The organism is Sphaerisporangium sp. B11E5 (assembly GCF_039871875.1).
Lineage (GTDB): Bacteria > Actinomycetota > Actinomycetes > Streptosporangiales > Streptosporangiaceae > Sphaerisporangium.
In genome coordinates this window covers 173,015-288,357 of record NZ_JBDPMD010000001.1, presented here as the reverse complement: position 1 = coordinate 288,357, position 115,343 = coordinate 173,015, and the positions used below count along the sequence as shown (strand labels likewise).

General features: G+C 73.1%; 85 protein-coding genes (1 of these 85 cut by a window edge). 45 read left to right on the top strand and 40 right to left on the bottom strand.

Annotation, left to right across the window (positions count from 1 at the left end; genetic code table 11):
- The 6 genes from ABGB17_RS01100 to ABGB17_RS01075 all read left to right on the top strand — a co-directional run.
- A protein-coding gene (locus ABGB17_RS01100; protein WP_347625766.1) for an extracellular solute-binding protein crosses the window boundary here: on the top strand, positions 1-1,269 show its 3' portion. The gene continues 72 nt to the left of window position 1, outside the view; only the last 1,269 of its 1,341 coding nucleotides appear in the window; the start codon falls outside the window, past its left edge; it ends in the stop codon at positions 1,267-1,269.
- A 371-nt stretch (positions 1,270-1,640) separates the two neighbouring features.
- Positions 1,641-2,618: a sugar ABC transporter permease gene (locus ABGB17_RS01095; RefSeq protein WP_347625765.1), complete on the top strand. Its 978-nt coding sequence runs from the start codon at positions 1,641-1,643 to the stop codon at positions 2,616-2,618.
- Entirely contained in the window at positions 2,615-3,496 is an 882-nt protein-coding gene (locus tag ABGB17_RS01090; RefSeq protein ID WP_347625764.1) for a carbohydrate ABC transporter permease, read from the top strand. The genes ABGB17_RS01095 and ABGB17_RS01090 overlap by 4 nt, the downstream gene beginning before the upstream one ends.
- A complete protein-coding gene (locus ABGB17_RS01085; protein WP_347625763.1) occupies positions 3,493-4,929 on the top strand; it encodes a GH1 family beta-glucosidase in 1,437 nt (478 codons plus the stop codon). The genes ABGB17_RS01090 and ABGB17_RS01085 overlap by 4 nt, the downstream gene beginning before the upstream one ends.
- Positions 4,930-4,959: 30 nt before the next feature.
- Positions 4,960-5,979, top strand: a complete 1,020-nt coding sequence (locus ABGB17_RS01080; RefSeq protein ID WP_347625762.1) for a LacI family DNA-binding transcriptional regulator — start codon at positions 4,960-4,962, stop codon at positions 5,977-5,979.
- Between the two features lie 72 nt (positions 5,980-6,051).
- Complete coding sequence (locus ABGB17_RS01075) at positions 6,052-7,380, top strand: GH1 family beta-glucosidase (protein ID WP_347625761.1); 1,329 nt, start codon at positions 6,052-6,054, stop codon at positions 7,378-7,380.
- Positions 7,381-7,393: 13 nt separating this feature from the next.
- On the opposite strand, the gene ABGB17_RS01070 is transcribed toward ABGB17_RS01075, so the two are convergent.
- A complete protein-coding gene (locus tag ABGB17_RS01070) occupies positions 7,394-12,988 on the bottom strand; it encodes an amino acid adenylation domain-containing protein (protein ID WP_347625760.1) in 5,595 nt (1,864 codons plus the stop codon).
- Positions 12,985-19,410: an amino acid adenylation domain-containing protein gene (locus ABGB17_RS01065; protein WP_347625759.1), complete on the bottom strand. Its 6,426-nt coding sequence runs from the start codon at positions 19,408-19,410 to the stop codon at positions 12,985-12,987. Before ABGB17_RS01065 ends, ABGB17_RS01070 begins: the two co-directional genes overlap by 4 nt.
- A 392-nt stretch (positions 19,411-19,802) precedes the next feature.
- On the opposite strand from ABGB17_RS01065, the gene ABGB17_RS01060 reads away from it, so the two are divergent.
- From ABGB17_RS01060 to ABGB17_RS01020, 9 genes are all read left to right on the top strand, one after another.
- Complete coding sequence (locus ABGB17_RS01060; RefSeq protein WP_347625758.1) at positions 19,803-20,126, top strand: phosphopantetheine-binding protein; 324 nt, start codon at positions 19,803-19,805, stop codon at positions 20,124-20,126.
- 8 nt (positions 20,127-20,134) lie between these two features.
- The gene (locus tag ABGB17_RS01055) at positions 20,135-21,691 is read left to right on the top strand and encodes a glycosyltransferase (RefSeq protein ID WP_347625757.1); all 1,557 of its coding nucleotides are present in this window, start codon (positions 20,135-20,137) and stop codon (positions 21,689-21,691) included.
- 123 nt (positions 21,692-21,814) lie between these two features.
- The gene (locus ABGB17_RS01050; protein ID WP_347625756.1) at positions 21,815-23,146 is read left to right on the top strand and encodes a glycosyltransferase family 4 protein; all 1,332 of its coding nucleotides are present in this window, start codon (positions 21,815-21,817) and stop codon (positions 23,144-23,146) included.
- Positions 23,143-24,069, top strand: coding sequence for a thiamine pyrophosphate-dependent dehydrogenase E1 component subunit alpha (locus tag ABGB17_RS01045; RefSeq protein WP_347625755.1), 927 nt, complete (start codon positions 23,143-23,145; stop codon positions 24,067-24,069). Before ABGB17_RS01050 ends, ABGB17_RS01045 begins: the two co-directional genes overlap by 4 nt.
- Positions 24,066-25,079: a transketolase C-terminal domain-containing protein gene (locus ABGB17_RS01040; protein ID WP_347625754.1), complete on the top strand. Its 1,014-nt coding sequence runs from the start codon at positions 24,066-24,068 to the stop codon at positions 25,077-25,079. The genes ABGB17_RS01045 and ABGB17_RS01040 overlap by 4 nt, the downstream gene beginning before the upstream one ends.
- The gene (locus ABGB17_RS01035) at positions 25,076-26,680 is read left to right on the top strand and encodes a 2-oxo acid dehydrogenase subunit E2 (RefSeq protein WP_347625753.1); all 1,605 of its coding nucleotides are present in this window, start codon (positions 25,076-25,078) and stop codon (positions 26,678-26,680) included. The genes ABGB17_RS01040 and ABGB17_RS01035 overlap by 4 nt, the downstream gene beginning before the upstream one ends.
- Positions 26,677-28,428: a condensation domain-containing protein gene (locus ABGB17_RS01030; protein WP_347625752.1), complete on the top strand. Its 1,752-nt coding sequence runs from the start codon at positions 26,677-26,679 to the stop codon at positions 28,426-28,428. The genes ABGB17_RS01035 and ABGB17_RS01030 overlap by 4 nt, the downstream gene beginning before the upstream one ends.
- Positions 28,429-28,751: 323 nt before the next feature.
- Positions 28,752-29,648, top strand: a complete 897-nt coding sequence (locus ABGB17_RS01025) for an aldose 1-epimerase family protein (RefSeq protein ID WP_347625751.1) — start codon at positions 28,752-28,754, stop codon at positions 29,646-29,648.
- Positions 29,649-29,747: 99 nt separating this feature from the next.
- The gene (locus ABGB17_RS01020; RefSeq protein ID WP_347625750.1) at positions 29,748-30,746 is read left to right on the top strand and encodes an aminoglycoside phosphotransferase family protein; all 999 of its coding nucleotides are present in this window, start codon (positions 29,748-29,750) and stop codon (positions 30,744-30,746) included.
- 207 nt (positions 30,747-30,953) lie between these two features.
- Here the strand turns inward: ABGB17_RS01020 and ABGB17_RS01015 are convergent, their stop codons facing one another.
- Together ABGB17_RS01015 and ABGB17_RS01010 are read right to left on the bottom strand one after the other, a co-directional pair.
- Positions 30,954-31,463, bottom strand: a complete 510-nt coding sequence (locus tag ABGB17_RS01015; protein ID WP_347625749.1) for a hypothetical protein — start codon at positions 31,461-31,463, stop codon at positions 30,954-30,956.
- Between the two features lie 75 nt (positions 31,464-31,538).
- Positions 31,539-32,858 carry an acyltransferase gene (locus tag ABGB17_RS01010; protein ID WP_347625748.1) on the bottom strand — a complete coding sequence of 440 codons (1,320 nt, stop codon included), beginning with the start codon at positions 32,856-32,858 and terminating at the stop codon, positions 31,539-31,541.
- A gap of 953 nt (positions 32,859-33,811) precedes the next feature.
- On the opposite strand from ABGB17_RS01010, the gene cseB reads away from it, so the two are divergent.
- The 3 genes from cseB (at position 33,812) to ABGB17_RS00995 (ending at position 36,490) form a co-directional block, all read left to right on the top strand.
- Positions 33,812-34,531 carry a two-component system response regulator CseB gene (gene cseB, locus ABGB17_RS01005; protein WP_347625747.1) on the top strand — a complete coding sequence of 240 codons (720 nt, stop codon included), beginning with the start codon at positions 33,812-33,814 and terminating at the stop codon, positions 34,529-34,531.
- A 1-nt stretch (position 34,532) separates the two neighbouring features.
- Positions 34,533-35,798, top strand: coding sequence for a HAMP domain-containing sensor histidine kinase (locus ABGB17_RS01000; protein ID WP_347625746.1), 1,266 nt, complete (start codon positions 34,533-34,535; stop codon positions 35,796-35,798).
- Between the two features lie 170 nt (positions 35,799-35,968).
- Complete coding sequence (locus ABGB17_RS00995) at positions 35,969-36,490, top strand: hypothetical protein (RefSeq protein WP_347625745.1); 522 nt, start codon at positions 35,969-35,971, stop codon at positions 36,488-36,490.
- Positions 36,491-36,554: 64 nt separating this feature from the next.
- Here ABGB17_RS00995 and ABGB17_RS00990 read toward each other — a convergent pair whose 3' ends face one another.
- Positions 36,555-37,388 (bottom strand): alpha/beta hydrolase, encoded by an 834-nt coding sequence (locus ABGB17_RS00990; RefSeq protein ID WP_347625744.1) that lies wholly within the window; start codon positions 37,386-37,388, stop codon positions 36,555-36,557.
- Between the two features lie 245 nt (positions 37,389-37,633).
- On the opposite strand from ABGB17_RS00990, the gene ABGB17_RS00985 reads away from it, so the two are divergent.
- Together ABGB17_RS00985 and ABGB17_RS00980 are read left to right on the top strand one after the other, a co-directional pair.
- Complete coding sequence (locus tag ABGB17_RS00985; protein WP_347625743.1) at positions 37,634-38,839, top strand: FAD-dependent oxidoreductase; 1,206 nt, start codon at positions 37,634-37,636, stop codon at positions 38,837-38,839.
- Positions 38,840-38,919: 80 nt separating this feature from the next.
- The gene (locus ABGB17_RS00980; protein ID WP_347625742.1) at positions 38,920-40,260 is read left to right on the top strand and encodes a 3-deoxy-7-phosphoheptulonate synthase class II; all 1,341 of its coding nucleotides are present in this window, start codon (positions 38,920-38,922) and stop codon (positions 40,258-40,260) included.
- Between the two features lie 88 nt (positions 40,261-40,348).
- On the opposite strand, the gene trxA is transcribed toward ABGB17_RS00980, so the two are convergent.
- The gene (gene trxA / locus ABGB17_RS00975; protein WP_347625741.1) at positions 40,349-40,750 is read right to left on the bottom strand and encodes a thioredoxin; all 402 of its coding nucleotides are present in this window, start codon (positions 40,748-40,750) and stop codon (positions 40,349-40,351) included.
- Between the two features lie 262 nt (positions 40,751-41,012).
- Here trxA and ABGB17_RS00970 point away from each other — a divergent pair, with 262 nt between their 5' ends.
- Positions 41,013-41,678 (top strand): hypothetical protein, encoded by a 666-nt coding sequence (locus ABGB17_RS00970; protein WP_347625740.1) that lies wholly within the window; start codon positions 41,013-41,015, stop codon positions 41,676-41,678.
- A gap of 205 nt (positions 41,679-41,883) precedes the next feature.
- On the opposite strand, the gene ABGB17_RS00965 is transcribed toward ABGB17_RS00970, so the two are convergent.
- The 5 genes from ABGB17_RS00965 to ABGB17_RS00945 form a co-directional block, all read right to left on the bottom strand.
- Positions 41,884-42,264 carry a hypothetical protein gene (locus ABGB17_RS00965; RefSeq protein WP_347625739.1) on the bottom strand — a complete coding sequence of 127 codons (381 nt, stop codon included), beginning with the start codon at positions 42,262-42,264 and terminating at the stop codon, positions 41,884-41,886.
- Positions 42,265-42,400: 136 nt separating this feature from the next.
- On the bottom strand, positions 42,401-44,356 hold the full coding sequence (locus ABGB17_RS00960; protein ID WP_347625738.1) for a glycogen debranching N-terminal domain-containing protein: 1,956 nt from the start codon (positions 44,354-44,356) through the stop codon (positions 42,401-42,403).
- The gene (locus tag ABGB17_RS00955) at positions 44,353-45,720 is read right to left on the bottom strand and encodes a trehalase family glycosidase (RefSeq protein ID WP_347625737.1); all 1,368 of its coding nucleotides are present in this window, start codon (positions 45,718-45,720) and stop codon (positions 44,353-44,355) included. Before ABGB17_RS00955 ends, ABGB17_RS00960 begins: the two co-directional genes overlap by 4 nt.
- Complete coding sequence (locus ABGB17_RS00950) at positions 45,717-46,526, bottom strand: sugar phosphate isomerase/epimerase family protein (protein WP_347625736.1); 810 nt, start codon at positions 46,524-46,526, stop codon at positions 45,717-45,719. Before ABGB17_RS00950 ends, ABGB17_RS00955 begins: the two co-directional genes overlap by 4 nt.
- Positions 46,527-46,531: 5 nt before the next feature.
- Complete coding sequence (locus ABGB17_RS00945; RefSeq protein ID WP_347625735.1) at positions 46,532-47,578, bottom strand: zinc-binding alcohol dehydrogenase; 1,047 nt, start codon at positions 47,576-47,578, stop codon at positions 46,532-46,534.
- A gap of 174 nt (positions 47,579-47,752) precedes the next feature.
- On the opposite strand from ABGB17_RS00945, the gene ABGB17_RS00940 reads away from it, so the two are divergent.
- The 6 genes from ABGB17_RS00940 (at position 47,753) to ABGB17_RS00915 (ending at position 54,128) form a co-directional block, all read left to right on the top strand.
- Positions 47,753-49,105: an extracellular solute-binding protein gene (locus tag ABGB17_RS00940; protein WP_347625734.1), complete on the top strand. Its 1,353-nt coding sequence runs from the start codon at positions 47,753-47,755 to the stop codon at positions 49,103-49,105.
- Between the two features lie 34 nt (positions 49,106-49,139).
- Positions 49,140-50,135, top strand: a complete 996-nt coding sequence (locus ABGB17_RS00935) for a sugar ABC transporter permease (RefSeq protein ID WP_347625733.1) — start codon at positions 49,140-49,142, stop codon at positions 50,133-50,135.
- Positions 50,132-50,998, top strand: a complete 867-nt coding sequence (locus ABGB17_RS00930; protein WP_347625732.1) for a carbohydrate ABC transporter permease — start codon at positions 50,132-50,134, stop codon at positions 50,996-50,998. Before ABGB17_RS00935 ends, ABGB17_RS00930 begins: the two co-directional genes overlap by 4 nt.
- A gap of 18 nt (positions 50,999-51,016) precedes the next feature.
- On the top strand, positions 51,017-52,219 hold the full coding sequence (locus tag ABGB17_RS00925) for an ROK family transcriptional regulator (protein WP_347625731.1): 1,203 nt from the start codon (positions 51,017-51,019) through the stop codon (positions 52,217-52,219).
- Positions 52,220-52,356: 137 nt separating this feature from the next.
- Positions 52,357-53,229: a Gfo/Idh/MocA family oxidoreductase gene (locus ABGB17_RS00920; protein ID WP_347625730.1), complete on the top strand. Its 873-nt coding sequence runs from the start codon at positions 52,357-52,359 to the stop codon at positions 53,227-53,229.
- A 137-nt stretch (positions 53,230-53,366) separates the two neighbouring features.
- Positions 53,367-54,128 carry an endonuclease/exonuclease/phosphatase family protein gene (locus ABGB17_RS00915; RefSeq protein WP_347625729.1) on the top strand — a complete coding sequence of 254 codons (762 nt, stop codon included), beginning with the start codon at positions 53,367-53,369 and terminating at the stop codon, positions 54,126-54,128.
- Positions 54,129-54,146: 18 nt separating this feature from the next.
- On the opposite strand, the gene ABGB17_RS00910 is transcribed toward ABGB17_RS00915, so the two are convergent.
- The 6 genes from ABGB17_RS00910 to ABGB17_RS00885 all read right to left on the bottom strand — a co-directional run bounded on the left by ABGB17_RS00910 (position 54,147) and on the right by ABGB17_RS00885 (position 63,332).
- Positions 54,147-55,976: an FtsX-like permease family protein gene (locus tag ABGB17_RS00910; protein WP_347625728.1), complete on the bottom strand. Its 1,830-nt coding sequence runs from the start codon at positions 55,974-55,976 to the stop codon at positions 54,147-54,149.
- A gap of 5 nt (positions 55,977-55,981) precedes the next feature.
- Positions 55,982-56,728 carry an ABC transporter ATP-binding protein gene (locus tag ABGB17_RS00905; protein ID WP_347625727.1) on the bottom strand — a complete coding sequence of 249 codons (747 nt, stop codon included), beginning with the start codon at positions 56,726-56,728 and terminating at the stop codon, positions 55,982-55,984.
- Positions 56,725-57,252, bottom strand: coding sequence for a PadR family transcriptional regulator (locus tag ABGB17_RS00900; RefSeq protein ID WP_347625726.1), 528 nt, complete (start codon positions 57,250-57,252; stop codon positions 56,725-56,727). Before ABGB17_RS00900 ends, ABGB17_RS00905 begins: the two co-directional genes overlap by 4 nt.
- Positions 57,253-57,345: 93 nt before the next feature.
- On the bottom strand, positions 57,346-58,965 hold the full coding sequence (locus ABGB17_RS00895) for a TIGR03086 family metal-binding protein (protein ID WP_347625725.1): 1,620 nt from the start codon (positions 58,963-58,965) through the stop codon (positions 57,346-57,348).
- A 41-nt stretch (positions 58,966-59,006) separates the two neighbouring features.
- Positions 59,007-61,901: a peroxidase family protein gene (locus tag ABGB17_RS00890; protein WP_347625724.1), complete on the bottom strand. Its 2,895-nt coding sequence runs from the start codon at positions 61,899-61,901 to the stop codon at positions 59,007-59,009.
- 12 nt (positions 61,902-61,913) lie between these two features.
- The gene (locus ABGB17_RS00885; RefSeq protein WP_347625723.1) at positions 61,914-63,332 is read right to left on the bottom strand and encodes an NADH:flavin oxidoreductase; all 1,419 of its coding nucleotides are present in this window, start codon (positions 63,330-63,332) and stop codon (positions 61,914-61,916) included.
- Positions 63,333-63,613: 281 nt separating this feature from the next.
- On the opposite strand from ABGB17_RS00885, the gene ABGB17_RS00880 reads away from it, so the two are divergent.
- From ABGB17_RS00880 to ABGB17_RS00860, 5 genes are all read left to right on the top strand, one after another.
- Positions 63,614-64,882 (top strand): YcaO-like family protein, encoded by a 1,269-nt coding sequence (locus ABGB17_RS00880; RefSeq protein WP_347625722.1) that lies wholly within the window; start codon positions 63,614-63,616, stop codon positions 64,880-64,882.
- 115 nt (positions 64,883-64,997) lie between these two features.
- Positions 64,998-67,136 (top strand): NACHT domain-containing protein, encoded by a 2,139-nt coding sequence (locus ABGB17_RS00875; protein WP_347625721.1) that lies wholly within the window; start codon positions 64,998-65,000, stop codon positions 67,134-67,136.
- A complete protein-coding gene (locus tag ABGB17_RS00870) occupies positions 67,133-68,224 on the top strand; it encodes a zinc metalloprotease (RefSeq protein ID WP_347625720.1) in 1,092 nt (363 codons plus the stop codon). The genes ABGB17_RS00875 and ABGB17_RS00870 overlap by 4 nt, the downstream gene beginning before the upstream one ends.
- 23 nt (positions 68,225-68,247) lie before the next feature.
- Positions 68,248-68,616: a hypothetical protein gene (locus ABGB17_RS00865; RefSeq protein WP_347625719.1), complete on the top strand. Its 369-nt coding sequence runs from the start codon at positions 68,248-68,250 to the stop codon at positions 68,614-68,616.
- Entirely contained in the window at positions 68,600-70,771 is a 2,172-nt protein-coding gene (locus ABGB17_RS00860) for a serine protease (RefSeq protein WP_347625718.1), read from the top strand. Before ABGB17_RS00865 ends, ABGB17_RS00860 begins: the two co-directional genes overlap by 17 nt.
- A gap of 21 nt (positions 70,772-70,792) precedes the next feature.
- On the opposite strand, the gene ABGB17_RS00855 is transcribed toward ABGB17_RS00860, so the two are convergent.
- From ABGB17_RS00855 to ABGB17_RS00845, 3 genes are all read right to left on the bottom strand, one after another.
- On the bottom strand, positions 70,793-72,118 hold the full coding sequence (locus ABGB17_RS00855; protein WP_347625717.1) for a M1 family metallopeptidase: 1,326 nt from the start codon (positions 72,116-72,118) through the stop codon (positions 70,793-70,795).
- 20 nt (positions 72,119-72,138) lie between these two features.
- Entirely contained in the window at positions 72,139-76,110 is a 3,972-nt protein-coding gene (locus tag ABGB17_RS00850) for a Pls/PosA family non-ribosomal peptide synthetase (RefSeq protein ID WP_347625716.1), read from the bottom strand.
- 267 nt (positions 76,111-76,377) lie between these two features.
- Positions 76,378-78,777 carry an ExeM/NucH family extracellular endonuclease gene (locus tag ABGB17_RS00845; protein WP_347625715.1) on the bottom strand — a complete coding sequence of 800 codons (2,400 nt, stop codon included), beginning with the start codon at positions 78,775-78,777 and terminating at the stop codon, positions 76,378-76,380.
- Positions 78,778-79,145: 368 nt separating this feature from the next.
- Between ABGB17_RS00845 and ABGB17_RS00840 the strand changes: the two genes are divergently transcribed.
- Complete coding sequence (locus ABGB17_RS00840) at positions 79,146-79,862, top strand: permease prefix domain 1-containing protein (RefSeq protein WP_347625714.1); 717 nt, start codon at positions 79,146-79,148, stop codon at positions 79,860-79,862.
- Between the two features lies 1 nt (position 79,863).
- Here ABGB17_RS00840 and ABGB17_RS00835 read toward each other — a convergent pair whose 3' ends face one another.
- Positions 79,864-80,265, bottom strand: coding sequence for a DUF6326 family protein (locus tag ABGB17_RS00835; RefSeq protein ID WP_347625713.1), 402 nt, complete (start codon positions 80,263-80,265; stop codon positions 79,864-79,866).
- A 258-nt stretch (positions 80,266-80,523) separates the two neighbouring features.
- On the opposite strand from ABGB17_RS00835, the gene ABGB17_RS00830 reads away from it, so the two are divergent.
- From ABGB17_RS00830 to ABGB17_RS00820, 3 genes are read left to right on the top strand one after another with little or no spacing between them, the layout of a single operon-like run.
- Entirely contained in the window at positions 80,524-81,573 is a 1,050-nt protein-coding gene (locus tag ABGB17_RS00830; RefSeq protein WP_347625712.1) for a histidine kinase dimerization/phosphoacceptor domain-containing protein, read from the top strand.
- Positions 81,486-81,752, top strand: a complete 267-nt coding sequence (locus ABGB17_RS00825) for a hypothetical protein (protein WP_347625711.1) — start codon at positions 81,486-81,488, stop codon at positions 81,750-81,752. Before ABGB17_RS00830 ends, ABGB17_RS00825 begins: the two co-directional genes overlap by 88 nt.
- The gene (locus ABGB17_RS00820) at positions 81,740-82,411 is read left to right on the top strand and encodes a response regulator transcription factor (RefSeq protein WP_347625710.1); all 672 of its coding nucleotides are present in this window, start codon (positions 81,740-81,742) and stop codon (positions 82,409-82,411) included. The genes ABGB17_RS00825 and ABGB17_RS00820 overlap by 13 nt, the downstream gene beginning before the upstream one ends.
- 92 nt (positions 82,412-82,503) lie before the next feature.
- Here ABGB17_RS00820 and ABGB17_RS00815 read toward each other — a convergent pair whose 3' ends face one another.
- Positions 82,504-82,833: a helix-turn-helix transcriptional regulator gene (locus ABGB17_RS00815; RefSeq protein ID WP_347625709.1), complete on the bottom strand. Its 330-nt coding sequence runs from the start codon at positions 82,831-82,833 to the stop codon at positions 82,504-82,506.
- A gap of 94 nt (positions 82,834-82,927) precedes the next feature.
- Here ABGB17_RS00815 and ABGB17_RS00810 point away from each other — a divergent pair, with 94 nt between their 5' ends.
- Genes ABGB17_RS00810 through ABGB17_RS00790 form a run of 5 tightly spaced genes read left to right on the top strand, consistent with a single transcriptional unit; the run spans position 82,928 to position 89,404 of the window.
- Positions 82,928-84,112, top strand: coding sequence for a cytochrome ubiquinol oxidase subunit I (locus ABGB17_RS00810; RefSeq protein WP_347625708.1), 1,185 nt, complete (start codon positions 82,928-82,930; stop codon positions 84,110-84,112).
- A gap of 10 nt (positions 84,113-84,122) precedes the next feature.
- Positions 84,123-84,938 (top strand): cytochrome d ubiquinol oxidase subunit II, encoded by an 816-nt coding sequence (locus tag ABGB17_RS00805; protein WP_347625707.1) that lies wholly within the window; start codon positions 84,123-84,125, stop codon positions 84,936-84,938.
- Between the two features lie 7 nt (positions 84,939-84,945).
- A complete protein-coding gene (locus tag ABGB17_RS00800) occupies positions 84,946-86,931 on the top strand; it encodes an ATP-binding cassette domain-containing protein (protein WP_347625706.1) in 1,986 nt (661 codons plus the stop codon).
- Positions 86,928-88,643: a thiol reductant ABC exporter subunit CydC gene (gene cydC / locus ABGB17_RS00795; protein ID WP_347625705.1), complete on the top strand. Its 1,716-nt coding sequence runs from the start codon at positions 86,928-86,930 to the stop codon at positions 88,641-88,643. The genes ABGB17_RS00800 and cydC overlap by 4 nt, the downstream gene beginning before the upstream one ends.
- Positions 88,640-89,404, top strand: a complete 765-nt coding sequence (locus ABGB17_RS00790) for a nucleotidyltransferase domain-containing protein (protein ID WP_347625704.1) — start codon at positions 88,640-88,642, stop codon at positions 89,402-89,404. Before cydC ends, ABGB17_RS00790 begins: the two co-directional genes overlap by 4 nt.
- Before the next feature lie 34 nt (positions 89,405-89,438).
- Here ABGB17_RS00790 and ABGB17_RS00785 read toward each other — a convergent pair whose 3' ends face one another.
- The 4 genes from ABGB17_RS00785 to lon all read right to left on the bottom strand — a co-directional run bounded on the left by ABGB17_RS00785 (position 89,439) and on the right by lon (position 97,849).
- Positions 89,439-91,124 carry a TROVE domain-containing protein gene (locus tag ABGB17_RS00785; protein WP_347625703.1) on the bottom strand — a complete coding sequence of 562 codons (1,686 nt, stop codon included), beginning with the start codon at positions 91,122-91,124 and terminating at the stop codon, positions 89,439-89,441.
- Between the two features lie 986 nt (positions 91,125-92,110).
- Positions 92,111-93,367, bottom strand: a complete 1,257-nt coding sequence (locus ABGB17_RS00780; RefSeq protein WP_347625702.1) for a trypsin-like peptidase domain-containing protein — start codon at positions 93,365-93,367, stop codon at positions 92,111-92,113.
- 386 nt (positions 93,368-93,753) lie between these two features.
- Positions 93,754-95,310: an AMP-binding protein gene (locus tag ABGB17_RS00775; RefSeq protein ID WP_347625701.1), complete on the bottom strand. Its 1,557-nt coding sequence runs from the start codon at positions 95,308-95,310 to the stop codon at positions 93,754-93,756.
- Positions 95,311-95,470: 160 nt separating this feature from the next.
- A complete protein-coding gene (gene lon / locus ABGB17_RS00770; RefSeq protein WP_347625700.1) occupies positions 95,471-97,849 on the bottom strand; it encodes an endopeptidase La in 2,379 nt (792 codons plus the stop codon).
- 150 nt (positions 97,850-97,999) lie between these two features.
- Between lon and ABGB17_RS00765 the strand changes: the two genes are divergently transcribed.
- The gene (locus ABGB17_RS00765; protein WP_347625699.1) at positions 98,000-99,487 is read left to right on the top strand and encodes an MFS transporter; all 1,488 of its coding nucleotides are present in this window, start codon (positions 98,000-98,002) and stop codon (positions 99,485-99,487) included.
- A 14-nt stretch (positions 99,488-99,501) separates the two neighbouring features.
- On the opposite strand, the gene ABGB17_RS00760 is transcribed toward ABGB17_RS00765, so the two are convergent.
- The gene (locus tag ABGB17_RS00760; protein WP_347625698.1) at positions 99,502-99,999 is read right to left on the bottom strand and encodes a helix-turn-helix domain-containing protein; all 498 of its coding nucleotides are present in this window, start codon (positions 99,997-99,999) and stop codon (positions 99,502-99,504) included.
- A 93-nt stretch (positions 100,000-100,092) separates the two neighbouring features.
- On the opposite strand from ABGB17_RS00760, the gene ABGB17_RS00755 reads away from it, so the two are divergent.
- Complete coding sequence (locus tag ABGB17_RS00755) at positions 100,093-100,470, top strand: hypothetical protein (protein ID WP_347625697.1); 378 nt, start codon at positions 100,093-100,095, stop codon at positions 100,468-100,470.
- On the opposite strand, the gene ABGB17_RS00750 is transcribed toward ABGB17_RS00755, so the two are convergent.
- The 6 genes from ABGB17_RS00750 to ABGB17_RS00725 form a co-directional block, all read right to left on the bottom strand.
- Positions 100,447-101,124, bottom strand: a complete 678-nt coding sequence (locus ABGB17_RS00750) for a TOPRIM nucleotidyl transferase/hydrolase domain-containing protein (RefSeq protein WP_347625696.1) — start codon at positions 101,122-101,124, stop codon at positions 100,447-100,449. The genes ABGB17_RS00755 and ABGB17_RS00750 overlap by 24 nt on opposite strands.
- 41 nt (positions 101,125-101,165) lie before the next feature.
- Entirely contained in the window at positions 101,166-101,735 is a 570-nt protein-coding gene (locus ABGB17_RS00745) for an MOSC domain-containing protein (RefSeq protein WP_347625695.1), read from the bottom strand.
- Positions 101,736-101,874: 139 nt separating this feature from the next.
- Positions 101,875-103,011, bottom strand: coding sequence for an aminotransferase class V-fold PLP-dependent enzyme (locus ABGB17_RS00740; RefSeq protein WP_347625694.1), 1,137 nt, complete (start codon positions 103,009-103,011; stop codon positions 101,875-101,877).
- Between the two features lie 28 nt (positions 103,012-103,039).
- Positions 103,040-104,296 (bottom strand): cytochrome P450, encoded by a 1,257-nt coding sequence (locus ABGB17_RS00735; RefSeq protein ID WP_347625693.1) that lies wholly within the window; start codon positions 104,294-104,296, stop codon positions 103,040-103,042.
- 20 nt (positions 104,297-104,316) lie between these two features.
- Positions 104,317-105,228: an aminoglycoside phosphotransferase family protein gene (locus tag ABGB17_RS00730; protein ID WP_347625692.1), complete on the bottom strand. Its 912-nt coding sequence runs from the start codon at positions 105,226-105,228 to the stop codon at positions 104,317-104,319.
- Positions 105,225-106,580, bottom strand: a complete 1,356-nt coding sequence (locus ABGB17_RS00725; RefSeq protein WP_347625691.1) for a helix-turn-helix transcriptional regulator — start codon at positions 106,578-106,580, stop codon at positions 105,225-105,227. Before ABGB17_RS00725 ends, ABGB17_RS00730 begins: the two co-directional genes overlap by 4 nt.
- A gap of 255 nt (positions 106,581-106,835) precedes the next feature.
- On the opposite strand from ABGB17_RS00725, the gene ABGB17_RS00720 reads away from it, so the two are divergent.
- Positions 106,836-107,444 (top strand): ATP-binding protein, encoded by a 609-nt coding sequence (locus tag ABGB17_RS00720; RefSeq protein WP_347625690.1) that lies wholly within the window; start codon positions 106,836-106,838, stop codon positions 107,442-107,444.
- Between the two features lie 126 nt (positions 107,445-107,570).
- On the top strand, positions 107,571-108,995 hold the full coding sequence (locus ABGB17_RS00715) for an FG-GAP repeat protein (protein ID WP_347625689.1): 1,425 nt from the start codon (positions 107,571-107,573) through the stop codon (positions 108,993-108,995).
- Between the two features lie 112 nt (positions 108,996-109,107).
- Here the strand turns inward: ABGB17_RS00715 and ABGB17_RS00710 are convergent, their stop codons facing one another.
- From ABGB17_RS00710 to ABGB17_RS00680, 7 genes are all read right to left on the bottom strand, one after another.
- The gene (locus ABGB17_RS00710) at positions 109,108-110,682 is read right to left on the bottom strand and encodes an alkaline phosphatase D family protein (protein ID WP_347625688.1); all 1,575 of its coding nucleotides are present in this window, start codon (positions 110,680-110,682) and stop codon (positions 109,108-109,110) included.
- A 164-nt stretch (positions 110,683-110,846) separates the two neighbouring features.
- Positions 110,847-111,119, bottom strand: a complete 273-nt coding sequence (locus tag ABGB17_RS00705; RefSeq protein WP_347625687.1) for a GlsB/YeaQ/YmgE family stress response membrane protein — start codon at positions 111,117-111,119, stop codon at positions 110,847-110,849.
- An 85-nt stretch (positions 111,120-111,204) separates the two neighbouring features.
- Positions 111,205-111,807: an HAD family phosphatase gene (locus ABGB17_RS00700; RefSeq protein WP_347625686.1), complete on the bottom strand. Its 603-nt coding sequence runs from the start codon at positions 111,805-111,807 to the stop codon at positions 111,205-111,207.
- Between the two features lie 24 nt (positions 111,808-111,831).
- Positions 111,832-112,683, bottom strand: coding sequence for a hypothetical protein (locus ABGB17_RS00695; RefSeq protein WP_347625685.1), 852 nt, complete (start codon positions 112,681-112,683; stop codon positions 111,832-111,834).
- Positions 112,684-112,801: 118 nt separating this feature from the next.
- A complete protein-coding gene (locus ABGB17_RS00690; RefSeq protein WP_347625684.1) occupies positions 112,802-113,440 on the bottom strand; it encodes a hypothetical protein in 639 nt (212 codons plus the stop codon).
- Between the two features lie 39 nt (positions 113,441-113,479).
- A complete protein-coding gene (locus ABGB17_RS00685; RefSeq protein WP_347625683.1) occupies positions 113,480-114,262 on the bottom strand; it encodes an HAD-IIA family hydrolase in 783 nt (260 codons plus the stop codon).
- A gap of 91 nt (positions 114,263-114,353) precedes the next feature.
- Positions 114,354-115,256 (bottom strand): TIGR03619 family F420-dependent LLM class oxidoreductase, encoded by a 903-nt coding sequence (locus ABGB17_RS00680; RefSeq protein WP_347625682.1) that lies wholly within the window; start codon positions 115,254-115,256, stop codon positions 114,354-114,356.
- Between the last annotated feature and the right edge of the window lie 87 nt (positions 115,257-115,343).

Here is a 115,343-nt window from a genome sequence, read left to right as displayed (position 1 = left end):
GCCGCATGCTCGTCCGGCGGCGGAGGCGGCGAAGGCGGCGGTGCCTCGTCCGCGGCACCGGAGAAGATCACCCTTACTCTGCAGACCTTCGGCGGCGGCACCAACTTCGGTTACAAGGCCGCCGTGGAGAAGTGGAACGCCGACCACCCGAACGTCCAGGTCAAGTACAACAACCTGACCGACAGCTTCGAGAACGTCTACTGGCCGCAGATGCTGCAGTGGCTGCAGTCCGGCACGGGTGCCGGTGACGTCGTCGGCATCGACGAGGGCGGCATGGGCCTCGCCAAGGCGCGCCCCCAGTTCTTCACCGACCTCGCCCAGTACGGGCTCCAGAGCCGCCAGGCCGACTTCCCCGCGTGGAAGTGGGAGAACGGCATCAACTCCGACGGCAAGCTGTTCGCCCTCGGCACCGACGTCGGCGGCATGAGCATCTGCTACCGCACCGACCTGTTCAAGAAGGCGGGCCTGCCCACCGACCGGGCCGAGGTGTCCGGGCTGTGGAAGACGTGGGACGACTTCATCAAGGTCGGCCAGCAGTTCCAGGGCAAGGTCAAGGACGCGAAGTTCGTCGACAGCGTCAACACCATCTACAACGTGGTGCTGTCGCAGGAGGCCGCCAAGAACGGCAACGTCACCTACTTCGACAAGAACCAGCAGCTGATCGCCGACAAGAACCCCGCGGTGAAGACCGCCTTCGACTTCACCCAGCAGATCAGCAAGGCGGGTCTCACCGCCAAGCTGCAGAACTTCACCGACCCGTGGAACACCGGGTTCGTCAAGTCGCAGTTCGCCACCCTCGGCTGCCCGGGCTGGATGCTCGGCGTGGTGTCCGGCACCGCCGGCGACGAGTTCAAGGGCAAGTGGGACGTCGCGACCGTGCCCGGCGGCGGCGGCAACTGGGGCGGCTCCTGGCTGGCCGTGCCCAAGCAGTCCAAGCACCCGAAGGAGGCCGCCGAGCTGGCCAGCTACCTGACCAGCCCCGAGGCCCAGCTGATGGCGTTCAAGGAGGGCGGCAACCTTCCGAGCACCATCCCGGCGCAGGACAACCCCGAGCTGCAGAGCGCCAAGAACGAGTACTTCAACAACGCGCCGATCGGCGAGATCTTCGGCCCGTCCATCAAGAGCCTCCAGCCGACCTTCCTCGGTGAGAAGCACGCCCAGGTGAAGGCGGCCGTCGAGCAGGTCGTCATCGGCATGGACCAGGGCGCGGTGCCCTACGACCAGGCCTGGCAGAAGTTCGTCGAGGCGGGACAGAAGGCGGCGGGCTGATCAACCCACCGACGTCACCGGCCCGCAGTGGCGACCCTCCAGTGGGCCGGTGACCTTCCGTCGAGCGAGCGGCGGCAGCGGGGACATGCGCTGCCGCCCTTCGCGCCGACCGCCGAAAGGACGACTTCGTTGACCTTTTCCGCACGGACGACCTCCGAAGACCTCCCTGTGCAGGGGCTGGTCGTGCGCGGCTCCGCGCCGCGTCCGGCGAGACGGCCTTCCGCAGCGGCCGAGCGTGCGCGCACCCGGCCCCGCGACGCCGCCACCGGACGCGGCGCCGTGGTGGACGGACAACTGACTGTCACCCACGAGCGAAGGAGAAAGGGGCCGCGCTGCCCTGGCCGTGAGCCAGGAGCCACCCCGGAAATCCGATGAGCGTCAATCTCTCCCCGCAGCGGGCGGATCCGGCGCCGGTACGGCCCCGGCCGGGCCGGCACCACCAAAAGCCGTCGCGCCGCTTCTGGTCGAACGTCGATATCAAGGCCACCCCGTACTTTCTGATCTCGCCGTACTTCATCCTCTTCGCGATCTTCGGGCTGTTCCCGCTCGTCTTCACGTTGTGGGTGTCGCTGCACGACTACGAGCTGGCCGGCGGTGACGCCGAGTTCACCGGCCTCGCCAACTACACCAGCCTGCTGACCGACTCGGCCTTCTGGAACGCGGTGATCAACACCGTCGGCATCTTCGTCCTCGCCACGGTGCCGCAGCTGATCCTCGCCCTGATGCTGGCCAACGCGCTGAACAAGCGGCTGCGCGGGCGCCTGTTCTTCCGCCTCGGTGTGCTGATCCCCCTGGTCACCTCGGTGGTCGCGGTGGCCATCGTGTTCACCCAGCTCTTCGGCCGCGACTTCGGCATGATCAACTGGATCCTCGGCTTCTTCGGCGTCGAGAACATCAACTGGCAGAACGCCAAGTGGTCCTCCTGGATCGCCATCGCCACCATGGTCGACTGGCGCTGGACCGGCTACAACGCGATCATCTACCTGGCCGGCATGCAGACCATCCCGCGGGACCTGTACGAGGCGGCGTCCATCGACGGGGCGTCCCCGCGCCGGCAGTTCTGGAGCATCACGCTCCCGATGATCCGTCCGACGATCATCTTCACGGTCTTCATCTCCACCATCGGCGGGCTCACCTTGTTCGCCGAACCGGTCATGTTCGGCAGCAACCGAATGGAAGGTGGTAGTACCGGCCAATTCCAGACAATCGCCATGTACATCGTCAAAGAGGGCTTCCGAGACTTCGACTACGGGTACGCGGCGGCGGCCGCGTGGCTGCTGTTCGTGCTGATCCTGATCGGCGTGGCGATCAACTACGCGTTCGTCCGCAGGATCGGAGGCACCAAGTGACCGCCATCGCGCAGGGCAGGACCGCCCCGAGCCGGGGCGACGGCAAGCGCGACCCCTTCCGCGCCACGCCGCTCACCAAGATCGCCCTGGGTATCACGGTCATCCTGTCGATCTTCCCGATCTACTGGATGATCATCATCGCGTCGCGCACCAACGCCGACGCGGTGACCGTGCCGCCCATCCTGCTGCCCGGCGGGAACCTGGGCGAGAACATCGCGCGCGTGCTCGCCACCGAGGACGCGCACTTCCTGCAGGGCCTGGTGAACTCGCTGATCGTCACCAGCACGGTGACCGTCTCCGTCGTGATCATCTCGACGTTCGCGGGCTTCGCCTTCGCCCGGCTGCACTTCCGCGGGCGCAACCTGCTGCTCGGCTCCATCCTGATCACCATGATGGTGCCGCTCCAGCAGATGGGCATCGTCCCGCTCTACCAGCTCATGGTGGACCTCGGCTGGGTCGGCACGCTGAAGGCCGTCATCCTGCCCTACCTGCTCAACGGGTTCGGCGTGTTCATGATGACGCAGTACACCGACCAGGCCGTGCCGGAGGAGCTGGTCGAGGCGGCCCGTGTCGACGGCGCGTCCACCATGCGCATCTGGTGGAACGTCATCCTGCCCGCCGTACGGCCCGGCATGGCCGTGCTGGCGCTGCAGACGTTCATGTTGAACTGGAACGAGTTCATGTGGCCGCTGATCGTGCTGACCCCGGACAACCCCACCGTCCAGGTGTCCATCAGTTTCCTCACCGCGGCGCACACCACGGACTACGTCCTGATCTTCACCGGAACGGCCCTCTCGGTCCTCCCCCTCATCGTCGTATTCATCGCGTTCGGCCGGCAGATCGTCGGCGGACTCATGGAAGGTGCGGTCAAAGCGTGACCACGCAGCAGACTCAACCCCAGATCGACGCCCCCGCCCTTGTCTTCCCGGCCGATTTCGTCTGGGGCGCCGCCACCTCGGCGTACCAGATCGAAGGATCGACCGGCACGGACGGGCGCGGCACCTCCATCTGGGACACGTTCGTACGGCAACCCGGCCGCGTGCTCAACGGCGACGACGCCAGCGTCGCCATCGACCACTACAACCGGTACCGGGAAGACGTCAAGGTCATGGCCGACCTCGGCCTGACCGCGTACCGGTTCTCGGTCTCCTGGCCGCGCATCATGCCGTACGGCGCCGGCGAGGTGAACCAGGCCGGGCTCGACTTCTACCGCCGCCTGGTCGACGAGCTGCTCGACCACGGCATTTCCCCCTGGCTCACCCTGTACCACTGGGACCTGCCGCAGGCACTCGAGGACCTCGGCGGGTGGCCGGTACGCGACACGTCGAAGCGCTTCGCCGACTTCGCGGCCTGCGTCCACCAAGCTCTCGGGGACCGGGTGCGCAACTGGAGCACCGTGAACGAGCCGTGGTGCTCGGCGTTCCTCGGCTACGCCTCCGGCGAGCACGCCCCCGGGCGCCGCGACCCGCAGTCGGCCATCCGCGCCGCGCACCACCTCAACCTGGCACACGGCCTCGCCGTGCAGGCTCTGCGCGCCCAGGGGGCTGGCGCGCAGATCGGCGGCTCGGTCAACCTGTACGCCATCACGCCGGCCGAGGACACCCCGGCCGACCTGGACGCCGCCCGGCGCATCGACGGCCTGCAGAACAGGTTCTTCCTGGACGCGCTCCTCAAGGGCTCCTACCCCGAGGACGTCCTGGAGGACCTGAGCAAGGTCGCCGAGATCGACTTCATCCAGGACGGCGACATGAAGACCATCTCCACGCCGTTCGACACGCTGATGGTCAACTACTACAGCCGGTTCACCGTCTCGGGCAAGCCGGGCGGGGCCGCGTCCGCCGCCGCCGCGCCCACCGGCGCCGGGTCGCCGTGGCCGGGCAGCGAGGACGTGTCGTTCGTCAACGGCGGGCGCCCCGTCACCTCGATGGGCTGGGAGATCGACGACATCGGCCTGCTGGAGGTGCTGCAGCGCCTCGCCCGCGACTACCCGCCGATCCCGCTGGTCATCTCCGAGAACGGCGCGGCCTTCGAGGACGTCGTCGAGGAGGACGGACAGGTGAACGACCTGGAGCGCCTGTCCTACATCGAGGCGCACCTGCGAACGTGCCACACCGCCATTGAGGCGGGAATCCCTCTCAAGGGATACTTCGCTTGGTCGTTGATGGACAACTTCGAGTGGGCGTGGGGGTACGGCAAGCGGTTCGGGCTCGTCTACGTCGATTACCCCACCCAGCGGAGAACCCCCAAGGCCAGCGCGACGTGGTACGCCGACACCATCCGCCGAGGCGGCCTTCGCGCTCCGGCAGAATAGGGCCTAGGTGAACAGGAGGGGGCACCTTTCATGAACGGGGACCGCCGCTCGGAGGCGCGACCGACTCTGGAGGCGGTCGCCGCCCGTGCCGGGGTCGGCCGGGGCACCGTCTCGCGCGTCATCAACGGCTCACCCAAGGTGAGCGAGAAGGCCCGCGAGGCGGTGCAACAGGCGATCGACGAGCTCGGCTACGTGCCGAACCGGGCGGCGCGCACCCTGGTCACCAGGCGCACGGACACCGTCGCGCTGGTCGTGTCCGAATCCGAGCAGCGGATCTTCGACGAGCCGTTCTTCGCGGGCATCATCCGCGGCATCGGCTCGACGTTGTCGGAGACAGGGCTCCAGCTCATCCTCACCATGGCGCAGTCCAGGGACGAGCACGAACGGCTGGAGCTCTACCTCACCGGCCAGCACGTCGACGGCGTGCTGCTGATCTCGCTGCACGGCGGCGACCCGCTGCCGGGGCGGCTGGAGGAGATGGGCGTGCCCACCGTCCTCGGCGGCCGGCCCGTGGGGTTCACCCCCTACAGCTTCGTCGACATGGACAACCGGGCCGGCGCCCGTCAGGCGGTCAAGTACCTCCTCGGCAAGGGGCGGCGGCAGATCGCCACCATCGCCGGCCCGCAGGACATGGGCGTGGGTGTCGACCGTCTGGCCGGCTACCGCGACGCGCTGCTCGCCACGGGCATGCCCGAGCTCGTCGCGTTCGGCGACTTCTCCGAGAGCAGCGGGGTCGAGGCGATGAAACGGCTGCTCGACGAGCACCCGACGCTGGACGCGGTGTTCACCGCCTCGGACCCGATGGCCATCGGCGCCATGCGGGTGCTCAAGGACCGCGGCAAGTCCATCCCCGACGACGTGGCGGTGATCGGCTTCGACGATTCACCGATCTCCGCGCACTGCATGCCCCCGCTCACCAGCGTCCACCAGCCGTCGGAGGACATGGGCCGCCAGATGGCCCAGTTGCTGGTCGCCCGGATCAACGGCGAGCGGCTGGAGCAGCCGGTCGTCATCCTGGACACCCATCTGGTCGAGCGCGGCTCGGCCTGACGGTGCGTCTCGACGGCCCCGGCCGCCCGCCGGCCGGGCCGCCGGGGCACTTTCGCGCGAGGAGGAACCACCGTGCCTGACCCACGCTTCCCCGGCGGCTTCACCTGGAGCGCCGCGACGTCCGCGTACCAGATCGAGGGCGCCGTCGGCGAGGACGGGCGGGGGCTGTCCGTCTGGGACACCTTCTGTTCGGTGCCCGGCAACGTCAAGGACGGCGCCACCGGAGCCGTGGCCGCCGACCACTACCACCGGTACACCGAGGACCTCGACCTGATGGCCGCGCTCGGCCTGCGCGGCTACCGGTTCTCCGTCGCCTGGCCCCGGATCCAGCCCACCGGCAGGGGCCGGCCCGAGCAGCGCGGCCTCGACTTCTACCGCCGCCTGGTGGACGGCCTGCGTGAGCGCGGCATCACGCCGATGGCCACGCTGTTCCACTGGGACCTCCCCCAGGCCCTCCAGGAAGCCGGGGGCTGGGAGAACCGGGACACCGCCGAGCGGTTCGCCGAGTACGCCGAGATCATGTACGGCGCGCTGGACATCCGCGACTGGCTCACCGTCAACGAGCCGAAGACCGTCGTCGACTGCGGCTACCGCTGGGGCATCCACGCCCCCGGGTTCCAGGACGACAGCCGCGCCTTCGTGGCGCTGCACCACCTGCTGCTCGCGCACGGCCTGGCCTCCCGGGTGCTGCACGAGCGCCACCCCGGCCGCCGCGTCGGCCCCGCGCTCAACCTGCACCCCACCTACGCCGCCGACGACACCGACGACGACCCCGCGCTCGCGGCGGTGGTGCGGCACCGGGACGGGCTGGAGAACCGCGTCTACCTCGACCCGATCTTCAAGGGCGCCTACCCCGCCGACACGCTGGAGTGGATCGCCGAGCGCAGCCCGATGCCCGACCACATCCGCGACGGCGACCTGGCCGTGATCAGCGAGCCGGTGGACGTGCTCGGCGTGCAGTACTACAACTCCCAGTTCCTGGACCGCAGCGGCGAGCGGGTGCTCAAGTACCCGACGGCCCAGCTCGAGTGGCTGGAGATCTACCCGCGCGGCCTGTACGACCTGCTGGTGCGGCTGAAGGACGAGTACCCGGCCGTGCCGATCGTGGTCACCGAGAACGGCATGTGCGCGCCGGACGAGGTCGGGCCGGACGGGCACGTCGACGACCAGGGCCGGATCGCGTTCCTGCGCGACCACCTGGACGCGGTCGCCGACGCCCTCGCCGAGGGCGTGCCGGTGGAGGGCTACTGCGTGTGGTCCTTCCTGGACAACTTCGAGTGGGCCGAGGGGTACGAGCCGCGGTTCGGCATCGTGCACGTCGACTACGAGACCCAGCGGCGCACCCCGAAGAACAGCGCCCTGTGGTACCGCGACGTGATCGCGACCGGCGAGCTCCGCTGATCGGGCGGCCCGCTCACCCGTCCGCCGGCCCGGACCGGCGGGCGGAGGAGCGGGCCCGCAGCGCCTCGACGCCGACCAGGTCGTCAGGAAGGGCGTCGGGCACCACGTCGTCGAAGCGGGCCAGCACCTTGACCCGCATCGCCACCAGGGCGGTCACCGCCATGGCGAGCGCGAAACAGATGTACATAAAGCCGATGCCGCGGCCGGGCCCCGTGCCGACGAGCGTGCCCGCGGTGGAGGCCAGCGGCCCGCCGTGCGCCAGCAGCGGCTCGAACAGCGCCGTGCCGTACGGCGCCACCAGGCCGAAGCCGAGCGGCAGTGTGGACCACGCCACCAGCGTGTTGAGCGCGATGACCCGGCCGTGGAACCGCTGCGGCACCTTCACCTGGATGATGGTGGCGTAGACGCCGTTCAGCAGGGCCAGCCACATCGACATGCCGAACGCGCCGATCCCGATGACCAGCAGGTCGGACCGCAGCCCGGTGACCAGGCAGAACAGCGCGAGCGCCAGGGTCGACAGCAGCACGCCGCGCAGGCGGCGGCGCCGGGGGCCGCCCCACACGGTCATCACCAGGCCGCCCGTGAACGCGCCGAGGCCGCCCGCGAACGCGACCCGCCCGACGTCGGCCAGCGTGCCGGTGGCCAGCACCAGCGGCGAGATCAGCAGGAACAGCGGCGACAGGAAGATGTTGAGCACCGCGAAGAAGCCGAGCATGGCGCGGAACGAGCGGTTGCCCCAGGAGTAGCGGAAACCCTGGACCATCTCGGCGAGCACCGACTCGCGCCGCTTCCACGCCATGGACGCGGGGAACCGGGTGAGCGCGACGCTGAGGATCGCCACCGCGTAGCTCGCCACGTCGATGACGAGGATGCCGGACAGGCCGATGGTGGCCATCAGGCCGGCCGCGACGAGCGGCACGATGAGCTGCGCGGTGCCGGTGACCATCTGCACCACGCCGTTGGCGTGGCCGAGGTAGCGCTTCGGCACGAGCTGCGGTATCGCCGAGCCGTACGCGAGGCGCTGGAAGGTCAGCGCGACGGACAGGCCGACGAGCAGCGGATATATGTGCCAGATCTCCAGGTTCCCGGTCCACAGCAGCACGCCGAGCGCGAGCTGGGTGCCGCCCGCGCCGACGTCGCCTGCGAGCATGACCAGGCGGCGGTCGGCGCGGTCGACGATCGCCCCGGCCAGCGGGGACACCAGCATGCCGGGCACCAGGCCGAGCACGGCGAACAACGCGAAGTCGGCCAGCGACCCGGTGGTCAGGTAGATCCAGATGGGGATGGCGAACTCGGTGAGCGCCGACCCGGTGATCGACACGAGCTGACCGGCCGCCACCACCGCGAACCGCCGCATGCTCGGCCGCGGCCCCGTGGTCCACGCCGCGGCTCCGGCCGGGTTCACCGGAGCCGGGGGCGTCCCTGCGGGATCCGCGGCCTCCTGCCAGCTCTCAGGGGCCGCGGCGGGGTCGAGCGTGGAGGTGCCGTGCAGCCACCAGGTGGAGTCCTCGCGGCGCAGGTACGGCTCGACGTCGCCGCTCGCGACGGCGGGGTGGACGCCGGTGAGGATCGTCGCGAGCTCCTCGGCGCGGTACTTCAGGAAGAAGTGGCCGGCCTCGTCCAGCACCACCAGGGACGCCGAGCGGGTGACGCAGTGCCACTCGCGGAAACGCTCCTGGTAGAACTCGGTCGCCGGGTCGCGCTCGCCCACGACCGAGATCACGGGGGTGCGCAGCGGCGGGGCGCCCTCCTCGAACAGCCGCCCGAAGTACGCCTCCGCCTCCTTGGTGCCCTTGCGGCGGTTGCGGATGATGAGCCGCACCTGCTCGGGGTCCACCTCGTCCAGGTCCATCCCGGCGGCGGTGAGGGCGTTCGCCATGACCTGGTCGCTGCGCAGGTGCTCCGTCAGGTCCGACAGGCGCCTGCTGAACCCGCGCGGGCGGGCGAAGGGGAAGATGCCGCCGAGGTACACGGCGTCCACCTCGCGGCCCTCGGCCTCCAGGCGGCGCACCATCTCGGTGACCAGCATCACGCCGAGGCCGCAGTGGCCGTACACCACGAGCGGGCCCTCGACGCCGTCGAGGATCTCGGCGGCGCAGCCGGCCGCGACCTCCTCGATGGGGCGGGCCTCCTCCCCGAGCTCGTGCCCGGGCACCGCGATCGAGTACAGCGCCCAGTCCTGCGGCAGCGCGTCGGCGAGGTGCTTGTAGATGACCGCGCTGCCGCCGCCGTAGGGCGCGCACACCAGCGTGGCGGTGACGGGACGGGCCGGGGTGAGGCGGTGCAGCAGCTTGCGGGGGCCGTCGTCGGCGCTGGTCATCAGGCGGGCGAGCGCGCGGACCGTGGGGTGCGCGAACAGGTCCATGATCGTGACGGGGCGGGCGTCCAGGCCGCGCAGCCGGGCGATCACCTGCATGGCGAGCAGCGAGTGGCCGCCGAGGTCGAAGAAGTCGTCGAGCGCGCCGACCCGCTCGACACCGAGCACCGCGGCCCAGACGGCGGCGACGGACTCCTCCAGCGGGCCCTCGGGCGCCGCGTACTCGGCGGCCTCTCCCGCCGCGGCGTCGTCGGGCTCGGGCAGCGCGGCGCGGTCCACCTTGCCGTGCGACTTCAGCGGGATCTCGTCCAGCCACACGTACCGGACCGGCACCATGTAGTCCGGCAGCCGCTCGCGCAGCCACGGCCGCAGCTCCCCGGGGCCGGGGCGGGCGTCCTGGCCGTCCCCCGCGGGCACCAGGTAGGCGACCAGGCCGCGCTCGCGCAGGTCGGTGACGGCCTGGGCGACGGCCGGGTGGTCCTGCAGCGTGTGGTCGATCTCGCCGAGCTCGACCCGGTGGCCGCGCACCTTGACCTGCAGGTCGCGGCGGCCGAGGAAGCGCAGCTCGCCGCCGGCGGTCCACAGGCCGAGGTCGCCGGTGCGGTACATGCGCGCCCCGGGCTCGCCGTAGGGGTCGGGCACGAAACGCTCGGCGGTGGTCCCCGGGCGGCCGAGGTAGCCGCGGGCCAGCCGTTCCCCGCCGAGGTGGATCTCGCCGGGCACGCCCGGCGGCACCGGCCGCAACCACCCGTCCAGCACGTACACCCTGGCGCCCGGCATGGGACGGCCGATCGGGAGCACGGGCCCGGCCGCGGGCACGGCGGGGTCCACGTGGAAGGTGGTGACGCCGACGGTGGCCTCGGTGGGGCCGTAGTGGTTGACCACGGCGCACCGGCCGCGCGCGGCGAGGTCGCGGGCCCAGGCCCACGGGGAGGCCTCCCCGCCGAGGACCAGCAGGCGGCGCGGCAGCAGCGCGTCCGGGGTGGACTCGGCGAGCAGGGCGGCCAGGTGGGACGGGGTGATCTTCAGATGGTCGATCCGGTGCGCGGCGAAGTAGGCCGCGAGGTCCGGGGCGGCGGTGCGGGACGGGATGAGGTGCAGCGTGCCGCCGGTCAGCAGCGACAGGTAGAACACCGTCACCCCGAAGTCGAACGCCGGGGACTGCAGCAACGCGAACCCGTCCCCCGGCATGAACCCCGCGCCGTCTCCGCCGGATCCCGAGGCGCCCTCATGGGGCACGCGGCCCGGCGCGCCGGCCTGGCGCATGGCGGCCTCGAAGCGTTCGCGGACACCGGAGAGGTAGCGCAGGATCTCGCGGTGCTGCACGGCGACACCCTTGGGGCGGCCGGTGGTGCCGGAGGTGTAGATGACGTACGCCACGTCCCGCCCGGTGGCGCCGCTGTCCAGGGGACCGGGGTCGGGGCCGTCGAGCAGGCCGTCGTTCAGCAGGACGGCGCGGGCGCCGCCGGCCAGGGGCAGGTCGCCGGCGAGAGCGGCGGTGGTGACGGCGAGGCGCGCCCCGGCGTCCTCCAGGGCGTGCGCGAGGCGCTCGGCGGGGTGCTCGTGGTCGAGCGGCACGTAGGCGGCGCCGGTCTTCAGCACGCCCGCCACCGCGACGGCGAGGTCCGCGGACTGTTCGAGGAACACCGCGACCCGCTCGCCGGGGCCCGCGCCGAGCCCGGCCAGGTGGTGGGCCAGCCGGTTGGACCGCGCGTCCAGCTCGGCGTAGGTGAGCGTGACGGCGCCGTGCACGACGGCCGCGGCACCGGGCGCCAGGGCCGCCCGCGCGGTGATGACGTCGTGCAGCAGCTCGTACGCCGGGGGCTCGGGGTCGGGTGAGGCGGAGAACTCCGGCGCGTCCCCGGGCGGCAGCGCGTACCGCGAGATCGGCAGGCCGGGATCGGCGACGACGGCGCGCAGCAGGCTCTCGAAGTGCTCGGTGAGGCGCCGCGCGGTGTCCGGGCGGAACAGCGCGGTGCTGTAGGTGAGGTCGCCCCACAGGCCGCCGTCCGCGGTCTCGTGGACGTACAGCGCGAGGTCGAACCGGGTGACCGCGGACGCGAACGGGAAGCCGGTGACGGTGAGGCCCTCGTGGCGCGGCACCCCGGCGTCCTTGCGGTAGTTCTGCAGCGCGAACATCACCTGGAACACCGGCGACCTGCTGACGTCGCGCTCCACGGCGAGCTCGTTCACCATCTGGTCGAACGGCAGCTCCTGGTGGGCGTAGGCGTCCAGCGCCGTCTCCCTGCAGCGGGCCAGCAGCTCGGTGAACACCGGGTCGCCGGACAGGTCGGCGCGCAGCGGGAGCGTGTTGACGAACACCCCGGCGGCGGTCTCCAGCTCCGGCAGCGACCGGCCGCTGACCGGCGAGCCCACCGCGAAGTCCTCCGCGCCCGCGTACCGGCCGAGCAGCACCTGCAGCACGGCCAGCAGCGTCATGTACGGCGTGGCGCCCTCCGCGGTGCTCAGCCGGGTGACCCCGGCGGCGAGCTCCCGGTCGAGGGGGAAGCCGCAGGTGGCGCCGTCGAAGCCGTGCACCGGGGGGCGGGGCAGGTCGGTGGGCAGGTCCAGGGCGGGCACGCCGGCGAGCTGCGCGGTCCAGTACTCGACGTCGCGGCGGTACTCGGGGGTGCCGGCGCGGCTCCGCTGCCAGGCGGCGTAGTCGCCGTACCGCACCGGCGCGGGCGGGTCGAGCGCGGCGGGCGTGCCGGAGCGGTGGGCGTCGTGCAGCGCGAGGATCTCGCCGATCAGGATGTCGCAGGTGCGGCCGTCGGTGACCGCGTGGTGCATGGCGAGCAGCAGCACGTGGTCCTCGGCGCCGGCGCGCACCAGCAGGGCCCGCATGAGCGGACCGGCCTCCAGGTCGAACGGCCGGGCGATCTCCTCCTCCACCAGCGCCCGCGCGGCGGCGGGCCGGTCCTCCTCTGGCGTGTCCGCGGTGAGGTCGACGACGCGCAGCGGGGTGCGGGGCTCGGCGTCCACGACCGCCTCGGGGCGGCCGTCGGGGGTGGTGACGAAGCGGGTGCGCAGGGCCTCGTGGCGGGCGGTGACGTCCAGCACGGCCGAGCGCAGGCATCCGGTGTCCAGCGGACCCTGGATGCGCACAGCGAACGGCACGACGTACGCGGCGGTGCCCGGCAGGTACTGCTCCAGGAACCAGAACCGTTCCTGGGCGTGCGACAGCGGCGGGGGCGTGCCGGGCGGGCGGGGCGTGACGGTGACGGCCGGCGCGCGGCGGCGCAGCCGCTGGGCCAGGAGCGCCTGCTTGGCCGGCGACAGGCCGGTGGTCACGTGGCCTCCTCGGCGACGGCGCCGTCGCCGAGCAGCCGCATGGCCTCCTCGTCGGACATGCCGGCCAGTTCCTCCAGCAGCAGTTCCTCCACGACGGCGGCCAGCGCCGCCACCGTGCGGTGCGCGAACACCGCGCGGATCGGCACGTCCACCCCGACCCCGGCGCGCAGCCGCGCGGTCACCTGGACCGCGAGCAGCGAGTGGCCGCCGAGCGCGAAGAAGTCGTCGAACGCCCCCACCTCGGGCAGCCCCAGCACCTCGCCCCAGATCTCGGCGACCAGGTGCTCGGCGTCGGTGCGCGGCGGCACCGGCGGCTCGTCCCGCTCCACCTCGGCCCGCGGCAGCGCGGCGCGGTCCACCTTGCCGTTCGGGGTGAGGGGCAGCGCGTCGAGGCGCGCCCAGACACCCGGCACCATGAACGGCGGCAGCGCCGCGGCGGTGTACGCGCGCAGCTCCTCGACCGGCGCGGTGCCGGTCACGTACGCGATCAGCGTGTCGTCCCGCACGGTGACGGCCACCTCGCCCGCGCCGGGGCAGGCCGCCAGCCGGGCCTCCACCTCGGCGGGCTCGACGCGGTGGCCGCGCACCTTGATCTGGTCGTCGAGGCGGCCGAGGAACTCCAGCCGCCCGTCCGGCCGCTGCCGCACCCGGTCCCCGGTGCGGTAGAGGCGGGCACCCGGGGGGCCGCCGGGGTCGGTGAGGAACCGCTCGGCGGTCAGCCCGGGGCGGCCGAGGTAGCCGCGGGCCACGCCGGCGCCGCCGACGTACAGCTCGCCGGGCACGCCGGGAGGCACGGGCACGCCGTGCTCGTCCATGACGTGCACGGTGGTCTCGGCGATGGGACGGCCGATGGGCGGGCGGGGCCCGGGGTCGTCGGCGAGCTCGGCGGCGGTCGCGATGACGGTGGTCTCGGTGGGGCCGTAGGTGTTGACGAGCCGCACCCGGCCGCCGAACCGCGCACGCCAGCGGGCCACGGCCGCCGCGTGGACCTGCTCGCCGCCCAGGACGACCAGGCGCAGCGCGGCCGGCCAGCGGATGTCGTCGATCAGGTCCACCATGCGGTGCCAGTACGCGGTGGGCAGGTCGAGCACCGTGACGTCCGGCGTGGCGGCGAGCACGTCGGGCAGCGCGGCGCCGCCGTCCGGCAGCGTCACCACGGTGGCGCCCGCGGTGAGGGCCGGGTAGATCTCCTCGGCGTGGGTGTCGAAGCCGAGCGAGGCGAACTGCACCACCTTGTCGCCGGGGCCGAGCCCGTAGGCGGAGCGCATCCACCGCACCCGGGCCGCGAGGTTGCCGTGCTCGACGACCACCCCCTTCGGGACGCCGGTCGAGCCGGAGGTGTACAGGACGTACGCGGCGTCCTGTTCCTCCGGCCCGGCGGCCCCCGCGGGCGCGTGCGGCCCGGCAACGCCCGGGGGTGTCCTGTGCGGCCCGCCGGCGTCGGCGTGCTCCGCCGCGTTGACGTCGACGGTGGCCGTGGGAAAAGTCAGGTGGCGGGTGCCCGCGTCGGTGACGACCAGGGTCAGGCCCGCGTCGCGGACCAGCGCGGACAGCCGCTCGGCGGGGTGCTCGGGGTCGAGCGGCAGGTACGCGGCGCCGGCGTGCCAGGCGGCGAGCAGCGCGACCACCGAGGACGGCGAGCGCCCCACGCAGAGCCCGACGGTGCCGTGGCCGCGCAGCAGCTCGGCCAGGCGCCGGGCCCGCGCGTCCAGCCGGGCGTAGGTCAGCCGTTCGGCGCCGCACTGCACGGCGACCGCCCCCGGCGCGCGGCGGACCGTCTCGGCGATCATCGCGGGCACCGTGCGCGCGTCCGGCCACACCTCGTCCTCGGTGGGCGGCGCGGCGCCGGGCGTGACGTCCTGCGGGGACAACGCGGTGACGGGCGGCCGGGCGAGGGCCGCGTCGTCCTCCGGGGTGCGCATCGGGAGGGCGGAGACCGGGGTGCCGGGGCCGGCGGCGACCGCGCGGAGCAGCACCTCGAAGCGTGCCGCGATGTTCGCCACGGTGGCGGGCTCGAACAGCCCGGCGTCGTAGGAGAACTCCAGCGTGAGGCCCCCGGCGTGGCGCCAGGCGTCCAGCGACAGGTCCAGCTTGACGTGGCCGCCGCGCGCGTCGAACGGCTCGCAGCGCAGGCCGTCGAACGGCTCGGCGGTGCCGCTCTCCTCGCTGTGCAGGATGAACATGGTCTGGAACAGCGGTGTCCTGCCGGTGTCCCTGCCCGCCTCCAGCAGGCCGGGCAGCCGTTCGAACGGGATGACGCGGTGGGTGTGCGCGTCCAGCACGGTCTCGCGGACCGCGCCGAGGAACGCGGCGAACGCCGGGTCGCCGGTGAGGTCGGCGCGCAGGACCAGGGTGTCGGTGAGGTAGCCGACGACCTTCTCCAGCTCCACCCGGTCGCGGGCGGCCGTCGGGGACCCGATGGCGAAGTCCCGCCGGCCGCTGTGGCGGGCCAGCAGCACGTGGTAGGCGGCGAGCAGCACCATGAACAGGGTGGCGCCGTGGTCCCTGCCGGTGCGCTCGAGCGCGGCGGCGAGGTCGTCCGGCAGCGTGACGCGGTGGTGGCCGGCCGGCCGCACCGGGACGTCCGCGCGGGGCCGGTCCACCGGCAGGTCCAGGGCGGGGAGCCCGCCCAGTTTCTCCTTCCAGTACGCCAGCGCCGCCTCGTGGCGGTCGGTGCCGGCGCGCAGCAGCTCACGGTGGGCGATGTCGCCGGGTTGCAGCGGCGGCGGCAGCGGGTCGCCGTCCACGCGGCGGCGGCCCGCGCCGTACAGCCGGGACAGGTCGTCGTACAGCACGTTCAGCGACCAGCCGTCGGCAGCGATGTGGTGGGTGACCAGGCACAACACGTGGTCGGTGGGCGAGATCCTGATCAGCGTGGCGCGCAGCGGCGGCGCGGCGGTGAGGTCGAAGGGCGTGTCGACCCGCGCGGCGACCAGTTCGCGTGCGTGCTCCTCACCGCCGGCGTCGACGCGTTCGAACCGCGCGGCGGACGGCGGCTCCACCACGGCGAGGGGGCGGCCGTCGTCGTGGGGGTAGCGGGTGCGCAGGCTCTCGTGCCGCGCGGCCAGCAACGTGAGCGCGCCGTCGAGCAGGTGCGAGTCGAGGGGGCCGTGGACGCGGCGGACCAGGTAGACGTTCCAGGAGGCGTCGCCGGGGTCGAAGCGGTGCAGGAACCACAAGCGTTCCTGGGCCGCCGACAGCGGGGCGGGGGCGCCCGCGGGCCTCGGCTCGTACGGCGCGGCGCTCCGCTCGGCGCGGGCGGCCGCGGCGGCGAGTTCGGCCACGGTGGGGCCGGCGAACAGCTCGCGCACCGGCACCCGCACGCCGAGCGCGTCGGCGAGGCGGGCGACGACCTTGGTGGCGAGCAGGGAGTGGCCGCCGAGGGCGAAGAAGTCGTCGTCGGCGCCGACCGCCTGGATGCCGAGGACCTCGGCGAACACGGCGGCGATCAGCCGCTCGGCCGGCGTGCCCGGCGGCCTGCCGCCGGCCTCCGCGGGTTCGGGTTCGGGCAGGGCGCGCCGGTCCAGCTTGCCGTTCGGGGTGAGCGGCAGCGTGTCCATGCGGACGAACACCGCGGGCACCATGAACGACGGCAGCCGGGCGGCCAGCGCGTCACGGTCGGGCTCACCCGCGACGTAGGCGACGAGCGTCTGGTCGCGCACCACGACGGCGGCCTGCCGCACGCCGGGCTGGGACTCGAGGGCCGCTTCGATCTCGCCGAGCTCGATGCGGTGGCCGCGCAGCTTGACCTGGCCGTCGGAGCGGCCGAGGAACTCCAGCGCGCCGCCCGCGCGGCGGCGCACCGTGTCGCCGGTCCGGTACACCCGGGCGCCGGGCCCGCCGAACGGGTCGGGGGCGAACCGCTCGGCGGTCAGGGCGGGGCGGCCCAGGTAGCCGTCGGCGACGCCGGCACCGCCGATGACGAGCTCGCCGGGGACGCCGGGCGGGACGAGTTCGAGATCCTGGTCCACCACGTGCACGCTGGTGCCCGCGATCGGCTCGCCGATGGACACCGCGGCGGGGTTCTCCGGCACCTCCCACGCGGTGGACCAGATGGTGGTCTCGGTGGGGCCGTACATGTTCCACAGCCGCCCGACCTTGGCGCGCAGCTCGGCGGCCAGCGGCAGCGGCAGCGCCTCGCCGCCGACCAGCGCCTTCAGGTGCGGGCCGGTGAACCCGGCGGCGAGCAGCACACGCCAGCCGGACGGGGTGAGCTGCACGTGGGTCACGCCGGCGCCGGCGACGAGGCGGGCCAGCGCGGCGCCGTCCCTGGCGACGCCGGGTGCGGCCACCACGGCGCGGGCGCCGGTGATCAGCGGCAGGTACATCTCCAGGCCGGAGATGTCGAAGGACGTCGAGGTGACCGCGAGCCACACGTCGCCGGGACCGGCGCCGAGCAGGTCGCGCATGGCGAGCAGGAAGCCGGTGAGCGCGCGGTGCGGCACCACGACGCCCTTCGGGCGGCCGGTGGAACCCGAGGTGTAGAGCACGTACGCCGGGTCGTCCGGTCCCGGGCCGTCCGGCAGGTCCGCCGGGAGGGGGGCGAGGACGTCGCCGTGCGGGTCGCCGTGGTCGGCCCGCGGGTCCAGGGCGATCACCGTGGCGTCGTGCGCGGGCAGCAGGTGGGCGAGCTCCGGCCGGGCGAGCACGACGGCGGCGCCGGAGTCGGCGAGGACCGTCGCGATCCGGTCCGGCGGGTAGCCCGGGTCGAGCGGCAGGTACGCGGCGCCCGCGCGCATCGTGCCGAGGAAGGCGGCGACGGCGGCGGCGGACCGTTCGGCGAAGACCGCGACCACGGTGCCCCGCCCGGCGCCGGCGCGCACCAGCTCCCGCGCCACCCCGTCGGCGGCCGCGGCCACCTCGGCGTACGTCAGCGACAGCGCCTCGCCGGTCCACCAGGACCCCGAGGGCGCCGGGCCCGGCTCCCCGGCCGGTGCCGGTGTCCCGTGCGCAGCCGGGGTACCGGACGAGGAGCCGGGGGACTCGCGGTGCTCGTCCCGCGGGGCGCTCAGCGCGACCGCCGTCGGCGTGGCGGCGGCGCGGCGGGCGAACATCTCGACGACCGTGGGCAGGGACGCCGGGGGCACCGGCGGGTGGCCGCCCTGGCGCAGCAGGTGTTCGCGCTCGGCCGCGTCCACGGCGAGCAGGCGGGACAGGTGGGCGCCGGGCTCGGCGACGGCGCGGGCGAGCAGGGAGAGGTACGCCGACGCGTAGCCCTCCGCGGTCTCGCGGTCGAACAGATCGGTGTTGTAGGTGAGCACCAGGCGCCGGTCGCCGTCCTCGCCGAACACGTCGAGCACCAGGTCGTGGTGCACCTGGGCGTAGCCCGCGTCCAGCACCTCGGCCCGCACGCCGGGCAGCGTGAGGCGGGACTCGCCCATGTCGTGCAGCACCAGCATCGTCTGGAACAGCGGTGCGCGGCTCAGGTCGCGCTCCACGCCGAGCTCGGCGACCAGCCCGAACGGCACGTCCTGGTGCCGGTAGGCGTCCAGGGCGGCGGCGCGGGTGCGCGCGACCAGCTCGCGGAACTCCGGGTCGCCGGACAGGTCGCCCCGCAGGACCAGCGTGCCGGAGAAGTAGCCGATGAGCGGCTCGTACTCCAGCCGGTCCCGGCCCGCGACGGCCGAGCCCACGCACACGTCGTCCTGGCCGCTGTAGCGGGACAGCAGGGCCTGGTAGGCGGCGGTCAGCACCATGAACACGGTGCAGCGCTCGGCGGCGGCGAGGCGGCGCACGCCGTCCATCAGGCCGTCCGGCAGCGGCACGACGATCGCCTCGCCGGCGGTGGTGGCCATCGGGGGGCGGGGGCGGTCGGTGGGCAGCTCCAGGGGGCGCGCCCCGGCGAGCCGCTCCTTCCAGTACGCGAGCGCCTCCTGCTGGCCGGCGGGGCGCTCGCGCTGGGCGCGGGCGAAGTCGGCGAAGGCCGCGGGCAGCGGCGGCAGCGGGGACGGCTTGCCGTCGGCGAAGGCGGTGTAGAGGCGCGCCGTCTCGTCCAGCAGCAGCTTCAGCGACCAGCCGTCGCAGGCGATGTGGTGGACCACCAGGCACAGCACGTGGTCGCCGGGGCCGAGGCGGGCGAGGGCGGCGCGCAGCGGCGGCCCGGCCGCGAGGTCGAACGGGCGGTTGGTGCGCTCGGCGAGGAACGCGGGCACCTCGTCGGGGGTGAGGTCGGCGCGCTCGAGGGCGAACGAGCCCGGCGGCTCGGCGATCTGCTCGGGACGGCCGTCGCGCGCGGCGAAACGGGCCCGCAGCGGGGCGTGCCGTGCCACCACCTCGCCAAGGGATCTTTCCAAGACATCCGCGTCCAGCGAGCCGCTCAACCGTAAAGTACTGAACAAGTGATGCGAGGGATCACCGGGTTGTAGCTGGTCCAGGAACCATAGACGTTCCTGGCCATACGAAAGCGGGATCAGTTCGCGCATTACGTCAATACCTCTGCCGGACTAAGACGAGAAAGGGGCTCTTGTCCGTTATGTCCGTCAGACAAGCGCGTCCTGGGCGAATGCATAGGTTTCAGTGATGGTGGGAACGCTCCCACGACCCGAAAGGCTATGGATCGGGTTTGGCGTCGTCAAGATGTCGTTCATGTTTCGTCCGTAACGGGCTTTTTACCAGGATATTTAGGCTGAGGTCGCCGTCCGAAACGACGCAAAGCCCTGATCATCCTTGACACTTCTTTGCGGTCATCCCTAGGGTCTTGGGAGCGCTCCCATATGCCCCGATTCCCTGCGGAACGCCGCGCTGGAGGTCCCGTGTCGCATCCGCTCCGGCCGGAGAGGCCGAAACCACACCGAAACACTCCGGACGGGTGCTCATGACCCCCACCCAGGCGGCGGTGGCCGCGATGTGGACGGAACTGCTCGGCGTGACCCCGGCCTCGGCCGACGACGACTTCTTCGCCCTCGGCGGCCAGTCCCTCGCCATGGTCCAGTTCCTCGCGCGCGTGCAGGAGAACTACGGCGTCGAGCTGCCCATCGACCTGCTGTTCGGCGGCGACTTCACCGTGGCGGAGGCCGCCGCGGCGATCGACCGCAGCCGGCTGGAGTCCGCGGACGACGAGGAGATGGCCGCGCTCCTCGCCGAGCTCGAAGGCATGTCCGACGAGGACGTGCTCGCCCTCCTCGCCGAGGAGGACTGACCTCCGCCATGCCCACCATGTTGCTGGTGACGCACGGCACCGACGGCGACGTGCTGCCCTTCGTCCGGCTCGGCGCGGAGCTGCGCGCGGGCGGCCACGAGGTCACGCTCATCACGCACGCCCACTACGGGCCGCACGCCGGGCGCGCCGGCCTCGGCTTCGTGCCGATCGACACCGCGGCGGAGTTCGAGCGCACCCTCGCCGACACCCCGGACCTGCTCGGCGGCCTCGGATGGCAGGAGTTCTACGAGCGCAACGGGCTGTACGGCCAGATGGAGCTGGAGTTCGCCGCCATGGCCGCGCGGTACCGCGCCGGGGAGACCGTGCTGGTGGGGCGGCACACCTCGGCGCTCTCGGTGCTGTTCGCCGCGGAGGCGCTCGGGGCGCCGGCCGCGTGGGTGGCGGTGGCGCCGATCCAGATCATGGCCGAGCGGGCCGCGCTGCACGCGTACCGCCACCTGCTCTGGGAGGGCATCGCGGGGGTGCGGCGGCGGCTCGGGCTGGCGCCCATCGAGGACTGGGACGCCTGGTTCTCCTCGGCCGCCCTGCACCTCGGCCTGTGGCCCCGCTGGTTCGACCGTGCCGGCACCCGCTCGCCCGCACGGGTCCGCCTGACCGGCTTCCCCCTGCCCGACGAGGGCCCCGACGAGCCGTTGCCGCCCGCCGCCGAAGAGGTCCTGAGCGGCCCGGTCGCCCCCGTGCTCGTCACCGGCGGCACCGGCCGCATGCTGCACGGCCGCTTCTACACCGCCGCCGTGGAAGGCGCCCGCCAGGCCGGCCGCCCCGTCCTGCTGGTGGTCAGGCACCGCGACCTCGTCCCCGACCCCCTGCCTCCCGGCGTGACCTGGTTCCCCCGCCTCCCGTTCCACGCCGTGATGCCCCGCGTGGCCGCCGTGGTGCACCACGGCGGCATCGGCACCCTGAGCCGCGCCCTCCGCGCCGGAGCCCCCCAGATCATCCTCGCCCACGGCGTGGACCGTCCCGACAACGCCGAACGCCTCCACCGCCACTCCCTGGCGACCTGGCTCCCCGCCCCCCGCTGGACCCCCGAGGAAGTGGCCCCCCTGATCAAGTCCGCCACCGCCCAGGGCACCCGCCCCCCGGACCTGACGCAACCGGACGGCCCGGACGCGGACCCCCTGGCAACGGACGTGATGCAACCCGGCACAGTACGGCCCGACGGAGGGCCCGGCGGCACAGTGCAGCCGGACGGAGGACAGCCCGGCGGGGAGCATTCCGGCGGAACGCAGACCGGCGGAACCCAGACCGGCGGAGCGCATGAGGACGGGGTGCGGCGGGCGGCTTGGCTGATCTCGTCGCTGGCCGTCGCGCCGCCGGACTTCGCGCCGGACGACGACGCTGGGCTCACGTCCCCTACCGGAAATATCACGGCAGATACGGGGTCGGAGGCGGTCGCGCTGGCGCCGGCCGGCGTGGCCGCGGAGAGGAAAGAGGGGGCCACGGCGGTCGAGGCGGCTCGGCGGCAGCTCGGAAGGCTGTCGGCGGCGCAGCGACAGGCCGTGGCGGAGCGGTTGCGCGGGCGGCTGTCGGGACGGGAGGCGTGATGCGGATCCTTCGGTGCGGGACGGACGTCCGCCGGCCGTCCGACGAGTGCCGGGAGGCGTGATGCGGATGCCGGGTCGCGGGACGGGTGTCCGCGTGCTCGCTGGTGACGGGTGGGGGGCGTGATGCGGATCCTGCTGGCGCAGAACATGTTCCACCTGCCGACGCATGGCGGGGCCAACAAGTCGAACCGGATCATGTTCGAGCAGCTCGCGGCGCGCGGGCATGACTGCCGGGTGGTGGCGCCGTTGTCGGGGGCGTTGCGCCGGACGTCGCTGGACGGGCATCTGCGCTACCTGGAGAGCGCGGGGGCGCTGGTCCGGTCGGTGAGCGACGAGGCGGTGACCTACGAGTACCGCGGCGTGGTGGCACATGCCGTTGTCAACCCATCGCACCTGGCCCGGTGGGTCGGCACGGTCTGCGCGGAGCTGACGCCGGACTGGGTGCTGGTGCCGTCCGACGACCCAGGGCTCATCATGCTGGGCGCCGCGTCGCGGGCGGCGCCGGGGCGGGTGGTGTACCTGGCGCACACCCTGCAGCAGATCCCGTTCGGGCCGGGCGCGTTCTATCCGAGCGCCGCGGGCACCCGCCTCGTCAGGAACGCCGCGGGGGTGGTCGCGGTCAGCCGCGCGGCCCAGGACCACCTCGAACGCTGGGGCGGCGTCGGTTCCACGCTCATCCACCCGCAGGTCTACACGCCGTCCGGCACCTCCTGGCCCGGCGACGGCGAGGCCGTGACCATGGTCAACCCGTGCGCGTACAAGGGGCTGCCGGTCTTCCTCGCGATGGCCGACGCCCGGCCGCGGGTGCCGTTCCTCGCGGTGCCGACGTGGGGCGCCACCGAGGAGGACCTGGCGGCGCTGCGCGCCCGGCCCAACATCGAGCTGATGGACCCGGTGGACGACATCGGCGAGATCCTGGCGCGCAGCCGGGTGCTGGTGATGCCGTCGCTGTGGGACGAGACGTTCGGTTACACCGCCGTGGAGGCCATGCTGCGCGGCGTGCCGGTGCTGGCGTCGGACGTCGGCGGCCTGTCGGAGGCCAAGCTCGGCGTCCCGTACCTGCTGCCGGTGCGCCGCATCACCGGCTACGAGGCGGGCGCGCACGCCCGCCCGGTCCCGGTCGTGCCCGAGCAGGACGCCGGGCCGTGGCTGGACACCCTGGACCGTCTGCTGGACGACCCGGCGCACCACCGCGAGATCTCCGTGCGCTCCCGCGAGGCCGCCGCCGCCTTCGCCGCCTCCCTGGACGAGGGCGCACTGGAGCGCTTCCTCACCGGCCTGGCCCCCGCCGGGACACCCGCACCGCGCCCGGACGCCGGCGAGCCGCCCGTCCCGCACCGGGCCAAGACGCTCACCCCGCAGCGCCGCGCCGCGCTGGCCGCCCTGCTGGCCGCGCGCGGACGCCCCGAGCCCCCTCCCCCGCCCCCCTCGGAGCAAGGAGACACAGCATCGTGACCGGCATCGCGCAGGCGTACCGTCCGCCCATCGCCGCCATCGCCGACGAGGACCTGCAGCTCCTCCTGCTCATCCGGCATTTCGAGCTCGCCCTGCTCGACCTGTTCGGCAAGGGCGCCCTCAACGGCACCACGCACACCTGCCTCGGCCAGGAGTACATCCCGGTGGCGCTGCGCACACTGCTGCGCGAGGACGACTTCGTCTTCAGCAACCACCGGGGCCACGGCCACTTCCTCGCCCGCTACCCCGACCCGCGGGGCCTGCTCGCCGAGATCATGGGTCGGGAGGGTGCCCTGTGCGGCGGCGTGGGGGGCAGCCAGCACATCTACCACGAACGGTTCCTGTCCACCGGGGTGCAGGGCGAGAGCCTGCCGGTCGCGGTCGGGGTGGGGCTGCGCCTCAAGCGCACCGGCCACGGGGCGCTGGCCTGCGCCTACATCGGCGACGGCACGCTCGGCGAGGGCTCGGTGTACGAGGCGCTCAACATGGCCAGGCTGTGGCGGGTGCCGCTCCTGGTCGTCGTGGAGAACAACGGCATCGCGCAGTCCACGCCGACGAGCCGCCAGATGGCCGGCACGGTCGCCGGGCGGGCCGCGGCGTTCGGCATCGGGTACCACCGGGTCACCACGGTGGACCTGGCGTGGATACGGGACGAGCTGGGGCCGCTGGTCACCTCGGTGCGGCAGAACTCCGGGCCGCTGATCGTGGAGTTCATGACCCACCGCATCGGCCCGCACAGCAAGGGCGACGACTCCCGCCCCGCCGCCGAACGGGCGCACGCCGAGCTGTCCGGCTGGCACCGGGCGTACGAGGAGGCGTTCCCCGAGCGGTTCACCGAGGCGGACACCCGCCAGCGTGAGCTGGTCGCCGCCATCGTGGCCGAGGTCGCGGACCGTCCGCCGGTCGCCGGGGGCGCCGCGTGACCCGGGCCGAGCGCATCGTCGACAACCTCAACCGGGCGCTGCACGAGGTGATGGCGGCCGACCCGAGCCTGCACGTCCTCGGGGAGGACATCGCCGACCCCTACGGCGGCGCGTTCAAGGTGACCCGGGGGTTGTCCACGCAGTACGGCGCGCGGGTGATGACGACGCCGCTGAGCGAGGGCGGGATCGTCGGTGTCGGCGCGGGGCTCGCCCTGGCCGGGGACAAGGCCATCGTGGAGATCATGTTCGGCGACTTCGCCGGGCTGGCGTTCGACCAGTTGCTGAACTTCGCCAGCAAGTCGACCCGCATGTACGGGCGGCGGGTCGAGATCCCGCTGGTGGTGCGCTGCCCCACCGGGGGCGGGCGCGGGTACGGGCCGACGCACAGCCAGAGCCTCCAGAAGCACTTCATCGGCATCCCCGGGTTGTCGGTGTTCGAGATGAGCCCCTTCCACGACGCGCGCCTGCTGCTGCCGTACCTGCTCGGGCTCGGCGAACCGTGCCTGCTGTTCGAGGACAAGGTGCTGTACACGCGGCGCCGCTTCCACGGCGACGAGGTGGACGACCTGTTCACCTTCGAGCTCGTCGGGCCGCCGCCGTACACCGCGTGCGTGCGCCTGGACGACGACGCCGAACCGGACTGCACGATCATCGCGACCGGCGGGGTGACGCACCACGCGCTGCGGGCCATGCGCGTGCTGCTGCTGGAGGACGAGATCACCACCAGGCTGCTGGTGCCCGCCCGGCTGTACCCCTTCGAGCCGGAGCCGCTGATGCCGCTGCTGGCCGGGGCGCGGCACGTGTGCGTGGCCGAGGAGAGCACCGCCGGGGGGACCTGGGGCGGCGAGGTCGCCCACGTGCTGCACGCGCGGCTGTGGGACTCGTTGCGCGGCCCGGTGCGCCTGGTGCACTCGGCGCCCGACGTGATCCCCACGGCGCCGCACCTGGAGCGCGCCGTGCTCGTGGAGGACACCGCCATCCGCCAGGCGGTGCTGGAGGCCCTGAGATGACCGAGATACGCGTGCCGAAGCTCAACAACAACGACGCCCAGTACGTGCTGGTGGAGTGGATCGCCAAGGACGGCGCCCCGGTGCGCCGCGGCGACCCGCTCGCCGTCCTGGAGACCTCCAAGGCCACCGAGGAGATCACCGCCGAGGGCGACGGCCTCCTCGCCCACCTGCTGGCCGAGGGCGCCGACTGCGAACCGGGCCAGCTCATCGCCCGCCTCTCCCCCACCGGCCTGCCTCCGCTCACCCTCCCCGCCCCGGACCTCTCCACCGTGCCGGAGTCCCCCGCCGCCCTGACCACCGTGCCGGGGTCCCCCGCCGGTCTCTCCACGGAGCCTGGGTCCCCCGCCGGCCTGTCCACAGGGCCTGGATCCGCCGTCGGCCTGACCACCGTGCCGGAGTCCCCCGCCGGCCTGTCCGCCGTCCTGTCCCCGGCGGATCTCGCCTCGCTGCCGGCCTCACCCGCCGCCCTCGTCCCGGCGGACCTGCCCGCCGGCACCGGCGTACCCGCCCCCGCCGACGCCCCGCCTCCCGGACTCGACCCCGGCGGGCGTCCGCTCACCGGACCCACCGGCCCGCCCGCCCCGGAGGGAGGGGAACCCCTCCGGCCGCCGGGCGGGCCGGTGATCACCAGCAAGGCGCGGGCCCTGATGGAGCGGTACGGCATCAGCGACGAAGCCGTCCGCGCCCTGGGCAAGAAGATCGTCCGCGAGTCCGACGTCGAATCCCTCGCCGCCGGACCGCCGCGACCCGGCACCACGACGTACGCCGAGGGCTCCCTCGCCGCCGGACCACAGGGACCCGGCACCACGACGTACCCCGAGGGCTCCCTCGCCGCCGGCGCGCCGGAACCCGGCACCACGGCGGACGCCAGGGGTTCCCTCGCCGCCGGCGCGCCGGGGCCCGGGGCCGCGGCGGACGCCGGGGCGACGCTGGCCCTGTCGCGGGCGCAGCGGCGGACGGCGGACGTGGTGGCGTTGTCGCACCGGACGATCCCGCCCGCGTACACCGTCATGAAGGTGGACATCGGCCCGGCGCTGGCCGAGGGCCGGGCCCGCACCCGGGAGCTGCGCACGCTGATCGGGCCGACCGAGCTGCTGGTGCGCGCGATCGCGAGCCTGCACGACCGGTTCCCGCTGTTCTTCGCCACCCCGGTGGACGGGGGCTCGGTGCGCCCGTCGGAGGCGGCCCATGTGGGCGTCACCTTCGACGTCGGCAAGGGACTCGTCATCCCGGTGGTGCGGGACGCCGCCGCGCTCGGCCTCAAGGAGATCTCCCGCACGCTCCTCGACTTCCGCGTGCGCGCCATGCGCGGTGAGCTGCGGGAGAAGGACCTCGGCGGCGCCAACATCGTGCTCACCCTGCACAACGAGCCCGGCGTGGTCCTCGCCGTCCCCATCGTCTTCCCGGGTCACACCTGCGCCCTCGCGCTGGCCGCCCCCCACCCCGAGGTCGTGCCCGACGGGGACGGGGGCTTCACGGCCCGCGAGGTGGTGCACATCGGCGCCGCCTACGACCACCGCGTACTCAACGGCCGCGACGTCATCCTCTTCCTCACCGCCTTGCGCGACGCCCTGGCGTTCCCCGGCGGAACGGCGTCATGACGGTGAACGAGACGCAGCGGTGGCCCGCCGGGCTGTCGGAGCAGCGCAAGGAACTGGCCGCGCGGCTGCTCGCGGCGCGGCGGCGCGGCACCGGCGACGGGGTGCCCCTCGTGCCGCGGGACGGCGCGCTGCTGGAGTGCTCCCCCGAGCAGCGCAGGCTGTGGCTGACCGCGCAGGCGGACCGGCACTCGGCCACGCCCAACGTGACGCTCGGTCTCGGGTTGTCGGGCCCGCTGGACCTGGCGGCGCTGGACCGGGCGCTGGCGGGCCTGGTGGAGCGGCACGAGACGCTGCGCACCGTCTTCGTGAACTCCGGCGGCGAGCCGCGCCAGATGATCCTCAGCAGGGTGGAGGTCCCGCTCACCGTCGTCGACCTGAGCGGCGAGCCCGGCGGGGAGCGCGTGGCGCGCGAGATGGCACGGGCGGCCGGCGGCGAGCGGTTCGACCTCGCCACGGGGCCGCTGCTGCGCCTCACCGTCTACCGGCTGTCCCCCTCCGAGCACCGGCTCCTGCTGGTGCTGCACCACATCGTGTGCGACGGCGGTTCCCTCGGCGTGGTGGCGCGCGAGCTGGCCACCCTGTACGGCGGGGGCGCCCCGCCGGAGCCGCAGGCCGTGCGGTACGCCGACTACGCCGCGTGGGCGGCGGCCCGTGCCCGGCCGCAGGCGGAGCAGAGGCTGCCGTTCTGGCGGGAACGGCTGGGTGACGACCCGCCGGTGTGCGTCCGTTTCCCGGCCGAGGAGCACGACCCCCGCGAGACCCGCCGCACCGCCACCACCTCCCTGCAGGTGAGCGCGGCCCTGGTGGACGCGTTGCGCGGCGGGGCCGCGACGCCGTTCGCGACCGTGCTCACGGCTTTCATGGTGCTGCTGCACCGCGTGCGCGCCGAGACCGGCGGCGGCGCGGGGCCCGGTGTCACCGTCGGCACCGTGTCGGCGGGGCGGGCGCGCCGCGAGTTCGAGCAGATCGTCGGGTGCTTCGCCAACATGGTGCCGGTGCACGTGCGGGTGGACGGCACCCTCGGCTTCCGCGCCCTGGTGGACGCCACCCGGCGGGAGCTCGGCGCGGCGCTGGCCAACGAGATCCCGTTCGACACGCTGGTGTCCGGCCTCGGCGGGCGGCGGCGTCCCGGCGTGCACCCGGTCTTCCAGCTCGCGTTCATCCAGCGCGACGACCCGCGCCCGCCGGACGGCTGGCCGGGCCTGCGGGCCTTCGAGTGGGGGCAGGAGGTGGACGACACGCCCTACGACCTGACGCTCACCATGACGCCGCACCGCTCCGGCTACGACCTGATCCTCACCCATCGCCTGGACCGGGTGTCCCGGCGGGCCGCCGCCGCGCTGGCCACCGCGTTCGAGACACTGCTCACCGCCCTGTCGATCTCACCGGACGTCCCGGTGGACGATCTCGCCCTCCCGGCCCTGGAGGGCTTCCAGGGCCGGCTGACCGACCCGGAGGGCCGGGCCCGCCCGCAGTCCCCTCCGGCGGCGCTGGGTCCCGCCGACGAGGTCCTGGCCGCGGAGGCCGGCCGGATCTGGTGCGAGGTGCTCGGGGTGCCCCGCGCCGAGGCGGACGCCGACCTGTTCGAGCTCGGCGGCGACTCCCTGGCCGTCACCCGGATCGCGGCGCACGTGAAGGAACGGCTCGGGGTCGAGATCCCCGCGTGGGCCATCTTCGAGGCGCCGACGGTCACCGGACTGGTCGGCGCTCTGGCCGCGTCACGGGGGAGGCCCGCGACGCGGGATTGACGCCACGGGTTGTCAAGCCGCACGCCGCGGCCCGTGGTGACGGAAAAGGGGAGGCGCGGGACCGGGGTTCGGTGCGTGCTGTCCGCATATCGCCTGACCTGCAGGGATATGTCCGGCAGTCGTGAGCCGCGACTCCAGTCGATATTGACCCGAAATAGTTGACGCTCCTACCGAAAGCCTTTAACTTTGCTCGCTATGGGAGCGCTCCCACCGGTGTGTGCGCTCCGGGATCGGCACCGATCGCGGAGAGCTCGGCCGGGGGAGGCTCCCGCACTGTGTCACCCGGATCAAAGCGTTCCCAACGTCGATGAGAGGATTCCCCCGTGCCTCAGTACGTCCTCCGCGGTGGCGACTTCCACGCCGAGATAACACAGCGGGGCGCGGCCCTGCGCGTGCTCAGGCACGGCGGCCGCGACGTCGTGGCGACCTGGCCGGAGAACGGCCCCGTCCCGCATTACAGCGGCACCCTCCTCGCCCCCTGGCCGAACCGCATCGGCGACGGGCGCTACACCTTCGGCGGCGAGACCCGCGACGTGCCCGTCAACGAGCCCGAGCGTGGTCACGCCCTGCACGGCCTGGTCGCCTTCGCCGACTGGGAGCCGGTCGAGGTGCGCACCGTGGACGAGGACCGCGGCTCCGCCCGGTTCGAGCACGTCATCGAGCCGACCCCCGGCTACCCCTTCCGCGTGGCCCTGCAGGTCCGCTACCACCTCACCGCCGAGGGCCTCACCACCACGCTGACCGCCGAGAACATCGGCGACCGGCCGGCACCGTACGGCTGCGGGCCGCACCCCTGGCTGATCGCCGACGGCGGCGCGGAGACCGGGTGGAGCCTGGAGCTGCCCGCCGACCGGGTGCTGCTCACCGACGAGAGACTGCTGCCCCGTTCGCTTGAGCCGGTCGACGGCACGCCGTACGACTTCCGGGTGCCGCGCGAGCTCGGCGGCACGGTGCTCGACCACGCGTTCACCGGCCTGGACGCCGCGCCCGGCGGCACCACCCAGGTGCGGCTGCGCGGCGCCGGAGGCGGCGTGCAGATCGCGTGGGACGCGGCGGCCATGCCGTGGGTGCAGGTCTGCACCGGCACGGGGTTCGGCCACCGCGGCATCGCGGTGGAGCCGATGACGTGCCCGCCCGACGCCTTCAACTCCGGCACCGACCTCATCGTGCTCGGTCCTGGCGGCAAACACGAGGCGAGCTGGACCGTCTCGGTGTTGTGACCGGCCGGCCACCCCGCGCCGCGCTCATGGCCGGGCCTCAGCCATCGGCGAGGCCCGTGGCCGCCTGACCCGACCCCCCGAGCCGAAGTGATGGGAACGATGGATAGCAGGACCAAGCAGCGGCTGACGACCGCGCAACTGGGCACGCTGATACGCGGCGCGCTCGGCACCGAGGTGACGAGCGCCGAGGAGCTGGTGGACGGCTTCGCGAACGCCGTATGGCTGCTGACCCTCGACGACGGCCGCAAGGTCGTGCTGAAGGTCGCGCCGCCGCCCGATCTCGATCTCCTGCGTTACGAACGGGCGCTGCTGCGCACCGAGGCCCTCGTGTACCACCTCGCCGCCCCCGCGGGCGTGCCGCTCCCCCAACTGCTGCACTCAGGCTTCGACGACCCCGAGCTGGGCAGCGACTACCTGATCATGTCCGCCCTCGACGGTGTGCCGTGGAACCAGGCCACGGTGTCCGAGGAGGACGACGCGGCGCTGCGGCGCGAGCTCGGCCGCTGCATCGCCGCGCTGCACACCGTCGCTCCCGGGGACGGCGTCTACGGCTACCCCTACGCGGCGCTCACCGGGCCGACGTGGCGTGACGCGTTCCTCGTGATGACCGGCGCCCTGCTGGACGACGCCGTGCGCTACGACACCCCGCTGCCGTGCTCGCTGGTGGACATCGCGGGCGCGATCCACTCCAACGCCTGCGCGCTTGACGCGGTGACGACACCCGCTCTGGTGCACTTCGACATCTGGCCCGGCAACGTGTTCCTGACCGCGGACCCCGGCGGGCCGCCGCGGATCCAGGCCCTCATCGACCACGAGCGGGCCTTCTGGGGGGACCCGCTCGCCGACTTCGTCACCCCCACCATCTTCGGCGAGCTGCGGGTCGACGACCCGCTGCTGGCCGGCTACCGCGAGGCGGGCGGGCGGCTCGCCCTCACCCCCGACGCCATGACGCGCGACGCGTTGTACCGGGTGTACCTGTACATGATCCTGCTGGTCGAGGCGGGGCCCCGGCAGTACCCCGAGGAGTCCTACGCCCGGATCCGCGACCTCGCGACGGCCGGGCTGACCAGGAGCCTCACGTTCCTCAGGCAGCGATGACCCGCCGCCCCCTGCCGCCTCGCGCGGCGGTACCCGACGCAGTGATGCGCCACCGGCCGCGACCAGCGCCGCCGCGGCGGTAGCGCCGCCCACGGCCCCGGCCCGTCCGGCGGCCGTCCCCACGCCACTCCTCGATCCGCACCCCGCACGGCCGTCCCGGGACCTCCCGGGGCGGCCGTGCGGTTCTCGCAGGTCCCGCCGCCCATGTCAGGCGTCGGCGCGCTCGGAACGGTTGCCGGCCACGAGCCGGTCGTCAGGGTGCCGCGTCGGCTGGGTGGCGCCGGCCCGCTCGGCCCGGTCGTCCACGCCGTCGCCGTCACGGTCGGACGCGTGCCGGCCGGTGGGCGTGGGCACCGCCGCGGGGGCGGGCGCCGCGTCCGGGGCGGTGCGGGGACGCGGGGCGGTGGCCTCGAGGCGCTGCTCCAGGCGGCGCTTCTCCTCCTCCAGCCGGGCGACCCGGTCCCGGGACTCGGCGCGTGCCGCGATCAGGCGCCTGCGGCGGACGCCCATGCGGCGCATGCCCATGGTGAAGAACATCAGGCCGAGCAGGAACACCGCGGCGGTGCCGGCTCCGGCCAGGAAGAGTTCCAGCTCGTTGAACTGGAGGACACGGTCTAGGACGGTGACGGACATCGCCACGTTCCCGGTCATGTCGTTCGCCACCGCGACGAGAGCCGCGCCGGCGATCACGATCAACAGTAGCCCCAGCAGTATCATGTGCCTCAACTCCACGTCGCTCGGAGGTGCCGGCCGCTTCCGCAGCCGCCCACCGACTGCCCGGGAGCCAGGGGTTTATACCTGCCGAACAGCGCCGATCCGCCGTCTCCCACGGCGTTCACGTGCCGGGAGGTCGAACAGCCACGAGGCCCTGCCGAGGGCCTTCTCCGCGAGCAGGCACAGGGCCACGATCACCGCGGTCATCAGCACCGGGTACACGACCGCGAGCACGAGACGCAGCCAGGCCGGGCCCACGGCGGACAGCGGCGGGGCCAGGAAGTGGTCCAGCAGGGCCAGCACCGGCATGTGCACGACGTAGACCGCCAGGGTCCTGCGTCCCAGCCAGGCCGCCCCGGCGCCGAGGCCGGGGACGGCGGCGAGCAGCGGCGCGGCGGACACGCCGAACATCACCGCGAGCGCGCAGACGGCCGGCCAGACGCCGGGGACGCCCTCGGCGCCGGTGAGGGCCACCGCGAGCAGGGCGGCCGCGTACCCGGCCCCGAGCAGCGCGGCCCGCCGGGGGCCGGTGGTGGCGGCGAGCCGTTCGAGGTGCGGCCGCAGGTGCAGCCCCGCGAGGAAGAACACGAGGTTGCGCAGAAGCGAGGCGCGGTTGCCCGGCAACGGCTCCGGCCACCCGGCCACGGCGACCGCCAGGACCAGCGCGGCGCCGATCAGCACCGGGGCGGGCACGCGGCGCAGCAGCTTGGCGACCGTGAAGTACAGCGCCAGCGCGTAGAGGTACCAGACGTTGGGCGGCGTGAACAGCACCTGCGTGACGAACTCGGCCGGACCGTGCGCCCGCCCCGTGTCGAACCCCGGCGCGAACCCGAGCAGCACCGTGTGGATCGCCGCCCACAGCAGGTACAGATACAGGAACCGCCCCACCCGGCTCCGCGCCACCGCCCCCCAGGGCCGCAGGAACGCCCCCGCCGCCAGCATCCCCGAGACGGTGAAGAACAACGGCATCCGCAACGTGAGCAGCCCGTCCCCCAGCGCCCCCCACCCCCCCGGCACCGGCACCGCGACCCGCCAGTCCACCCGCAGATAGTCCTTGACGACCACATGCCAAAGCACCACCAGCACAATGCACACCCCCTTGACCGCATCGGCCCACACCAACCGCCGCCGACCCCCCGCACACGCGCCGTCACGCCCACCGCTGGAACCGCCACCGTCACCCCCGCCCCCCGATCCGCCCCCAGCGCCCCCGGCCCGCACAGCCCCCGCCCCGTGACCGAAGCGCCCCCCCCCCCGTCCCACCGCACCACCCCCACCCCCCTCCAGACCGTGACCGACACACCCGGCCTCCGTACTGTGGCCAACGGGCCCTGGCTCCGCACCGTGACCGGTGCGCACGGCCTTCAAGCCGTCGCGGGCGCGCACGAGCAGGGACATCGGGGACCACCTCCGGGAACGGGGAGCGCCGGGGCCGGCGCACCTCCGTCACCCTGGGCGAGGTGGTTCTCCGCACGAGCGCCGCGATGTATCCGCAGGCGCTCAACCGTGTATCAACTGTGCGGCCGGCGCTCTCCCGTGCGGCGCGGAGGGAACCGTGGGGAGCTGCGGGGTGCGTGGGAGCTGCGGGGTGCGTGGGAGTGGCCGAGGTCATGGGAGCGACGAGGTGACCGGGACTCACGAGGTGGAACGAGACGGGAGGTACATGGGACGAGGCGAAGTGCATGGGACGAAGCAAGGTGCACGGGACCCGCCGGGTGCACGGGACGCGGCGAAGTGCACGGGAGTCGGCAGAGTGCACCGGAGTCGGCGAGGTGCACGGGACTCGCCGGGTGCACGGGACGCAGCGGGGGGCACAGAACGCGCCGGATGCACGGAACGCGGCGAGTGGTGCACGGAACGCGCCTCCAGCGCCGGTCGAGCGGACGACCAGCGCCCCGGCGCATGATGACCCGGCGCATGATGACCCGGCGCATGATGACCCGGCGCATGATGACCCGGCGCATGATGACCCGGCGCATGATGACCCGGCGCATAGCGGCCCGGTACGCCCTTCGCCGCACCCGGCGTCCCGCGTACCTCCGCCACCTGACGGGAGGGCCGCCCCGCGCCCGCCCGCCACCCACCGGCCCCACACGGAACAGTGCATGGGGCGGGGTGCGCGGGACGGAACGGTGCATGGGTGGGGTGCGTACCGTCGCCTCTTTTTCGCCACCGCGGGCGGATCTTCCAGGCGGCGCCGTAACCCCATGCCCCACGCCGCTCCCGTCATCGCCGCGAGCGAGGGTGAGGGGAGTCGGTAGCGCCGTCCCGGTCGGAGGGGCTTGGGTAGGGTCGGGTGGGTCATACGGCAGGGTTCTACGTTTTTTATGACATTGGTGATTCGGGGGGACATGTCGGATCTGGTGGCCGAGGACGCTGCGGCGGCGCCGGTGCGGGTGCTTCTCGTCGAGGACGACGAGGTGATCCGCACGACGGTCGCGATGGCGCTGGAGCGGTACGGCTATCGCGTGGCGGTCGCGGGCGACGGGCTGGCGGGGCTGGAGCGGTTCCAGGAGGTGCGGCCCGATGTGATGCTGCTGGACGTGATGCTGCCGGGGCTGGACGGCATCGGGTTGTGCCGCAGGATCAGGGAGTCCAGCATGACGCCGATCCTGATGATGTCCGCTCGCGGCGACGCGCTCGACGTGGTGGCGGGACTGGAGGCGGGGGCGGACGACTACGTGGTCAAACCGGCCGACACCTCGGTCCTCGTGGCGAGGATCCGCGCGCTGCTGCGCCGCGCGTCCTTCGTCCCGGAGCCGGCGGGCGCCGGGGAGCCGCTGGGAGACCTGCTGGTGTTCGGCGACCTGGTCATCGATCCCGGCGGCCTGGAGGTGTCCCTGGCCGGGCGGCCGGTGGCGCTGGCGCCCACCGAGCTGCGCCTGCTGCTGGTGTTCGCGGCCCGGCCCGGGATCGTGCTCGACCGCCAGACGCTGCTGACCGACGTGTGGGACTACGGCTGGGACGGCGACAGCCGCGTCGTCGACCTGTGCGTCCAGCGCCTGCGCAGGAAGATCGGCCCCGACCGCATCGAGACCGTCCGCGGTTTCGGCTACAAGCTGCGGCGCTGAGATGCGGGACACCGCCGCCCGCGCGGTGCGGCACCTGCTGAACTGGCGGTCGCTGCGCTGGAAGATCGCCGCCCTGGTGACCGTGGCGTCCTGCGCGGTCGCCCTGGCCGTCGGCCTGCTGGTCCACCGGAGCACCTACGAGCGTTCCATGAACGTGGGCGGGGGCCGCGCCATGACCGCCCTGTACGCCGAGCTGCAGAACTACCGCCGTACGGGCAGTACCTTCGCCGCCGAGCCCCCCGAGACGATCCCGCTCCCCCTGCGCCAGCAGATCGACACCGCCGGGGACCCCGTCGTCTGGTACGACGGGCACCCGGACAAGCCGTGGATGTGGGCCGCCGTCCGCCTCGGCGACTCTCCCGTCGCCGTACGTGTCGACATGGGTACCGACCTGCGCAGCCGCCAGGCCCTGGACCGCCACATCGTCATCGCCGCCCTCGGCACCCTCGCCGCCGTGGTCCCCCTGGCGGCCCTGGCCGCCGAGCTGCTCAACCGCCGTCTGCGCCGGGTGGCCCGCACCGCCCGCCGCATCGCCGCGGGCGACCTGGACGCCCGCACCACCCGCCGCGCCACCGCGGGCGGCCCGGCGGCCCGCGCCGGCGGGCGGGGCGACGAGATCGCCGAGATCTCCGCGACCGTCGACTCGATGGCCGACAGCCTTCAGGCCCGCCTGCTCAGCGAGCAGCGCTTCACCGCCGACGTCGCCCACGAGCTGCGCACCCCGCTGATGGGCCTGGTGACCGCCACCGAGTTGCTCCCGGAGAGCGCGGCCGCCGTGCTGGTCAGGGACCGGGTACAGGTGGTGCGCTCCCTGGTGGAGGACCTGCTGGAGATCTCCCGGCTGGACGCGGGTGCCGAGCGCGCCGACCTGCGTCGTGTGCCGCTGGCCTCCGTCATCGAGGGCACCCTCGCGAGGACGGGACTCACGGCGTGCCTCACCGTGACCGGCGCACCGACGGCCGAGACCGACCCCCGCCGCCTTGACCGCATCGTCACCAACCTGCTCGTCAACGCCCACCGCCACGGCCGCCCGCCTGTCGAGATCACCGTCACCGGCCGGGAGATCACCGTCCACGACCACGGGCCCGGTTTCCCGCCTTCCCTCCTCGCCCACGGCCCCCAGCGTTTCCGCACCGGCACCCCCGAACGCGGCCAGGGTCACGGCCTCGGCCTCACCATCGCGCAGGGCCAGTCCCGCGTGATCGGCGCCACCCTCGTCTTCGCCAACCCCCCGGCGGGCGGCGCGACCGCGACCCTGCGCCTCTGACGAAAACCCGCATTTCCCATATCGGCGAGATATCGGGGCGCGAATTCCTGTCGTTAAAGAATGCGGTGACGAGTGATTGCGGAACGGGCCGCGCGGGGAGAACGGCCCGTGGCCGCCGGACGATCACCTGAACGGCGGCCGTCCGCAACGGAACATCACGGGAGTTCGTCATGAGCAGAAAGACCCCTGAATCCTTCATGTCGATCAGATCCGCCTGCCTTCTCGCGGCCGCCCTCGCGGTCGCGGGCGCGGTGACGGCGTCGCCGGCGGCCGGCCAGACGGCCGCCGCGCGTGACGGCGTCGCCGGCGTGGTGCGGGTCGGGCCCTCGCCGATCTACAACGCGCCGAACACGCAGGACTACGAGGACACGGTGCAGGCCACGTTCACCAAGATCGCCAATCCGGATCAGGTCCAGTTCGTGCTGCGGACGCCGCCGAGCGTCACGTGGTGGAAAGGCATCCGGCTGGTGGACCAGTCGAGCGGGAAAACGCTGGCGAGCGATTTCACCCAGGACGCCAAACACCGCACCACCGTCCTCACGGCCGGCAAGAACGCCGTCACCAAAGGGGTGTACATCGTCTTCTCGAAAGCAAAGACATTTGGCGCTCATACCGATATGTACACCGTCGTGATTCCGACCGCCGATCTCGGATATCGCATCGACCTCGACTGGCTCAAAGACGACCGCTGATCCTCGGACGAACGGAGTACCCGCGCGGGGCGCCCTGGCAGGGCCCCCGCGCGGGCCGCACCGCTCACCCCTCGCCGAGCACCTCGCGCAGCCGCGGAGCGAAGCCGGCGGGGTCGTCCGCGAAGCCGATGTGACCGCCGGGGAACAGGGCGGGCTCCAGGTCCAGCGCGGCGGCGAGGGCCCGGGAGGTGCGGTCGCAGATCTCCCCCGTGGAGTCCTCGCCGATGCCGATCACCACGCGTGCCGGGGACGACCGCAGAACCGCGAGGTCGGGCCGCCAGCGGGTGGTGGGCCGCAACTCGTGGCCGAACCAGTGGTCGTCGTCGGCGAGCACGGCGGGATCCCGGTCGTCGCCGAACATCTGCTGGAAGACGGGCTCGGGAAGCTCGATGCCGGCCTGCGCCAGGAACTTGCGCCACGCCCCGGCCCGGTCCCCCGCCTGGTGCGTGGCCACGATGTCGTCGGTCAGCCCCCGCTGGTGCCCCGCGTCGTCGAGCAACTCGATCAGCGGCGGCTCGTGGGCGACGAGGACACCGACCTGCTCGGGGTGCGCCTCGACGAGGGCCAGCCCGCTGACGGCCCCGCCGCTGGACCCGAACACGGCGGCAGGCCCGGCGTCCACGTGGGCGATGAGGCGCGACAGGTCGTCGGCCCGCATCTCGGGCGTCGAGTCCTGCCCGGCGTCCTCGACGGCGCTGCGCCCGGTGCCGCGCGGGTCGGTGGTGAGCACGGTGTGGTCACCGGCCAGCAGGCCGGCCAGCGGCGCGAAGGCCGCCGCCCCCATAGGGGCGCCTATGAGCACCACGAGGGGCCCGGAGCCCCGCACCTCGTAGTAGAGACGCGCGCCGGGTACCTCCAGGGTCCCGGCGGTGGCAGGAGCGGTCGCGGCAGGGATCATCGGTGTCCTCCTGGGACGGACGGGTGACGGTTCGTTCGTCAACAGGACTCCCGTGGCGCGGCCGACTCATCGCTCGCGGCCCGATTTCCGGGAGAACTCGCGAACGCGTGGACACCGTCCATCTTCGCGGGGCCGGCCGGGAATCGCCGCCGCGGCGCGGGCCGCGAGAAGGTCGGAGTCACGTGAGCGGGGGAACGCTTTACGAAGACGGCCTGACTGTGGCATGATTTCAACAGGTGATGAATATGTCTGGGACATGTGTGATCGCCGGAGGCGGGCCCGCGGGGGCCGTGCTCGGTCTGTTGCTGGCCCGGTCCGGTGTCGAGGTCACGCTGCTGGAGAAGCACAAGGACTTCCTGCGGGACTTCCGCGGGGACACCCTCCATCCCTCCACCTTGCAGGTCATGGACGAGCTGGGGCTCGCGGACCGGGTGGAGGCGCTGCCGCACCGCAAGACGTCGGCCCTCTGGTTGTGGACCGACGAGGGGGCCGTTCAGCTCGTCTCCCTCAAGGGGCTGAGGTCCAAGTACCCGTACATCGCGTTCGTCCCGCAGTGGGACTTCCTCAACCTGGTCACCGAGGCGGCCAAGGAGTACCCGAACTTCCGGCTGCTCATGGAGGCCGAGGTGACCGGCCTGATCCGGGAGGACGGCGCGGCGCGGGGGGTGCGGTACCGCGACGCGTCCGGGGAGCACGAACTGCGGGCCACGCTGACCGTGGGGGCCGACGGGCGCGGTTCGCAGGTGCGGCGCGCGGCGGGGCTGGTGCCGGTGGAGCGCGGCGCCCCCATGGACGTCGTGTGGTTCCGCCTGCCACGTGACCCCGGCGACTTCGAGGACACCTTCCTGCGGATCTCGGCCGGCGGGCTGATGGTGGCGATCAACCGGGAGACCTACTGGCAGCTCGCCTACGTCATCCCGAAGGGCGCGTTCGAGGAGCTGAAGGCGCGCGGCGTCGAGGACCTGCGCGCGTCGGTGGCGCGCCTGATCCCGTTCCTCGCCGGCCGTACCGGCGAGCTGGAGGGCTTCGGCGACGTCGGGGTGCTGCGGGTGGCGCTGAACCGGCTGCGCCGCTGGTACCGGCCCGGGCTGCTGATGATCGGGGACGCCGCGCACGCGATGTCCCCGGTGTTCGGCGTGGGCATCAACCTGGCGGTGCAGGACGCGGTGGCGGCGGCCAACGTGATCGCCGAGCCGCTGCGCGCCGGGCACGTCCCGGTGGAGCTGCTGCGCAAGGTGCAGCGCCGCAGGACGCCACCCACGGTGATCACCCAGTACGCGCAGCAGCTCGTACAGAACCGGCTGATCCGGCCGGCCCTGGCCGGTTCCGGCGCGCCGTCGCGGATCCCGGTGCCCCCCTCCGGCCTGCCGATCGTGGGCGACCTCGCCCGCAGGTTCATCGGCCTCGGCATCCTCCCCGAGCACGTGCGCACCCGGCCCCCCGGCGGATGACACCGGAATCTCACCCCGCGATTTTCTCGCCAGTTGGACAGGCATCGGTGACACCGCCCTCGGTGCAATAGCCTCTAGTCGTGAGCGCCGAACCCATCAACCTGGATTCCTGGCGGGAGCTGCCCGCCGCCCAGCAGCCGGACTGGCCCGATCGCGCCGCGCTCGACCGGGTCGTCACCGAGCTGCGCGAGCTGCCGCCGCTGGTGTTCGCCGGCGAATGCGACGAGCTGAAGGACCGCCTGGCCGCCGTGGCGCGGGGAGAGGCGTTCGTCCTGCAGGGCGGTGACTGCGCCGAGACGTTCGCGGGCGCCACCGCCGACAACGTCCGCAACAAGTTGAAGACCTTGCTGCAGATGGCGATCGTCCTCACCTACGCGGGGCGGGTGCCGGTCGTCAAGATCGGCCGCGTGGCGGGGCAGTTCGCCAAGCCGCGGTCCAAGCCGACCGAGGTGCGCGGCGGGCTGGAGCTGCCCGCGTACCGCGGGGACATGGTGAACGGCTTCGACTTCACCGCCGAGGCCCGCACGCCCGACCCCGGGCGGCTGCTGCGGGCGTACCACTCCTCGGCCGTGACGCTCAACCTGGCCCGCGCCTTCACCAAGGGCGGTTACGCCGACCTGCGGCAGGTGCACGCCTGGAACCAGGACTTCGTGGCCGAGTCCCCGGCCGGGCGCCGCTACGAGCAGCTCGCCCGCGAGATCGATCAGGCGCTGGCGTTCATGCGGGCCTGCCAGGCCGATCCCCAGGAGTTCCACACCGTCGAGTTCTACTCCTCGCACGAGGCGTTGATCCTCGACTACGACCACGCGCTGACCCGCATCGACTCACGGACCGGCCTGCCGTACGACGTGTCGGCCCACATGGTCTGGATCGGCGAGCGCACCCGCCAGCTCGACGGCGCGCACGTCGAGTTCTTCAGCCGCATCCGCAACCCCATCGGCGTCAAGCTCGGCCCCACCACCACGCCCGAGGACGCCCTGGCGCTGATCGACCGGCTCAACCCCGCCAACGAGCCCGGGCGCCTCACGTTCATCGCCCGCATGGGTGCCTCCCGGGTGCGCGAGGCCCTCCCCCCGCTGGTGGAGAAGGTCCGCGCGAGCGGCGCCCAGATCGTGTGGATCTGCGACCCGATGCACGGCAACACCTTCGAGGCCCCGAGCGGTCACAAGACCCGCCGCCTGGACGACGTCATCGACGAGGTCACCGGCTTCTTCGAGGTCCACCACGCCCTCGGCACCCACCCCGGCGGCATCCACATCGAGTTCACCGGCGACGACGTCACCGAGTGCGTCGGCGGCGGCCACCCCATCGTCGAGGAGGACCTGGCCCTCCGCTACGAGACCGCCTGCGACCCCCGCCTCAACCGCGGCCAGTCCCTGGACCTGGCCTTCCGCGTGGCCGAGCTCTACCGATCGAGCTGAGCCCCGCCGGGCCCGCCGTCGCCGACGGCGGGCCCGCACACGACGAGGGCCCTCCTCCGAGGAGGGCCCGGCGCGGCGCGTGACGAGGTCAGGGACGGCTGCCGTCTTCCGGGCCCGCGGCGCGGCCGGCGTCGATGTCGTCGGAGATCTCCTTGCGGATGGCGTCCATGTCGAGCGCCCGAACCTGCCGGATGAGGTCCTCGAGCGCGGGCTCGGGCAGCGCACCCGGCTGCGCGAACACCACGATCCCGTCCCTGATCGCCATCACCGTGGGGATCGAGGTGATCTCGAACCCCGCCGCCAGCCCGCGCTCCGCCTCGGTGTCGATCTTGCCGAAGGTGATGTCGTCGTGCTTGGCCGACGCCTTCTCGAAGATCGGCCCGAACGTGCGGCACGGCCCGCACCAGGACGCCCAGAAGTCCAGCAGCACGATTCCCTGCTGGTCGGCGATCTCATTGAAGTTTGACTCGGTCACCGCGATGGTCGCCACGGGACGCTCCTCGTCTCTCATCTCATCGTGTCGGCTGGCATAACCACATACCCGATCCGTTGATTCCACACCACGTCCCGCCCCGCACACCCCTGTGACGACATTTCCCGCAACGCCACCGGCACGCGAGGGCCCCGCTGCCATGGATCCAGATCATGCCACCCCCACGGGGCTCGCGCCGTCCTCGTGTGGCGGATCACCTCACGGCGAACACCACAGCGGCCGAGTGGCGGGTGGCGCGGGGTGTGGCACACTCCGAGGCGTGATCGCCCGTGAGTACGGTTACCCGGTGCTGCCCGGCGCGGCCCTCGGCACCCCCGGTGTCGAGGAGGTGCTGCGCCGCCGTGAGCGTGCCGGTCGCCGCTGGGCGTTCCCGGCGCTCGGCGCGCTCGGCCTGCCCGCCGTCCTGCTGTCATCCCGAGGGGGCCCGGCGGCGGCGTTCGGGGTCGTCGCGGGGGTCGCGTTCCTGGTCGTGCTCGGGCTGTTCCTGCTGTGGCGCCGCGCGCGGCGCAGGGAGAGGAGCGTACTGGCGACGTACGGGTGGCAGGTATGGCCGTACCGCGGGGAGAAGGTGACGGTCGTGTCCGGGCACCGGCCCGGCGGGCGCCGGTGGAGCCACGCGGGCAGGGTCGTGCTGCTGGCCCCCGACGGGCAGAGCCACTGCTCCTTCCCGCCGCCCGGAGGGGACTGGGACGGCCCGCGCCCCGGCCGGAAAGCCGGGGGCACGGGCCGCGCCGTCGAGGACCTGCCTCGTGGGGCGCGAGGCGAGGTGTGGTTCGCCGGGGACACCCGGTTCGGCGGCGTGCTCGCCGTACCCGGCGGCCTGCCGTTCCGGTACGTCACCCGCGACAAGCCGGGCACCCGGCGGGGCGACCCCGAGGAGGACGAACTGGCCCGCCGCGCCGGCCTGCTCCGCACGCGTCCGTGACGCCTGGTGAGACCCGATCCGGCGGGCTTCTTGACGCCGCCGGTGGACGCGTTGCCGCTTCGAACCGGCCGGCTTCTTTCCGCCGGTGAAAAGCGTGGCCGCCTCGAACCGGCCGGCTCCTTGTGGCCGCAGGTGGACGCGCGGCCCCTTCACCGCGGAAAGCCCGGCCGGGGCCGGGCTTTCCGTGTGCTTGGGCCGGGGCCGGCTAGGAGCAGTTGCTCGCCAGCTTCTGGGTGGCCTCGCTGGCCTTGCTGCTCAGCTTGCTCAGCTCGGTGGCGGCAGCGGCCGGGTTCGCGGGGTCGATCTTGATGCCGCCCCAGGTGGCGGACAGGTCCGCGAGGGTGGCCTTCAGGTCGCCGTCGGCCTGGTCCGACAGGTTCTTCAGCTTGGTGGCCAGGTCGGCGTTGGCCTTGTTGAAGGCGTCGAGGTTGCCGGCGCCGGCCGCGGCCTGGGTGCTGTAGTCCTGGAACGCCTTGACCGCGTCCTGGCAGGCCGGCTGGCCGCCGCCGCCGCACGCGGCGGTGAGCGAGACCAGGACGGCCGCGGCGCAGACGGCGAGGGCGGGGCGGGAGAGGTTGCGGGCCATTATGTGCCTTTCCTAGTGATCTGTAGCGCGTGATCTTTGTCGCGATGGAAAAGCTAGTGGCAGATCCTTACAGCCCGCTTACATTCCGCCTGAATGGACGCCGCCCGAGCCGGGCCGGCCGGGGAGGCAGGGGCTCTCAGACGGCGTGGGGTGGAGGCGGCGCGGTCCCTCGCACGGCGGTGAGGAGGGCGAGCGGTGTCGCGGCGGCCCACGCCTGAGGGGAGGACGAGTGGGGGTAGGGGACGGGGGCCGCGTGCTCGTCCTCGCCGTAGCCGGCCATGACCTCCGGCAGGCGCCAGCCGTGCGCGGCCGCGGCCCGTACCAGGCCGCGGGCCACGGTGCGGGCCTCCTCGGCGAGGCCGCAGCGGGCCAGGCCCAGCGCGATCACCGCGTTGTCGTGCGGCCAGACGCTGCCCCGGTGGTAGGACAGCGGGTGGTACGCGGCCTGGCCGGCGGCGAGCGTGCGGACGCCGAAACCGGAGAAGAAGTCCGGTGCGAGCAACCTGCGGCCCACCGCCCGCTCCTCCTCGGGGGCGAGGACACCCGACCACAGCAGGTGGCCGGCGTCGGAGGCCAGCACGTCCACCTGGCGGCCGGCCCCGTCCAGCGCGAGCGCGGGGAAGGCGGCCCCGGGCATCCAGAAGTCGCGGCGGAACCGGGCCCGCAGGTCCGCGGCCGCCTCCTCCAGCGCGCCGGCCCAGCCCGGGTCGCCCCACACCGCGCGGGCGAGCCTGGCCGTGCGGGTCAGGGCGTCGTAGGCGTATCCCTGCACCTCGCAGACCGCCAGGGCGCCGTCGGCCGGGCGGCCGTCGGCGAAGCAGACGGCGCCGGGCGAGTCCTTCCAGTTCTGGTTGACGAGCCCGCCGCCCGCCGCGTCCGAGACGTACCGCAGGTACCCCTGCTCGCCGAGGCCGCCGTCGCGGAACATCCAGTCCACCGCCGCACGCGCCTGCGGCTCCAGCCGCCGGGCCAGGGCGGGGTCGCCCGTCGCGGCGGTGTACGCCTCCAGCAGCACCAGGAAGAGCGGGGTGGCGTCGACGCTCCCGTAGTAGCGGCCGTAGGGCACCTGGCCGAAGTGGGCGAGCTCGCCGTGCCGGACCTCGTGCACGATCTTCCCCGGCTGCTCCAGCCGTGCCGGGTCGTGCCGCGTCCCCTGCGTGGCGGCCAGGGCCAGCAGGGTGTCCGCGGCGGGCCCGGGCCGGTACGGCAGGGCGAAGAGGGAGGTGAGCACGCTGTCCCGGCCGAAGAGGGTGAGGAACCAGGGGACGCCGGCCGCGGGCACCCGTAGCGTCTCCCCGCCGGGGCCCGCGACGGGCACGCGAAGCCGCGCCAGGTCGCGCAGGCCCTGGTCGCAGGCGAGGGCCAACTCGTCCCAGGAGGTGAGGTCCCGTGGCCGGGGGCGGGCGCTCACGAAGGCGCCGACGCCGGCGTCCATGCGTTCGCGCACCGTGGCGGGCGGCCCGGGCGGTGACGGTTCCGGCCTCCCCTGCGGGGCGGCCAGGGCCGTGAGGGAGAGATGGACCCTGCCGTGCGGGGGCAGGTCGAACCGCCAGGCGAGGACACGACCGGTGCCGTCGCCGGTGATCCGGTGCGGCGGCGGCGACGCGGTGACGGTGGTGCGCGACGACCAGGTCTCGCCGCGCCGGTAGTGGAAGACCACGCCGCCGGGCACGGCGGTCACGGAGCGGCGGGCCCCGGGCTTGGGGTACGTACGGTGGTCGGCGCGGAGCTCGAACTGGTCCGCGAAGTCGGCGTCCACGTGCAGTTCGAGCTCGACGGCGACGGGTTCGCCCTGGTTGCAGAGCAGCACGACGTCCTCGGTGAGGGCACCCGCGGCGACCGCCTGGCCGCGGAACACGGTGAACGCCGGAGGGTGGTCGCGGGTGCCCGCGGGCGCCAGCACGCAGCCGTCGCCGGTGGCGGTCAGCAGCGCCGGGGCCGTGCCGTCCGCCGTCAGCAGCCACCGGCTCAGGTGCCGCGCGTCGCGGACGAACAGCCCGTCGGGCGAGGTGCCCCCGGTGCCCTCGATGTTCCCGAGCGCGGACACCCTGGCGAAGGTGCCCTCGTTGACGAGCAGCCGATGGGTGGTCATCCGGCCGGGCCCCCTCCCCCGGTGCCGCCGTACGACACCAGCAGGTCGAGCGCCAGCGCGGCGGTCCAGCTGAACCTGCGGATGCCGCGTCCCTCCCCGGTGTACGGCTCCAGGTACTCGGCGAAGTCGGTGTCGTACGCGCAGGACAGGACCTGCGCGCGGAGCCGGTGGGCCGCCTCGGTCTCGCCGTGCCGCACGAGCCCGAGGTGGATCAGCCAGGCGGTGTTGAACCAGCTCGGCCCCCGCCAGTAGCGGCCGGGGTCGAACTCCTCGGACGTCAGGTCGTAGCTCGGGACGAGGCGCACCCGTCCGAGACGGAACCGCGGCCCCCTGGCGGTCCCGAGCAGTGCCGCGGTGACGTGACCGGGCAGGCCGGGGACGACGAGCGGGATCAGCCCGGACACGCTGTGCCCGGGGATCCGTTCGCCCGTCACGAGGTCCCTCGCGAGGAAGACGCCGCCCGCCGGGTCCCACAGCCGGTCGACGAGCGCGGCGGACGCCGCCTCGGCGCGCCGCAGGTGCTCCCGCGGGTCCGCGCCGATCGCCCGCGCCATCGCGGCGAGCGCGTGCTCGGAGGCGATCAGCAACGCGTTGAAGCCGGGGTCCTCGATGGCGAAGGCGTGCGGGGTGCGCGCGTCGTCGTAGGAGTGGTCCCGGTAGGTGGCGGCCAGGCGCACGTACCGGCCGTAGTCCAGGTCGGTCGGGCGGTCGGCGGCCGGGCTGTGGTCGAGGTCGGTCCTGTGGAACGACCCGGCGGGGGCCGGTGCCACCCGGGCCAGCGCCGCGTCCCAGACGGGGCTGTTGTCCAGGCCGGGCTCCCACGGGTGCACCACCGCGGCGAGCCCGCCGCCGCCGAGGTCCCGTGCGGTGCGCAGGTAGCGGTGCCAGACGGTGAGCCGGGGGTACACGCGGGGCAGGAACCCCCGCCGCAGCGACTCGGCGGGGTCGGCCAGGTGCACCCGCCAGGCGGCCAGCGCGTGGACGGGGGCCTGGACGATCCCGGAGGTCTCCGTGTGGGGAGGCGCGCCGGCCCGCCGTCCCGCCGTGGAGGACCGCCAGAAGCCGGGACCGGGGAAGTACGCGCCGGGCGGCACCGACGGGTTGAAGACGATGTGCGGTATCCGGCCGTCCTCCCACTGGGCGGCCAGCAGGCTCTCCAGTTCGAGCTGCGCCCGGCGCGGCGCCAGGTGGCGCAGCCCGATGGCGATGAAGGCCGAGTCCCAGCTCCACTGGTGCGGGTACAGGGCCCGCGAGGGGACCGTGGCGGCCCCCGTCCAGTTGTCCAGCAGGACGCGGGAGGCGGCTTCGCGCAGGCCCGCCGGGCGACCGGCCCCGGGGACGGCCGGTTCGAGGGTCGTGGTCATCCGGCGGCCCGGCGGACGAACGGCGGGATCGAGCGGACCGCCTCGGCGGGGTCGCCGGTGAGCCGGCACTCGACGGCGAGGTAGCCCTCGTAGCCGATGGCGGACAGGGCGCCGAGCCAGGCGGGCCAGTCGAGGTGGCCGGCGCCGGGCTGGAAGCGGTTGGAGTCGCTGATCTGGGCGTGGCCGATGAGGGGCCCCGCGGCGAGGACGGCCGCCGCGAGGCCGGTCTCCTCGATGTTCATGTGGTAGCTGTCGATGCCGATGCGTACGGAGTCCAGACCGGTCGCGCGGATGAGGTCGGCGGCCTGCTCCAGCCGGTTGACCATGTGGTCCTCGTAGCGGTTCAGGGGCTCGAGGAAGAGCGTGACGCCCTCGGCGCGGGCGTGCTCCCCCAGTTCGGCGAGCCCTTCCAGCAGCACCTCGCGGTCCTGCTCCTCGGTGCGCGGCGGCTCGAACGGCGGCAGGCGGCGCGAGAACATGCCGTAGGAGGCGGGGGTCTGGGCACCCAGCCCGCCGAGCTCGGCGATGACGGAGAGCTGCGACTTCATCTGCTCGACGGCGTCGCGGCGCAGGTCGTCGTCGAAGGCGCCGAAGAAGTGGAGCATGTCGACGCACACCGTCGGCATCACGACCCCGTCGGCCAGGGCCTTGCGCAGTTCCGGCAGCCGGTCGCGGAACTGGAAGTCCCCCTTGCCGCGCAGCTCGATGGCGTCGTAGCCGGCGGCCCGCGCGAACTCCCACTTGTCCCGCAGCGTCTCCCCGGGGAGAAGCTGCTCCTGGCAGGCGATCTTGAACACCCTCGTCATTCCTCTCAGAACTCCAGCACGACCTGGAGCGCCTCGGCGGGGCGCTCGTCGAGCAGGACGTACGCCTCGGCCGCGTCGGCCACCGGCACGACGTGGCTCACCAGGCTCTTGACGTCGACCTGGCCGGCGGCGACGAGGCTCAGGAAGGTCCGCTGGAGCCGGTCGACGCTCCAGCGCCCGGCGAGCCCGGGCGGGACGCCGCCGATCTGCGAGCTGACGATCTCCACCCGGTTGTGGTGGAACTCGTCGCCGAGCCGCAGGCCGATGCCGTCCCCCTGGTAGAAGCCCGACGCGACGACCCGGCCGCCGACGGCCACCGAGCGCACGGCTTCGTGCAGGGCCGGGTAGGCGCCGCTGATCTCGATGGCCACGTCGGCGCCGCGCCCTCCGGTGGCCTCGCGGATCTGTTCGGCGACGGCACCCGCGCGGGCGTCGAGGGTGCGTGAGGCGCCGTACTCCGCCGCCTTGGCCAGGCGCGACTCGAGGGCGTCGACCGCCGTGACAGCGGCGCCGTTCAGCCGGGCGAGGCGCGTGGTGATCAGCCCGATCACGCCCTGGCCGAACACGGCGACGTCCTCGGCGAGGTGGATGCCGGCGGCGAGCACCGCGTTGTACGCGATGGCGCCGACCCGGGCGAAGGCGCCCGCGAGGGGGTCGAGCCCGTCGGGGAGCCGGTGGCCGGCCATGCGCTCGGCGGGGACGATGCCCTCGTCGCGGTGCCCCCAGATGCCCCACACCAGGTCGCCGGGTCCCGGCATCCCGGGCACGCCCGTGAGCTCGGGCGAGACCTCCAGCACCTCGCCGACCTCGGAGTACCCCCAGCCCGCCACGGGGTAGGCGACGCCGGGGCCGCCGTCACGGAAGATCCGCGCCTCGGGGTCCCACGAACGGGTCAGGTACGGGTTGGTCCCCCGGTACGCCGTGAGCTCCGTGCCCGCGGAGATGCCGGAGTACCGGGTCCTGACGCGCAGATGGCCGGGGGGCAGGGGGACGGAGTCGGCGGTGACCACCTCCACCTGGCGGGGACCGGCGAACTGGACGACACGTTGCAATGGGGGCTCCGTTTTGCCGTTCGTTGGGAGTTTTGGTGGGTGATATGGCGAAGATATCCCAGACTTAGGTCTTGGCAACAGGCAAAAGTGGTGCTGAGATGCAACACACACCTAACAAGGCGGCAGTGAGGACGGTGCATGGCCATGTGGTTCCGAAGATCTTTGGCAGTGGCGGTGAGCGCGATCGTCCTGCTCGGAACCGGCTGCGCCGCGCGGGGCAGGAGCGCGCCGGACAACGCGATCACGGTCTGGAGCCTGGAGAACCTGACCCCGCGCATGGAGGTGACCAGGAAGCTCGTCGCGGCCTTCGAGAAGGAGTCCGGGGTCCGGGTGCGGCTGGTCGGCGTCGACGAGGGCCAGCTCCCGCAGCTCATCATGTCCGCGGCCGCGGCGGGGACCCTCCCCGACGTCATCGGCGGTGTGCCGCTCGCCTCGGCGTGGCAGATGTACACCAACGGGCTGATCGACACGGCCGCCACCAAGCGGATCGTCGACGACCTCGGGACGTCCACGTTCAACGCCAACGCCCTGAGGCTGACCAGCGACAAGGCCACCCACCTGGCCGTCCCCAGCGACGCCTGGCTGCAGATCCTCGTCTACCGCAAGGACCTGTTCGCCAAGGCGGGGCTCCCGGCTCCCGACTCCTACGACGCCATGCTCAAGGCGGCGAAGACGCTGCACGCCGGCGGCATGAGCGGCACGTCGATGGCCACCGACCCCGGCGACGTCTTCACCCAGCAGAGCTTCGAGGACGTGGCGCTCGCCAACGACTGCGAGCTCGTCGACCCCGGCGGCGGCGTGGGGCTGCGAAGCCCCCGGTGCGAGCAGGCCTTCGCCACCTACGATCAGCTCGCCGCCGGCTACGGGGCACCCGGCACCCAGACCGTGGACTCGACCCGCGCCACCTACTTCGCCGGGCGCTCCGCGATGATTTTGTGGTCCACGTTCCTGCTGGACGAGCTGGCGGGCCTGCGTCAGGACGCCCTGCCGAGCTGCCCCGAGTGCGCGAGCGACCCGCGGTTCCTCTCGGACAACAGCGGGATCGTCACGGCGCTCAAGGGCCCCGCCGCCGCCGCGCCGGCCCAGTTCGGTGAGATCAACTCGTGGGTGGTCACCCGCAACGCCGAGACCGCCGCGGCCGGGAAGTTCGTCGAGTACATGATGAGCACCGGGTACGAGGGCTGGTTCGGCATGGCCGCCGAGGGCAAGATCCCGGTCCGCGACGGGACCGCGGACGAGCCCGGCAAGTACCGCGAGGCGTGGCGTGCCAGCCAGATCGGCGTCGACACCAGGGAACCCTTCCAGTCGGTCTACCCGGCCACGCTCCTGGACGAGCTGGCGTCCGGCGTGAGCAACATGCGGCGCTGGGGCATCACCCAGGGCCAGGGGGCCCTGGTCGGCGCGACGCTCGGCGAACTGCCCATACCGAAGGCGGTCGGCGCCATGACGTCCGGCCAGATCACCCCCGCCGAGGCCGCCCGGGAGGCCGGCGAAGAAGTCGAGGCCCTGCGGAAGTCCCTCCAGTGAGCCGTCCGGCGGCCCCGTCCCCTAGGAACCCATGATGAGCACCGTACGAGAGCAGCGCCCCTCCCCCACGACGAGCCCACCGCCGCGGCGGCCCCGCACCCTGGCACAGCGGGAGAACAGCGCCGGGCTGGCGTTCGTGTCCCCCACCGTGCTCGTGGTCCTGGTCGTCGTCGTCCTGCCCATCGCCTGGACCGTGCTGCTGGCCTTCCAGCGTGCCCGGCTCGTCGACATCCAGACCATGAGCTTCCTGTCCGGCTGGACCTTCGGCAACTTCGCCCAGGTCTTCACCTCGCCCGGCTTCTGGTCCTCGCTGTGGACCACCCTGGTCTACTCGGCGGGCAGCACCGCGGGGTCCATCCTGCTCGGCCTTGTCGCCGCGCTCGCCCTGCGCCGGCCCTTCCGCGGCCGGGCCCTGCTGCGCGGCTCGATGCTGCTGCCGTACGTCGCGCCCGTGGTGGCCGTGACGTTCGTCTGGGAGATCGCGCTCAGCCCGCAGTTCGGCATCGTCAACCACCTCGGCACCTCGCTGCTCGGGTGGGACAAACCGGTGGCCTTCCTGTCGACCCGCTCCCAGGAGATCTCGTTCCTGGGCCTGGACATGCAGGTGCCGCTCGCCCTGCTCACCGTCATCGCCTTCGAGACCTGGCGCTACTTCCCGTTCGCGTTCCTGTTCCTGCTCGCCCGGCTCCAGGCGGTGCCCGCGGTCGTCGAGGAGGCCGCGACGGTGGACGGCGCCACCATCACCCAGCGGTTCCGCCACATCGTGCTGCCCCAGTTGATGCCGGTCATCGCGCTGCTGGCGGTGCTGCGCTTCATCATGACGTTCAACAAGTTCGACGACGTCTACCTGCTCACCGGCGGCGGCTCCGGCACCGACGTCGCCGCCGTGCGGGTCTACGACTTCCTCACCGCCCGCTACGACGTGGGGGCCGCCGCCGCGCAGGCGCTGGTCCTCGCCGTCGTGCTCGCCGTGATGCTCGGCGTCTACTTCACGTTCTTCGCCCGGAAGGTTCAGGAGGAAGAGGCATGACCCGCGCCCAGGCCGAGGAGAGGACCTTCCGGATCCTGCGATGGGTCGTGCTCGCCTTCCTCGCGATCACGACGCTCGTGCCCTTCTACTACATGCTCGTCCTGTCCTTCAAATCCATCGACCGGCTGCTCCTCGACCCCGGCCGGCTGTGGGTGAGCCTGTCGGAGTTCACCCTCAGCACCTACCATGACGTGCTGCGATCGGCCGAGGACGGCGGCCAGGGCTTCCTCCGGATGCTCGGCAACTCCGCGCTCGTCGCGCTCGCCACGGTGGCGCTCACCCTGCTGGCGTCCGTGCCCGGGGCGTACGCCGTCAGCCGGCTGAAGTTCTTCGGCGGGCGCCAGGTCGGCGCGATGTTCCTCGCCGTCTACCTCTTCCCTTCCACGTTGCTTGCGGTCCCGCTGTTCGTGATGTTCGCGCGGATCGGCCTGCAGGGGAGCCTCGCCGGGCTGGCGATCGTCTACATCGCCCAGACCGTGCCCGTCTCCATCTACATGCTGCGCAACTACCTCGTCACCATCCCGCGCAGCGTCGAGGAGGCGGCGGCGCTGGACGGCTGCTCGCGCCCGCAGATCCTGCGCAGGATCGTGCTGCCGCTGGCCGCGCCCTCGATCATGGCCACCGCCCTGTACGTCTTCATGATCGCCTGGAACGAGTTCCTCTTCGCCCTGCTGTTCCTCGCGGCCGACCCCGACAAGTGGACGGTGTCGCTGGGGCTCCAGCAGCTCGCCAACGGCATCGAGGTGTCCAAGACCGTCCTCATGGCGGGGTCGGTCGTGCTCACCGTGCCCGTGGTACTTCTTTTCTACGCCGTTGAACGGTTCCTTACCGAGGGTCTCACCAGCGGTGCGGACAAGAGCTGACGCGAGGAGAGACGCCGCATGGCATCGGCATGGAGTACGGCGGGCCACCTGCTGGAACTGATCCGCACGGGGCAGGCGACCACGCGCAGCGAGCTCCAGCGCGTCACGGGCCTGTCCCGCTCCACCGTCGGCCAGCGGCTGGACCAGCTCTTCGCCGCCGGCTGGCTGCGTTCGGTCCCGGGCGGGGAGTCGACCGGCGGGCGGCCGTCCATCCGGCTGGAGTTCGACGCCGGGCACGCCGTCGTCCTCGCCGCCGACCTCGACACCGCGTACGCGCGGGCCGCCGTCCTGGACCTGGCCGGTGAGGTCCTCGCCGAGCACGCCGGGGTCCTGCTCATCGACGACGGCCCCGCCCCCGTGCTCGACAGGCTCGGCGACTGGTTCGCCGGGCTGCTCACCGCGGCCGGCACCGACCCCGCCGCGGTGTGCGGGGTCGGCCTGTCGCTCCCCGGCCCCGTCGACTGGCCCACCGGCAGGGTCGTGCGCCCCCCGATGATGCCCGGCTGGGACGGATACCCGGTCCCCGACCGCATCCAGGCGGCCCTCCACGAACGGACCGGCGTGGACGCCGCCGTCCCCGTCCTGGTGGACAACGACGCCAACCTCATGGGCCTCGGCGAGCAACGCGCCTCGTTCGCCGGCTGCTCCACGTTCACCCTGGTCAAGGTCTCCACCGGCATCGGCGCCGGCATCGTGATCGGCGGCCAGGTGTTCCGCGGCATCGACGGCGGCGCCGGCGACCTCGGCCACATCCGCCTCCGCGACCAGTCCGAGGCCCGCTGCATGTGCGGCTCCTACGGCTGCCTCGCCGCCATCGCCAGCGGGCGTGCCCTGGCCGGGCAGTTGACCGCGCTCGGCGAGCCCGCGGAATCGGCCGCGGACTTCCGCGTCCACCTGGACGCGGGCTCCCCCGACGCGGCACGCCTGGCCCGCGACGCCGGCAAGTGCTGCGGCGAGGTGCTGGCCACGGTCGTCACCCTGCTGAACCCCGGAGTCCTCATGATCGCCGGGGACCTGGCCGAGACCCACTTCGTCACGGGGGTGCGCGAACTGCTGTACCAGCGCGCACTCCCCCGGGCCACCCGCCACCTGGAGATCGTCACCGCCCGTCTCGGCGACCGCGCCGCCCTCACGGGCGCCGCCGTGATGGTCGTCGACCACCTGTACGCCCCCGACCAGGCCGACGCCCGCCTGGCGGCCCGCGCCCCGGCGCCCTCCTGAGCCGGTCCACCGTGAGCATCCCAAACGAACCCACCGTGAACATCCCAGACGAACCCACCGTGAACATCCCAGACGAACCCACCGTGAACATCCCAGACGAGCCCGCCGTGAGCCACGACGAACGGAACCGAACACCCGTGAGCACAACGCCCGTCGAGGTCGGCCTGATCGGCGCCGGCCCGTGGGCCCGCACCATGCACGCCCGCATGCTGGCCGCCGGCCCCGAGACCCGCCTGTCCGCCGTCTGGGCCCGCAGACCCGCCGCCGCCCAGGAGATCGCCGCGCAGTACGGCGCCACCGTCGCGAGATCCCCCGAGGAACTCTTCGACCTCTGCGAAGCCGTGGCCTTCGCCGTCCCCCCCGCCGTCCAGGCCGGCCTCGCCGTACGCGCCGCCAAGGCAGGCAAGGCGCTCCTCCTGGAGAAACCCCTGGCCGCCGACCTCGCCTCGGCCCGAGCCGTCGCCGACGCCGTGGCCGAAGCCGGCGTCGTCTCCCAGATGGTCCTGACCAAGCGCTACCTCCCCGCCACCCGCGACTTCCTCCGCCACGCCGCCACCCACGAGACCACAGGCGCCCGCTCCTGCTACCTCCACGGCGCCTTCCTGTCCGGCGAGTTCGCCACCCCCTGGCGCCTGCGCCAAGGCGCCCTCCTCGACCTCGGCCCCCACCTGCTCGACCTCCTGGACACCGCCATCGCCCCCATCACCGCCATCCGCGCCACCGGCGACCCCCGCCACTGGGTGGAACTCACCTGCGAACACGAGACCGGCGCCGTCAGCCAGGCCTCCCTGTCCGGCACCGTGAAACTCCCCCGGACCCGCACCCGCATCGAGCTCCACGGCCCCGCGGGCGAACTCGTCTACGACACCGCCGGCGTCGACCACGACGAAGCCTGGCCCGTCCTCCGCGCCGAGTTCGCCTCCGCCGTCCGCTCCGGCATCCCGGGCGATCTGAACGCCACCAGGGGCCTGCGCCTCCAGCAACTGATCACCGCCGCCGTCGTGGAGTGATCAGCTTTTCGGCGAGGATCACCTGGGTACCCTGTCAGCAGAGATCGGTTTCGCTTGCCCGCACACCGGCCCGGCCCGTCCACCAGGGGCCGGAAAGAAGGCCGTCCGCTGTGGCGTGCCGCCGTAAGGAGAAACCAATGCGTCTCCGGCCCCCCACCCGTCTCCTCCTCATGCTGATCGCCGTCACGGCGGTGATGGCCCCCTTCCCGGCGACCGCCGCGCAGGAGTACCGCGTCCTGCAGCTCAACCTCTGTCACAGCGGGGTCAACACCGCCTGCTTCAACGGTGCCGCCACCATGCAGGAGGCGCGGAGCGTCATCACGGCCAAGCAGCCCCACATGCTCTCCCTCAACGAGATCTGCAGGAACGACATCGCCGAGCTCGCCCCGGCCATGGGCAACGGGTTCAGCACCTTCGCCCCGGCCCGGCGGCCGGACGGCACGCCGTCGCGGTGCCTCAACGGGGACGAGTACGGCAACGGGCTGATCTTCCGTTCCACCACGCCGGGCACCGTCTTCTCGGCCGTGTACGTCCCTCAGGACGGCAGCTCCGAGAGACGGGTCTACGTGTGTGCGGAGTTCCCCGACCTGGTCGGATGCAGCACCCATCTGTCCACCACGGGCAGTGTCGCCATGGCGCAGTGCAAGGCGGTCATCGCCGTGCTGCGCGACGGGGCCGCGGCGGGCAGGCAGACCGTGCTGGCCGGTGACTTCAACCTGAAGTACAAGCCGCTGTTCGGGCCGAACGTCCAGGACTGCAACGTGTCGCCCTTCTACCGGAAGGGCGACGGCTCGGTGCAGCACGTCTTCGCGGCGAACCTGGGGTACGTCCGCACGGAGACGACCGGCATGCGGTACACCGACCACCCCGCTCTCCTCGTCGTGCTGACCCGCCCGTGAGACGGGGCCTTGTGCGCTTCACAGGGTCTCGGTGACGGGACGGCGGCCGCCGAGGCGGGCGGGGACGGCGGTGAGCGCGGCCACCACGAGCACGGTGGCCAGCACCACGGTGAGCAGTTGCCAGGGCGACGGAAGCGTGGCCCTGGTGCCGTCGCCGCCGGTGATCGCGTTGATCGCGCCGAACAGCGCGTAGCCGCCCGGGAAGACGCCCAGGAGGGCGCCGGCGAGGGCGGGGAGCACCTGGGCGGCCGCCATCGCCGCGCTCACCTCACGCGGGGTCGCGCCCAGGGCACGTGCCAGCGCCGAGGAGTGCCGGTTGTCGAGCACCGTCGCCCAGGTGATGACGACGGCGTTGACCGCCGCCATGCACAGCAGGACGACCAGCCAGACGAGGAGCACCTGGCGCAGTTGCTCCACCTGGGCATCGCCGTATCCGCCGGTTGACGGCTGGGTGGCGAGGAAGGCGTCGAGTATCAGGACGACGAAGACACCGCTGACCGTGATCGCGATACTGGCCACAGCCAGCACGACCCGTCGCGGGCGGCGGGCGGCGACCCGCAGGGCGAGGAGCAGCGGGACGGGCAGCCGCGCCGAGATCGCGATAAGCCGGCTCATGCGGCGGGGCGGGCGGGGCGAGTCGGCCAGCGCGCCGACGGTGCTGGAACGGGCGGCGCGCACGGCCGGGACGACGGTCGCGAGCATCGCGACGCCGAGCGCCACGGCGGTCACCAGACCGGCCGTGGACATGGTCAGCGGCGGCGGTCCCGCGCTGCCGATGAGACCGGCGCCGGCCTCGGTGAGCAACGGAGCGGTCAGCGTCCCGGCCACCAGCCCGGCGGCGGCCGCGACGACGGCCACGAGGACGTACTCCGCGAGCAGCACGGCGGCGACCATGCCCGGGGTGCCGCCGACCGCCTTGAGCAGCCCGACGCGGCGGGTCTGGTCGGCCACCCGGCCGCCGACCAGCACCGCGAGGCCGGCCACGGCGAGCAGGCCGAGCAGCCAGGCCCCGATCAGCAGAAGGATCTGGGAGTCCCTGGCCACCTCGGTGGCGTCCTCCATGACGCTCTGCCAGGGCCGCATGGGCGTATCGCGGTAAGCACCTTGATGCGCGTCGACGAACGCCTGGGCCTGGTCCGGGTCGGCCAGCTTCAGGTTCATCATGTACGACAGGGAGCCGGGGTCCGGCGTGATGCTCCGCACATCCGCCCGGGTGAGCCAGACCAGCCCGGGGTCGCGCAACACCCCCGCAGGCAGTTCCGCGGCCACATCGTCGGGGACGGGGCCGTTCGCGCACGCGATGGCGCCGACGCACATCGCCCCCGGGTAGGGCGGCATGGCGGCGCCGGCCGCCACGCCGACGACCTCGAACGACCGGCCGTCCAGGGTGACCGGATCGCCGACGCGCACGCCGAGCGCGTTGGCGAAGGCGGCCTCGACCACCACACCGCCGTCGCGTACCCAGCCGCCCTGGACCAGCTCGGGCTGGTCGACCGGCGCGGACGCGGCGTCGCGCCCCACGGCCTGCACGTCCGACGTCCGGCCGGACACCCGGAGTTCCGCGGGGGTGACCGGGTACGGTCCGCTGTGGCCGACGACGCCGGAGGCGCCGGCCAGTTGCTCCAGGCCGGGAAGCTTCCCGGGCCGGCCGGTACTGGCGACCACGTCAGGTCCGTCGGTCGCCGCCCGGGTGCTCCGGTACGGGTCGGCGGCCGCGTCGCGCAGGACGAGCCCGAGTGTCAGCGTCGTGGTGGCCGCCATGATGGCGAGCAGCAGGAGCACGGCCTCCAGGCGGCGCCGCCGGAGGTCACGCACGGCGAGGCGGCCGACGAGCAGGATGCGGCCCATCGTCCTCAGTCGTCCAGTCCGACGAGGGCGCCGAGCCGCCCGGTGGTGCCACCGGTCAACCTGGTCTCGTCCACCAGCGCGCCGTCGCGCATCGAGATCATGCGGTCCGCGGTGGCCGCGATCCGCACGTCGTGGGTGACGATGACCAGGGTCTGACCGGACTCGTGCAGGCCCTCGAAGAGCTGGAGGACGTCCAGAGTGGCGGCGCTGTCCAGGTTCCCGGTCGGTTCGTCGGCGAGCACGACCAGCGGTTCGTTGCTCAACGCCCGGGCGACCGCGACCCGCTGCCGCTGGCCACCCGACAGCGCGGAGGGCAGGAAACGCGCCCGGTCGGCGAGCCCGACCTGCTCGAGCAACTCCTCGGCGCGCCGCCTGGCGGCCCGCGGCGAGCGTCCGGCCAGCAGCGCCGACAACTCGACGTTCTCCACGGCGGTGAGCTCCTCCATCAGGTGGAAGGCCTGGAAGACGAAGCCCACGTCGGTGCGCCGCATCCGGGCCAGGGCCTTCTCGCCGATGTCGTCGATGCGACGGCCGTTCAGCGACACCTCTCCGCCCGACGGCCGGTCCAGCCCGCCGAGCAGGTGCAGCAGCGTGGACTTCCCGCAGCCGCTCGGCCCCATCACCGCCACCGTCTCCCCGGCGGCGACGTCGAGATCGACCCCGTCGACGGCGCGCACAAGTCCGTCCCCCTTGCCGTACTCCTTTCGCAACCCGCGGGCGCGAAGCACAGGCGTGTCGGCGGCGTCGTTCACGATCCACTCCTCCGGTGGGTCCAGTTCTTCTCACATGCCTCGAGCCAGCGCAGGTCCGCCTGGAGCCGGAGCACGACGCCCTCCAGCAGCAGCGCCGCGGCCGAGCCGTCCGGCTCGGCCATGGCGGCGCGCTGGGCGTCACGCAGCCGGCGCAGCAGCTCCCTGCGCTGGGTGTCGACGATGGTGATCGGGTCGGCCAGGCCGGCCGACGCCGCCGCGATCAGCTTGAGGTGGAACTCCGCCAGGTCGGGTCTCGGCCAGCCCACCTCGGCGATCCACTCGGCGACCCGCTGCTGGCCGTGGGGGGTGAGGGCGTACACCTTGCGATCGGACCGGTCGGCGTCGCCGGCGGGGCTCTCGACCGCCAGCAGGCCGGCCTTCTCCAGCCGGGCGAGCGTGACGTAGACCTGCCCGGCGTTCATCGCGTCACCGAGAGGACCGAGCGCGTCGCGCAGCCGCGCGCGTAGCTGGTAGCCGTGCGAGGGTTCCTTGGCCAGCATCGCCAGCACCACTTCTTGCCGCATCGAGACCCCCTAACCGTTAGCCCCTATAGCTAACGGTTATCCCCGTCGCTGTCAAGTCCGCGCGGCGCCAGGAACACGAACCGGCCGGGCCCGTCACGAGGGTTGGGGCGGCGACCAGTCGACGGGGCGGCCCAGGTAGGCGGCCAGCCGGTCGGCGGGGGTGGCACCGGGCGGGACCGGCCGGGCGGGGGCGAAGGACGCGCCGGAGGTGCGGGGGTGGTCGCCGTAGATCTCCACGACGGCCGGGAGGACGGCCCGCGCGACGTCCGGGGCGATGCCGGCCGGCCGGCCGAGGGCCTTGGCCAGGTCCCAGCCGTGGACGAGCATCTCGATGGTCACCTGCTCGACCAGACGCCATCCTGGCGCGGGGCCGAAACGTTCCTCCAGCATGCCGGGACGGCTGAAGGCCGCGAGCGTCGCACGGGCGGCGGCACGGAACGCGCCGGCGTGGTCGTCACCGAGGTGGTCGGCGGCGAAGTCGGAGCGCGGCGCGCCCATGGCGAGGCTCGTCCACAGCAGGTTCTCCCACACCAGGTGGCCGAGCAGCGCCCGGACGTCCCAGCCGGCACACGGCGTCGGGTCCTCCATGCGGTCGAGGGGGACGCTCTCGACCAGCCGCTCGACCTCCGCGAGCACGCGGCGGCACGCGTCCAGCTTCGCGGCCGGGCCGGTGCCGGTGACGTCGTCGTCCGCCATGCCGGCGACGCGGGCGGCGCGGGCCCCCGGCTCGGGGTTCGAGCGCAGGGCGGTCGTCAGCCACCGGCCGGCCGCGGCCATGCTGGGCCGTACCGGCCGGCCGGTGATGACACACATCAGTTGCCAGTACCGCTCGACGCGCGTGTCGGCGGCCAGTTCGAGCTGCTCCAGCAGCCGCCGCCTCGGCTCGGCGCCGTCGCCGTCCAAGGTGTCGTCCATGACGGCCTGGGTGGGGAGCCAGGCCGCGACGATCCTCGCCACGACGGGGTCCGCGGACGCCGAATCGGCGGCGATCCCGGCCTCCATCGCCGCGTTCACCTCGCCCAGCCACACCTCGGTGACGTCCTCGACGGCACGCAGGTCCTCGTCGTCGTGCAGGCCGGGCGCGTGCCGGGCGGCGTACTCGGCCATGCGGCGCATCGCGGCGCGCAGACCGGGGTCCCCGAGGAGCTCCCCGAGCTCGATCCAGGCGTCGATCTGTTCCGGAGTGGGGTTGTCGGGAAGGTCGGGCGTCGCCGCGAGCAGCCCCTCGCGGTAGGTGGGCACGTCGAGATCGCCCACGACGTCGCTGACGAGCTCGCGGATCATCGCGTTGCGCTCGGCGGCGGACAATCGTGCCAGTTTTGACATAAGGGAAAGCTCCTCGGGAGTGGACTGACGTCTGGCGACGGACCGCAACACGGCCTGCTGCCGTCGCAGCGTGCGGATGCGCACCTCCAGGGCGTCCGCGTGGATGGCCGCGACCTCGGCCAGATCACGCCCCCGGTCGACGATCTCACCGATGTCGCCCAGGCCGAGCCCGAGGTCGCGCAACGTCCGCGCGAGCTCCAGCCGGGCCACGGCCTGGACGTCGAAGAGCCGGTAGCCGGCCGCCGTGCGCCCCGCCGGCGGCACCACGCCGGCATCGGACCAGTGACGGATCGTCTTCACCGGCAGACCCGTCCGCTCCGCCAGCTCTCCGATACTCAGCAACACCTCGTCGTCGCCCCGCACGCCGAACACTTTCCGGTCTCCCACAGTGGGAGAGTCAACCCGCCGGGGAGGCGACGCGCACCCGCTTACGGCTGCGGCCGGCCATCGGGCTGGATCACGCGCCACGGCGTGAACGCGCTCGCGGTGCGCGGCAGGCAGGCCGCCAGCTCGGGGCAGTGGCGCAGGATGATGCTGGTCATGCCGTTGCGTTCGACCCAGTCCAGGCCGAGCGGGGTGTAGATCTCCGGCCGGTAGTCGACGGTGAGGAAGCGGTCGCTCTGCAGGCGCCGGGTGGCCATGAGGATGAACAGGCGGAAGGCGGTGTCGCTGAAGCCGAAGCCCTCCGGAGGGTTCTCGGCGAACAGGCCCACCATCGTGTCGATCTCGTCGACCGTGCGGTAGACGTCCTTCAGCCGCGCCAGCGTCTCCGGCTCGGAGGTGAGGTCCTCGAACCGCCGCACCCGCGGCTTGTGCAGGCCCGCGCGGAAGTTGTTGTAGCGGGGCACGCCGCGGCGCCGGTCACGCACCAGATCGACCACGGACAGGTCGATGATCTCCCCGCCCCGCTCGAACGCCTGGAGCGCGCGGGGGAAGTTGTGCAGGGTGACGGCCCCCGGATGGGCGATGCCGAACGAGTACAGCGAGTCGGCGAGGCCGGTCCTGCGGATGACCGCCTCGGTGGCGCCGCCGAGGACGTCGGGCAGCGTCAGGCTCTCCCGCGGCCGGCCGGTGGTGTGGTCGGCGAGCTCGAAGTCGTCGGGGATCAGCGGGTGCATCCGGTAGATGGCGACGAAGTCCTCGGTGAGGGAGTAGGGCACGTCGTGATGGTCGGGCAGGGTCCCCCGGATGCCGGTGAGGGCGTGCGTGTCGTACAGCCACAGGCCGAGCCGGGTGAGCCAGTTCCTCGGGGGCCCGCTCCAGTTGGCGTGCAGCGCGGTGACGACCATGTCGTTGGCGAGGATCGAGGGGGTCCACTCCACCGTGTGGATCTTGGCGAGGAGGGCGGAGACGACCAGCCGCGCGGTGTGATAGATGCTGTCCTCGCTCATGCCGGGGTACTCGCCGCGCAGGGCCCGGCAGATGGCGTTGTGCTCGCGGGCGAACAGGGTGTGCATGATGCTGAGGCCGAGCCACCAGTTGTCCTTGAAGCCGGTGATCGGGGTGCCGTCCGGGCCGGACGGCAGGTGGCCCTGTTCCAGGCGCAGCTCCGCGCCGCCGCCCGGTTCGCGCAGCGACATGGCGACGGTCTCGTCCCCCCCGTACACCTCAGAGCCGTCCCACCAGTGCGACGCCATGTTGCCGAACAGGAGCGGCGGCCGTGCGGGATCGATGGAGGGGATGCCTTCGTTCTCGGCGAAACGCATCACGTCCTCCAGCGGCCCGCCGGGGGTGTTGCGCCAGCGCGTGCCGGGCGGCAGCGGCACCTCCACGCTCTTCGTGCCGGCCGGGTAGCGCCGGTGGTCGACCCAGTCGTGCACCTGGAACTGGATCCACGCGGCGGCGAGGACGTTCAGCGTCCGCGCCGGGATGAAGGTGTCCCGGTGGAGCAGTTCCCTGCTGACGACGACCGGGTTGGGCGTGTGGAACAGATCGGGGCGATGGACCGGCGCGAGGTTGCGGCCGAAGGCGGAGCCGACGGCGCCCATCGACGGCGCGGACAGGTCGTTGTGGCTGCCGTCGTAGCTGCGCCTGGCCCGCAGCCGTTCGTCGATCGGCGGAGGCACCGGCTGGGTCTGCGGCGGGGCCTGCCTGGTCTCGGTGTCGATGAGGTTGGCCCGGCGCAGCGTCTGCCGCAGCGCGTCGAGGTTGAGCAGGCCGAGCCGCTCCGGGAGCCGGTGCCAGGGCACGACCCGGTTCAGGACACGGAACGCCGCTCGTACCGGCACGCCGAGCACCGTGTTGCGGCGCGGCACCGGCGTGACGAAGCGCTCGCCGAGGCGGTGGGCGCTGCTGGCCTCGTAGGCGGCCTTGCGCGCCCTGTTGATGTTGCCGAGGGGGCGGAACTCCTCGGTGGTGTTCCACGGGTTGAACGCCAGCCGGTCGACCCGCCGCTCGGCGGCACGCGCCTCGGCGGTGCCGGTGTCCTGCCGGGGGATCGTCAGCGTCGCCACCGGGACGAAGGGCGTGTCCTCCTCGCGCCACTCGGCTGCGCCGTCCTCGATGGGGGTGCGCCGCGAGTCCACGTAGCGCTGCACGCACAGCTCGAACACGACGTCCGTCGTGGCCAGCCGCCGGGACAGCTCGTGCCGCAGGTAGTCGGGATCGGTGCGCGGCGGCTCGGGAGCCGGCGGCGTGCCCGGGGCGGGGCGCAGGCGGTACCGCACCGGCCCGGCGGCTCCCCACAGGATGGCGCTGCGGCTCCAGAAGCTTTCCAGCGCGAGGCTTCGGACCGTGCGCCGGGTCCCCGCCCTCAGGTTCCGCCGCATGCGCGCGGCGGCGGACCAGCCGATCGCCGTGGGCAGCGTGACGAACAGCGCGAACGCCTTGCGGAGCGCCGAGTCCGCGCCGGCCAGAGCTTTGGCGAGCATGACGAGTTCGCGCGCGTCGCGGGCGTGGGAGACCGGGTGGTTGGTCATGAGGAGGTCGTGGGCCTCGCCGGGGCCCACCTGGACCCGCAGCGCCGCGCTCCGCATGTCCGGCGCGTGGTCGGGCTGGTGGGTGCCGCTGGCGTTGGACAGCCGGACGGTGACCGGGTAGGCGGCACCCGGCTGGGCGAAGCCGGCGCGCAGGTCGCCGGGAAGGTCGTCGCGGAAGACCAGGCCGGCGTTCTCGGCGGCGAAAATCGTCTTGGCCTGGAAGGCGCGCGCGACGGCGGCGGCGCCGGTGGCCTTCTGGATCTTGAGCTGCACCAGCATGAGGTCGCGGGCCAGCTTCTCGAATATCAGCCGCTCCGCCTCGGGAGTGCCGCCGACGTAGCGCTCACGCCAGACGGCCACAGGGGGAGCGCCGGCCCGGCGTTCCCGCTTCTTGATGTCGCGCATCCGACGCCCCTCTCATTCACGGCGGCCCGCCCGGTGGCCGTCGCCCGAACCCACCGTGGAGAGGTCCGCCACGGCGGGCGGGTCCCACGGGAGCGGCTCGGGGACGTCGGGCCTGGCCGACCAGTCCAGGATCTGCGCCTCCATCTCCGCGTCGGAGTCGAAGCGGAGAGGTTCGTAGCAACCGAGCGGGAACAGCGTCGTGCGGACCGTGCAACGGTTGCAGAACGTGCAGGGCCGGGCGGGAGACTCCCTGCCCTGGCGGAACACCTCGAGAAGGCCGGGGTTCGCCAGCAGGGGCCGGGCCATCGACACGAGGTCGCAGGCACCGGACGTGAGTGCCTCCTCGACCAGTGACCGTCGCTGGAAACCGCCGTTGGCGATCACCGGCAGCCCGGTCTCCTCGCGGAACCGCCGCGCGTCGCCGAGGTTGGCCGCCTCGCCGGTCGTCCAGCCGATGCCGAGGAGCCGGTCGAGCAGCACCTTGGGGAGCACGTTGAGGATCGTGGCCCGGACCGCCGCCTTGGCCGACAGGTGACGGGTGGAGTTGGCGAACTGCCGCACCTCGTCGAGCGGGAACCTGCCGGGGGTCTCACCCGGGTTGATGAAGCCGTAGCCGTTGCTCACGTGCAGGTAGTCGACGCCGAGGTCCCGCAGCCACCTGCCGTAGCGGAGGTAGGTGCCGATGTCGTTGCCCCGGACGAACTCGCGCAGCGGCCACGTCACCGGCCACCGGACGTTGACGGGCTGGTAGTTGCGGTCCCACGCCGAGATGCGCACGCCGAGCAGGAAGTCAGGGCCGACCTGCCGGCGCACCGAGCCGACGACCTCGCGCAGCAGTTGGAAACGCCTCTCCACGGAGCCGCCGTACCGGTCCCGGCGGCGGTTGACGGCCGGGTTCAGGAACTGGTGGATCAGGTAGCCCTTCGACGCGGTGATCTCCACGCCGTCGGCGCCGGCCTCACGGGCACGCCGCGCCGCCTGCCCGAACTCGTGGACCGCCTGCTCGATGTCGGCGAGCGTCATCCCGGTCCGCCGGCTGCGGTACCCGAAGAGCAGATCGAAGCCCGGCGACGGGCCGTAGCCGTCCTGGGGCTGGCTGAACAGGCTGGTCTGGACGTGCGAACCGCCGTCGCCGATCTGGATGACGTACCTGCAGCCCTCGGCGTGGACGGCGTGGATCGCCTCCGCCAGGGGCCTGACGAACTTGTCGTGGCTGATCTGGGGATATTCGAGGGGCGACCACCGCACGGGGTTGACGTTGAGTGTGGCCGACACGATGGCGGCCACGCCGTTACGCGCGAAACGCAGTTCGAAGTTCTTCCACGCGTCGCTGACGGTTCCGTCGTAATACGCCGTCCTCCCGCCGATCGAGGAACGGATCACGCGGTTCTTGAAGGCGACGTCGCCGATGGAGAACGGTTCGAAGATCATACCTGCGCCCCGTCCTGAGCTGCCGGAACTCACTCTGGAGAGAAATGGCCCGCCGCCCGGCGGGTGAAACCCCGATCCGCCCGAAAACGGGGCGGATCGGGTCAGATCTACAGACCAATGGCCGCATGTACGGATATATCCGGTGTTCTTTTGACGTGTTCCCGGGAATCGAACAGGCGTTACCCGAAATGCGAGGGCGGTGATTTCCATGGGTCAGGGCGCGGACTTCGTGAGAGCCGAGTCACTGGACAGGGACCGTCAGGAACTGACCGAAGCCGAACATGAGCGACTGGACGAGCTGCTGCGGCCGGCGAAGGTCCGGCCCACCGCCCGGGGTGGAGCGCGTGGTGCCGCTCCAGGAGGCCACGAGACGGGTGACGGCGGCGATCGCGACGCTGGGCCTGACACCGGAACTCACCGATAGGGGTCGGGGCGGCGAGCCCGGCGCCTGGTCCTGCCGGCTGCTCACCGGCGGCGCCGGGCCGCCCGCGGCCGAGGGCATGGGCAAGGGGCGGCGTGCGGAGGCACGCGCCGGAGCGCTCTTCGAGGCGCTCGAACACCATCTGACCGGCCCGGCCCTGTTCGATCCCGCGGCCCTGGAACTGGCCGAGCCCGCCGGCGTCGCGGCCGGGCCGCTGCGGCGTGAGGCCTGCGGCGTGCTGCTGTCCCGCGCACCCGGCCGCCTGGCGTGCCACCGGTACCGTCCCCTCGGCGGCGGGCGGGAGATCGCGGTGCCGCTGTTCCTTGGGGCACCCTGGTACGCCGAGACGCACGCCGGGCGGCTGCGCGAGCGGGCCGCGGACACGTGCGACTACCGCCACCTGATGCGCTACGCCTGCAACAGCGGTTCGGCCGCCGGGGTCACCGCCGCCGAGGCTCTGCTGCACGCGCTCAACGAGGCCGTCGAGCGTGACGCCCTCTCCCTGCTCCTGGTGCGGGCCTTCCTCCGCGATGCGGAGTTCCGGCCCGCCGTGGTCGATCCCGCCACTCTCCCGTGCCACCTGGCGCACGCGTACGCGGCGGCCGAACGGGTCACCGGCGCGCCGGTGCACCTGCTGGACATCACCAGCGATCTCGGGGTCCCCACCATGCTCGCCTACACCGCCCCGACCGCCCGCCACCCGCACCGGCGGGGCGCCGGCACCTCGCTCAGCGCCTCCCACGCCGCGTGGCGGGCCCTCACCGAGCTGATCCAGACGACTCTGGGCCGCACGGCCCCGGACGAGCCGGCGTGGTCCGCCCGCCACCCGGAACTGCGCGCGTGCGGGCGCTTCGACCTCACCGTCCACCTGCGCCGCGCCCGCACGGTCCCCTGCCGTGAGGCCGGCGGCGTGCCGCGTCACCCCCGTGACCAGCTACGGAAGCTGGTCACCGTCCTGACCGCGCACGGCTTCGTCCCCTACCGGCGTGTCGTGGCCGTCCTGCCGGGCCGGATCGTCGCGGTGCACGTCATCGTGCCGGGCCTGGAGCGCTTCATGCTGATCCTCGGCGGCAACCTGGTCCTGCCCGGTCCGCGCGGGCACGCCCTCGTACGGGGACGGTCCGGCTGACACGGAGCCCCGATGCCGGAGGTTTGACGCGGCGCATGGCACGGCGTGCGAGTCTTTCCGCTTGATCAACCTTATGCTGCGAAGTTCCTGGTGGGCACGGTCGCATGATGGATTTATGGGCAGGCGACGGTGGTACCGGAGGCCCAAGGGGTCGTTGGCGCTCGGATTCCTGCTGCTGGGCCTGGCGATCGTGTCCTTCGGCGTCGCGCGAAGCTCGCAGGTGCCGCAGGGGCCGGGCAAGGTGGCGGACTTCGCGACCATCGTGGCCCTGGTGACCAGCACGATATCGCTCGGGAACGGCCTGGTGCAGCTGACGTCCTGGTGGCGCAGGTCGACCGGGCCCGCCCCCGCACCGACGACCACCGACATCGACAAGGCCAAGGACGTCCTCGCGGGTCTCGTGATCGAGCAGTGGAGCAAGGAGACGGTCCTGCGGTCGCTCGGGGACCCCGAGCCCATCCCGGTGCCCTGGGGGTCGACCGAGCACGAGGAACTGATGGACCACCCACGCCTGATCGCCAAAGGGGACGTGTGCTTCCCCAACCTCAGGGACCAGATCACGGTCATGGCCAACGACTTCCGCGACCTGCGATGCAGGCGCCTCGTCATCCTCGGCGGGCCGGGGACGGGCAAGACGACCCTGGCCGTGCAACTGCTCATGGAGCTCGTGAGGACGCGGCTCCCCGGCGAGCCCGTCCCCGTGCTGTTGTCCGCGGGACGCTGGAACACCGCGACCCACCCCCGGGTGCAGGACTGGCTGGCGGCGTGCCTCGGCATGGACTACCCCGCCCTGCGCGCCGAAGGGCTCGGCCCGGACGCCCCGAGAGCCCTGGCGACCCGCAGCGAGGTGCTGCCGGTCGTGGACGGGCTGGACGAACTGCCCCGGGAGGCCCGGGCGGACGTCCTGCGGGCGCTCAACGGGTCGATGTCCGACTCCGACCAGCTCATCCTCACCTGCCGCACCGAGCAGTTCGCGGAATCGGTCGACACCCTCGGCGACGTCCTCACCGCCGCGGCGGCGATCGAGCCGCACCCCCTCTCCCCCGGCAGGGCCGCCGACCACCTGCAGGTGTGCCTTCCCCCACGCCCCCGGCACGACTGGTCGCCCGTCCTGGCGGCGCTGCGCGACGGCTCGGCCCCGGCCCTGGCCGAGGTCACCTCGACGCCCTTCGGTCTGTGGCTGGTCCGCGCCGCCTACATCACCTCACGGCAGGATCCGCGTCCCCTGCTGGAGCTCGGGCGCGGGGACGCGTCCGTGCTGAACGACCACCTGTGCGACGAGCTCATCCCCGCCGTCGTCGCCTCACGCCCGCCCGCCGCCGACGGCCAGGCCCAGCTCTTCCAGCCCCGCCACGAGTGGGACCCCGACCACGTACGCCGCTGGCTGAGCTACCTCTCACGGCAGCTCATGCTGAGCGGCGAGGACATCAACGACGTGGCCTGGTGGCATCTGGCGCGGTACACCTCCACCCGCCCGGTCCGGCTCGCGGTCGGCCTCGTGTGCGGCCTCCTGGTCGGACTGGTGCTCGGTGCGCTGGCCGGTCCGGCGGCGGGGGCGGCGGTCGGCGTCGCGTCCGCGCTCTCCATCGTGATCGCGAGCAGGTCGTGGTTCACCGAACCGCCCGGCTACGCCGAGTTCCGGCTGCGCGGAAGGCTCTCGCTTCTCGTCCACACCCTCACGGCGGGACTCGTCGTCGGCCTGCTCGGCGCGCTCGCGGGATGGCTCATGGGGGAATCGGTGAAACGGGGCGTCGGGCCGAGGGCGGCCCTGGACATCGGGCTGCTGTCCGGGCTCGGCTTCCTGCTCGTGCTCGGCCTGCTCCGGTGGGTGGAGCATCCCGCCGCCACCGCCACGGCACGGTCCCCCCGCTCGACCTGGAGGGCCGACCGGAACCTCACCCTGATCCGGGCGTTCAGCGGGCTCGTGATCGGCCTCATGGCGGGGGCCATCGGGCTGCGGAGCGGGCTCGGCGCGGCGACGGCGACCGTGGGCGGTGTGCTGCTCGGCCTGCTGTTCGGGCTCATGCTGGGCAGCCACCACGCCTGGCTCGTCTACAACCTGGCGCTCCCCCGCCTGGCCACCAAGGGCAGGATGCCGCTGCGCGCCATGGACTTCCTCGACGACGCCCACCGCCTCGGCCTGCTCAGGACCGAGGGGCCGTTCTACCAGTTCCGGAACATCGAACTCCAGAGGCATCTTTCCCGGCAGTCCTCCATGGGCTCCGGCGGCAGAGATCGGGAGGACTCGCCATGACCGAACCCGGCCTTCCACGGCTTCCGGCCCGCGACCTGTGCGGGACCATGCTGGTGCACCGCAGGCTGCTGAACGAGAGCTCGACGTACCGCTCCCGGCGTGCGCTGATCGAGAACCGGGCGCTGCTGTACGAGCGGGGACGGCTCGCCCCCGCGCGCACCGGCGTGGTCACCATCCCGGTCGTCGTCCACGTGGTCCACGCCGTCCCTGAGCACGACATCACGGACGAGCAGATCCACAGCCAGATCGACGTGCTCAACCAGGACTTCCGCGCGGCCAACCCCGACGTGGTCAAGGTGCCGGACCCGTGGAAGCCGCTGGTCGCCGACGCCCGGGTCGAGTTCCGCCTCGCCACGCGGGACCCGGGCGGCGAACCGACCGGCGGCGTCATCCGGGTCGCCACCGACGTGCGCGACTTCACCTGGGACGACGCCGTGAAGGCGACCGCCACCGGCGGTTCCGACCCGTGGCCGAGCGACAGGTACCTCAACGTGTGGGTCTGCCGGCTCGGCGGAGGGCTCCTCGGCTACGCCCAGTTCCCCGGCGGCCCGCCGCAGACCGACGGCGTCGTCATCCTGCACTCGGCCTTCGGGGTGACCGGCACCGCGGCGCCGCCCTTCGACGGCGGCCGTACCGCGACACACGAGATCGGCCACTGGCTGGACCTGTACCACATCTGGGGCGACGACGACGGCGCGTGCGCCGGCGACGACAAGGTGGACGACACGCCGAACCAGGCCGGCTCGAACCAGGGATCGCCGCGCTTCCCGCGCGTCACCTGTGGCAACGGGCCCCACGGGGACATGTTCGTGAACTACATGGACTACACCGACGACGCGGCCATGTTCATGTTCACCCGCGGCCAGGCCACCCGGATGAACGCCTGCCTGGAGGGGGAACGGGCGTCGTTCCTCGTCGCGCCGGAGAGCCGCGTGCCCGTGGCGCCCGCCCGCACGGCGGTGCCCGAGATGCGGCAGCCGGTCCACGACGGCGAGGTGCGGCGGCTTCTGCACGACAGCGAGCGGCTGACCGCGGAGGTCCTCGACGACATCCGCGTCGCGCTCGGCATGGTGGGCGACCGCGAGTGAGGGAGGCGACGCGAGGGACGGCCATGAGCGGGACACCGCAGGACATCGCCGGCGCCTGGCTCCACTCCCACGAGGAGGACACCGCGACCACGGCGGTCTACCGCCCGCGGGACCACCCGTTTCCTCCTTCACGGCGGCCGCGGCGCGGCCTGACGTTCCGGGCGGACGGGACGTTCGCCGAGCTCGTCCCCGGCCCGGCCGACCGCCCGCGGGAGGTGGCGGGCCGCTGGCGGCGTGAGGAGGGGGGCCGGGTGCGCGTCTGGTTTCCCGAGGGCGGGCGCACGCCGTTCGAGCTCACCGTGCTCTCCTGCGCGGGAGGCGTGCTGACCGTCGAGAAACGAGGCGACGGGCCGGGATCCGGATCGGAGCATCCAGATGGACATACCTGGTGAAGTACGGGAGAAGGGCTTAAGGCACGCGAAAGCCGCCGCGGAACGGTACCGGCGGAGCAGTGCCGTACGGGACGAGGCGCACCGCAGGCAGGAGCGGGGCGACGCGTTCCCCGACTCGCCGGAGTCGCTCGCGGCCCGGGCCGCCCGGCTCGTCCAGCGTCACGGCGTGCCGGTGGAGGCGGTGATGGAGGCGACGCGCACCGCGTCACTGGACCGGCCCGCCATGCACGAACGCATCCTGGGCGTCGCGAAGGACCTGCAGGCGTGGAGCTTCCTTCCACGCGGGGCCCGCGCGGCGCGGACCGTCGCCCGCGTCTCGGTGGGCGAGAACGGCCGCGAACTGCCGATCGGCACCGGCTTCCTGGTCTCGCCGCGGCTCCTGATGACCAACCACCACGTGTTCCCCCGGGCCGAGGCCGCACGGCAGGCCTTCGTGGAGTTCGACGCCCAGGTCGGCATCGACAACACGCCCGAGCCGGCCAAGCGGTACACCCTGGACCCGGACACCTTCTTCGTCGCCTGCCAGGACCTCGACTTCGCCCTGGTCCTGGTGAACCCCGGCGCGTCCGGGCGGCCGGTGGGCGAGACGTTCGGCTGGAACCGGCTCAGCGTCCAGCTCGGCAAGCTGGTCGTCGGGGAACCGGTCAACATCGTGGGGCACCCGAGCGGCCGGCTGAAGGAGATCTCCATCCGCGAGAACAGCCTGGAGGTGCGGCTCGACGACTTCCTGCAGTACCGGACCGACACCGAGCCCGGCAGCTCAGGCTCGCCCGTCTACAACGACCAGTGGGAGGTCGCGGCGCTGCACCACGGCGGCGTGCCGAGGACCGACGACCAGGGCCGGATCCTGCGGCGGGACGGCCAGGTCTGGCAGCCCGGCGACGGCGACGACGCCGTCGACTGGATCTCCAACGAGGGCGTCCGCGTCAGCTCCATCCTCAAGCACCTGGCCGGCCTGCCGCTCGACGCGACCCGCCAGGCGTTCCTGGCGGAGATGGGCCCGGAGTCGGGACTCCCCGGCGGCACGACCCCGCACCCGGCCGCACCCGCCGGCGACGGACCCGCCGCGACCACGGCACCCGCCGGCCACGGACCGGCCACGCCGCCCGCCGACGGACCCGTCGCACCCCCCGCCGACGGACCCGTCGCACCCGCCACGCCCGCCGTCGGCGGACCGGCCGCGCCGGCCGCGCTCCGCGGCCGGGGACCGGCCGGGGAGACGGCCGTGCGTCCCGGGCGGGTGCCGCCGGCCGTGGCCCGCGGCGGCCTGGCCGCCGGGGCCGGCGCGTTCGGCGGAGGGCTTCACCTCGTCTTCCTGCACGGCCGCGGCCAGCAGGGACGCGACCCCGAGCACCTGCGCCGCTACTGGACCGCCGGCTTGAACTGCGGGCTCACCCGCGCCGGGCTGCCCACGATCGAACCCGCCGGCGTCTGGTTCCCCTACTACGGGGACCGGCTCGCCGAGGCCCTGCGGCCGTCCAGGACCGCCCCGCCGTCACTGGAGGCGATCGTCGCCGACCCGGTCTCCGGCACCGCGCGCCTGCTGTACGAACAGATGATCACGGAGGCCGCGGCCCGCGCCGGCATGCCCGCCGTGCGGCCCGTCCCCGAGGAGGGGGTGCCCGGCGCCGTCCACCAAGGGCTGAGCTGGCTCGCCGCCGTCACCGACCTGGACCGGCTGGCCATCGCGGCGATCTTCGGGGACGTCGCCGCCTACCTCGACGACGAACGGGTGCGGGAGGCGGTCCTGGACGACGTCCTGCGGACGACGCCGCGGACGGGGCGGGTGGTGCTGGTCAGCCACAGCCTGGGCACGGTCGTCGCGGTGGACCTGCTCACCCGCCTCGCCCCGGAGGCGGACGTCGAGCTGCTCGTGACCGCCGGCAGCCCGCTCGGCATGGACAGCGTGCACGACCGCCTGCTCACCGGCGGCCCCGGGCGCCTGGACCGGGTGGCCCACTGGTACAACGCGTGGTGCCCCACCGACCCGGTCACCATCGGCTGCCCGCTCGGTGACGACTGGCCGGGACGGCTGGTCGAGACATCCGTCGTCAACCCGGCCGGGCGGGTGCACGACATCGAGGAGTACCTCGCCCACCCCGAGGTGGCCGGCGAGATCGGCGGCGCGCTCACCGGCCGCACCGCCATGACGTAGCCGGCGGGACAGGGGCCTACCTCACCACCGGGGCCGCGGGGCGGGCACGGGCGGGAGGCGTTCGGTACGCAGCCACGCGGAGAACAGCGGGTCCAGCGGCGCGGCCGAGTAGCGCGCCGCCAGGCGGGCGAAGTGGCCGGTGGTGACCGTGCCGTGCTGGTAGGTGGCCGTCCATTCGCGGAGCAGCGCGAAGAACGGCTCGTCGCCGAGCGCGCGTCTCAGGGCGTGCAAGGTCAGCGCGCCGCGTTTGTACACACGGTCGTCGAACAGGCGCCGGGGGGCCGGGTCGGCCAGGGGGAAGTCCTGGGGCAGGGTGGCCAGTTTGCGGTGCCAGCGGGCGGCGAGCGCGTCGGCCGTCTCGCCGCCCGATGCCTCCGACCACAACCACTCGGCGTACGCGGCGAAACCCTCGTGCAGCCAGATCTCGCTCCAGCAGCCGAGCGTCAGGCTGTTGCCGAACCACTGGTGGGCCAGCTCGTGCGCGACCAGGCGTTCCTCGCCGCGGCGGCCGTCCACATGGTTGCGCCCGAAGATCGACATTCCCTGCGCCTCGACCGGGATCTCCAGGTCGTCGTCCACCACCACCGCGGTGTACGACCCGAAGGGGTAGGGGCCGAACAGGCCGGTGAACAGGTCGATCATCTGTCCCTGGCGGGCGAAGTCCGTCCGGACCCGCGACCCGAGCCGGGGCGGGTGGAACACCCGTTGCGGCACCGGGCCGGCGAGCGCCGTCTCCTGGTACCGGCCGATCTGCACGCTCGCCAGGTACGTCGCCATCGGCTCCGCCTGCTCGTACACCCAGGTGGTCGTGGACGCGCCGCGGCTGCGGGCGGCCAGGTCGCCGTTGGCCACGACGGTGTACGCCGAACCGGTGGTGACCGATATGCGGTAGGTGGACTTGTCGCCCGGACGGTCGTTGCACGGGAACCACGACGGCGCCCCGGTCGGCTGGCTCGCGACGATCACCCCGTCCGTGAGCCGGTCCCAGCCGAGACCGCCCCAGCGGCTCGGCGCGGGGCGCGGGACGCCCCGGTACTCGACCTCCACGACGAACAGGGTGCCTTCCTGCAGGCCCCGCGCCGGGACGACGCGCAGCTTGTCACCGCGGTGGGTGAACCGGGCCGGCACGCCGTCGACCACCACCCCGTTGACCCGCAGGGCATCCGACAGGTCGAGCGTGAACCCGTTCAGAGGGCCGGTCGCGAACGCCGAGATGACGGCCGACGCGCGCAGCCGGCCGGCGCCCACCCGGTAGTCCAGCGACAACTCGTACCGCTCGGCCCAGTACCCCTCGTTCCCGCGTTCGGGGAAGTAGGGCCGGCGGGAGGCGCCGGGTGCCACGCTCACGTTCGGTCATGCCTTCCAGATCACTTCGACGGGGCGGGAGCCCACGGTCTGATCGGGTTGCCGAACCAGCGGGAGCCCTCGGGCACGGTCTCGCCGCGCATCACCAGGGACGCCGGTCCGATCGTGGTGTCCTGCCCGATGGTCGCCGCCGGGAGGACGACTCCGTGCGGCCCGAGCGTCGCCCCGTTCCGCAGGACGACCCTATCGATGCTCATCACGCGATCATGGAAGAGGTGGGTCTGCAGCACGCACCCGCGGCCGACGCTCGCACCGTCGCCCACCTCGACGAGGTCGGCCTCGGGCAGCCAGTAGGTGTCGCACCAGACCCCGCGGCCGACGCGCGCGCCGAGCGAGCGCAGCCACAGGTTGAGCGGAGCGGTCCCGAGCCACCCCTCGGCGAACCAGGGTGCGGCGAGCACCTCCACGAAGTTGTCGGCCAGTTCGTTGCGCCACACGAACGAACTCCACAGGGGACGGCTGCCCGCGGTGATCCTGCCGACGAGCGCCCACTTGGCCGCGGTGGTGACCGCGGCGGCCGTCACTCCGGCGCCTGCCAGGACGAACCCCGCCGTCAGGGCCGCCGCCGCGAAGCCGTACGAACCCGCGAGGAACTCCAGCGTCGCCGCGACCAGCACGGCGAGCGCCACCGTGAACATCGCGGGGACGACCCGGCAGACCTCCACGAAGGCCCGCGCCGCCTTGAGCCGGCGCGGCGGGTCGTAGGTGCGGCTCCGGTCGCCCGCCTCGGCCGTCCTGCGCAACTCGACCGGGGGCATGCCGAGGTAGGACGACCCCGCCTTGGCCTTCTTCGGCGTGGCCGACAACACGCCGACCAGGCCGTCCTTCGGCACCTTGCGGCCGGGTGCCGTCATACCGGAGTTGCCGAGGAAGGCGCGCTTGCCGATGCGCACCTGGTCCACCCGCAGGCTGCCGTTGACGAGTTCGTACGGCGCGACCATCGTGTCGTCCGCGAGGAACGCCCCGTCGCCCACGGTGGTCATGGTGGGCAGCGCCAGCACCGTGGACAGCTCCACGTCGCGGCCGACCTTCATGCCGAGGGCGCGCAGCCACGCGGGGGTGAGGATGCTGGCGTACAGGGGGAACAGCCAGACGCGGGCCGCCGCCATCAGACGGCCGGTCGCCCAGGCCTGCCACGCCTGGCGGCTGTGCACGGGGTGCCGCCCCGGGCGCAGGCCCACGCCGAGCAGCCGCACGCACACCACGACGATCAGCGCGAACGCCGCCAGCGACGTCACCGTGGCGGGCGCGACGCCGTAGAGCGCCGCGGGCAGCGCCTCCCCGAGCGTGGCCGCGCCGCGGACGAAGGCGTTGAGCACGACCAGGCCGCACAGCGCCGCCAGGATCGGGACCAGGCTCAGGAACATCGCCGACAGCCCGTACATCGCCTCCCAGCGCCGGGACCGCGGCGGCCGTTCCGACGGGGGGAACCGCCGCGCCTTGCCCTGCCGTGTGGCCGGCGCGCCCGCCCAGCGCTCACCGGCGGGGACGGCGCCCTCGACCACGGCGCCCGGGGCCACCTGCGCGTTCTTGCCGATGCGCGCGCCGGGCAGCAAGGTGGCGCGTGCGCCGACCGTGGCGGCGGCGCCGACGCGGATCTCACCGACGCGCAGCAGGTCGCCGTCCAGCCAGTACCCGTGCAGGTCCACCTCGGGTTCGATGGCGGCGTTCTTCCCCAGCCTGAGCATGCCGGTGACCGGGGGCAGCGTGTGCAGGTCGGTGCCCTCGCCGATCTGCGCCCCGAGTGCCCGGGCGTAACGAGCGATCCACGGGGCGCCCGACAGTTGCGCCACCCCGATCTGGAGGGCGAACTGCTCGGCGAACCAGAGCCGCAGGTGCGTGCCCCCGCCGCGGGGGTGGACGCCGGGCCTGAGCCCGCGCAGCAGCAGCCGGGCGGCCGCGGCGGCCAGGCCGATGCGTCCCCAGGGCGAGATGAACAGCAGCCAGCCGGCCAGGACCCACCACCACGAGACGACCGGCGCCCAGGGAAGCGACATGACGTTGTTCAGCGTGGCCAGGCCGACGATCCAGCGCATGCCGCCGACGGTGAGCAGCGGCACCATCAGCGCCGTCTGAGCCGCCGCGGCCCGGCGCGGCACCGGCGTCACGACGCGCCCGGCGGCCGTCACGTCCGGGCGTGCCAGCGCGGCCAGGCGCGCGGCAAGCGCGCCGAGCGACGGGTGCTCGTACACGTCGCGCACCGCCGCGGCCGGGTAGCGGGCGCGCAGCTCCGACACGAGCCGGGCCGCGGCCAGGCTGGTGCCGCCCAGGGTGAAGAAGTCGGCGTCACGGTCCGCGGCGTCCACGCCGAGGATGCCGGACCACCGCTCCGCCACCCACCGCTCGTCGCCGGACAATTCGGCGGTCGCGGCGGGGGACGCGCCCCCGGGCAGGGGCCACGGCAGGGCGTCGCGGTCGATCTTGCCGGAGGTCCGGGTCGGCAGGTGCTCGACGAGCGCGATGCGCGGGACCAGCGCCGCAGGCAGCGCCTCCGCCAGGCGTTCGCGCGCGGCCTCCGGGTCGAAGCCCTCGCCGGGGACGACGTAGCCGACCAGAAGCTGGTGCCCCGATCCGGTGGTGCGGACCGCGGCGGCCGCGCCGAGCACGCCGTCGAGCGCCTGGATCGCCGCGTCGATCTCGCCCAGCTCGATGCGGCGGCCACCGAGCTTGACCTGCTCGTCCGCCCGTCCGACGAAGACCAGGCCCTGCCGTTCCGCCTTCACCAGGTCGCCGCTGCGGTAGGCGCGCTCCCAGCCGAGGGACGGCAGAGGGGCGTACTTCTCGGCGTCCTTGCCGGCGTCGAGGTAGCGGGCCAGGCCGGCGCCGCCGATGACGAGCTGGCCGGTCTCCCCCATGGCGACGGGCTCGCCGTCGCCGCCCACCACCGCGAGGTCCCAGCCGGCCAGCGGCAGGCCGATGCGCACCTGGCCCTGACCGGTCAGCGGGGCGGCGCACGCCACGACGGTGGCCTCGGTCGGGCCGTAGGTGTTCCACACCTCACGCCCCGGCACGGCCAGCCGCTCGGCCAGCTCGGGCGGGCACGCCTCACCGCCGAAGATCAGCAGGCGCACGTCGTCGAGGGTCTCCACCGGCCACAACGACGCCAGGGTCGGCACCGTCGACACGACCGTGACGCCCTTCTCGGCCAGCCAGGGACCGAGGTCCATGCCGGTGCGCACGAGCGCGCGCGGCGCCGGGACCAGGCACGCGCCGTGCCGCCACGCCAGCCACATCTCCTCGCACGACGCGTCGAACGCCACGGAAAGGCCGGCGAGCACACGGTCGCCCGGGCCGATCGGCTCGTCCGCGAGGAACAGCCGCGCCTCGGCGTCGACGAACGCGGCCGCGCTGCGATGCGTCACCGCCACACCCTTGGGCTTGCCCGTCGACCCCGACGTGAAGATGACCCAGGCGTCGTCGTCCGGCCCGGGACGTCCGTCCCTGACGCCATCGCCCACGGCCCGGCCGCCGCGCGGGGTGATCGTGCGGCCCTCGCCGATGACCGCGTGGACGGCCGCCTCGGTGAAGACCAGTTCGGCCCGTTCCGCGGGATCGTCGGCGTCGACGGGGACGTACGCGGCGCCCGCGGTCAGCACGGCGAGGATCGCGACGTAGAGGTCGGCGGTGCCGGACGGCACGCGCACCCCCACGCGGTCGCCGGTCCGCACCCCCGAGGCCCGCAGCTCCCCGGCCAGGCTCTCCACCTCGTCGCTCAGCCCCTGGTAGTCCAGGCGGGTCAGCCCGTCGTCGAGCGCCGCGGCGCGGGGATGGCGACGGGTGGTCTCGGCGAGGACGTCGACCAGCGTCCGGGGCGGGGCCGCCGGCCCGGACAGGAAGACGGCCGGCTCCGCGGCGGGCGCGTCCTGGCCGGCCGGGAGGGGATCGGAGGTGTCCCGCCGGCGCGGCGCGGGGGCGGTGGGCATGCCGTGCGGCCAGGCGTGGCTCGGCTCGGTCTCGACCGGTGATGGGCGCAAGAAGGCTCCTGGTGAGTGCCCGGCGGCCACCGGGTCTTCGTCAGGGGCGTCAGGTGATCCGAGGATCTGGCGGATCACCGATCTGGGTCTCGTCGGCTCCGGGCCGGCCCGACTGACGCCTTGGACATCGCCCGATCTTAACTTCCGTCATGTCGCCGTCTATTCCCGGCAACCCGCCGTACGCCTCCGTGACACCTTCCGCGGCGGCCACGACACGGGGAAGCCCCGGCCTCGTGAGCACAGGCCGGAGCTTCTCCGCGGACAGGATCAGTTCTTCAGGTCCAGGCCGAACAGCAGCGGGTCGTGGTCGGAGGAGCGGTAGGCGTCGGGGGCGTACAGGTACGGCGGGTTGAACTCGGTGTTGTAGTCCATGAAGCGGCCCTCGTCGGCGTTGATGTGCCAGATGGTGGCGCCGGTGACCTTCTTGGCGAGAGCCCTGCCGATCATGGCGTGGTCGAGCTCGCCGGAGAGCGAGTCGAAGACGTAGCTGTAGCGGTCCTTCTTGGCCACGTGCTTCTTGCTCACGCTGACCAGCTTGCCCGCCTCCAGGGTGTCGATCGGGTCCTCCTCGCCGTAGGCGTTGAGGTCGCCGATGACGACGGGGTTGGGCAGGTTGCCGGAGTCGATCAGGCCGAGGATGGCCTGGGCCTGGCGGACGCGCTCGGCGTTGAAGCAGCTCTGGCCGTCACCCTGGTCCAGGTCGGCGCCGGTCGCGCCGTCGCAGCCCTTGGACTTGAAGTGGTTGACCATCATCGTGAAGATCGTGCCGTCGCCGCCCCTGGTGCGCTGGAACATCTGGATCAGCGGCGGGCGGCGGAACACCGGGTCGGCGGAGGACTGGGCGGCGCCCACCGGCTTGAGGACGGCCGGCTTGTAGATCAGGGCGACCTGGATGGCGTCGGTGCCGGGGTTCGGGGAGACGATGCCCTTGTAGGTGCCGGCGCCGACCTGCGCGTTCAGGGCGTCGATCAGGGCGTTGAGCGCGGTGGTGCCGTTGTTCTCGACCTCCATGAGGCCGACCACGTCGGCGTCCAGGCCCTTGAGGGCGGCCACCAGCTTCGGAAGCTGACGGTCGCGCTCCTCGGCGGTGGTGGCGCCGCGGGAGCCCAGCGTGGTGAACCAGTTCAGGGTGTTCAAGCTGGCCACCCGCACGTCGCCGCCGACCTTCTCCGGCTTGACGGGCTTGGGGTTGACGGACTGCACGGCGACCGCCCGGGTGGGCTCCAGGCGGTACAGGTTGAAGCCGTAGGACAACACGCCGGTCAGGTCGTCGATCTGGTCGCCCAGGCGGACCGTGTCGGAGCCCGCGGTGTGGTACGGCAGCGTGGGCGGGTTCTGGACGTTGGAGCCGTCGTCCAGCAGGATGCGGCGGCGGGCGTCCACGGCCGGGTCCACGCCCTCACGGTCGGTGGGCTGGAAGAGGCGGCCCTGCGAGGACAGGGTCATCTCGCCGAAGCGGCCGAGGTTGTAGACCTCGGAGACGGTGAGGTTCTGCGGGAAGGTGACCAGCACACCCTCGTAGCGCTCGTACGTCGTGCCCTCCGCCAGCGGGAGCTGGATCTTGGCGGACTTGACGGTGCCGGTGCCGCAGACGTCCACGGAGGTCGCCGGGGAGATCTCGGTGAGGCCGTTGAACTCGACCGCGGTGCCGCTCACCAGCACGCGGTCACCGACGGCGGCCGGGCGGGTGGTGAAGACGAACAGGCCGTCGGACGTGGCGGGGTCGGCGTCCGGGGTCGGGTCCTGGATGTAGAAGCCGCCGAGGCCGGAGGTGCCCTGGAAGTCGCCGGTCACGACGCCCTCGACCCGCACCTGCGCGCCGGCCAGCGGGCTCGCGTCGCCGGAGCCCTGCACCTGCGCGATCTGGTGGGTGGCAGGGGTCTCACACGTCGGGGTCGGCGTGGGTGTGGGGGTCGGCGTGGGGGTGGGGGTCGGCGTGGGGGTCGGCGTCTCGCTCGGGGTCGGCGTGGGCGTCGGGGTGGGGGTGGGGGTCTCGGTGGGCTCGCCGCAGGGCGCGGCGGGGGTGGCCGAGTTGCGTGGCTCCGGAGCGGCGGCGGTGAAGTCCGCGGCGTTGGCGTCGGTGTCCGTGCAGCCGTGCCCGGCGCGGACGGCCGCGGTGCTGTTGGTCAGCGCCGGGGCCGGGGTTCCCTCGGAGAAGTTCGCGGTGCCGTACCCGACGAGGTCGGCGACGAGCGCGAGCTGCTCGGCGGTGCACGGGGTGGAGCCGCCGTTGCAGGCCAGGCCGTCGGCCGAGCGGACCAGGGCGACCTTGCCGGCCGCGGCGCTCAGCAGGAGGTTGCCCGTGGTGTCGGGCGCCGGCAGCGGGGCGCTCGGGGTGGTGCCCGCGCCGAGCTGGACCAGGTGGTAACGGCCGGGCGCGAGGCTGCCGGAGAGGTTCACCTTGTTGGAGGCGAACGCCCCGGTGCCGGTGGCGCTGGCGTACTGCACCGACCAGCCGTCCAGGGAGACGTCCGCGCCGCTGCGGTTGAACAGCTCGACGAAGTCGTTGGTGAACGGCGCGCCGGAGTTGCCTCCCCCGCCGTACACCTGACTGATCACGACCGTCCCGGGTTCGGCCGAGGCCGGGGACAGAGAGAGGGCGGCGGCGCCGGCGACTGCGACGCCGGCGGCCAGCAGGGCGGCGAGCGCCCGGGATAGACCACGCATGACCGGGAGCGTAGAGCGATCAAACCCCGGTATCTCCACCATGAGCTATATAGAAGATGAAATGACGGAATCTTGATAGAACGTGGCCACCAGTGGTCGGAAGGTTGGCGGGCCTTGCCGTAGCGGGAACGGTGCAAACGGTTCCCCGGTCACATTCCACTCTCCCATGATCACCCAACAACCTGGACGAATACTCCCATATCGGACAGATTTCTTCTTCCTCCCCCCACGCCCCGCCCGTCCCAGCGATCACCCCCGGATCTCAGGGTCGATCCCGGGGTTCCCCCGATGCCGACCGGCGGGGGTGCCCGGGACAATGAACGCATCCGGCCGCCCGTCACGGGCGGCGACACGGCGGGCTTGGGGAGATGATGGCGGGCAGCGGCGCGATCGACGACTACGTGACCACGCTGGCCCGCACGCTGCGCGGCCCGGGGCGGCTGCGGCGGGACATGGTGGCCGAGGCGCGGGACGGGCTGGAGGACGCCGCCGCGGCGTACCGGGACGAGGGGGCCGACCCCGCGGCGGCGGAGCGGATGGCGGTGGCCGAGTTCGGGCCGGTCGCGGAGATCGCCCCCGGTTACCAGGACGAGCTGGCCGCGTGCGAGGGCCGCAGGACCGCCGCCGCGCTGTTCCTCGTCGTGCCGGTCGTCACCGTGTCGTGGAGCCTGGTCTGGCAGATCTACCCCGAGCTGCCGCCGCCCACCTACGAGGGCAAGCCGTCGTGGTTCATGCCGCTCGCCCGCTTCCTGGACTTCTTCCAGCTCACCATGGGCCTGCTCGGCGCGACGGCGCTGCTCCTGCTCGGACGCAGGTGGCGCGGCGTGCGGCGGGCCGAGCCGCTCACCCGGGCGCTCGGCGTCCTGCTGTGGATCCAGGTGCCCGCCATCTTCGTCATGGGCATGGCGCTGTCCGCCGGCGCCGGCTCCGCGCTCGACGGCTTCAGCCGCTACACACCCGGTCTCGTGCTGGCCGCCGTCAGCTACCTCTCCCAGGGGTGGCTGCTGTACTGCGCCACCCGCTGCCTGATCGTCACCCGGGGCACCGCCGCCCCGCTGCCCGCCGGGCGGCGCATCCTCGGCTAGGTCACCCCGGCCGCACCACGGTGTCCTGGGCAGGCCACCTCCACGCGTACCAGACGATCAGCGACATGCAGGCGACCTCCACGGCCGTGAAGAACACGGAATGGAGGTTCACCGTTCCGCCGACCGTCGTGAACACGATGGTCACCACGCCTGCGATGACGTTCGCCAGGCGATTCGCCGGGCGCTCCAGCACCCGGGACAGATAGATCATCAGGATGGGGATCTCCAGCAGCACCGCGGAACCCAGCAGGATCGCCGAGGTGATCCGGAGAGATCCGGCGTATCCCGTCATGAACCCCTGGATGGTGCCGGGGGTGATGAAGTTAAGAATGTCCGCGAACAGCATGTTGCACAGCACGACGATCCAGAGTGTCGAGATCCGCGCCTTCGTGCCGACCCGCATGGGTGACGCCTGTGCTTCCGCCCTTGTCGTCATTTCGTCGCTCCTGTCCGCCGGCACCTGGTCCGGCCGTCCGCGTGGCTTGTGGCGTCCATGCGGGCCAGCCTGCCGGGGACGCCCGGAGCGCCGCATCGCTCCCAAGTCGGCGCCGGCCGGACTCAGGTCTACGTACGGGCATCGACTTCGGTCGGACGCCGCGGACAGGCGGCATCGACTTTGGTCGGATGCCCGCCGGACCGGCCGTCACGTATCGTTCCCGCCATGACCACTCCGGCGGCCCTGGAGGGGCATGGCCCGCCGCCCACCGGCTCGTCCGGCGGCGCCCGCTCCGACCGGCTGGGCCGGGCCCCGCGCGCGCGGCGCGACCAGGTGGCGGACGGCGCGTTCTTCTCGCTGGCCGTGTGCTTCACCGTCCTGGTCCTCCTGGACGGCCTGGATCACCGTCTGCCGCCGGAGGTGCTCGCCGTGGATCTCGCCCTGGGCGGGCTGAGCTGTCTCGGGGTGCTGGTGCGGCGGCGCCGGCCGGTCGGCCTGGCGGTGGCCGCGGGACTGTTCGGCGTCTTCTCGCTGGCCGCCTCGGGCGTGGCGCTGATCGCGCTGTTCACCGTCGCGGTGCACCGGCGCTTCGCGGTGGTCGCCCTCGTCGTGGCCTGGCACTCGATCACCGCGACCCTCTCCCTCCTGGCCCGGCCGGACATGTCGGTGACGCACTGGTCGCAGGCCGTCCTCGGCGTCGTCCTCGTGACGGCGATACTCGCGTGGGGGATGTTCGTCCGGGCCCGGCGGCAGTCCCTGAGTGAACGTGCCCGGCGGGCCGAGGCCGAGCGGGAGCTGCTGGTGGCCCGGGCACGCCAGCTCGAACGCAACCGGATCGCCCGGGAGATGCACGACGTGCTCGCCCACCGCATCTCGCTGGTGAGCCTGCACGCCGGGGCGCTGGAGCTGCGCCTCGGCGCCTCCTCCGGCGAGGACGCCCGCGCCGCCGGGGTGATCCGCGACTGCGCCCACCAGGCGCTGGAGGACCTGCGGGAGGTGATCGGCGTGCTGCGTGAGGACCCGGCCGCTCCGACGGCGACGCGCCGGACCGGCCCCAGCCCACCCTGGTCGACCTGCCCGAGCTGGCCGAGGAGTCCCGGCGCGCCGGGACTCCGGTCCTGCTGGAGTGCCAGGTGGACGATCCGGGCGACGTGCCCGCGGTGGCGGGCCGCGGCGCGTACCGGATCGTGCAGGAAGGACTCACCAACGCCCGCAAGCACGGCCACGGCGCCGGGGCGTCGGTCACCGTCCGGGGCGCCGCCGGCGAAGGGCTGACCGTCGAGATCCGCAACCCGCTGCCGCCGGGCGCCGCCGGTGGCGCCGCCATCCCCGGCGCGGGCACCGGCCTCATCGGGCTGGCGGAACGGACCGGTCTCGCCGGAGGGCGCCTGGAGCACGGCCGCACCGGGTCAGGGGACTTCCGGCTCTGGGCGTGGTTGCCGTGGCCGAGGTGAACGACCCGATCCGGATCCTCGTCGTCGACGACGACCCGCTCGTCCGGGCCGGGCTCGCGATGATCATCGCCACCTCGCCCGGCCTGGCCGTGGTGGCCGAGGCGGCCGACGGCACGGAGGTGGCCGCCGCGGTCGACGCCCACGCCCCCGACGTGGTGCTGATGGACATCCGGATGCCCACGCTCGACGGCCTCGCCGCCACCGAACTGCTCCGTGCCCGGCCCCGGCCGCCGGAGGTCATCGTGCTGACGACCTTCCACGCCGACGCGTACGTGCTGCGCGCGTTACGCGCCGGAGCGAGCGGCTTCCTGCTCAAGGACACCCGCCCGGCCGAGATACTGCGCGCGATCTTCCGGGTGGCCGAGGGCGAACCCATCCTGTCGCCGGTGGTGACCCGGCAACTCATCGCCCACCTCGGCGAGACCGGGGCGGAACCCCGGCGGCGGCAGGCGCGGGCCCTGCTGAGCCGGTTGAGCGACCGCGAGCGGGAGGTGGCGGTGGCGGTCGGCCGGGGCAGGTCCAACGGGGAGATCAGCGGCGAGCTGTTCATGAGCGTGGCCACCGTCAAGGCACACGTGTCGCGGATCCTCACCAAGCTCGACCTCAACAACCGCACCCAGATCGCCCTGCTCGCCCATGACGCCGGGCTGACGGGCTGACCCGGGAGGGCCGGAACGCCAGGAGCCCGGCGGCAGGCGCCCCGTGAGACACGCGCGGGCGGGCGTGCGGCTCGCCGGCCCCCCGGCGCCGGTCAGGGTTGTGAGCGTGGCGTGAGGATCTTGGTCACCACTCCGGAGAAGTCGCTCCAGGCGGAGCGCTCCCCGGCCAGGGCGGCCCGGCCCGAGCGGGTCAGGCGGTAGGTGCGGCGTTTGCGCCCGCCGACCGTGGCCCACTCGCTGGTGAGGTGGCCGACCCGCTCGAGCCGCCGCAGCGCGGGGTACACGGTGCCGGTCGGCACGCTGAGCGCACCCCCGCTGCGCTGCTGCAACGCCTCGATGATCGCGTACCCGTGCAGCGGCTCGTCCTCAAGGACGGAGAGCAGCAAGGCGTCCATGTGGCCGCGCAGCGCGTCGGTGTTCACCGCTGAAGCCTATCCGGAATTCGCATGTAGACAGTCTACATGTAGGCTCTCTATATGTAGGCAGGCATAACTACCGGACTTCGGAAGAGGCACCATGGACGTGCTCGACCTGGCCCGGCTGCAGTTCGCGGTGACGGGGAGCCTTCACTTCCTGTTCGTCGTGCTGACGCTGGGCCTGGCCCCCCTCGTGGCGATCATGCAGACCCGCCATCTGCGCACCGGCCTTCCCGTCTTCGAGCGGATGACCCGCTTCTGGGGGCAGATCTACGTCATCAACTACGCGGTCGGCGTGTTCACCGGCCTGGTGATGGAGTTCCAGTTCGGCCTGAACTGGAGTGGCCTGTCGCACTTCGCGGGCGACGTGTTCGGCGCGCCGCTGGCGATGGAGACCCTGATCGCGTTCTTCCTGGAGTCCACGTTCCTCGGCCTGTGGATCTTCGGCTGGAACCGGTTGCCGAGAGGGCTGCACCTGGCGTGCATCTGGCTGGTGGCGCTCACCGCGTACGCCAGCGCGTTCTTCATCATGGTGGCCAACTCCTTCCTGCAGCACCCGGCGGGCTCGGTGCTCAGGGGCGGGCGCCTGGTGCTCGACGACGTGGGGGCGCTTTTCGCCAACCCGGCCCTGATCATGGCGTTCCCGCACGTCATCGGGGCCGGGTTGTTCGCCGGCGGGGCCGTCGTCATGGGCGCGAGCGCCTACAAGCTGTTCCGCCGCACCGGTGAGCAGGAGTTCTTCCGCCGGTCGCTGCGCACCGGAGTCATGTGGGCCACCATCGGCAGCCTGCTGGCGACGGGGTTCGGGTACGCGCAGTTCGGCATGCTGAACGGCATCCAGCCGGGCAAGTTCGACGGTGAGCTCGCCGGGATGGCGCTCGCCAACATGAGGCTCATCGGCGAGCTCTCGCAGGCGCTGTTCCTGCTCGTCCTCGCGCCGCTGCTGTTCCGGCACCTGCTGGCCCGCGCCCGGTGGGTCCACCCGCTGCTGATGCTGCTGACGCCGCTGCCGTTCGTCGCGGCGCTGTTCGGCTGGCTGGCCCGTGAGGCGGGGCGGCAGCCGTGGGTGGTGTACGGCAAGCTCGACGTCGCCCACGCCATGTCCCCGGGGCTGACCTATGGCAGCGTGATGGTGTCCTTCGTGGCCTTCGCGGGGGTGCTCGGGCTGCTGGCCCTTGTCGACTACCTGCTGATCGCGCGGGCCGTGCGGCGCGGGCCCGGGCAGGTGGCCCTCGGGGCGCCCGCGCCCGCCGATCCGTCCCCCTCCCCCGCCCTCGCCCTCTGAAGGAGCCCCCATGGAGATCATCTGGCTCGCGGTCTTCGCGGTGCTGCTGGCGGGCTACTTCGCCCTGGAAGGCTTCGACATCGGGCTCGGCATGCTGCTGCCCGTGCTGGCCAGGGCCCGCGAGCGCGCCGGGGAGCCCGGCACGCGGCAGGACCAGCGCGACCACCTGGTGGCCGCGATGGCGCCGTTCGTGCTGGCCAACGAGGTGTGGCTGGTCGCCGTCGCCGGCACGCTGTTCGGGGTGTTCCCTCCGCTGGAGGGACGGGTGTTCGGAGGGCTGTACCCGGTCGTGGTGCTGCTGGTCACGTCGTGGATCCTGCGGGACGCCGGGCTGTGGTTCCGGCGCAGGATGGACGGCCGGGCCTGGCGGGCGTTCTGGGACGCGGTGCTGTGCGCCGGGTCGTGGGGGCTGGCGCTGAGCTGGGGCGTGACGCTGGCCTCGGTGCTGCGCGGCCTGCCCGGGCAGCCGTTCGACGTGATCGGGCTGCTGTACGGCGTGGTGGTCGCCGCCGTGCTCGCCGTCCACGGCCGGTCGTTCGCCGCGTGGCGGCTGTCGGGGCCCCGGGAGACCGGACGCACCGGGCGGCGGCTGGCGCTGACGGCGGCGCTCGCCGTGCTGCCGGTCGCGGTGCCGCTCGCGGTGGCCGCTCCGTCACTGCTCGGCAACACCGCGTCACCGGCGGCGCTGAATGTGCTCAGTGTCATGGCGCTACCGGTGCTTCCCATCCTCGTGGTGGCGCAAGTATGGGTATGGCGCACGTTCTCCCCGGGCCGGGAGCTCCGGGAACGGGGGCGGACGGGCGCCCGCGTCCCGTCCTTCTTCTAGGGAATCGATGCACAAGGAACTGCTGCGGCTGGCGCGGACCGAACCGGCGGTCCGCCGCCACCTGCTGGTGTGCCTGGCGGCCGCCGTCGCCGCCGGGCTGCTGGTGCTGGCCCAGGCCGAGGTGCTGTCCGGGGTGCTGTCCGGCGCCCTGCCGCTGACGGCGCTCCCGGCGCTGGCGGCCGTGGTGGTGGCGCGGGCCCTGCTCGGCGCCGCGCAGGGGACGGCCGCGGGCCGTACCGCCACCGCGCTGAAGGGGGTGCTGCGGCACCGGCTGCTGTCGCGCCTGCGCGGCCTCGGGCCGGCGCGGCTCACCGCGCACCGCTCGGGAGAGCTGGTCACGCTCGCCGGGCGGGGCCTGGACGCCCTGGACCCCTACGTCACCGGCTACCTGCCCGCCGTCGCGGTCGCCGCCGTCGTCCCGGTGGCGGTCCTCGCCCGGCTGTTCGTCGCCGACCCGGCCACGGGTGCCGTCGTGCTGCTGACGCTGCCCCTCATCCCCGTCTTCGGCGCCCTGGTCGGCTGGCAGACCAAGGCCGTCACCGAACGCCAGTGGCGGGCCCTGTCGCGTCTCGGCGGCCACTTCCTCGACGTCGTGCGCGGCCTGCCCACCCTGCGCGCCTTCGGCCGGGCCCGCTACCAGACCACCGTGATCCGCCAGGTGGCCGGTGCCCACCGCGCCGCCACCATGCGCACCCTGCGCGTCGCCTTCCTGTCCTCCCTGGTGCTGGAACTGGTCGCGTCCCTCTCCCTGGCGCTGGTGGCCGTCCCGGTGGGCCTGCGCCTCCTGTCCGGCAGCCTGGACCTGCCCACCGCCCTCCTGGTCCTGCTCCTCGCCCCCGAGGCCTACCTGCCCCTGCGCGCGATGGGCACCAAGTTCCACGCCTCGATGGAAGGCGTAGCCGCCGCCGACGACACCTTCGCAGTAATCAACGACACCCCACCCACCACCGACACCACACCCGCGGCCACACCTCCCCTCAGCACCCCCGGCACCACAACCCCCACCCCCGGCACCTCCGACAGCACCTCCCGCACCTCCGGCAGCACCCCGGGCACCGCCACCCCCGGCACCGCCACCCCCGGCACCGCCACCCTCGGGACCGCCAGCTCCGGCACACCCGGCACCGCCACCTCCGGCACACCCGGCACCGCCACCTCCGGCACACCCGGCACCGCCACCTCCGGCACACCCGGCACCGCCACCTCCGGCACACCGGGCATCGCACCCGTCGGCTCGACGCGTCCAGCGCACGACCGCGAGTCTGTCCCGCCGGACATTTCCGGAATCGGGGATATCGGGGGCGGTGTCCCGGAGATCCGGCTGGAGGACGTGACGGTGCGGTACCCGGGGCGGCGGGAGGCCGCGCTGGACGGGGTGTCGCTGGTGATCGAGCCCGGCGAACGGGTGGCGCTGGTCGGGGAGAGCGGGGCGGGCAAGAGCACGCTGCTCGGGCTGTTGCTGGGGTTCGTGGTGCCGGAGTCGGGGCGGGTGCTGGTCGGCGGGGCCGACCTGGCCCACGTCGACCTCGACGAGTGGCGGCGCAGGCTGGCGGTGGTGCCGCAGCGGCCGCATCTGTTCGCCGGCACGGTGGAGGACAACATCCGCATGGCGTCGGACGCCACGCCACAGGACGTGCGGGCGGCGGCGGTGGCCGCGGAAGCGGACGAGTTCATCGAGGCGCTGCCCGACGGGTACGCCACCGTCGTCGGTGATCGGGGAGCGAACCTGTCGGCGGGGCAGCGGCAGCGGGTCGCGCTGGCGCGGGCGTTCTGCCGCCCAGCCGCCGGGGTGCTCCTGCTGGACGAGCCGACGGCCCGGCTGGACGGCCGCAGCGAGGCGGCGATCGTGGCGGCGACCGGGGCCCTCGCGGCCGGGCGCACCGCCGTCATCGTCGCCCACCGGCCCGCGATGATCGACCTCGCCGGCCGGGTCGTCCGCCTCCACGGCGGCCGGGTCGTCCCCGAGCCGATGACCACCGGGAGCGTCCGATGAACCGCGTGTGGCGGCAGGAGGGCATGGCGCGCCGTGCCGTGGCGGCGGCCGCGGCCGGGGCGGCGGCGGAGCTCGCGGGCCTCGGGCTGATCGGGGCGGCGGCGTGGCTGATCACGCGGGCGGCCGAGCAGCCGGAGCTGGCGGCGCTGAGCGTGGCGATCGTCGCGGTCCGGGCGTTCGCGACCAGCCGTGGCCTGTTCCGGTACGGCGAGCGGCTGGCCGGGCACGACGTGGCGCTGCGCGCCCAGGCGGCGACCCGCGAGGAGCTGTACGAGGCGCTGGCGCCCGCGGGGACGTCGCGGCTGCGCGGCGCGGACGTGCTGAGCCGCATGGTGGACGACACCGACGCGGTGCAGGACCTTCTGGTGCGGTGCCTGCTGCCCGCCGTCGCCGCCACGGTGACCGCCGCCGCCGCGGTCGGGCTCGGCGCCGCCCTGCTGCCCGCCGCCGCGCTCACCCTGCTGGCCGGGCTGGCGTTCGCCGGAGGGCTGCTGCCCGCGCTGGCGGCGGCCGCCGCGCGCAGACGGTCGGCCGCGCTGGCGCCCGCCCGCGCCGAGCTGGCCGCACGGGTGGCCGACCTGGTGCACGGCGCCGCCGACCTCGCCGCCTACGGCGCCGGGGACCGCGCGCTCGCCGCCGCGGCCGAGGCAGGGGACCGCCTGGCGGCGCTGGAGCGGCGGCAGGCCAGGGCCGGCGCCACCACCCTCGCGCTCGGCACGCTCGCCCAGGGGCTCACCGTCGCGGCGATCGTGCTGGTGGCGCAGCGGGCGGGCCTCGGCCAGGTGCCCACCGCGGTGCTGGCGCTGACGTCCCTGGTGGCGTTCGAGCCGGTGCTGCCGCTGGCCGCCGCCGGCGAGCGGTTCGCCGGGGTCACGGCCGCCCTGCGCAGGCTGCGCGAGGTCCGCGCCACTCCCCCGGCGGTCGCCGAGCCCGCGGCGCCGGCCGCCGCGCCCGACGGGCCGCTCACCGTGCAGGCCGAGGATCTCGTCGTGCGGCACGCCCCCGGCCTGCCGCCCGCCCTGGACGGCGTCTCGCTCACCCTCACCCCGGGCCGCCGCGTCGCGGTGGTCGGCCCGAGCGGCGCGGGCAAGAGCACCTTGCTGGCGGCGCTGATGCGCACCGTCGAGCCCGAGTCCGGCGCGATCCTGCTGAACGGCGTGGACGCGCGCGACCTGTCCCCCGACGACGTGCGGGAGCGCGTCACCGGCCTCACCCAGGACCCGTACGTGTTCCGCGCCACCCTGCGCGACAACCTGCTGCTGGCCGGACCCGACGCGACCCAGGAAGAACTGGCGGCGGCCGTGCGGCGGGCCCGGCTGGCGGACTGGGTGGAGCGCACCGGCTGGGACACCACGCTCGGCGAGGACGGCCGCACCGTCTCCGGCGGCCAGCTCCAGCGTCTCGCGCTGGCCCGCGCGCTGCTGCGCGACCCGGAGGTGCTGCTGCTCGACGAGCCCGCCGAAGCCCTGGACCCCGGCACGGCGGACGCCCTGATGGCCGACCTGCTGGACGCCACCCACGGCCGCACGACGCTGCTGGTCACCCACCGCCTGCACGGCCTTGAGCACCTCGACGAGATCATCGTGCTGGAGGACGGCCGGGTCACCCAGCGCGGCACCCACGAGGAGCTGGCCGCCGTCCCCGGCTACTACCGGGATCTGCGGCGGTCGGAGGCCCTCACCGCCCGCACCGAGACGCCGGAGCCCGCATGATCGATCACGCCCCCACCGCCGCGCTCGTGGACCGCTTCCTCACCGGCATCGCCCCCCTCGTCCCGCTGCGCGCGTTATGGGCGCACGGGTCCCTCGCCGGGGGCGACTACCGTCCCGGCCGCAGCGACCTTGACCTGGTCGCCGTCCTCGACCGCCCGTGCACCCCCGGCGAGGAAGAACGGCTGGAGCGGATCCACCGGCGCCTGGACGCGGACGACCCGCTCGCGGCCGGGCTGCACTGCGGGTACGGCGTCGCCGGCGAGCTGGAGGACCCCGACCGGGACCACCTGGTCTGGGCGCACCGCGAGCTCTACCGCCGCCCCATCAGCACGGTCACCCGCAGGGAGCTGCACGATTTCGGATCGGTCCTGTACGGCGACGCGCCGGACGCCCTCCTGCCGCCGGTCACCGGACCGCAGCTCGCCGCGTACGTGGTCCGCGACCAGCGGGACTACTGGCGCCCCACTCTCGCCCACCCCGAGCATTGGCTCCAGGACATCTATGTGGACCTCGGCATGACCACCCACGCCCGTGCCACGGTCACCCTCAGGGACGGCGCCCTCATCACCAAAGCCGCCGCCCTCGCCGAACTGCGCGCCATGGGCGCCCCCGCCGAGGTCGTGGACGACATCGAACGCCGCCGCTACCACGACGCCCCCGCCCCGCCCACCGAGGCGTGGCTCGCCCACCGCGCGAACCTGACCCGCGCCTGGCTCATCCCCGCCGTCGACGCCCTGCTGGCCGCGCACCCCGCCGGGTGACGCTCCCCGTCCATCGGCGCGCGAGCAGTGTGTCTCACTGCCCGCGCGCCGACCATCTCAGGCCCGGATGAAGCCGTTCACGATCAGCGGCAGGGAGGGCGTCCAGCCCCGCCATGTTGAGCACCCCAGGATCGCCCGGGTCACCGATGGAGCGGCCCGTGGCGGTCATCGCGGACACCACGACGCGGGCCGCCGGGTTGACCGCTCGCCGGTAGGAGGTGAGGGCCTGGGACGGGTGGGCGCGCCCTGCCCAGGTCTCGTTGTCGGTGAGGACCACGATGCCGTCCACGTTCAGCCCTTGCTGCTGCGCCCAGGTGAAGGGCAGCGACAGGTCGGTGCCGCCGCCGGAGGGACGCCAGCCGGCGATCTCGCGGAGGTTGGTCCGCGGGGTCACCCGGGAGGAGTGCACGGAGGTGTCGACGTCGATGACGTGGACGTCGTCCCGCTCGATCCGGGCCAGCATCACGGCCATCGCGCACGCGACCTCGTAGACCGTCCCCAGCTTGGATCCGGCCACGGTGACATTCGCCCAGCTCATGGACCCCGAGGAGTCCACGGCGACCAGCAGCCGCCTACCGGACGGCTCCACCGCGCCGAACGACAGCTCGTACGTCTCCTCCAGTGCGTCCAGGATCGCCGGCACGGGCGCCCAGCTCTGGACGTCGGCCCGCGGGCTGGGCTGGGAGCGGCCCGAACCGTAGACCCGTAGGGTGAGCCACGCGTCCATCGGGTGGATCCGCGCCTTGAGCAGCGCCTCAGGGTCGGTGAGCCGCGCCGCGGCGCGGCGGGTGGCGTCGCTCGTCGGCTTGAGCGTCCCGATGCGCGTCATCCGGGCCAGGTTCCGGATGAGCGCGGTCATCCCCACGGTGTCCACCAGGGCGTCCCACACCGCAGGCTCGCGGAGCATCGCGTCGGGGAGGAACTCCCACGGCACCCGCGCCTCGGTGACGACGCGGACAGCCTGGTCCACGGACGTGACGGCCTTGGCGGTCAGGAAACGGTCCACGGCCGGCAGCTCGTCGCGGGCCTCGTCGTCGGTGACGTTCCCGGCGATCCACCCGAACAGCGTCTTCCGCTGAGCGGAGTCCGCGGCAGGGTGAGCCATGCGCAGCACGTCCCGCAGCGCGAACGCCTCCCCCGCAGGAGTCTTCCGCTGGGCCGCCTTGCACACGCGGAACGCCACGTCGTCCGGATCGCCGTCCAGGAACCACGACCCGAGCGCCGTGCGCAGCGACCGGCCCATCACCGGGGCGGAGCCGCGGCCGGTCACCTTGCCGCCGAGGTTCTTGTAGTAGCCGAAGAACGTGGCGAGATGATCGGTGGTGCGGGCGACCTTCGCCAGCGCCGGTTTGGCGGCCTGACGGGTGTCGGCGTCGCCCTTGGCGTAGGCCGCGGCGAGGGCGAACAGCGCGGGCCGGTTCCTGGGCGCCCGGGGCGGGCGCGCCGTGGAGATGCCGGTGAGCAGCGCGACCACCCGGGGGCCGTCCTCGGCGATGGCCTCCCCCAGCACGTCGACGTTCTCGGCGGTGAGCGTGTCCTCGCCGACGTAGTACGTGCCGCCCGTGGTGCCGAGGATCAGGAAGTCCTCCACGCGGGTCCACAGGTCCTTGGCGAAGACGTACCCGCCGGCGGCGTTGCGGACCTGGCCCATCCGGCCCGGGAAGCGCTGGGTCTGCGGAGTCGCGTGCGTGGAGACGGACGCGAGAGGATCACGAGCCATACCGGCCTCCATAGTGGTTCGACCCGCCGGTCCGGCGGATGTGGGGGGGTGGGGAGAGCGGATGTGGTGGTGCCTGCCGGTTTTGAAGCCGACGTCCTCGGCCTCTGGACGACGTCCCGCGCAGGCGGGGCAGCAGGATTCGAACCCGCGTATCCGGCCCCCGACAACCGGCTCGACTTCGACCCGCTCTCCCCTGTTCGTCAGCCCTGCCGGTGGTGCGGATGTGGTGTACCGACCGGATAAGCCCTGCCGAGCAGGGCACCAGGCCGGACGAACCGGCCGACAGGAATCGAACCTGAATTCACCAGTGATAACCAATCGGATTCGACCCGCACCGCCGGCAGGGCTGACGAACGATCAGGTCTGGAACCGGCACGGATGTGGTGCCGCCCACCGGCGTTCAGGCGCTCTGCCGGACTGAGCTACACAGGCGAACCTGTGGCGGGACTCGAACCCGCGACAACCCCATTGGAAGTGGATAACCGACAGGCTTTCGACCCGTGCCGGCACCAGACCTGACCAGCTCATCGGGCCGGGAGAAGACACGGATGTGCGGGACGGCGCCGGAGGAATCTGATTCAGAGATAACCGACACCATTCGACCCGCGCCCTCTCCAAGCCCGGTGAACTGCATACAACGCTACCGCGTCTGTTCTTGGGGAGACAGCGAATATTTGTGCGGTCAGAAATGGCGACACAATCCGCGCGGAGGTTTCCGAGGTCGCCAGGTGCCGCACCATACGGGGTGATTCGCCAGAAGGAGCTTGGGATGGCCGGATTCCCGCGAGATGCGGGCCGTCGGCGGCCCGTTGCGGCGGTTCATGCGGCGAGTTTCCGCGAACCGGACCAGGTGGTGAACCTCATGCGGGTCGAGCGGCGGGTCGATCCTGACTCGGCCCGCACACCCGGGGGCAGGAAAGACGCGCCGAGGCCGCCACGGGAGTTCCCGTGGCGGCCTCGCCGGCTCCGCCTTCCTGAGGCGGAGGTCAGCTCTCGGCGGTGCGCTCGGCGAGCGTCACGGTGACGGTCGAGGTGCGGCCGTCGCGGACGTAGGTGAGGGACACCTTGGTGCCGGGGGTGAGGGAGCGGATCTGGCCGACCACCGTGTCGGCGCCGGAGACCTGGGTGCCGTCGATCTTGGTGATGAGGTCGCCCTCGCGCAGGCCCGCCTGCGCGGCCGGGCTGCCGTTCTGCACCGTGCTGACCACAGCGCCCTCCGTGTTCCCGGTGGCGTCGGCGAGGTTGACACCGAGGTAGGCGTGCGTGGCCTTGCCGCTCTTGATGAGCTGGTCGGCCACCTGGCGGGCGGTGTTGATGGGGATCGCGAACCCGACGCCGATGTTGCCGTCCCCGCCGTTGGTGGCGATGGCGCTGTTGATGCCCACCACCTGCCCCGAGGAGTTGACCAGCGCGCCGCCGGAGTTGCCGGGGTTGATGGCCGCGTCGGTCTGGATGGCGCCGCCGATGGTCGTCGGGGCGGACTGCTGCCGCTGGCCGCCCCACCCGGGCGGCAGGCCGGGCTGCTGCGACTGGTTGCCGCCGACGGTGACGGTGCGGTCCAGCGCGCTGACGATGCCCGCGGTGACCGAGCCCTCCAGGCCGAGCGGGCTGCCGATGGCCAGCACCGCGTCGCCCACGGCGAGCTTGTCGCTGTCGCCGAGGGTCGCCTGGGTGAGGCCGGAGACGTTCTGCGCCCGGATCACGGCGAGGTCGGTGGCGGGGTCGGTGCCGACGATCGTCGCCGCGGCGTTCTTGCCGTCGGAGAACTTGACCTGCACCTGGCCCCCCTGGCCCGCGCCCGCCACCACGTGGTTGTTGGTGAGGATCAGCCCGTCGGAGGACAGGATCACCCCGGATCCCTCGGCCTGCCCCTGCGCCCCGGTGACGAGGATCGACACCACGGACGGCTGCACGGCGCGGGCCACGTCGGCGACGGTGGCGCCCGCGGCGTCGGAGGCGGGCCGCATGACGGGGCTGGCCGCGGCCGGGGTGTCGTTGCCGGCGCCGGTCACCAGCGCCCCGGTCACCCCGCCGCCGACGGCCACCGCCGCGAGGGCCAGCCCGGCGAGTGCCTTGCGCCCGAAGCCCCCGCGCCACGGCGGGGTGGCGGTGGGCGGCGGCCCCGGGGGGATCGTCGCGGGCGGCTCGGCGCCCGCCGGCGGCTGGTACGCGCCGTGCCGCGGGGGCATGGTGCCGAACTGCGTCCATCCCCGCGACTCCGGCTCCCCGCCCGGAATGGTCATTGTCTGTGTCCGCGTGCGCGGGTCCTCGGTGGTCATCTCTTCCCCCATGCTCCTCGGCACTGCCCGGCCTTTTCGGGGCCGGTAAAACAATGATGGCAAACCCGCGATAAGAGCCGCCTAAGCATTGTCTGGAGGTTTCCTGAACGCCCTGGGGGAGGTGCCGCGTGACTGGCACGCCTGGCGTCACGGCGCCGATCTCAGCAGGTGAGCGGGGGTGCGAGGGTACCGCGACGGGGATCTTGCGCGTGAGGGACGGGTGTTTCCCGGCGGTGGCCGCGGTCAGGGGCCGAGCGTTTTCCGGAGGGCTCCGACTTTTACGCCGGGCTTATTTCCGCATTTCCTGGGCCGTGCGGCCACGACTTTTCCGGGGGAAACTCGGATAAAGCTCAGCCCGCGCGGGGGGCGTCCGCCCGGTATTCGTCGCGCAGCAGCCGCTTGAGGAGCTTGCCGGTGGGGTGGCGCGGCAGTTCGTCCCGGAAGTCGACGGTGCGGGGGCACTTGTAGGCGGCGAGACGCGCCCGGCAGTACGCGATCAGCTCGGCCGCGAGGGCCGGGCCGGCCGCGGCGGGGTCGGCGGGCTGCACGACGGCCTTGACCGCCTCGCCCATCTCCTCGTCCGGCACGCCGAACACCGCGACGTCCGCCACCGCCGGGTGCACCGCCAGCACGTTCTCCGCCTCCTGCGGGTAGATGTTCACCCCACCGGAGATGATCGTGTCGGCGCGGCGGTCGGTGAGGTACAGGAACCCGTCCTCGTCCAGGTGGCCGATGTCGCCGAGGGTGGTCCAGCCCCGGCCGCCGGGGTCCTGAGCGGCCCGGGTCTTGTCCGGGTCGCCGTGGTACTCGAAGCGGGGCCCGCCGGAGAAGTACACGGTGCCGTCCACGCCGGGCGGCACCTCGTTGCCGTCCTCGTCCAGCACGTGCGGCACGCCGAGCAGGGGGCGGCCCACGGTGCCCTTGTGGGTGAGCCAGTCGTGCGGCGAGGCGTACAGGAAGCAGTTGCCCTCGGTCCCCGCGTAGTACTCGTGCACGATCGGGCCCCACCAGGCGAGCATGCGCTCCTTGACGGGGACGGGGCACGGCGCGGCGGCGTGCACGGCGCAGACGTGCGACGACAGGTCGTACCGGGTGCGGGTCCCGTCCGGCAGCCTGAGCATCTTGACGAACATCGCCGGCACCCACTGGGAGTGCGTGACCCGGTGGCGCTCGATCAGGGCGAGCGCTTCTTCGGGGTCGAAGCGCTCCATGACCACGACGGTGGCGCCGAGCCGCTGGAACGTCATGCAGTACCGCAGCGGCGCGGCGTGGTACAGCGGGGCCGGGGACAGGTAGACCGAGTCCGCCGAGGTCCGGAACAGCGCCTGGAGGAGCTGGAGCAGCGGCCCGGGGACGTCGAGCGCCGCGTTCCCGAGCGGCGGTCTGACGCCTTTGGGCCGCCCGGTGGTGCCCGAGGAGTACAGCATGTCCGCGCCGCGGCACTCGTCCTCCAGCGGCGTCACCGGGTAGGCGGCCACGGCCTCCTCGTACGAGCCGAACCCCGGGGCGGTGCCGTCCATCATGAGCCGCAGCCCGACCTTCGGGGTGCGCCCGGTGACCGCCGCGGCGACCCCCGCCAGCGCCTTCGAGGAGATGAAGACCTTGGCCTCGCAGTCGTCCACGATGTAAGCGAGCTCCTCGGGCAGCAGCCGGGAGCTGATCGGGGTGTAGTACAGCCCCGAGCGGTGCGCCGCCCAGGCCACCACGAGGAACAGCGGGTGGTTCTCCAGCATGAACGCCACGTGGTCCCCGGGCGCCAGCCCCGCCGCCCGGAACAGGTGCGCCAGCCGGTTGGACTCCTCGTCCAGCTCCCGGTAGGTCACCACCCGCCCGGACCCCGCCATGACCACCGCGGCCTTGCCGGGGTTCTCGGCGGCGACCGCACCCGGATACATGAAACCGAACATTACTCGGTTCCCTGGGGCGGGGAAAGCACGTGAGCCGGCGTACGGCGAGCCGGCCAAGCGGGGCGACCTCTCCCGGCGGCCGTGCGGCGGGCTGGTCCCTGGACATGGGACGGCCCGCCGTCCGGGCCGAGGGCTGCGGGCGGCGGGCCGTGTCAGGGGGTCAGGCGGCGGCGGGCTCGGCCACCGTCGCCGGGGTGAGGGCGATCTCCAGGACCTCGCGGACGTCGCTCACCGTGTGGACGGTCAGCTCGTCGCGGACCGCCTGGGGCACGTCGTCCAGGTCGGGCTCGTTGCGTGCCGGGATGAGCACCGTGGTGATGCCGGCCCGGTGGGCGGCGAGCAGCTTCTGCTTCACGCCGCCGATGGGCAGCACCCGGCCGGTCAGCGACACCTCGCCGGTCATCGCGACGTCCGGCCGCACGGGACGCCCGGACAGCAGCGACGCCAGGGCCGTCGTCATCGTGACGCCCGCCGAGGGCCCGTCCTTGGGGATGGCACCGGCCGGGACGTGGATGTGCACGGACCGGTCCTTCAGCGACCCGACCGGCAGCTCGAGCTCCACGCCGCGCGAGCGCAGGTAGGACAGCGCGATCTGCGCCGACTCCTTCATCACGTCGCCGAGCTGCCCGGTCAGCGTGACCGCGGTGGACCCGGTCTCGGGGTCGGCGAGCGACGCCTCGACGTACAGCACGTCGCCGCCCGCCCCGGTGACCGCGAGGCCCGTGGCCACGCCCGGCACGGAGGTGCGCTGCGCCGACTCCGGCAGCGAGGACTCCGGCACGTGCCGCGGCCGGCCGAGGTAGCCCTCCAGGTCGGCCTCCCCCACCCGCACGGGCAGCGCGTCCGCCTCCAGGGCCGCCTTGGCCGTGACCTTGCGCAGCACCCGGGCGATCGCCCGCTCGAGCGAGCGGACGCCCGCCTCTCGGGTGTACTCGCCGGCGAGCCTGCGCAGCGCCTCGTCCTCGACGGTGACGTCGGCGGCGGTCAGGCCGGCCTTGTCGAGCTGGCGCGGCAGCAGGTGGTCGCGGGCGATGGCGACCTTCTCGTCCTCGGTGTAGCCGTCGAGGGTGACGATCTCCATGCGGTCCAGCAGCGGGCCCGGCACCGCCTCGAGCACGTTGGCGGTGGCGAGGAACAGCACGTCCGACAGGTCGAGCTCGACCTCCAGGTAGTGGTCGCGGAACGTGTGGTTCTGCGCCGGGTCCAGCACCTCGAGCAGCGCCGCCGTCGGGTCGCCGCGGTAGTCGGCGCCGACCTTGTCGACCTCGTCCAGCAGCACGACGGGGTTCATGCTGCCCGCCTCGCGGATGGCCCGCACGATGCGGCCGGGCAGCGCCCCGACGTAGGTGCGCCGGTGGCCGCGGATCTCGGCCTCGTCGCGCACGCCGCCGAGGGCGACCCGGACGAACTCGCGGCCCATGGCGCGGGCCACCGACTCGCCGAGCGAGGTCTTGCCGACCCCGGGAGGGCCGGTCAGCGCCAGCACGGCGCCGCTGCGGCGACCGCCGACCACGCCGAGGCCGCGGTCGGCGCGGCGCTTGCGCACCGCGAGGTACTCGATGATGCGCTCCTTGACGTCGTCCAGGCCGGTGTGGTCGGCGTCCAGCACGGCGCGGGCGGCGGAGATGTCGTAGGAGTCCTCGGTGCGGGTGTTCCACGGCATGTCGAGGACGGTGTCCAGCCACGTGCGGATCCAGCCGCTCTCGGGGGACTGGTCGGAGGTGCGCTCCAGCTTGTCCACCTCCTTGAGCGCGGCCTCGCGGACCTTCTCCGGCAGGTCGGCGGCCTCCACGCGGGCGCGGTAGTCCTCCTCCTCGGAGGCGGCGTCGCCGTTCAGCTCGGCCAGCTCCTTGCGGACGGCGGCGAGCTGCTGCCGCAGCAGGAACTCCCGCTGCTGCTTCTCCATGCCCTCCTGGACGTCCTTGCGGATCGTCTCGGCGACGTCCAGCTCGGCCAGGTGGTCACGGGCCCACTCGACCAGCTTGGCCAGCCGCTCGGCGGGGTCGGGGTTCTCCAGCAGCTCGACCTTCTGGGCGGTGCTGAGCCACGGGGCGTAGCCGGAGCTGTCGGCGAGCTCCGAGGCGTCCTGTATCTGGTTCACCGCGTCCACGACCTGCCACGCGCCGCGCTTCTGCAGGATGGTGGTCGCCAGCGACTTGTACTCCTTGGCCGATTCCTCGGCGCGGGGCCCGGCGGGCACGACCTCCATGGGGGTCGTCTCCACCCAGAGCGCGGCACCCGGCCCGGTGGTGCCCGAGCCCACGCGCACACGCTCCACACCGCGCACGACGGCGGCGGGGCCGCCACCGGGAAGCCTCCCGACCTGCTCGATGACCGCGGCCACACCGACGGCGCCGTACCGGCCGTCCACGCGCGGCACGAGCAGCACCCGCGCCTTGCCCTGCCGCTCGCCCGAGGCCCGGGCGGCGTCGATGGCCGCGCGCACCTCGGCGTCCGACAGGTCGAGCGGGACGACCATGCCGGGCAGGACGACCTCGTCGTCGAGGGGCAGAACCGGGAGGATCAAGCTCTGACTCATGCGAACTCCAAGGGTTGAGTTACATCGACTCAATTAATGGGAGCCGCTGATTGTTCCCAAGTCTGCGCCTGTTCGCCGTGAGCGATCGTAATCGTGTAATCAGGGCACCCTGGGGACGGGTACTCCTGTGGCTCCCGCATGATGGGCTGCATGGACAACGGCGGCATACGCATGAAATCCCCCCAAGGCCGATGGGTGCTGTTCACCACTGTGCTGGGCTCCGGCATGGCTTTCCTTGACAGCACCGTGGTCAACGTGGCTCTTCCCGAGCTGGGGCGGACGCTTGGCGCCACCATGTCCGGGCTGCAGTGGACGGTCAACGCCTACACCCTCACCCTGGCCGGCCTGATCCTCCTCGGCGGCTCCCTCGGCGACCGCTACGGCCGCCGCAAGATCTTCGTCATCGGCGTCGTGTGGTTCGCCGTCGCCTCGGCCCTGTGCGGCCTGGCCCCCGACGTCGAGGTCCTGGTCCTGGCCCGGGCCCTGCAGGGCGTCGGCGGGGCACTGCTCACCCCGGGCTCCCTGGCGATCATCCAGTCGTCCTTCGCCCGCGCCGACCGCCCGAGGGCCGTCGGCGCCTGGTCCGGCCTCGGGGGTGTCGCGGGCGCGGTCGGCCCGCTGCTCGGCGGCTGGCTGGTGGAGACCGCCGGCTGGCGCTGGGTCTTCCTGATCAACCTCCCGATCGCCGCCCTGGTGGTGGCGGTCGCCGCCAGGCACGTCCCCGAGACGCGCGACGAGTCGGCCACGGGCCGCTTCGACGTCCTCGGCGCCGTTCTCGCCGCGCTGTCCCTGGCCGGGGTCACCTACGCCCTGATCGAGGTCGGCACCCCCGCGTCCGTCCCCGCCGGAGTCGCCGGCGTCCTGCTGGGCGCCTCCTTCGTCGTCCTGGAGATCCGCCGCTCCCGCGGCGGTCCTGTCGCCCCCCTGGTCCCCGTCCGGGTGTTCGCCTCCCGCGAGTTCACCGCCATCAACGCCGTGACGCTGGTCATGTACGCCGCGATGGGGGTCGTCTTCTTCCTGCTCGTGGTGGAACTCCAGGTGGCCGCCGGCTTCTCCCCCATCGCCGCCGGGAGCGCGATGCTCCCGGTGATGATCCTGATGCTGCTCCTGTCCCCCCGCTCCGGCGACCTCGCCAGACGCATCGGCCCCCGGATCCCCCTGACCGTGGGCCTCCTGATGGTCGCCGCCGCCCTGGTCCTCCTCAGCCGGGTGGGCCCCGGCGCCACCTACCTCACCGACGTCCTGCCCGCCGTGACGTTGTTCGGCCTGGGCCTGAGCGCCGCCGTGGCCCCCCTGACCGCCACCGTCCTCGCCACCGCCGACGAACGCTTCGCCGGCGTGGCCAGCGGCGTGAACAACGCCGTGGCCCGAACCGGCGGCCTGCTGGCCGTGGCCGCGATCCCCCCGCTGGTAGGCCTGACCGGCACCGCCTACACCTCCCCCACCGCCTTCACCGCCGGCTTCCACTCCGCCATGCTCATCTCCGCCACGATGATGACCGCCGCCGCCGTCCTGACCGTGGTCACCATCCGCACCAACGCCATGAAAGAACCCGAACGCGTCCCCTCACGCAAAGCCTCCTGCGACCTGTGCGCACCGCCCCTCGACCAGGGCGCCGAGGTCCGCGAACGCACCTGACCCGGCGGCGCCGGTCACGCCTCCACGGGCACCGCGCCCTCGTAACGCCGCCGCATGGCCGGGCTCGCCGCGGGGCCGGCGGCGAACACGTAGTCGGGGGCGTCGGCACGGTCGCCCGTGGCGGCGTCGACGAGCACGGGTTCGGCTTCCCGGCCGGTCCGCTTGTCGACGAGGATCATCGAACGGTCCCGCGGGGGCAGTTGCGCGTTGCGCCATGCCGCGAGCGCGACCAGCACCGGGCGCAGGGAGCGGCCGAGGTCGGTGAGGACGTACTCGTAGCGGAGGGGACGCTCCTGGTAGGGGGTGCGTGCCAGGATGCCGCGGTCGACGAGGCTCCTCAGGCGGCTGGTCAGCATGCTGGACGACAGGCCGATGTTGGCTTGGAACTCGTCGAAGCGGGTGTAGCCGTCGAAGCAGTCGTGCAGGATCAGCACCGTCCACCACTCGCCGACGATGCCCATCGTCATGGACAACGGACATTCACGGTCTTCCAGGCGGATCTTGCCGACCATCTTCCACTCCTCCGTGTTGTTACTGCTATGGTAGCAGTCACCAGTAACTTCTAAGACAGAAGCTACTGACGACCCTATTGCGAGGAGACCGTCATGACGCCGAACCCGAACTCACCGCTCGCCGGGTGCCCCGACGCCGTGCGCGCCTACATGAGCCTGACCGCCGGCGACGACCACGCGTCCGCGATCGTGAGCTTCACCGGTGCCGCGCACGTCACCGACGACGGGCGCGACTACCACGGGACGTCCGAGATCAGGGCTTGGCTCGATCGCGCCGCGAGCGAGTACACCTACACCGCCACCCCGCTGTCGGTGCGCACGGACGACACGACCGGCGAGACCACCGTGACCTGCCGGTTGCGCGGGACGTTCCCCGGCAGTCCCGTCGATCTGGACTATCGCTTCCGTCTCGGCGACACGGACCGGATCTCCCGCCTGGAGATCACGTCAGCGCGTGGAGCAGCGGGATGACGTGCCGGCGAGGAGATTGTCGAGCGGGCGGGGGACGCGGGCCGCGTCGAGGGCGAGGACCAGGGCGCGGGCGTACTGTGCCTTGCGGCCGCTGGTCGTGCCCATGAAGCGGTGCAGTTGCCGCTCCACCGGACGTCCGCGTTGCGCGGGCTGGTTCTGGAAGAGGCGGAACTTGTCCAGGTCCTTCTCGGCGGCCAGCACCCGCTCGACGCCCGCGGGCCCGAGCGCGCGGATCAGCTCGTCCTCGAGGTCCGCCACGCACACGTGGAAACCGAGCGCCTCCATCGCGGCCCGCCCCAGGCCGGCCCCGAACCCGGCCTGCTCCAGCCCCCGCCGGAAATAGGGCTCCTCCGCCTCGTCGCACAGGCCTCGTACGCTGACGTCCAGCCCCTGCACGCCGAGGATCCGCAGGTAGCGGGCGACGCCCATCGCGCCTCCCATCGGCAGGACGCACACCCCCTCGCCGGGCAGATCACGGCCGCGCCGCGCAGCGAGCGCCTCCACCGCGCTCTGGTCACTGACCCCTTCGACGAGCACGACCGCCGCGAGACCGTCACCGGTCAGCTCGCGCGCCACCTCGGCGGCCGCCGGGGCGTCCACTCCGCCGGCCACCCACCCGCGGACGGCGTCCCGGAAACGCTCCAGCTCTCGCACGGATCGATTCTCGCAGTGACGGCTCCTGGCCGTCATCCCGATTACCCGCGCGGAAACGTGTGGACGGCCAGTTTCGCCGGCCCGACCCGAAGCTCACCGTCGTCGAGCGGCACGCACCGCACTCCCCCGCGACCACGGAGCGCACGGAACGCACCGGGAGCGAGAACCGCGTCCATCCACGCACACGGATTGGCCGGCCGATACGCCTGGAACCGTATCTCGCCGTCCCCCGAGTCCAGCCCGAACAGCGCCCCGCCGAACGGGAGCCCGTGCCGCCACCCGGAGGCCAGCTCGTCCACCGGAAACCCCCGCAGCACGATGTTGCGGCGCGTGAGCAGCGGATCGGGCGGCGCGTCCAGCTCCAGCCGCCGGGCCAGATCCTCCACCGCCTCGGCCGATATCACCGTGACCGCCGCATGCCGGTGCGCACGCTGGTTGAAGAACCGGTCCCCCACGATCCCGAGCCCCGCCCGCACGACGACACGCTCCCGCCCGACCGGCTCCGGATCGGCCCGCGCCCCGTCCGCGGGCCGCCCCTCGTAAGCGTGCACCGGCGAGACGTGCAAAGCCACGATCTCCACCGCCCAGGACCCGCCGACACGGCCACTCACAGCCCCGACCCTACCGAGACACGCCCCACGGTCAACGGGCCCGCCGGTACGGGTTCAAGCGCCGAGACGCTCCGGGCCATCCGAACAGCCGCCGGACGTCCGCGGAAAGCTCCGAACGTTGATCATGGGACACGTCCGGTCAGCTCAGGATGGCGGAAAGGCCCGAGGCCAGGCGTTCGTAGTCCTTCTCGCGGTTGTAGAGCTGGGCGGAGAGGCGCAGGAGGCCCGCGCCGGGCCAGGGGCGGATGGCGGTGCGGGTGTTCAGGCGGCGGTAGATCTCGGTGGAGAGGGTGAGGCTTTCCTCGTAGGTGGTGGCCATGCCTTCGGGGAGGCGGAGGACGCGCATGGACAGTTCGGGGTCGGCGCGCCAGGGGGTGAGCATGGGGAGGTCGGCGAGGATCTCCTGGGCGCGGGCGGCGAGGCGGGCGTTGCGGGTGCGGACGTGGCGGGCGCCGAGGTCGGTGAGCAGGCGGATGCCGTAAGGGGCGGTGAGCCAGGGGGTGTGGTCGCGGGTGCCCTGGATCTCCAGGGAGCGGGGGAAGCCGTCGCCGAGGTAGAAGGACGGGACCAGGGGGACCACGCGGTCGCGCCAGGCGGGGCTCACGGCCAGGACGGCGGCGGAGTGGGGGGTGAAGAGCCACTTGTGGAGGTTGCCGGTGTAGAAGTCGGCGCCGACGCGGGTGAGGTCGAGGTCGAGCATGCCGGGGGCGTGGGCGCCGTCCACGACGGTGGTCACGCCGGCGGCGGCGAACTCGCGGCACATGTGCTCGACGGGGAGGAGGCGGGCGGTGGGTGAGGTGATGTGGTCGAAGACGGCGACCTTGGTGCGGACGGTGACCGCGCTCAGGAACGCCTGGGCCGCGTCCTCGCCCGACCATTCGCCGTCGGCCCGACCGGGGAGGGTGATCGTGACCACCTCGGCGCCGGTGCGGGCCGCGGCGTGGCGGACGGCGATGTCCACGGCGCCGTAGGCGTGATCGCAGAGGAGGATCTGGTCGCCCGGGCTCAGCGGGATCGAGTGCAGGGCCACCGCTATGCCCTCGGTGACGTTGGAGACGAACGCGGTGCCGTCCGGGTCGCCGCCCAGGAACTCGGCCACCTCGGTCCTGGCCTTGGCGACGCGGTCCGGCAGGGTCGCGAAGAACAGGTCGGGGTTGCGCTCGGCCTCACGGCGCAACTCCTCATGCCGCTCACGGACGCGATGCGGCACGGCGCCGAAGGAGCCGTGGTTGAGGTGCGCGATCGACGGGTCCAGGTTGAAGTCCTCGATGTCCACTCACGGACCTTAACCCGGCGGCCCCGGGTCAGTAGGTGAAGGGTTGGCGGCGGACGCTGTTGTCGAAGTTGGAGAGCAGCAGCTCGGGCTCACCGGTCGCACGGACGCCGGGGAGGCGGGTGAAGAGCTCACGGAACATGATCTTGATTTCCTGCCGGGCCAGGTTGGCGCCCAGGCAGAAGTGGGGACCCGGGCCGCCGAAGCCCACGTGCGGGTTGGGAGCGCGGGTGATGTCGTAGCGATCGGGGTCGGGGAAGACGTCCTCGTCGCGGTTGGCGGAGCCGTAGAAGAGGACGACCTTGTCGCCGGGGCTCAGGGAGGTGCCTCTGAGGTCGTACGGCTGGGTGACGGTGCGGCGGAACTGCATGATCGGGGAGACGATCCGCACGGTCTCCTCGATGGCACCGGCGATGTGGGTGTCGAAGTCGTGCACGAGGCGGTCGCGGGCGTCGGGTGTGTCGGTGATGAGTTTGAGCCCGTGCGCCATGGTGTTGCGGGCCGTCTCGTTGCCCGCCACCAGCAGGAGGGTGAAGAAGGAGCCCAGCTCCTTGGGGGTCAGCCGTTCGCCGTCCACGTTGGCGTTCACCAGGGCGGAGACCAGGTCGCCCGCGGGCTCCTTCGCACGTTCGCGGCCCAGCTTGATGACGAGGCGCTGGAGGGCGAACAGGGCCGCCATGTTGCGGCCCGCCATGGCCACGGTCCTCGGGAGACTCATGCGCACCCCGGTGTATGCGGTGGAGACGTCCACGTGCCGGTGCACCTTGGCGCGGATGGCGTCGGGCACGCCGACCATGTCGCAGATGACGTGGATGGGAAGCCTGGCGGCCACCTGGGTGACGAAGTCCCCCGGCCCCTCGGCGATGACGTCGTCCACGATGCGGGCCGCGGCCCTCTCGATGTCGTCGTCCAGCTTGGCGAGCATCTTCGGGGAGAAGGCACGGGAGACGATGCGGCGCAGGCGCGCGTGCCGGGGGTCGTCGAGGTTCACCATCGAGTCGCCGAACACGTGCTTCACCCAGCCCGGGGGCTCGGGATTGGTCACGGCGGGCTCGCTGGAGAAGACCTTGGCGTTCCGGCTGGCCTCCACCACGTCCGCGTGCCGCACCAGGGCGTGGAAGCCCTTGCCCGAGCGCAGCAGGGGGACCCGGCGTTCGGGGAAGAACACGAGGTGGTCCAGCTTCCTCAGCCGGGCGAAGTCGCGTTCACGTTCACGCGGCGGCCTGTTCCAGAACGCCAGATCCGCCAGGTCGATACCGGTCTCAACCGCCGTTGTCACGACCCCCATCCTGGCACGTCCGGGTGGGCTCAGCGGTACGGCTGCCAGCGGGTCGTCAGGTCGCCTGAGCGGAAGGTCTCCATGCGGTGTTGCCATTGGGGGCGGACGGTGGGGTGGCTGCGGAGGATGGGCAGGACGCTGGTGACCAGTTTGAGTTCGCGGAGTCGGCGGAAGACGGGGAAGCCGGGCCAGCGGGTGATGTCCACGCCGTAACGGGTGGCCAGGGGGGTGTGGTCGTCGTCGGGGTAGTCCAGGCGGAGCCGGCCTACGGCGACCGGGGTGAGGTCCCATTCGCGGGGGCCTGTGGCGGTGCTGTCGAAGTCGCACAGCACGGGGCCGCGGAGGGTGGGGATCAGGTTGCCGGTGAAGGCGTCGCCGTGGATGACGCCCCTCGGGAGGTCGTAGTGGAGGGCCGACATGGCTTCCTCCACCTCGTCGCAGGTCGTGAGGAGGAAGTCGCGGTCGGCGTCGTCCAGGTCCTCGGGTTCGGCGAGGCGCTGGCGGATCTCGTCCATGGGGCGCCACTCGGGCAGGTCCCGCGGGGGGTCGGGAAGGGTGTGCAGGCGTTTCAACAGGTCGGCCAGGCCGGCGCCGTCGGGGCGCGGGCCGTCCGCCGGGACCTCCTCCCACAGGGTGGCGGCCTGGCCGGACAGCCACAGGGGCTGGACGACGCCGGCCAGCAGGCGGACGGCGGGGTAGTCGTGCCCGGCCAGCCAGTGGGCGACGCGGACGACGTTGTCGACGCGGGCGCGGGCCGCGGTGGAGCCGGCGATGCGGACCACCACGGGGGCGGTGCGCAGGCGGAAGACGGCGTTGTTGGTGAACTTGATGAGCTCGGCCCCTGCCGGGTCGAGTGCCGCCTCCGCGCACACCGCGCCCAGCACGGCTCGCAGCGCGTCGCGGGTGAGTCCGCCGGAGGGGTCTACCGTGGTGAGGCTCATACGGCCCGCAGGTCCGCGATGCGCCGCCGCAGTTCCCGCGCGTCGGTGCGGGTGCCGAGTGCGGCGGCGGCCTTGTCCAGGGGGGACAGGCGGTCCAGGGCTCTGGCCGAGCGGACCCGGGCGGTCAGGGTCACGGCCTCGTGGCCGTCGCGCAGCCCGCCCTCGATGTCGCCCAGGCGTAACCGCACGGTGGCGAGCGCGATGAGCTCGAACACCTTGCTGCGGGCCATGTCCTGGTCGCGGCCGGCCACGCTGCGCAGCAGCAGTTCGGCGGCCGGGGCCAGGTGGCGTTCGTGGGCGTCGGCGAGTCCGGCGTGGCACATGCCGCCGGCGGCGTCCAGGTCGGCCTCGCCGAAGAAGCGCACCCAGGCGGGCGCGGCGGGGCGGTCACTGCGGGCGAACTCGTCCTCGGCGCGGCGGATGGACTTCAGCGCCAGGCGCTCGTCGCCGAGCAGGGCGTACGCCCACGCCTCGTTGGCGCACAGCAGCGCGACGGTCAGCTCGCAACTGGCGTCCTGGGCGCAGATCTGGCCGAGCTGGAAGAACCGCAGGGCGTCCCCGATGCGGTGGCGGTGCAGGTGGACGCGGCCGAGGCGGTACAGCACGTTGGCGGCGAGCGACGGGTCGCCGGCGTATTTGGCCTGTTCCAGCGCGCGGGTGAAGTGGCGGCAGGCGTCGTCGTACAGGCCGGTGTCGAAGGACGTCCACCCCGCGAGGTTGTGCTGGTCGGCGAGGGCGCGGTGCAGCCGGTGGCGCACCTGCTCGCTGCAGTCGGCGCGCAGGAGGTTCTGCGACCAGGCGAGCTGCGCGACCACCGCGTCCCGGCAGGCGCCGCCGCCGTAGCGGTAGTCGAGGGCGCGCAGGGCCTCGGTGACGGTCTCCACCTGTTCCACCTCGGCCTCGCCGATCCTCAGGGGCACGGGCGTGCCGGTGCGGGCCAGCGGCCGGGACCAGTCGCCGGTCTCCGGGGTGACGGCGCCGATGGTCACCTGCGCGGCGTGGGCGAGGAGGCGGCGCACCCGTTCGTCGTCGTCGGCGTCGGGGTCGCCCTCGGGCCCGGCGAAACTCGGCCCGTCGTCGTAGGCGAGGCCCATGTACCCGCGGGGCACGCCGAGGCCGTCCGCGATGCGCACCAGGACGTCGTACGCCATCACCTGACGACCGTTCAAAATCTCCGATATCTCCGATTGGGACTGACCGGTGAGCGCGGCGAGTCGGCGCTGGGACACGCCGCTGTGCTGGAGCAAGAGGTAAACCGTGGCCACGTCACGCTCGGCGAGCGCGCGCCGCATCGCGGGGCGTTCCCAGATGGTGAAGCTGATGGCCTGCTCGTTCACATGGGTGACGTTCATGCCGACCTCGCAACGGTCAAGTCAGGGGAAGGACTCCAGATAACCAGGCCGTACGGCGCCTCGCGGTGTTTTCGGGCCGACCGATCGGTGAAGCCGATCGGTCCTGCCGATCGCCGCGTATCCGTCTTCGGTATCGGTGTCACGGCTTACCCGCACGGGTCGGTGTATCTCACCATCGGAAGCAACCTGCCGGAGGATCACCGCGCCTTCCTCCGCCGGCCCACCCTGTCCGGGCGACCCAGGGAGTGACAGCTCATGCGCGGCGAGGAGCCCGCCCCCCACCAGCCTGTTCAGCACGCCCGGTTCCGGGGACGCCTGCGCGAGGCCGCGGCCCGCCTGCGGGACGCCGTCCAGGTCACCGACGCCCACCGGCACCGTGAGGCCGCCCACCCCGAGTGGCCGGTGCGGCACCGGGGCACGTTCCGCGTGCTGGTCACCCGGCTGCGGGCGGGGACGGCCTCGCGCGCCGCGCGCGCGGCCGTCCGCGAGGCGCTGGCCGGCACGGGTGTCACCGAGGAGGGTGCCGGGGAGGCGGAACTCATCGTCGCCGAGCTGGCCGCCAACGCCGAACGGCACGCGCCCGGGCCGTACGAGCTGCGCGTGCACTATCTGAGCGGCATCCCGATGTGGTGCGAGGTGGTGGACGGCGGCACGGAGCCGGGCGCGGTGGCGGGGCTGCTGGCCCGCCTGCACGCGGCGGGCGAGCCGGACGGGCTCGACCTGCTCGACGAGGGCGGCCGGGGGCTGCTCCTGGCGCACCTGCTGTCGGGGGGACGCTGCGTCGCGTATCCCACCACGCTGTCCACGGGAGGCGCCGGGCAGGCGGTCGCGTTCGCCCTCCCCGGGGCGACGACCCCCGCCTGACGCCTCCCACGCCGGCCGTCTGACAGGAGCCCGCCCCCCGGGCTGACGCCGACGTTCAGGTACCCGACGCGGGGACTTCATGCTGTCGTGGGGCAGGTGTCCGGATCGGCGGAGACCATCCGGAGTATGAGTGCCTCGCGTGCGCCCCGCCTGCTCGCCGCCGCGACCCTGGCGATCGTGCCCTGCCTGCCGATCCTCCCCTCCCCCGCCTCGGCGGCCGCCTGCGCCGGCCCCGTGCTCGCCGTCGCCGCCCCGTACGCCACGGTGGACGGGCGGTCGCGCGCCGGGTCGGTGACGCTGTACCGGGGTTCGAAGTCGGTGGCGACCCTGACGCAGGGCTCCTCCGGGATCCCTGACACCCCCGAACGGGGCGATTCGTTCGGCTCGGCCGTGACGACCGGGGACTTCGACGGCGACGGGTGCGCCGACCTGGCGATCGGCGCCTCGGAGGAGTTCGCGGGCACGCCGGTGCCCGACGGCGCGGACGGCAACGGCGTGGTGCACCTGCTGCGTGGCACGCCGCGGGGGCTGAAGCCGTACGGCACGCTGGACGTCACCCACCTGAAGCTGTCCCGGGGCACCGACCGGTTCGGGGCGGCGCTCGCGGCGGGCGACCTGGACGGGGACGGGGACGACGAGCTGGTCGTGGGCATGCCGGGCCTGGAGGGGGGCGGGGGCGTCGCGCTGTTCGGCATGCGGGGCCGCGAGCCGGACGGCACGGGGAGCCTCGTCACGCAGCGGACCCGCTGGGTCGGGCAGGACCCCGCCGAGACCGACCAGTTCGGTGGCGCCGTCGCGGCCGGGGACTTCGACGGGGACGGCGACGACGAGGTGGCGATCGGTGCCCCCGGGGACGACGTGGGCGAGAAGATGGGCGCCGGGTCGTTCACCATCGCCGACCCGCGGGCACGGCAGTCCGGTGTCTACACCCAGAACTCCCCCGGCATGCCGGGGGACTCGGAGAAGTGGGACGGCCTCGGGACCACGCTCGCCGTGGGTGACTTCAACCGGGACGGGCGGGACGACCTGGCGGCGGGGGTGCCCGGGGAGGGCCTGGACGCCTACCAGGACGGCCCGATGTACGGCGACGGCGCGGTGCATGTGCTGTACGGGCGCGGCGGGGGGCTCACCGCGATCGGCAGCGAGTTCTGGTCACGCAAGAGCAAGGGCGTCGCCGGGCGCAACCGGCCCACCGACCGGCTCGGCTCGGCCCTCGCCGCCGGCGACCTCAACGGCGACGGCGACGCCGAGCTCGCCATCGGCCTCCCCGGCGGCAACGCGGTACTGGTCCTCGCCGGGACCCGCACCGGGGGCCTGACCGCCAACCACAACGTGACCGTCCACGGCCGCAAGGGACACCCCGGCGACGCGTACGGCACGTCGGTGGCCGTCACCCCGTCCGGCCTGGTGGTGGGGGCCCCCGGCGCGGGCCGCGTCACCCTGGTCCCGTCCGTCGTCCGCAAGGGCTCCTCCACCGGCCTGCGTCCCGCCGGCGCCACCGTCCTGTCCGGTCCCGCGGGCGCCCTGTTCGGCTACGCCGTCACCCGGTAGGGCTGCGGCCACCCGGGTGACTCCCCCCGGCCGCCACGCCGGCGTCCCGCGTGAGAAAGGCGCCCGGCCCCTTACGCGGGAGATGAAGGGGCCGGGCGCCGGGGTGGGTGGCTCAGGTGAGGACGCGTTCGCCGGCCGGGACGGTGAAGGAGGCGGCGGTCCTGGCGGGGGCGCCCTTCTTGCTGATGTAGTTCAGGGTGCGGAAGTCGGCCTTCAGGGCCGTGGGGGTCACGGCGCACATGATGTAGCCGCGGCGTTCGTTGACGAACTTCAGGTGGGGGTTCTCCGCGCGCAGGGTGGCGTCCCTGGCGGGGTCGTGGTAGCCGTCGCCGTCGCTGGAGACGGAGGTGGCGACCAGTTCCACGCCTACGCGGGGGGAGTCGGGGTCGTCGAAGTCCAGGAGCAGGTCGGAGGCGGAGCCCACGTGGGCGTCGCCGGTCAGGACCACCGGGTTGGCGGCGGCCGAGGTGGAGAGGGTGGTGAGGAGGCGGTCGCGTTCGGCGGGGTAGCCGTCCCAGGCGTCCACGCTGATCTGGCGGCCGGGGCCGAGGTGGTAGTCGCGCTGGCCGACGATGATCTGCTGCGCGATGAGGTTCCAGGCGGCGTCGGAGCCGTGCAGGCCCTGTTCCAGCCACTCGCGCTGGCTCTTGCCGAGCAGGACGCGTTCCTGGCCCAGCCGTTCGTCGCAACCGGAGCGCATGCCGTCGCCGCAGGGCTGGTCGTCGCGGAACTGGCGGGTGTCGAGCATGTGGAACGTCGCCAGCGGGCCCCATGTCACGCGGCGGTTGAGCTTGATGCGGGTGCCGCGCGCGACCGACGAGCGGCGCAGGGGCATGTTCTCGTAGTACGCCTGGAAGCCGGCGGCCTTGCGGGCGTCGAACGCGGGCACCGGCGTGCCGGGGTTGCCGCCCGCCCAGTTGTTCTCCACCTCGTGGTCGTCGAACACCACCAGCCACGGGCTGCCCTGGTGGGCGAGCTGCAGGTCGGGGTCGGTCTTGTACTGCGCGTGCCGCAGCCGGTAGTCGGCGAGGGTCTGCAGCTTGCCGCCCACGTGCCGCCGTACGTTGCCCTGCGCGGCGGTGTACACGCCGCCGGAGTACTCGTAGATGTAGTCCCCGAGGTGCACCACCAGGTCCGGCTCCTGCTCGGCCATGCGGCGGTACGCGGTGTAGTAGCCGTGCTCGAACTGCGCGCAGGACACCGCGGCGAACGTGAACGGGCTGACGGCGTCCGGCGCGGTGCGGGTGCGGCCCACCTGCGACACGTGGCCGTTGGCGCGGAACCGGTAGAAGTACTCCCGGCCCGGTTCCAGCCCTTCGGCCTCGACGTGCACGGTGTGCGCGGACCCGTAACGGGCGGTCTCCTCGCCCGAGCGCGTCACGCGGCGGAACCGTTCGTCCTCGGCGATCTGCCACTCCACCGTCACGTCCCTGGCCGGCATGCCGCCGTGCCCGTCGGGCGTCAGCGGGTCCGGCGCCAGGCGGGTCCACAACACGACCCCGTCCGGCGCGGGGTCTCCCGAGGCGATGCCCAGCGTGAACGGGTCCGCCGCGGCGCGGGCGGGGCGGACGGCCGGGAGGGGGGCCTGCCGCGCGGCGGACGCGGCGGCGGACGAGGAGAGGACGAGGCCGCCGGCCCCCGTGGCGGCGGCGGCGAGGAACACTCTGCGTGAGGGGTTCTGCTCCACGTCCCCAAGTGCAGACGGTCCGCTTGACCTGCGGGCGAGTGGGTGATGTCGGCCGCGTGAACACCTGCGGCACAGAAGCGCGGGTTACCCACCGTATTTGAATCCCGGCCGAAGGGACGGCGACGAGTTGCGGCACACCTGGCGAAATCCAGGCGCCCGCACCGTCAGCTCACCTTCTTGTGGCTGTAGGCGTAGCTCGCCCCCATGACGCCGACCACGGCGAGCACGATCTGGATGATCAGCTCGATCCAGTCGATGCCCCGTGTCGTCGCGACCCCGAGCCCGGCGGCGATGGCGGTGCCGATCAGTGCGGCGATGATGCCGATCACGATGGTAAGCCAGATCGGGATCGCCTGGCGGCCTGGGATGAGCAGGCGCGCGAGCGCGCCGATCACCAACCCGACGATGATGGCGCTGATGATTCCGGTGACTTCCATCGTGTCCCCCTCGCCTCACTATTGTCTGGCGTATGCCCGCGAGTACGGCAAACGAGACATATGCGCAGGTCAGCGGAAGGGAATGTCAGCGGGACGGGCGGTCGAGCACGGCCTCCAGGTCGGCGCGCAGCGCGCCGGCGTCGCGGAAGTGCACCGCCGCCATGCCGGCCCGTTCCGCGCCCTCGACGTTGGCGAGCCGGTCGTCCACGAAGACCACCTCACCGGGACCGCAGCCGAGCTCGTCGGCCACCCGCAGGTAGATCTCCGTGTCGGGTTTCACCAGCCCGAGCCGCGCACTGTAGAAGCGGGCCGGCATCGTGCGGATCCAGGGCAGCCGCTCGACGCCCTCGGCCACGCACATGGGCGCGTTGGACAGCAGCGCCACCGCGCGGCCGTCGGCCGCCAGTTCCTCCATGACGGCCACGCTGTCCGGGTTCGCGTGGCTCCAGCTCCGCACGTCCAGTTCCACCAGCCGCGCGGCCTCGGCCTCGGCGGCGCGGCGGCCGAGCACCAGCGACCAGTACTGCCGCGGCGTCAGCGTGCCGCGGTCGAACTCCAGCCGGTGCCGCCAGTAGCCCTCCCAGAACGCGCCCGCGTCGATGCCGGCGGCCTCGGCCAGCCGGGTGCGGTCCTCCTCGGGCTGGGCGTGGCACAGAACTTCCCCGTAGTCGAACAGCACCCATTTCATGATCGCGATATTACCCGGCCGGGATCAGGCGCGCAGGAACGGCTTCAGGTGCTCGTTGAGCGCCCCGCAGCCGAGGTAGTTGCGCACGGTGTGGAAGTCGGCCCAGTCGATGTTGACCTGCTGGTCCAGCGCGACGCCGTCGAACTGGCCCCGCAGCGCACCGGGGATGGCGGCGATGTCGTCCTTGTCGGAGATGTTCACCCAGCGGCGCACCCCCGGCGGGCGGCCGCCCCGCCCCTTCACCGGCAGCGGCTGGAGCCGGTCGAACACCACCTGGCGCATGCCGAGCGGGCTGCCGAGCGTCACGAAAAGCTCCACCGACAGCTCCGGGTGGGCGCACAGCGCCTCGTACGCCACCACACTGCCGAGGGAATGCGCGATCAGCACCTCCGGCCGGTGCCGCCGCACCGCGTCCGCCACCACGTCGCGGGCCCGCACCCGCGCGGCGGCCCGGCCGCCGGCGAAGTACGCCGCGACCTCGGGGCAGAAGTTCTCGGCGAACTCCTTGGCGTGCGGCCCGAGCCTCAGCATCAGCCACCCGGTGAACCGGTGGATCAGCCCGGTCAGCGTCTCCCCCGCCACCGACCTCGCGCCGCCGAGCTGCTTCATCCAGTCGGCCAGCACGAGCTGGGACGCGGGGTCCATCTTGCGCAGGTCGCTCTTGGTCGCCGCGGGCACCTGGTCGCGCAGCAGGTGGGCGTAGTAGGCCACCTCCCCGACGTAGGAACGGCCGTCGTAGGGGGCGCCGCCGGTCAGGCCGGCGTGCAGGTAGCGGTCCCATTTGCCGCGCATGACGTCCGCCGCCCCGGCGGCGGTGCCTGCCGCCTCGAAGTAGCGGTACTTGCCGATGCCGTGCACTCCAACGATCGTCGCCACCGCGCGGCCTCCCGGGGGAAACTCCGCCCGGGCAGGGCGGAGGGACACCGACACTCTGCCGCAGCCCGGCGGCCGTCACAAGGCCGTCCGGGAACGTTCCCACGGGGCAACCGCGGGCTCAGGTCGCGCGGTCCTCCATCTCCCACAGGTGGTCGATCACGTGCCAGGTCAGGCGGCGCGCGGCGTACCGGGCGGGCCATCCCTTGGGCGCGAGCGGGCCGCCGTCGGACGGCTTGCTCAGCACGTCCACGATGTCGCGGCGCATCGCATCGCGGGCGGCGTGGTCCTCGAGGGTGAACGGCCGGTGCCGCACGCCGATCTTGCGCGCGTACGCCCGCTCGGCACCGAGCACATGATCGATCATCTTGTCGCGGTCCCGGCCGCCGCCCCGTGGCCCCTTGCGCAGCTCCTGCGGCGACACCCCCGCCACCTCGTCGAAGACCTCCCAGGCGGCGCACAGCAGCGCGGTGTCCCGCTCGGCGACCGGCGCGTCCACCGGCGCGGTGTCGGAGGGCGGCACGGCGGAGATGGCGCCGAAGTCGGTGGTGCTGTCCCCCGGCACCCGCTCCACCACGGTGAACGCGCCGGGCGCGAACGGCAGCCCGGCCCGGTCGGCGATCACCTTGTAGCGGGGGACGTAGGCGGCGAGGGCCTCCAGCGCGGCCTCCTCACCCCTGCCGATGCGGCACAACCCCGGCCAGTCGTACGCGCAGGCGAAGACCTTCTTGGGGCCGATCTCCAGATATACCTCGGTCATGGCACCATCCTTCCCCCGGTACCTGACAGGTTCCGTCAGCTAGTCGATGAGATCCACCAGCTCGGCGACGGACGCGGCCACCCGGGAGGGCCGGAACGGGTAGCGGTCCACCTGCTCCTTGGTGGTCACGCCGGTCAGCACGAGGATCGTGTACAGGCCCGCCTCCATGCCGGACACGACGTCGGTGTCCATGCGGTCGCCGATCATCGCGGTGGTCTCGCTGTGGCCGTCGATGGCGTTGAGCGCGCTGCGCATCATCATCGGGTTGGGCTTGCCGACGAAGTACGGCTCCACGCCCGTCGCCTTGGTGATCATGGCGGCGACGGCGCCGCAGGCGGGCAGCGAGCCCTCCGCGGAGGGGCCGACGGGGTCGGGGTTGGTGGCGATGAACCGGCTGCCGGCGTCGATGAGCCGGATCGCCCGGGTGATCGCCGTGAAGCTGTAGGTGCGGGTCTCGCCGAGCACGACGTAGTCGGGGTCGGTGTCGGTCAGGACGTACCCCGCCTCGTGCAGCGCCGTGGTCAGCCCCGCCTCCCCGATGACGTACGCCGACCCGCCGGGCCGCTGGTCCTCCAGGAACCGGGCCGTGGCCAGCGCGGACGTCCAGATCGCCTCCGGCGGCACCTCCAGGCCCACGCCGCGGAGCCGGGCGGACAGGTCGCGCGGGGTGTAGATGGAGTTGTTGGTCAGCACGAGGAACCGTTTGCCGGACTCACGGAGCCTGCGGATGAACTCGTCGGCCCCCGGCACGGGGAGCCCCTCGTGCACCAGCACACCGTCCATGTCGGACAACCAGCACTCGATCGGCTTGCGCTCGTTCACTGCTCTCCCGCGTTCGGGCGTCTCAGGCGTACGGCAACAACAATGACAGCACCAGGGTTCGCCACGCTCAACAGCGGGTGAACATAGGTGCTCAGCGGGGCGCGAACGCCTCCAGGGCCTCCTCGGCGCGGCGCATCGCGGCGTCGGGGTCGCCGTCGGGCGAGCCGACGGCGGGGTCGAAGTTGAGGTCGAGGAACAGCTCGGTCATGCCGGTGGCGGCGATCGCCTCGATGTCGTCCCTGATCTCGTCCAGCGAGCCGGCGAGCCGGGCCCGTCCGCCGTCCCCCGTGTCGCCGATCTTGGTGACGCCCCGGCAGATGAAGCGCAGCTCGTCAGGGTCGCGACCGGCTTCCCGGGCCGCCTCCTTTACAATGTAGATCTGCTCGGGGAGCGTGTTCAGGTCGGCGCGGCTGGAACTGATCCACCCGTCCGCCAGCTCGCCCGCGCGGCGCAGCGCCGCGGGGGCGGTGCCGCCGAGCAGCACCGGCGGGGGCGGCACGGGCTTCGGGTCCTGGTAGGACGGCGGGATCTCGTAGAACTCGCCCTTGTGCGAGGTGATCCCCTCGGCCCAGAGCTGCCGCAGCACGTGCAGGTACTCCACCGCCCGCCGCCCGCGCGCCGCCATCGGCACCCCGCTCGCGGCGAACTCCTCCTCCATCCAGCCGAGCCCGAGCCCCGCGTCCAGCCGCCCGCGCGACACGTCCTGCAAGGTGGCGAGCTGCTTGGCCAGCAGCGCCGGCGAGTAGAACGGCATGTTGAGCACCGCCACCCCCAGCCGGATCCTGCTGGTCACCCCCGCGAGGAACGCCAGCGTCACCACCGGGTCCTGCACGCTCCGGTACACCGGCCCCATGGAGAGCGCCACCGGATGCAGAAGCCGCTGGAACGTCCACAACGACGCGTAACCGAGCTCCTCCGCCCGCCGCGCCACGGCCACCATGTTCCCCGGCGTCGCCCACGCCCCGGACACCGGCACCCCGAACCCAATCCTCATACCCCAACCCTATTGCCCCCACCAAACCTCCACCCCGACCCCCTCCACCCCCACCCCCACCATCGCCCAGCCACCTGGGTGCGGTGA

Bases quoted from the DNA above. Each gene is read 5' to 3' on its own strand.
- ABGB17_RS01095 (WP_347625765.1), top strand. From the start codon at position 1,641: ATGAGCGTCAATCTCTCCCCGCAGCGGGCGGATCCGGCGCCGGTACGG.
- ABGB17_RS01080 (WP_347625762.1), top strand. From the start codon at position 4,960: ATGAACGGGGACCGCCGCTCGGAGGCGCGACCGACTCTGGAGGCGGTC.
- ABGB17_RS01065 (WP_347625759.1), bottom strand. From the start codon at position 19,410: ATGCGCGAACTGATCCCGCTTTCGTATGGCCAGGAACGTCTATGGTTC.
- ABGB17_RS01060 (WP_347625758.1), top strand. From the start codon at position 19,803: ATGACCCCCACCCAGGCGGCGGTGGCCGCGATGTGGACGGAACTGCTC.
- ABGB17_RS01055 (WP_347625757.1), top strand. From the start codon at position 20,135: ATGCCCACCATGTTGCTGGTGACGCACGGCACCGACGGCGACGTGCTG.
- ABGB17_RS01050 (WP_347625756.1), top strand. From the start codon at position 21,815: ATGCGGATCCTGCTGGCGCAGAACATGTTCCACCTGCCGACGCATGGC.
- ABGB17_RS01035 (WP_347625753.1), top strand. From the start codon at position 25,076: ATGACCGAGATACGCGTGCCGAAGCTCAACAACAACGACGCCCAGTAC.
- ABGB17_RS01030 (WP_347625752.1), top strand. From the start codon at position 26,677: ATGACGGTGAACGAGACGCAGCGGTGGCCCGCCGGGCTGTCGGAGCAG.
- ABGB17_RS01020 (WP_347625750.1), top strand. From the start codon at position 29,748: ATGGATAGCAGGACCAAGCAGCGGCTGACGACCGCGCAACTGGGCACG.
- ABGB17_RS01015 (WP_347625749.1), bottom strand. From the start codon at position 31,463: ATGATACTGCTGGGGCTACTGTTGATCGTGATCGCCGGCGCGGCTCTC.
- ABGB17_RS01010 (WP_347625748.1), bottom strand. From the start codon at position 32,858: ATGTCCCTGCTCGTGCGCGCCCGCGACGGCTTGAAGGCCGTGCGCACC.
- cseB (WP_347625747.1), top strand. From the start codon at position 33,812: ATGTCGGATCTGGTGGCCGAGGACGCTGCGGCGGCGCCGGTGCGGGTG.
- ABGB17_RS01000 (WP_347625746.1), top strand. From the start codon at position 34,533: ATGCGGGACACCGCCGCCCGCGCGGTGCGGCACCTGCTGAACTGGCGG.
- ABGB17_RS00995 (WP_347625745.1), top strand. From the start codon at position 35,969: ATGAGCAGAAAGACCCCTGAATCCTTCATGTCGATCAGATCCGCCTGC.
- ABGB17_RS00990 (WP_347625744.1), bottom strand. From the start codon at position 37,388: ATGATCCCTGCCGCGACCGCTCCTGCCACCGCCGGGACCCTGGAGGTA.
- ABGB17_RS00985 (WP_347625743.1), top strand. From the start codon at position 37,634: ATGTCTGGGACATGTGTGATCGCCGGAGGCGGGCCCGCGGGGGCCGTG.
- ABGB17_RS00965 (WP_347625739.1), bottom strand. From the start codon at position 42,264: ATGGCCCGCAACCTCTCCCGCCCCGCCCTCGCCGTCTGCGCCGCGGCC.
- ABGB17_RS00960 (WP_347625738.1), bottom strand. From the start codon at position 44,356: ATGACCACCCATCGGCTGCTCGTCAACGAGGGCACCTTCGCCAGGGTG.
- ABGB17_RS00955 (WP_347625737.1), bottom strand. From the start codon at position 45,720: ATGACCACGACCCTCGAACCGGCCGTCCCCGGGGCCGGTCGCCCGGCG.
- ABGB17_RS00950 (WP_347625736.1), bottom strand. From the start codon at position 46,526: ATGACGAGGGTGTTCAAGATCGCCTGCCAGGAGCAGCTTCTCCCCGGG.
- ABGB17_RS00935 (WP_347625733.1), top strand. From the start codon at position 49,140: ATGAGCACCGTACGAGAGCAGCGCCCCTCCCCCACGACGAGCCCACCG.
- ABGB17_RS00930 (WP_347625732.1), top strand. From the start codon at position 50,132: ATGACCCGCGCCCAGGCCGAGGAGAGGACCTTCCGGATCCTGCGATGG.
- ABGB17_RS00925 (WP_347625731.1), top strand. From the start codon at position 51,017: ATGGCATCGGCATGGAGTACGGCGGGCCACCTGCTGGAACTGATCCGC.
- ABGB17_RS00915 (WP_347625729.1), top strand. From the start codon at position 53,367: ATGCGTCTCCGGCCCCCCACCCGTCTCCTCCTCATGCTGATCGCCGTC.
- ABGB17_RS00910 (WP_347625728.1), bottom strand. From the start codon at position 55,976: ATGGGCCGCATCCTGCTCGTCGGCCGCCTCGCCGTGCGTGACCTCCGG.
- ABGB17_RS00900 (WP_347625726.1), bottom strand. From the start codon at position 57,252: ATGCGGCAAGAAGTGGTGCTGGCGATGCTGGCCAAGGAACCCTCGCAC.
- ABGB17_RS00890 (WP_347625724.1), bottom strand. From the start codon at position 61,901: ATGCGCGACATCAAGAAGCGGGAACGCCGGGCCGGCGCTCCCCCTGTG.
- ABGB17_RS00885 (WP_347625723.1), bottom strand. From the start codon at position 63,332: ATGATCTTCGAACCGTTCTCCATCGGCGACGTCGCCTTCAAGAACCGC.
- ABGB17_RS00880 (WP_347625722.1), top strand. From the start codon at position 63,614: ATGAGCGACTGGACGAGCTGCTGCGGCCGGCGAAGGTCCGGCCCACCG.
- ABGB17_RS00875 (WP_347625721.1), top strand. From the start codon at position 64,998: ATGGGCAGGCGACGGTGGTACCGGAGGCCCAAGGGGTCGTTGGCGCTC.
- ABGB17_RS00870 (WP_347625720.1), top strand. From the start codon at position 67,133: ATGACCGAACCCGGCCTTCCACGGCTTCCGGCCCGCGACCTGTGCGGG.
- ABGB17_RS00865 (WP_347625719.1), top strand. From the start codon at position 68,248: ATGAGCGGGACACCGCAGGACATCGCCGGCGCCTGGCTCCACTCCCAC.
- ABGB17_RS00860 (WP_347625718.1), top strand. From the start codon at position 68,600: ATGGACATACCTGGTGAAGTACGGGAGAAGGGCTTAAGGCACGCGAAA.
- ABGB17_RS00845 (WP_347625715.1), bottom strand. From the start codon at position 78,777: ATGCGTGGTCTATCCCGGGCGCTCGCCGCCCTGCTGGCCGCCGGCGTC.
- ABGB17_RS00840 (WP_347625714.1), top strand. From the start codon at position 79,146: ATGATGGCGGGCAGCGGCGCGATCGACGACTACGTGACCACGCTGGCC.
- ABGB17_RS00835 (WP_347625713.1), bottom strand. From the start codon at position 80,265: ATGCGGGTCGGCACGAAGGCGCGGATCTCGACACTCTGGATCGTCGTG.
- ABGB17_RS00830 (WP_347625712.1), top strand. From the start codon at position 80,524: ATGACCACTCCGGCGGCCCTGGAGGGGCATGGCCCGCCGCCCACCGGC.
- ABGB17_RS00810 (WP_347625708.1), top strand. From the start codon at position 82,928: ATGGACGTGCTCGACCTGGCCCGGCTGCAGTTCGCGGTGACGGGGAGC.
- ABGB17_RS00805 (WP_347625707.1), top strand. From the start codon at position 84,123: ATGGAGATCATCTGGCTCGCGGTCTTCGCGGTGCTGCTGGCGGGCTAC.
- ABGB17_RS00800 (WP_347625706.1), top strand. From the start codon at position 84,946: ATGCACAAGGAACTGCTGCGGCTGGCGCGGACCGAACCGGCGGTCCGC.
- cydC (WP_347625705.1), top strand. From the start codon at position 86,928: ATGAACCGCGTGTGGCGGCAGGAGGGCATGGCGCGCCGTGCCGTGGCG.
- ABGB17_RS00790 (WP_347625704.1), top strand. From the start codon at position 88,640: ATGATCGATCACGCCCCCACCGCCGCGCTCGTGGACCGCTTCCTCACC.
- ABGB17_RS00785 (WP_347625703.1), bottom strand. From the start codon at position 91,124: ATGGCTCGTGATCCTCTCGCGTCCGTCTCCACGCACGCGACTCCGCAG.
- ABGB17_RS00780 (WP_347625702.1), bottom strand. From the start codon at position 93,367: ATGACCATTCCGGGCGGGGAGCCGGAGTCGCGGGGATGGACGCAGTTC.
- ABGB17_RS00775 (WP_347625701.1), bottom strand. From the start codon at position 95,310: ATGTTCGGTTTCATGTATCCGGGTGCGGTCGCCGCCGAGAACCCCGGC.
- lon (WP_347625700.1), bottom strand. From the start codon at position 97,849: ATGAGTCAGAGCTTGATCCTCCCGGTTCTGCCCCTCGACGACGAGGTC.
- ABGB17_RS00765 (WP_347625699.1), top strand. From the start codon at position 98,000: ATGGACAACGGCGGCATACGCATGAAATCCCCCCAAGGCCGATGGGTG.
- ABGB17_RS00760 (WP_347625698.1), bottom strand. From the start codon at position 99,999: ATGGTCGGCAAGATCCGCCTGGAAGACCGTGAATGTCCGTTGTCCATG.
- ABGB17_RS00755 (WP_347625697.1), top strand. From the start codon at position 100,093: ATGACGCCGAACCCGAACTCACCGCTCGCCGGGTGCCCCGACGCCGTG.
- ABGB17_RS00735 (WP_347625693.1), bottom strand. From the start codon at position 104,296: ATGGGGGTCGTGACAACGGCGGTTGAGACCGGTATCGACCTGGCGGAT.
- ABGB17_RS00730 (WP_347625692.1), bottom strand. From the start codon at position 105,228: ATGAGCCTCACCACGGTAGACCCCTCCGGCGGACTCACCCGCGACGCG.
- ABGB17_RS00725 (WP_347625691.1), bottom strand. From the start codon at position 106,580: ATGAACGTCACCCATGTGAACGAGCAGGCCATCAGCTTCACCATCTGG.
- ABGB17_RS00720 (WP_347625690.1), top strand. From the start codon at position 106,836: ATGCGCGGCGAGGAGCCCGCCCCCCACCAGCCTGTTCAGCACGCCCGG.
- ABGB17_RS00715 (WP_347625689.1), top strand. From the start codon at position 107,571: ATGAGTGCCTCGCGTGCGCCCCGCCTGCTCGCCGCCGCGACCCTGGCG.
- ABGB17_RS00705 (WP_347625687.1), bottom strand. From the start codon at position 111,119: ATGGAAGTCACCGGAATCATCAGCGCCATCATCGTCGGGTTGGTGATC.
- ABGB17_RS00700 (WP_347625686.1), bottom strand. From the start codon at position 111,807: ATGAAATGGGTGCTGTTCGACTACGGGGAAGTTCTGTGCCACGCCCAG.
- ABGB17_RS00690 (WP_347625684.1), bottom strand. From the start codon at position 113,440: ATGACCGAGGTATATCTGGAGATCGGCCCCAAGAAGGTCTTCGCCTGC.
- ABGB17_RS00680 (WP_347625682.1), bottom strand. From the start codon at position 115,256: ATGAGGATTGGGTTCGGGGTGCCGGTGTCCGGGGCGTGGGCGACGCCG.